Here is a 115,343-nt window from a genome sequence, read left to right as displayed (position 1 = left end):
TTCAAAATTCGGGATGGCAGTAAGCTCAATATCAGCGGGGTCATAAGCGGTTCCCTTATTATAGGAAGCAAATACTGTGGTCCCTATTTTGCCATATTTCTCTGCATAAAAACCACTGATATCCAGCCCCAGAGCAGAGGTTCCATTGACCATAAAATTGAGTTGTCGGTCTTCTTCGGGAGTTCTAGAAACCAAGTTCACTAGGCCTGCAATGGCTCCGCCCCCATAGAGAGTAGAAGAAGCCCCCTTGATCACTTCCACTTGCTTCAGGTCCAAAGGTGCGATCTGCATCAGGCTCAAGCCCCCCGAATAACCGGAATATAAGGGAAGTCCATCCCTTAGTAATTGGGTATATTTTCCATCCAGTCCCTGGATCCGGATACTGGAATTATAACTGGTTGCCGAAGTCTGCTGGGTCTGAATCCCGGTGCTTTCATTAAGCAGCATGCGGATATCTCCAGGTTTCATATTTCCTTTTTCTGCCAGTTCTTCCCCGGCAATAAACTCCACACGGGTAGGGATATCCTCTATGGTCCTGCTGCTTCTGGTGGATGTGATGACCACTTCTTCCATTTCCTCATCTGCATGGGACATCAGAAGTGTAAAATCTTCTTGCTCTCCTAAAGGAAAGGTCTTTTCCAGTTTTATCGTTTGGTAACCTATATATTGGACTGACAAGGTATAGGTACCATTGGGAATCCCAATGATTGTAACCTTTCCCTCTGCATTGGTTGCAGCTCCTTTTTCCAAGTCTGGAATAAAGACCGATACACCCAATAAGGGTTCATTTGATTCCCTGTCTTTTATAGTTGCTTTAAAAGTATTCTGAGCCATAGCCGCACCAAATAGGCATAGCAATAGCATTCCAGTGATAATGTATTTCACGGTGTTTCTTAATAGTTATTTGATCGGAAAATTTAAATGGTAATTTTAAAATTACCCTAATGAAAAAAGCATATCAGCCTTGAGGTGGTTTAAAAAGCGAAATAGTCAAGGAAAAGGCTTTAAATTCAGTTATTTCTTCAACACCTGTTTTGTCTACTTCCTGTATGGGTAAATAAAGAAATTCAATTTGTTCAAATATAAACCCCGGACAATTTCCGCAGGTATAGAAAGGAGAGCATAATCCCGAGTTTTGAGAAGTCCCCTTTAAGGGCTCATCATCACAACTTTGCTCTGCATGATCGGAACAAGCGTCCAATGGAGGACAACAGGGCATCAAGGATAGGCTGAGCACAAGAGGCAACATGATAGTTAAAATCAACCTCATGATAAATAAGTCCCTATTGTTCCTTCTTTCCATTGTTCAGATACCTACTGATGTCATATTGTTTTTCAGGCTTAACGCTTTGCAAGGCAAATTTAGATATTATGAATCATTAAAAAAATCGTGCGGGAGCCTGTAATAAATTTTAGTATTGGACAGCTACTGGAATCAGCATTCCCTATTAATGGAAATTACTTAAGCTACCATCTTCCCTAAAGGTCTTCAATATATAAGTTTTGACCAAAACAAATAATCGGATGATCAAAAAAGGGGCTTATCCCCTTTTTTGCTTTAATCCTTTCCTCCAGTAAGGTATTCCACTGCTTTCTGGGCTTTGGCAGCGGATTCTACCAATAGCTTCTTGTCTTTTTTCAGCTGTCCCAACCAATGCTGTATATATGCTGAGAAATTTTCCTGTTGGGCCTCCTCCCAAATACCGCATAGATTACTCAGGTAACTGGCGCCCATTTCAGCAGTCAGCTCTTCCTTGCTATAAGCACTCTTATCTTTATCAGCTGCACCCCATAGCTCCTTTCTGTTAAGCCTTTTCTGGTGGCCGGTCGAATGAACCAGCTCATGGAACAGTGTCTGGTAAAAATGTCCTTCACTTCTGAACAGTTCCTTTTCAGGCATATTGATATAATCCTTTTTGGGATAATAGTAAGCCTGCGCCTCATTATATTTAATGGCTGGGAGATCAGGTATTCTCTCCAATAAATCCTCACAGGCCTTAATTGGTCTAAAAGGCTGTTTAGAACTAGTTTCGGGCAGTTCCCAATCCACACATTCTACATCTGCAATATTGAACACATTATAGTATTTCAGGAAGGCGCGCCTGTCCACCAAGCCTTTGGGCAATTTTCTGGCTTCCTGCTCGGTCAGTTTTTTTCCTGTCTCCTTATGTTGATAAACAAAATTCCAGTAAACGATCGGGATGGATTTAGATCCCTTCTTTACTTTCCCTCCCAGGCTTTCCGCTTGTTTGAAGGTCAGATAATAGGGCTTCCCATGGCCACAGCTTAACAGTAACCAAAGGTTGATTCCTTTGTACGCCTTCCCTGACTGGTAGTTTTTGGGCAATCCCATGACTGACCATGGTTGCTTCCACGGGATTATGCCCTTTTCAAGGCTGGACATGATCCTTTCATTGACAATCTGGTAAACATCTTTTTTGGAATACTTTGTTGAACGCTTCATAATAACATCGTTTTGGTGAATGATTTTATTTATGAAGCATCCCCAGGCTGCAGGGCACATTAAAGGCAAGGAGGATCGGAATAAACAAGCAGAGGATTTTGGGAAGGCTTTATGCCGAAGTTCCTTGTCCTGTATGGGCCATGGCTGCCTACCTTAGCTGGGTAATTGAATAAGAAATAGGAACTACTTATCTTAATAAATCTTTTAAGTAATATATTTATTACATTTGCATATAAGATGTAATATAATGTAAGGAAATAGGCTTACTGATTATGTTTATTACCAAAACCGACATATCGACTTTACAAAGACTATCCCAAAGCAATAATTTGGTTCCTATTGATGAAATACCTCAATCGGTAAGGGAAGATTTTGATTTGTTTTTCTTCGGTAAGACCATTACTACAGATGAAGCCAATAGACTTGCTGCCTATCCCCATGACATTAAAAATTGGGTTCGTCATCTCTTTAAAAAATATGCTGCCTGAGCTATTATGTTATCATCTTTTTTAGCGAATTTCAATCGATCCCTTCAAATTTTCAGAGAAAAACATCCTGCCCCAAAGTGGACAGATGAATTCAGAAATACGCTTATCAATGATTTCACATTTTTCTCCTCCCGTCTGGAAGATGATCAGATTCAGTATGGGGAAACCATACAGTTTTTGAATAACGAAATGGTAAGAAAGGGAAAAATGAAAAGTCTATTGGATGTAGCCAATCACAAAGACACACTTCAGGGAATCATTGACCAGATTGAAACATTTGAGTGCAGCGAGAAAATAATTAAAGATATCCACCGGAAATTGATGAGCAGCGAATTGGCTTGGGAAACCGATTTCAAAACCGAACTTATCGGTGAATATAGAAATATCCCAACAATAGGATACCGCCAGCCCTTGTACCCCAACAAAGAATACGCTCCTCACTACAACCTTGAAATGATTATGGGATCACATGTGGATATTTTTAAACGGAAATTCGAGTCTATTGACAATTCAAAAGACGAAAAGCATCTTTTAACTGCCTTGGCTTACTTCCATAACAAGTTCCTGAATGAAATACATCCATTTGCTGATGGTAACGGACGAGTCTGTAGGATAGTAATGGGAGCTGTATTGATGCAACATCAATGTCCACCTGTGTTTACCCAGATAAAGTCTGAAAGTGATAGAAAAGCCTATATTGAAACCATCATCACCTGTGAAAATTCTAATTCAGACCTCCCACTTGTCCAGTTTCTCGCTGAAGGAATGACTAAATATTTACAGGGTAAAATTGATTGACCAAGCGGTTCAATGGTGTAATCACTTCCAATATAAAATTTTTATTCCGATATGCGCAGACTAAGAATCCAATGTGTGAATAAGGTAGAGAAGGGACCGTTAAAAGGATCCATCGAAATAATTGGTGGGTTAAATGAAAATGGTGAAAGATGGAATATAACCGTTGAAGAAGCCATTAAGGGTATACAGTCCGGTTTATGGGAATTCTATATCATTAAGGAAAAACTCGAGGAAAATATTTCTTTTTCTTCTTCCGAAGAGCCAGTTTTGGAATCACTTATGGGGTGTCCTTGGTAATAAATATCCTTACTTTTTATAATACTAAGTATAACACTTAACCCTTCTGGATAATCAGTCCCATTAATGCTGGTGTATCCATCATCCTTTCCAATTCCGATTCAATTAGCTCGTTAACCTCAGCCTTGATCCTTTTATAGTTTTCATTGACTTCTCTATCCCCCAAAGTTCTACAGGCTGGGATATCTTTATAGGCACCTTCTTCTTTCCTAATTGCGGTATGGTCATTGATAATCTTTCCATGAAATCCCTTCAGCTCCATGGGTTGATCCGGTGTATCGGCCACCAGTCCCACAAACTCCCCAGAGGAAAGAGAAGCAATGGTAGATTGTGGTACGGCCAGGTCCAGTTGGGTGGAATGGCTGATAGAAGTATCATTGGAGTTGATGGATTGGCTCAGCCTTTTTTGTCTGATCTTCCCAAAACGATCGGACAACTGCTTGGCCGTATCCCCCAGTACCTGTCCCGAGATGATATTCCCGACCGTATTCATGATCACCTCGGCCTGCTCCCTGCCATAATCTTTTTTTAGCTGGCTATAATCCTGTACCCCCAAACAAGTTGCCACTTTATTGCTCCGGGCCGTTGCGATCAGGTTATCCATACCATTAAAATAAATGGTGGGAAATTCATCGAAAATCAGGCTGGATTTTAGTTTTCCCTTTTGGTTGACCAGCTTGGTAATCCTTGAAATATACAAACTCAACACTGCTCCATATACCTGCTGCTTTTGGGGATTGTTGCCCATGCAGACTACTTTGGGTTCCTTGGGATGATTGATATCCAGGGTAAATTCACTTTCAGAAAGCACATAATAAAGCTGTGGTGAGGAAAGCCTGGCCATGGTGATCTTGGCACTGGCAATCTGCCCTTCCAGTTGTTCGGCAGCCCCTTGGAGATAAGCCGAAACAAATGGATTGATCAGCACTTCTATTTCCGGTTCCGTTCTTAATACAGAAAACAACTTATCATAATCCACTTGCATCATTTCAATGACATGGGGCAGGGTGCAAAATTTACCCTTTTGGTATTTCTTCAAAAACCAGATGACCGCAGTCAAAAAATTGATGGGGGATTCCACAAAGAAGTCCCCCTGCTTTTTTATCCATTCCCTGTTGAGTCCCATCATAATGGTTCGGGAAGATTCACTGGCATCAGTGATATCCAGCATGGTAGAAGGTTCAAGGGGATTGCAGCGGTGACTATGTTCCAGATCATCAAAATTGATGGTATAGAACGATGGAAGTATTTTATAGGCTCCTTTGTTTTTGATCAGTGCATTATAGGCAATCCTTGATAGGTCATCGTATTTAAAGTCATAGACGAACATGGAAAAACCCTTGGCAATATGCTGGGTTATCACATGACGGATCACAAAATAACTTTTGCCCGATCCGGGTGTCCCCAGTACCAGTAATGCACGGAAAGGGTTGATGATATTGACCCAGCTGTTTCTGATTTTATTTTTCAGTTGGTATTTGGCTGGCAGATTTATGGAATAGGCATTGACCAGCTTTCTTTCCTCTTGGGGGAAGGTTTCATTTTCCCTGTTGAAGACACCTTTGCTGCCTTGGTCTTTCAGGAATCTGGATAACCTCCCTCCTCCCCATAGCACCATCAGATAGCCGATAATCATGGAAATGCCATAAGAAAATTCCAAGGTCAAAGGATCCATTGTCAGTCTCCTCCAATAATTTGAAAACAAAAAGAGATTACCGCCCAGAAAAAGGCACATCAATGCAGAAGACCATTTCACCTTTATATCCTTTTTACCCTTTGTTCCCAAAAGGCTTATAAAAAGCAGGCCCAGGGACAGGGATTTGGCATAAATTGTATTTCCCAGAAATGGCAGCTCGCCCAATTTCTGGATAAAGTTGTCCCAAAGTGGTTTTACCAAGCCCCACCGATCAAAGAGAATGGGAAGCTCCAAATATAAATGGATCATTAATACTGCTAGACTGGCCTTCCGGGTAAGGTCCAAAATTTTTCTCAGGGCCTGCGTGTTTTCTCCTGTGGCCATGTCAAAGTTTTTTTCTTCGTTTTTTCCTCTTTTTCCTTTTATCAAAAGGATCGGCTAGCTCCTCCCATTCTGGACGCAAAATTGCTTCGACCTTACTTATGAAAGAAGCTAAAGCGCCCTTACCTTCTTCCTTCCACAAATAAGGATCTGCATTTGGCCCATCCTTATTTGTGGAATAACGAAAAGGCCCCTTTCCATATCTAGGTGGATTAACCGTCACCTTAGTCAGTTTTTTATCCCCCTCCTTTGGATGAAGCTGGGCATAAACCTTTTGGCCACTTAGCGATCTGGATAATTCCGATGCCTTGAAAGCAGATCTATTGACATGATCTATGATAGTAAGGCCAAAAACCTTCCCATCTTTGGAATAATGAAAATCAGCTGCCAAACCAGCCTTTTTAAGATTTTCCTCGAATGCCCCTTTCCCCTTCCCTTTGGAAATCTTCAGGGCTCCCAACCCCTTATTTCGAGTGGTTGAAACCAAAACCTCCTTTTTCATTTTGCTGTGCTCCATCCTCTTTTGGAGTCTGGAGAAGGTTGGTTTCGAATAAAAGGCGCTTGCCTTTATGGGGACACCAATCCGTTTTCCCTTATTATCCAATGCGCTATAGGCCAAGCCCTTATTTTCATACATCTTGGTTCCCTTTTCTCCCTGAATCAATACAATATTGAATTGCCGCAATATGGAAGCAAGCTCACCAATCGAGCCATAGGAATAAGTCCTCATTACCTCCGTGATAATATTGCCCATTGCAGCTTTGCTTTCCTTCTTTCCATATTTCAGGCTTTCCAAAGGCTGGATACTTAGCACCTGTTCTTTTTGTTGTTCCGCCACCACTAAGCCCAGCTCTTTTTCCAGTTCCTTTCTGGCTTTTTCAGATTTCTCCCTTCCGAGATTATGCGTTTCTATTCGCTTTCCTTCCCGCGTAATATTGGTACTGACAATATGAAGATGGGGGTGTCCGGCATCCATATGTTCATAGACCAAATAGGGCTGGCTTCCAAAACCGATACGATTCATATATTCCTGTGCGATAAAGGCCTTTTGGGCCTCATCCAATTGATCTTTAGGTGAAAAGTTCAGGGAAACATGAAAGGCATTCAGCTTGGCCCTGGAATTTTTTTGAGTATAGTAGAGAAACCTTTCGTGCTTATATTTCAATGAGCCACTTTCGCCATTTGTTCCAAAACCATTGGCCATTAAAACGCTTGCCTTTTTATCCTTCACCTTATCCTCATTATAATACAACAGGCCAAGGATATTTCTCCCCAAGCTGATCCGGGCTACCATTAACTAAAGGACTTTTGTAAACCCCTTTCCAGTTCTTCCATTTTATTTCCTACCAATGCCAATTGCTTTTCCAATTGTTTCACCAAGGATTTTTTCCACAAGGGATCATTCAGGCTATTGAAATGTCTGGTAATCTGATTGATATTCACCCCAATGGCATGGATCTCCATTTGTATGGAATGCATTTGATCTAGAAGGAGGTCTGCCGTTTCATCATGGTTTTTGCAGATGATGGTTTTATTGGAAAGAATATCCCTGATCAGAGCGCTCATAGTAGCATTTTGCGATTTTGAAAGCAGGTTAACCAATTCATGGTACCGTTGTTCAGGTATCCTTGACTCCACCTGTTTGAGCCTTGATTTGTTTCTTTTCCCCATAGCAGATCAATTTTCAAGGTTATACAACCATTCCTGTGCAGCTTCCTTCCAATTATGGATGGGGATTCCTCCTTCGGTATGCCATCCAGTGGATTGGTAATAATAATAAAACACCTCTGCCTCGGCGACTGGAACGGCCATTTCTGAAAAGAAGGTCTTGATTTCATCAAGTTGGGGCGGTAAGATATGCCCAAAGCTGAATTGAGATTGAAAAGTAGTCATGATGTTTTCCATTTTGGTTCATGACCAAATTGAAAAACCATTGAAACAAAAATTCACCAGTTGCACCCCAGTAGGGTGAAAAAAGTCAGAATTTGATTCCTCAATTATCCTTTGATTCCCAAAAAAACTACTCACTACTGTCAACATTTTCCTTACCATTGTACTCCATAATGAAAAGCATTATCCGATAGGCTTCTTCCCTCCATCGTCAATCCAAAAGGATAGTAATCCGAAATACTAACCGTCTCCGCCCAAGTGCTATCACTGGATAACTGAATCCTAACTTGAACAGTAGCTAATACGTTACCTAAGTGATTAGAAAGCTCATAGCTCTTATGCCCAAGTGTACGATACCCCGGTTTGGCAGCATGTAAATGTAACCCTAATCTGCTACTTCCAGCAATAATTCGGTCATTCGATTAACAAATCGATAATTTATAAACATTTAAAAAAACCATAGATATAATTAAAAATCTTATAACTACTACTCACAACAAACGAACAACTGATTATCGATACATTACCTCCTAACCAACTTCTAGATCGACAATCTACTTCTTCCAAATTATGAAAGAATCAGCTCAAAAGGTTCAAACTTATTTTCACAAACGCTGCAAAGAAGTAAAATAAAGGGAGCCACTGAATTTGATATAGGCTTCAAAAAAAAACAACCAAACCTCCCCATTCACTTCTCTTGGATGCCGCGTAATAACGGGAAGGAATTAAGGTCAAGGGTGCTGACGGCAGGAAGCATTTATCCTGCCCTTGACCATTTTCCTGACCGGAATATCTTTGCAGCAAAGGCGGAGTGGATACCTATGAAATTGTCATAAAAAACAACAGATTGTTCCAATTCCATCTCCCCTGATTTAATGGGTATTGACTCTTTACTTAGGTGGGCAACAACACATATCAACCATTATGGTCTTGATTTTCTCCCATAAAAAGACTGCGAGTCCCGAGCACCTTTCGCTCTGACTTTGGAGGCTGAAAAGAAGGTTTTGTATACAAAACTACATCTTGCTGGCCGCCGGATCGCGGCCCCTGATTGGGACAAACTGTCCTCCGTTTAACATGTTAAAATGATGGAACTCCGGAATGCCAAGGTCAGTTTTCCAGGTTCCAAACCCATTGATCAGCTGCCATCACCCAATCCCGTAACGGGCTTCCCGACTCGCTTTTCCAGTCCAGCCCCTGATAGTAAAAATAGAATACTTCCGCCTCGGAATCCGGAATGTTCATAAACCGGAAATAGGCCTTCACTTCTTCGATGGTAGGTGGGATACGGTCGGTAAAATTTGGATATTCTCTTTGGTCTTTCATAATTGTTTATCGTTTTGGTCAAAGTCCAAAGGTGGATCATGAAAGGCTGGAATGGTCACACTGAAAACCGAAGGGGGAGCTGAAAAACAAAAGGAACACCGCTTTCCCAAATTAGGCAGCACTTAAAGCAAGAATAAAAAAAAGGCCTTACAGCCCTCCTTCATCCGCGAATGAATAATATCCTTCGGTTGTGATGATAATATGATCCAATACCGGCAATTCCAATAATTTCCCGGCTTTCACCATTTTTTCCGTTAGTCTTTTATCCTGTTCACTGGGTTTTAAGGTACCGGATGGATGGTTATGCGAAATTATCATAGCCGTAGCAGATGCTTTCATGGCTGCCCCAAAGATCACTTTCAGGTCTACTACAGTCCCTGCAGTTCCTCCGGATGAGGCGTTGATAATTCCAAGGACACGGTTAGCCCTATTTAGGAGAATAACCTTAAATTCTTCAATAAACTCTATTTTCGACTCATCCCAGTTGGCCCTTAAAATCCTAATGGCAGTCAAGGAGGACGTGATTTGGGGCTTTTGGGAAACCTTTGAATTGGCCTTGTAACTTAGTACAATTTCTGCTACTTGGCTGGATACGATGTCTTTGTTGTTGCTGTCCATAACATTTCGTTTTTGATGGTTAGAAATTAATTATGGACACCGCCCCGCTTGAGGGCAACCAAAGCCAAGTGGCAACGGAATAAATGAGGGGGCATGCGGGAATGGCATGTGTTTATGCCGGACACTCTTGGCTGCCCCGGCAGCCCGAAAGCGAACTTTGTGCAGTGATTAATGGATAAAGAATAATAAATCCAATTAGAGCAGTTAGGATTTCGTCAAAATTATCAATCTGATAACTTTCAAAATGGCTAAAAATGGCAGTACCCAATTTTATCATTTCTTTCTTCTATGTTACTCAGGATATTATTTCTTAAAACCATTAATATAAATCCATAAAAAGACCTGAATAGGATAATTAGTGATGGAAATCACTCCAAAAGAAATTATACAGACTATATGCATTTAACTGTAATCACAAACCAAGAACAAATGTTCAAATTACCGACCCTACCTCCCAAATCACTCCTCTTGGATGCCACCTTATAACGGGAAAGAATAAAGGTGCGGGGTGCTGACGTCAAAAAGCATTCTCTTGCCCTAGACCGTATTCCTTCCCTTTATACTTTTGCAGCAAGGTGTGGTGGATATCGGTAATTAGAAAACAAAGCCGATAATTGAAACAAACAATTTCTCAAACCAGAGTAAAGCGCATAGAAACATCAATTCATAGGCTAATTCAACGACAAAAGATTCTTGCAGTCTAGCTTAGTACCTGTCAATTTTAAAACTTTCAATTATCCATTGATCCTGATAATAGTCCAATTATGAACTAAATGGTAATATATCACCAACCTAGAAACGTACTGTTACTAAGGCCGTAAATTATTTATGATTGATGGTTTTTTAAAATGCCTAGTAAAAGTCAATATCCGACACTCCGCGTGCTGCACGGGTAATATTAATGGCCACCTATGGACTGGCGGTAATAATGGCCAGAAATGCGGCTCCTGCCGAAGCGGTAAGCCCCCATTGTTTACGCAGTAGCATTAAAGGGGTCAGCAGCTGATCTGCTCCCCAGTGAGCCGCCCATGCAGCTAATATTAGTACGCCTGCCCATAACCATCCATTCATATATTTAGAGTTTAAGTTTCACTTTGCTAACCTTAAAATCCTAATTGCACCACGCATCACAAAGGCAAAAACGATCCCGCCTACAATCAAATCAGGCCATTTGCTTTCCAGCCAATAAACCAATACCCCGGCCAGTATCACCCCTGCGTTAACGATGATGTCATTAGAGGTAAAGATCGCACTGGCCTGCATGTGGGCCTCTTTACTTTTTGCCTTGTTGATCAGCCATAGTGAAATGAGGTTGCCCGCTAAAGCAAGCAGGGATACAATAATCATCCACTGGAACAGAGGCGTTTCGCTTTGAGTAAAAAACCTACGTAGTACTTCCGAAAACCCAAGCAGGGCCAGGGCCATCTGAAAGTAACCACTGATCTTGGCAACTTTTTTCTTGCGGGAAATAGCTGCTCCCACCGCAAAGAGACTCAGACCATAGACAATGGAATCAGCCAGCATATCCAGCGAGTCGGCTATCAAGCCCATGGACCTGGATATCCATCCGGTGGTCATTTCGGCTACAAAAAATCCAAAATTGATGCCCAGCACCCACCAGAGTATTTTCTTGTGCTTGGTCTCGTCTTCGGCAATAGGCATTTCTGCCTCAGTAGTACTCTGGAGTTGATCGTTGAGGTTTAGTTCACTGATGGCATTTTGTATAGGCAGTACTTCATCCTGATGAAATACTTCCAGCTTACGTGCCGGAATATCAAACTCCAGATGCTTTACCTGACTGAGAGGTTCCAGTTTCATACGGATCATTTGCTCCTCTGAGGGGCAGTCCATTTTGCTTATTTTGAAAGTGCTTTTATTCATTTGGTTAGTTTTCACAACATTTTTCACAGATACCCTGGAGCACCATATTTATCTTCTTTACATGATGATTGCCCCCAATTGAAAGTAGCTCATTTGGTATAGGATCAGGTAAACAGAAGGTTCTATTACACACTTCACAGCGAAAGTGGAGATGCCATTTTCCATTGGTTGAGTCATGCTTTGATATGGCATATTTTGCTGTCCCACTACCATCATCAATCCTGTGTACTATTCCTTTTTCTTCAAAAAGGTCTATGGTGCGATAGAAAGTCGTTTTATTTATCGGTTTTTCCTGCCGGGCAGTAGTTGCCAAAGCTTTTTGAAGTTCTTTCATGCTACAAGCCTTTTGCTTCTCAAGAATGTATTCAATCACCTTGGTACGAGTATCTGTTAAAAGAATTCCATGATCCTGAAGTATGCCTGCTGCTATGCTCATATTTTAACCATCGTTTATTCTATCATTTTAGGTATTTTTATACGCCAACAACCTCAACGCATTGAAAACAACAATCAATGTAGAACCCTCATGGATTAACACTGCAATACCGATATTGGCAAACCCGAAAATCGTAGCGGGTATCAATAAGGCGACTATCCCCAAACTCACCCAAAGATTTTGCTTGATAATGCCTTTTGCCTTTCTACTTAGCCCAATAGCAAAAGGCAAGGTTTCCAGCTTGTCGGCCATCAGGGCAATGTCCGCTGTTTCCAAGGCTACATCGCTTCCTGCCGCTCCCATGGCAATACCTACGGTACTGTTGGCCATGGCCGGGGCATCATTTACGCCATCGCCTACCATCGCCACTTTATCTTCTTTTTCTCTCAGCTCCTTAATTGCCTCTACTTTTTCTTCCGGCAGCAAACTGCCCCAGGCATCCGTGAGACCGATTTCTTTTGCTACAGCATCGGCCACTTTCTGATTGTCTCCGGTAAGCATGATCATGCGTTTGATACCGATCTTTTTCAACCGCTCCAGGGTATTTTTCGCTTCTTCTCTTGGCGTATCCATCAGGGCGATGATGCCTATGTAATCGTCATTCTGCCGGATGAGCATGGTGGTATTGCCATCAGACTCCAAGGACTTTACTTTTTCTTCTGTTTCCTTTGATGGCTTCTTATCATCCAGCGACTCAAACAGGTCCAGGTTGCCAATGTAGACTTTGTCACTTCCCAATGTGGCTTTGATCCCTTTCCCAAGCACTGCCTCCAGGTCTTTCGCCTCTGGTATATCAGCACCCTTCAGTCGTTCTTTCCCGTCACGCACTACGGCCTTTGCCAGTGGGTGATCACTAAGACCCTCTACTGCAATTGCTATTTTCAGTAGTTCTTCTTCTTTCACATCACCCAGGGCTACCACCTCCGTTAACATAGGCTTACCTTCTGTTAGTGTTCCGGTCTTGTCAAAAGCAAGGGCAGTAAGTACGCCTAAATCTTCCAGTGGACGGCCACCTTTGATAAGCACCCCACTTTTGGCAGCCCGGGCTACTCCACTGAGAACAGCACTCGGTGTGGCGATGGCCAAAGCGCAAGGGCTGGCCGCTACCAGCACGGCCATGGCGCGGTAGAAGCTTTCGCTAAAAGTTTCGTCAATAACTAAAAAAGCGAAATGGAGCAACACCACCAATACCAATACAGCAGGCACAAAATACTTCTCAAATTTGTCGGTGAGCCGCTGTGTAGGCGATTTCTGGGTCTGGGCTTCATTGACCAGTTTCACCAGGCGAGAGAGTGTAGAGTCCTTCGCTACTTTGATCACTTTGATTTCCAATGTATTGTTACCATTGATTGTACCGGAAAAAGCGCGGTTCTCGTCTTTGATGTCTTTTTCCTGTGACCAGTCTTTTTTGGGATCATCCACAGGTTCTTTATCTACGGGCACACTTTCCCCAGTAATAGGTGCTTGATTTACGCTACTCCGACCATCTACTACCACACCATCGGCTGAAATTTTGCTATTAGGCTTCACTACGATGATGTCTCCAATGCTCAGTTCTTCTATACCTACTTCTTCTGTTTTTCCATTTCTCTTGAGCAAGGCCGTTTTGGGGGCCAGTTCTGCCAAAGCAGCAATAGATTTACGGGCCTTGTTCATGGCATAATGCTCCAGGGCATGGCCCATACTGAACAGGAACAGCAACAGTGCACCTTCTGCCCATTCGCCCAAAATAGCTGCGCCAATAGCTGCTACTAACATAAGGAAGTCAATCTCAAAACCTCCTTTAGAAACCGTTTCTATAGCTTCTTTCGCGGTATAAAAACCACCAAAGAAGTACGCCCCGATGTAGAGTGCCAAGCTTACCCATGAAGGGACTGTTTCTATAAATGAAAGTCCAAAACCTATTCCCAACAACACTCCGCAGATGATGGAAAAGATCATCTCTGTATTTTTGCCAAAAATACCACCGTGTGAGTGGTCGTGATCTCCACTTTCCTTATGGTCATGGTCGTGTTGATTGACATCAGTAGGAGACGTGCTATCTTCAGAGGTCGCTCTAATATAGCGTTCCACATTAACTTCCGTATTGAGAATATCAAGTCCTTCTTTACGAAGAAATGTCAGAATCTCTGCCTCATCAATTTTTGCTGTTTCATACTCCAGACCGATCATACCTGAGGCTGAAACGGCTCCTTGTAAAACTCCTTTAAGTCTGATAAGTGAATTTTCCACTTTACGTGCATGCCTGGTATGGCGAAGTCCTTCCACTTCTATTAGCTTGTGCCCATATTTATCAAGAATAGAGGCACCTGCACGCTTTGCAAGTGTTTGAATACGATCAAGAGAAATCTTCTCAGGGTTGTAATGGAAGCAGAGCTGTGGTACACCATTGTCTTTTTCATCAGCCACATGCACTTTTTCCAAACCTTCAGTATCTTGAAGACGACTGATCAGTTTATGTACACACTGATCTTTTTCGTCCGATACTTCAGGCAGAATAATGGGTATTTTTATTTGTAGTTTTTTCATTTTTTTATTATCAGTTTAGCAACAATTATTCTTACATGATAGGCGCTTAGTTTTAGCCTTATCAAAGGCTTCTTTCCCTTCCTTCCATGCATTCTATAGGCCAGATAAGAGTCATAATTTCTTTTATATCAATTCAAATACACTCTGCTTTTACGATTACTCCAATAATACATCACTAACATAGCTACCAATAGTACAATTTGAGAAACAAATGTTTCAAGTGTTGGGAATACCCCAAGCCAATCTACATTCACCGACACCGGAAGACCGGTTATGGATATCCAACCGGCTTCCTGAAGTGAATGGATACCTTTACCAATCAGTATCAATGCCAGTAACGTAATCACCCAGGCTGAATAGCGAAACAACTGCCTTACAGGAATCTTTTTAGAATACCTTACAAACAGGATAGCGAACAGTGCGATCAATGCAAAAGCAGCCAAAACCCCCAGCCCTATTGATGACTGATTAACGGATTGGGTTTCCAGACTAATAGCCTGTAAAAATAAAATTGACTCAAAAGCCTCACGAAACACTACCATAAATGAGAAAAAGGCAATACCCAACATTTTATCTGCTTTAAGCTGTTTACCTATTTTTTCTTCAATAAACATTTTCCACTTTTTGGCGTGTGAATGGTCATGTAACCAAAACCCTACAAAGGCCAATACGATCACTGCCACCAGCGAAATCATTCCTTCCATGACTTCTCTGTTTTTACCACTTATCCCGATTACCCAATCGGATAAAAACCACCCGCCAACTCCAAAAAGAACAGCGGTTATCCATCCTCCGTGTACCCATAGGGCAGCCTTTTTTAATTCTGATGAACGTATCAGAGCGAGTATCAGAGCCAGGATTAAAAATGCTTCCAATCCCTCTCGTAGCATGATAGAAGCAGATAAGGCAAAAGAGAGCCAATAATTAAGTTTTTTATCCTGCATCAATTTCCCGGCCTGATCTATCATGTCCAGGCCATTGTTGATTTCTGTCTCCACCTTTGACTTTTCGGCTTTTTGCTCTATTATTTGTCTGATTTTAAACATTTGCTGCTCCAGCCTTGCCGTAAAAGCTGGGTCATTGGCCTTCAGCCTCGCTTCGGAAGGCTCAATACCTTCCAGGTAGGCTGCCAGGGCATCTTCACGAGCAGAAGAATAACTCCCCGTTGTATAATTTTGCAGGGCATTTTTTAGATAAGTCTTTGCCCTATCCAATGTGGATACCCGGTTAACATCCTGTGGAAATTGCGTCCTAAGAACGGCAAGTGATAATTTTGCGTTTTTGTTATCCGGCTCAAGGCGTTTTAATAATTCCACATCGGATAGGGTGGCTACCTCCTGAAGATTTACAGGTGCGTTCGCTTGCTCAAACAATTGTTGCAATCCGGATTCATTATCAGCTTTGGTTTCAAACCGGAGTGATTTTATGTAAAACGCCAAATCCCAAATTTCCTCATCGGTTAGGCTTTCAAAACTTTGCATAGCAGTTCCTTCTACTCCCAGTTTTATGGTATTGTAGGCCTGAAAGGGTGAGATTTCCTGCATCAGGGTATGGTTTAGAAAATTAGTAGGAGCTGGCACTAATCCAGCAGCTAGTTTGCCATCTCCTGCTCCCCTCACTCCGTGGCAGGCGGTACAATTCTGTACGTATAAAGTTTCCCCGTTTTTGAGGTTAGGCCATGTAAGAGGTGCCGTCTTAAACCCTGCCGCTTCTATAATGTCTTGCCTGGATTTCCCAGCTACTGTGGTTATATTCTCATGAGGAGCCTTTCGGTCTATAAGACCTTTCATTTTTTTTAATTCAGCTAAAATATTGGCCTTCTCATTCTCATTCAACTCACTGTTTTTGATAAGCTCAATTACTTTATAGCTGAATTCTAGCATTTCTGCATATTCTCCATCATTTATCACTTTTCCATTTTGTACTGCTGCGGTATAATCCCTTGAAATGTAGTCCAGCAAGTGAATGGTGGTTTGAATGTCTTTTTTTATCTCATTTCCAAAAACATTGAAAGAACAAAAACAAGTCAATATGACGGCTATTATAAATATATTTAATATGTTACTTCTCATTTATTAATTTATGTTATTCAGATGTGTTGCAGATATACTTGTTATCTATAGAATCGGTTTAAAAATTCATTTTCTGTATTCTTATGGCATTTAAAATTGCCAGAAAGGCCACACCTACATCTGCGAATACGGCTTCCCACATGGAGGCCATACCAAATGCCCCCAGGATCATTACTATTAATTTCACCCCAAAGGCCAATGCAATATTCTGCCAGACTACCTTCCGTGTAGAACTACCTATTTTTATGGCCTTTGCAATTTTTGATGGTTGATCCGTCTGGATAATCACATCTGCGGTTTCAATAGCAACATCGCTTCCCAACCCTCCCATCGCTATACCTACATCACTTACTGCCAAAACGGGTGCATCGTTAATCCCGTCACCCACAAATGCAATATTGGCTGAAGCGTTTTTCTTCATCTCCTCTACTTCATGCAGCTTGTCTTCCGGTAGCAAGCCGCCTTTGGCTTGTTCCAATCCTAGTTCAAGCCCCACTTTTTCGGTAATGGAGGGCTTGTCGCCCGATAACATAATGATTTTCTTAATGCCGGCATTATGCATTTCCCTAATGGCTTCTACTGCATCTTCCTTCAGTTGGTCAGCAATAGTGACATAGCCAGAAAATTCATTGTCGATGGCAATCATCACGATGGATTCAACGATATCATCAGTATCAGGTGGGACAGCAACACCATGAGCTGTCATTAACGCTTTATTACCGACTAAAACTATTTTATTATTGACTTTACCTTTTAATCCTTTTCCAGCTATTTCGCTAACGTCAGAGGCTATATGATTCTGTCCTTTTAAATCATACTCCAAAATAGCACGGGCAATCGGATGGGTGGATTGCCCCTCCAACGCCAGCAGATACGCCATCATTTCATTTTCGGAAATTGCCACGGGTTTGATTTCTTTGATCTTAAACACCCCTTTAGTAACCGTACCCGTTTTATCCATGACCACCGTATTTACCTTGGTCATTGCATCAAGAAATGAGGCCCCTTTGAACAGGATACCGTTTCTTGATGCCGCACCCAGGCCCCCGAAGTAGCCCAGTGGAATGGAGATTACTAAGGCACAAGGACAAGAAATGACCAGAAATATGAGCGCACGGTATAACCAATCTTTGAATATGTAGCTCTCTACAAAAAAGTAGGGCAGTACAGTAAGACAAACGGCAAGAAATACCACAATGGGCGTATAGATGCGAGCAAACTTTCTGATAAAAAGCTCAGTTTTGGATTTTCTTGCGGTGGCATTTTGGACCATATCTAAAATCCTGGAAATGGAACTGTCGTTAAATTTTTTGGTCGTTTCCAGTTCTATCACGCCTTCCAAATTAATGCTTCCCGCAAAAACCTTATCCCCTTTGTGAATGGTATCAGGTTTGCTTTCCCCGGTAATGGCTGCCGTGTTAACGCTGGCCTTTTCAGATAAAAGCGTACTATCCAGTGGAATTTTTTCTCCTGTTCGCACCTGAACCTTTTCCCCGACCTGTACGGTTTCCGGATTAACCTCTACAAAATTGTTATCACGATATACGAACGCTATATTAGGTCGTACATCAAGCAGGGCCTTTATATTGCCTTTGGCACGCCTGACTGCAGCATTTTGAAAGAGTTCACCGACAGCATAAAACAACATGACCGCTACACCTTCCGGGTATTCACCAATGGCAAATGCTCCTAGTGTTGCAATGGACATCAGTAAGAATTCGGTAAAAAAATCACCTTTGATTATGCTTTCCCAACCTTCCTTGATCACAGGTAGCCCAACCGGAATGTAAGCCCCACTGTACCAAGCAACACGTATCCAACCTTGGAAGAATGGGAACACATTAAAGTAATCGAATGAGATACCGGATATGAGCAATGTAAAACTTAAAATTGCCGGAGCATAAGTTTTAAACTTTTTTTCACTTGTTGAAATTTCAGGTGACAGTTTCTTTTTTATATCTCGCAATTGTACTTTTTTCTTTTTTAACACGACAAAACTTTTTTTCCGCTACATTTCTTGCAAATTCCGGTAACTACGAAATCAGAATTCTCTGCTATATAGCCCTCAGGTAAATTTATTTTCGGAATTTTATGATTGGTTAAACAGACAGTTTCATCACATACTGAACAATGAAAATGCAGATGCAGGTCTCTTTCTATTTCACATTTACAACCATCTTCACATAAAGCATACTTGGGCACACCGGTACCATCATCAATACTATGTACCATGCGATTTTCTTCAAAAACTTTTAATGTTCTATAAAGTGTAGTTCTATCTGACTTTTCAAAAGCTCTATATAATTCGGTAAGGCCAACCGCAGCCTCCCGATCCAGCAGATACTCCAGCACCAGCAGCCGCATGGCTGTTGGTTTTATCTTGTGCATTACAAGATTTGCTTCTAATTCTTTTATTGCGCTCATAATGTATTTTTTCTAAGTATCACTTGTGTAAACTGCACTTTTAAGACCTCACTAACCCCCGGGATGAAGGACGCCAAACCAACCTCTTTTGTAGAAAAATCTCCCGTAGCACTTAGCAAACATGCAATGGATTCTCCACCATTAAAATGCTTGAGTGTGGCATTCATTACTACCTGAGATTCCCGTTCATCTGTTATAATTTTAATAGGCCAGTTAAACGATATAGGCGAATGAGGCTGGCTAATAAAATCATCCACCGGAATCCTCCCGGAAAAAGTGATTATTGATTCATCGTTTGCAAGCTGGCTTTTCTGTTCACTTAAAAAACCGTTACCAACATCCAGGCTTTTCAGGTTAAGCTTACCTGAAATTTCTTTTGTGTCATAGTCCAGTTGAATCAATAGTTGATGACTTTCAGCAATCACCTGCTCATCATATATTTCAGCTACCATTACTATATGCCCTTCAGTAGTCCTGTAAAGCGTTTGACCTTTAACCACAAAGGAGTTGAAGGCAATTAGCAGAAGTATAAACAACTTGATTTTCATCATTAACGAACGTTTAAATTTTCTTCTATATAATCGAGTGCCTCAGGTATATCCAACTCACGTGTACCATTGCCCGTGCGAACAAAAAAATGAGAACGGTCGTTATCATGAAGATAAACCGGGGAACCAGCTCTTTTGATAGCGAGATGGCAGAAATCATATGCCTCAATTTTGTAAAAACAAACGGCTACCAACGTACATAAATTTGTTCCCAGCTTATTGGATATTAGTTCCATAATGTATTGCTCAAAACCATCCCTGCCAGGTTTTTTTAGCGTGGCATAATCTTCCTGTAAACCTCGTAGTTGTCCATCATCATCAATACCGATGAACAGATGTCCTCCACTTGTATTCATAAACCCGGCTATTGTCTTAGCTACTACTGTTTCCAGTGCCTTATTCGGCTTAAATTGGTGTAAGTCCCACCTCAAAGTAGATTTAAATTCTACCTGCTGGTTTTCTCCCGCAGCTATAAGCTCCTTGATCTCCTCCAGTTTATCTCTTTTCCCGGTAAGCTGAAATATTTTTTGTCTGACCATAAAAAGAAGTGCGAGGGTAACACCTAACAATCCAAAGAGCAATTTGGTAACCGCCTGATCCACATCCCACGACCCAACAACCTGCTGGTAGGAAGTAAGTAGCCAGGCCCACCAATTTCCCTGGTCTCCCTGCATATCGTACATGTGCAGTGAAATAAGCAAAGGCTGTAGTAAAAAAATACCAAAGGTAAAGCCAATAGCGATGTATAGAAGTAACTTGCTTTTCATCTTCTTGTCAGTTTTGGAGCCACAGGTGCCACATTTAATGTGAAGACACCTGCGACCCTATACCTATTTCATCCTGTTTTGAAGAACTTTCTTCTTTTGCTCAAATTCTTCATCGCTGAGCTCCCCTCGGGCATAGCGCTCTCTTAGCGCCTCCATGGCTTTATCCTTGCTTCTTCTTTGCCCGGGTGTAGGGTATGGAATCAGAAATATCCAAAATATGAGGATCAGCCATAGGATCCACCAAATCCAGTGCATTCCTCCGAAATACCAATCATGCATCATAACTATGAGGGTTTAAGGTTTAACATTTATTTACACTTTTTACACCACTTCCCCTGTACCACACTGTCTGCAGTAGCCAGAAAACGATGGCCGTTTTTACATTGCCACCTGAGTGGCGTTTTGGAATTTATATATTCTTCAGAAAGACAAGTACCGCCCTTTGTAGCAGCCAGTGCTTTCACCCTTTCTATCCCGTGAGGCCTATTGTTAGCACAGAATGGGCACCAGCTTTTTCTTATTCTTACACTGAAGGGAGTAGCCTGCCAGCGATGGCCTTCAGCACATTGCCACCACAGTTTTGATTTGCTGTTTATGTACAAATCGGATAGACAAAGCCCTCCTCTTTTTCGGGCCAGATATTGCATTTCTTCAATTGGACTTGACATATCTACTTCATATCAAATCTTTTAATAGATTTTCCAGTCTTGATCCGATAAGCATCATCTATTTCTGAAACGTAAATAATGCCATCGCCCGGTTCAGGTGTTTGAGCCTTGCCACAGATCAGTTGAATGGCTTTATCCGTTTCCTCATTTTGGCAGACCAGTTCCAGCTTAACAATCGGGCTATCGGTAAAATGAAAATCCAATGATGGAGATGCATCAGGATCTTTATGAGCTCCGGTACCTTCTCCTTTGGATAGGGTTACACTTTCAAATCCTGCATCTCGCAGCGATTTAACTACTATCTGTACTTTTTTAGGTTTTATAAATGCTTTTATTTCTTTCATGTGTATGTGTTTAATTCCAACGGTCACATGGAATTCGCGATAAACTTATTCATACTTGGTTGGTATGTTAAGGACTCTAAGTTTATGCTCATTTCATGTGTTTGTTTTTTATAATTTAATATTTGAGAGTTGGCAGTTAGCAAATGACATTTACCAACTGCCCTTGCCTAATCAACTAAATCAATGACTATGAGAAGTCTGGCTTTTCTTCATTTCAGAGATCAGATAGTAGGCGTTATTCCATGCCACCTGAGCACCGTCAGGAAGTGGCTCCAATAATTTGATCTCTACCCAACCATCTTCGGTGATACCTGTGCGCACTTCTATGGCTTTAAACGCCCATTCGGTCTTTCCGTCTTCTTCATGCGCTTCTGCCATGAAAATGTACGGCTTACCCTCTTCCTCAATTATCGCACTTTCGGGTAATGCCCTTACAGTGTTATTATCACCTGTTCTTATTTTACCATTGATATACATCCCCGGAATCAGGAAGTCTTCTTTATTCTTTATTTCCGCATGCACATGCACTGCTTTAGGGTTTTGCTCAAACTGCTTGCCGACAGAATAAATTTTGGCAGTTAGGGTATTTCCTGGAACTGACTCGACAGTAAAGGATACTTTTTGTCCTTTCTTTACCTTATATACATCCTTTTCAAACACCATAAGGTCAGCATGGATGTGGTCAGTATTGACAATCATAAACATCTCGGTTTGCGGGTCTACATATTGCCCAACTTGGACTTCCACTTTTTCAATGTAACCATCAATAGGGCTTACTACAGGCACATACTGATAAATATCACCACTTTGGACTTTCTCCACGTTGAGGCTAAGCTGCCTTAACTGTGCTTCGTAGCCCTTCACTTCTCCTTTCATGGCCTGATAGTCCGCCTGAATTTGCTGATAGGTTTTTCCGGAACCCACTTCCTCTTCGTACAACCTTTTCTGCCGTTGGTTTTCCTTCTCCAGAAACTGTAGTTGACTGTATGCCCGCACATAATCCGTCTGAAGTTTGCTTAGGTTTGGATGTGAGAGATACGCCAACACCTTACCTTTGTTTACCTGATCGCCCTCAATCACCTTGATTGAGGTAACATTCGCGCCCAATATGGCCGTAACAGTTGCTTCATGCTGTGGTGGTACCTCCAACCGGCCGTTGGCTTCCACCACGCCCGAGAGAGCCCGGGTTGGCAGGGTATCTACCTTAATACCCAAACTTTCAAATTTCATATCAGAAAGGTGAAGTTCGGCCATTCCTTCTTCACTATGTTCTCCTTCTTCGCCTTCATGTCCGCCTTCTTCACCTGCGTGTCCAGCCTCGCCCTCATTGTGTTCTTCGTGAGATGCTTCACCGGAGTTCTCAGCCGACTTGCTGCCGCAGCCCGTAAATACCGATACCATAAGTACCAGTGCCACTATATATATGATTTGCTTTTTCATTGTGCTTCTATTTTTATATCTGATGATCAGTTTACTTTTAGTTTGATGTTCTTAAGTAGTATTCCAATTGGTAGCGGCTATTCAGATAATTGCCAAAGGCATTCCAGGAATCAACTTCTATGCGAATGGCATCCCGGATATTTTGCAGGAAGGTCACATAATCAATAGCCCCTTCCCGGTAAGCCAAAATAGCTCCGTCCCGTTGCTCCTGGGCCAGCGGAAGTGCCTCATCCCGGTAGTAGTTCCATGAATTGAGCCACTTCAGGTATTGTTCTCTCATGTCCTGATAGGCGGCATTCAGTTCCAACTGGTTTTGGCGCAGGTTTTGACCCGCAATATCCCGTTGGATTTTGGCCGACTGTGTCCTGCCCAGCTCAGGTCCGAAAAACAAAGGGATTCTGACACCTACCTGGTACTGATAAAATCCAGATTGCCCGGCAATCTGCTGTCGCCCATACTGCCCCTGTAATTGAGGCAAGAACTGCGAACGCCTCTCTTTTATGGTGGCATCCGCTACATCTACCTGTTGCTTTGATACATTCAGCAAAGGATGGTTCATCAATGAATCAGCTACATAATTGAGCGGTTCGTCCAATTGACTGGTTGGGACATCCGGTACGGTATACAGCGTGTCATTGGCAAACCAAAGGTTCAGGCGCTGTAAAGCACTCAGATAATCCCGATATGCCTGCTCTTTTTGTATCTGTACCTGATTGGCCTGGTTGGAAGTAGCCAGGTATTCCAGTTTAGATGTGGCTTCCGTTTCCAAGCGAATCCTGGCCGCTCTTTCAATATCTGCAAATACCGAATCCAAGTGTTCATAAACCTGGTAATTGTTTTTGGTAGCAAATACCATGGCCCAAGCCTGGCTTACTTCCCGCTCCAGTTCAATAACTGATAGATCAAGTGCCTTCTCAGCAAGTGCTATCCGTTCTTTTTGCAACTTAAGTTTAGGAGCAATACCGAAAACATCAATTTGTTGTTGCTGGATGCCGAACTGAGTATAGATTCCATCAGAACCATTGCCCACTTCTTCCTTTCCGGTAAATAACTGCGTATTACCAAAGTCCCAGGCTGTTTTCTTAAGCACCTCCTGGTTTTCTATCTCTAGTCTTGCCGATTGGATTTTCGGATAGCTTTCTACCGCACGTTTTCTGGCCTGCTCCAGCGTGATCGTTTGCAAACTGTCTTGTGGTTGTTGTTGGTTTTGGGCATTGGCCAAGACAGGCAGCCCCAATAGACCTCCACAAACCAGCAGTACAATAATCACGTTGGCATTTGGCCCTTTCAGGCTTTTTCTTTTGTCACTTCTGCTTTCCACAAAAGTGTAAAGTACAGGAAGCACCACCAATGTGAGCAGTGTAGCTGTAAGCATTCCACCAATTACCACTGTGGCTAACGGCCTTTGTACCTCAGCTCCGGCAGAACCTGAAAATGCCATCGGCAAGAAGCCGAATATATCTGTAGTAGCCGTAAGCATGATCGGCCTGATCCGTTCTTTGGTACCGGTAAGAATGCGGTCTCTGATGCTGGTGACCCCTTCTTCTTTCAGGGAATTGAATCGGTTGATCAGTACCAGCCCATTTAACACTGCTACCCCAAATAAAACGATAAAGCCTACACCTGCCGAAATACTAAATGGCATCCCGCGCAACCATAGCGCAAAAACACCTCCAATGGCAGCCAGGGGAATGGCCATATAAATCATAATAGATTGTGAAAATGACTGTAAGGCAAAATATAGCAGCACAAAGATTAGGAAGAGTGCGATAGGCACAACGATCTGCAGCCTGCTTTTGGCCCGTTGAAGATTTTCAAATTCACCTCCATAAGTGATATAGTAACCGGGTGCGAGATCAAGCTCTGCATCTAATTTTTCTTGTATATCCGTTACTACCGACTCTACATCACGCCCTCTGGTATTGACACCCACATAGGTCCTGCGGAAAGTATTATCACGGGAAATCTGCATGGGGCCTGGCACATAATTAATGTCAGCTACTTCTTTAATAGGTACTTGTGTACCATCGGGCAGGTCAATATATAAGGTACGTAAGTCATCAATGCTCCTTCGGTGTTTTTCATCAAAGCGGATGACCATATCAAATCGCTTTTCTCCTTCAAAAATCACCCCGGCTACTCCTCCGGCAAAGGCGGCACTCACGTATTCGTTCAGCTTTTGAATGTCCAGTCCATATTGGGCAATCTTTTTACGGTTGTAACGAACGGTCATTTGAGGTAAACCAGAAGTTCGTTCCGGATTTACATCACCCACACCTGGAATAGTCTGGATTATTTCCGCCATTTGCTCAGCTTTTTGGGCAAGTACATCTAAATCTTCACCATAGAGTTTGACAGCTACATCTTCACGCACGCCAGTCAACAACTCATTAAAACGAAGTTCTACAGGCTGGCTGAAAACAAGGTTGACACCCGTCAGTTTTTTATCCAGCATTTCCTTTATCCCTGCAATGAGTTCTTCTTTTGTTTCTACTGTTGTCCATTTGTCCATATCCTTTTCCAGGATGATAAACATATCGGCTATGTCCATCGGCATGGGGTCGGTAGGAATATCGGCTACACCGATTCTGGCTACAGCAGTTTTTATTTCAGGAAAGTTGTCCAGAAGAAGCGTTTCAATTTTAGTAGAAACATCAATGGCTTCACTCAATCCGCTTCCAGGACGTATCAAAGCCTGCATGGCGATATCCCCTTCATCCAGCTGGGGTACAAATTCTCCGCCCATACGTGAAAAAATGAATCCTGAAAGCCCCAGTAACACAATAGCCACAATGATGACAATGGTCTTGAACCTTAAAGCACCTTTAAGCAATGGCAAATAAGCCCATTGGATTCCCCCAATAATTTTATCACTGACTTTTTCCAGCCAGCGTTCAAACTTCCCAAACCAGTTCTTTTTGTTCTGGATGGGCTTCATAAATAAAGCTGACATCATAGGAACGTAAGTGAGGCAAAGGATAATGGCACCTATCATGGCAAAACCGAAGGTATAGGCCATAGGCTGGAACATTTTACCCTCAACCCCGGTGAGGAAAAGAATAGGAGCGAAAACAATCAGAATGATTATCTGTCCAAAAAATGCTGATCCCATCATGGTACTTCCGGCATCATAAGCCACTTCATCCATTACGCCCTGATTGAATTTGATTTTACCCGAGCGGATGCGCTTCTGGATTTCGTATACCGTACCTTCAATAATGATCACTGCCCCATCAATGATAATCCCAAAGTCAATAGCCCCCAGGCTCATGAGGTTGGCCCAGACATTAAACTGCTTCATTAGAATAAAGGCAAATAGCAGGGAAAGAGGAATGGTGGTTGCTGTGATGATACCCCCTCGCACACTCCCCAGCAATATTACAAGGGCGAATATCACAATGAGGGCTCCTTCCAAAAGATTTGTTTTTACTGTACTGGTAGTTCTTTCAATCAGGGAACTACGATCAAGAAATGGTGTTATTTCCAAGCCTTCAGGCAAAGACTTCTGCACTTTTTCCATGCGCTCCTGCACATTCTGGATCACCGAGTTAGGGTTTGATCCTTTCAACATTAACACCATTCCACCTACAGCTTCCTGGCCATCCTGGGTGAATGCTCCATAGCGGACCTGATTTCCAAAATGCACCTTTTCAGCTACATCGCCAATAGTGATAGGAATGTTGTTTTCATTCCGTACCAGAATATCCCGAATGTCGTCAAGCGAACGCACAAGACCTTCTCCACGAATGAAGTTGGCCATGTTGTTTTTCTCTATATAAGCCCCTCCAGTATTTACATTATTACGCTGAAGGGCTTCAAAAACTTCTGAGATGGATACATTAAGGGCATTAAGTTTTTCTGGATTGATAGCGATTTCATATTGCTTGATCTTTCCGCCAAAAGCATTGACATCCACCACACCATCTACTAATGTCATTTGCCGTTTTACTATCCAGTCTTGAATGGTTCGCAACTCTGTAGGGGTATAGACTGTATCATATCCTGGCTTAGGCTTGATGGTATATTGGTAGATTTCACCGAGTCCCGTGGTTATAGGCCCCATAGACGGGCTGCCAAATTTCTCAGGGATTTTATCCCTTACCTCATTAAGCTTTTCCTGCACCAGTTGCCGGGGTTTGTATATCCCCATATCGTCTTCAAATACGATAGTAACCACGGAGAGGCCGAACCTCGAAACAGAACGGATTTCATCTACTCCCGGCAGGTTGCCCATGGCCAACTCTACAGGGTAAGTAACAAACTGTTCGATATCCTCAGTGGCCAGGTTTTGAGATACAGTCATTACCTGCACCTGATTGTTGGTTATATCAGGTACTGAACCCAAATTGACCGTGTACATGGAGTATATCCCGACCCCAATGAGCGCCAGCGTGAGCAGGCCCACGATGAATTTATTCTTTATCGAAAAAGAAATTATTTTATTGATCATACCATTTATTAAATTATTTCACATGAACAGAGAAGAAGTGATGAACACGAGCCACCATCGCTGCAAGCAAGATGAGGCATACCATCACAATGAAAAGCCATTTGATTGCCCATTTGGCCGTGATTTTTCTCTTTCTTCTCTTCTTTTTATTTGATTCTTTCAAAATTTTTCAAATTTTCCCTAAAACCAATGAAAGGTGACCTTATGGAATTTAGGCCAATGAAAAGGGGGCTGTATAGATTGCAGTATGAATTCCGGTCAATGCATAACATCATTGCCAAATAGACATACCGAACCCTACAACCTGCAAATTAAGCTCGAGGAGGTTTGAGAAAATCGTGAAGTTTCAGGTTTCCGAAGTCCTGACGAAAAGAAGAATAAACTTGTGGGAGCTTCAAAGGATGTGAGAAAACAACACCAGAAGCAGGAAAAAAATGAAGGTGGCAGCAATGGCACACACAGAAAGGAGTACACCCATCCCACCCGTTAGTGGAATGGTGGTTATGCCCTGGGTTGCCGATATCAACTATTGTTACACTGTTTTGAGAATCTTCGGGAATAGTATCCGCACATGCCACCCCTGAAAGGGCTATAAAGTAAAAACTCAATATGTAGCATGCGATTTTCATTATTACAAATGTACGTAATTAAGCAATGCAAGGGTATTGCAAAGTAGAAACTTAAAGGTTAACTAAGTAACTGGCTGCATTTTCGCTGAATGGCATTCGTCTTTATCTAAAAATAGCTGGAAACCCCAATTTCTATTCCTGCTGTTTTTACAGGTGGATTCCCCAATAAATCCGTTTCCCACATGTAGCGGTAGTTGGCCCGTATCACCGTCTGTGCAGATGGCCGGAAACTAATGGCAGGCACAATGGCCTGTAGATCGTCATGAATAATGGCCCCGGTTTCATTAAATGATCCTACGTTGTAATCTACATGCTCCAGGCGCACAGCTAGATTAACCTTGGCATTTTCCCATCCCAGCATCTTACGCTTAATAATTGTGTAAACAACATCAACGAATCCTCCCTGTTGCTGCGTGCCAAACTGCTGTGAATAGGTATCTGGTATATCCAGGAAGGCCCAAACCCACTCACCTGTGATATTCATCTTTTTTTTGATGGTGGTATTGACGTCTATAGCAAATACGTCCAACCTTCTTTTTGTATCCAAAACAAGTCCATCTTCCTCATATTTATTATATACATCCCCCATCCATGAAAGCCCAATTTCTCCAATTTGCCTATGACGAATTGCCGTTTTCAGTGTAACCAGTGGTACGGCATTAAAATTTTCTTCAAACCGATCTACATTTTCTTTGGCAGCCGGTAGCCAGGTGCGGCCTTCGCTGTTGGCGATTATCTGATCATTGAATCCATTGGTCAAATAAGCTTCATAGGCCCAAACCCATTGCTTCCGATAGGTTTTGCCATGAAAACCAAACCCGACATTGCTGAAAGTAGACGGGATTATGGTGGTAGCTGAAATAGGCCTGTCTACAAATTCCCAATTAGGTCCATCGTGGTTTTGGTTAAATGCACCTATAGGATTCATGATGATTCCTCCCCTGAGATTAAATAAGGGGTGAAATTCAAAATCAAGAGCAGCAAACTCAATATTTATTTCCTTGGTGCCTTCTTCAAACTCTATTTCGGAAAGGAATTTAATCCGATCCAGGATTGAGGAAGACACGAATAGCGTCATTCTGGGTATCTTAAAAGAAATCCCCTCGCTAATTCCATCAGTCACGAAATACTGACCATGTGCTTCAACATAACCGCCCAAGGCCACCGGAAAACTGCCTGCCTGTAAAAACGGACGGTTATAAACTGCATCCATATTCATTTGGAGATCAGTTGTATCATTACTTATTTGCTGCGCCATTACAGATGCTCCCATTCCCAAAAAAATAATCAGGAATAGCAGTTTAAGGTTTTTATAAATGAATGTAGATGTTTTCATGATCTGTGCTTGTATTAAAGGTTTTGAGGTTAGTTTCTGCCGGGCCTTGCAATACATTGCCCTTTGAATCAAATTCACTTCCATGACAGGGGCATACCAAGTAATTGGGTTGTGCATTTACTTCACACCCTTTGTGCGTACATTCCATCCATAGCGCGATGTATTCCTTAGGATTGATTCTGTATAAGGCAATAGGAAAGGCCAAAGAGGTTGCTCTTACCAGTACTACTTCCAGGAGTTTCCCCTGGTCAGTAGAATATTCACTTTTTGATAACTTCAGCTTATTATCTCTTATCACGGCACTCACTTTATGAATGGATGTACAGCCTGATAAAAACGTGGTGATTCCAGCTGCTGCTAAGCAAGAGCCTCCCATTAATCTTAGAAATTGTTTCCTGTCCATAGGACTAAAGAGATTTAAGAAATGTGAGGAGTTTTTGCTTATCTGTTTTGCTGAGCTGCTCAAAGCTGTCCCGGCTGGTGGATGCTTCCCCACCATGCATATTTATAGCTTCTTCAATCGTTTTTGCACGGCCATCGTGCATCAGAAACAACTCACCTCCTTGGGAATCCTGCGAAAGACCAAGTCCCCAGAGTGGTGGGGTTCGCCATTCATACGTTTCTGCTGAACCTTCCGTAGCTCCATCATCGAGACCAGGTCCCATATCGTGCAGCAACAAATCTGTATAAGGATAAAAAGTCTTATTGCTGAGAGCTCCAATATCTGATTCAGCAGTTGTCCAGGAGGGGATATGACATGAGCCACACTTAATATCAGTGAAGATTTGTTGACCCCGAATAACATCAGAAGCATCGGATTCCCTTTGAATGGGTGCTTTAAGCGTTCTTAAATAAAAAACTACGTCCCTTATAGTCTGATCGCTTACTTCCGGATCCACTGAGAGGTTGGTGGCCACATCTAGCGACTCAAATGTAGATGTCACGCCCATATCCTGGTTATATGCGGTGGCAGTTTGTTGCAACAAGTCAATGGCGGCAGCCTTCTTTCCGAAACGCCCAATGTATTTACCACTGAAGGATTGATGAAACCATTGCGGTTGAAAGTAATCGGGAGGAGTAATATAATTGGGGACCCCGGAGATACCATCTCCATCATCATCATTAGGATCAGCATTTTCAAGGATTTGTGCATCTGTGAGGGCCGCTAACAGTCCAAGACCGGTAACTGCGGGAGGAGTAAACTTCATAAATGGAACCCCGGAGGGTAGCCTCTCCGGCTCAAATCCCGGAATGGCCCTATTCTGCAGCTGTGGTGCTCCTGGTGGAATATTGGAACTCTGATTGGGTGATGTCTGCCCAAATCGTGTAAGTGTGGTGAAAGGATGCCCTTTTCCATCTCCCGGATGACAGCTTCCACAGGAGGTGGCTACAAACATAGGTCCCAAACCATTCTCTGGTGTAAAAACCTCATCATTGAAGGCTACATCTCCAGCCAAAAACCTGTTCTGCTCTGAATATGCAAGATCTTCCATTGGACCGTCCAACAATTCATTTTCTGCTGGTGCTTCAGGAAATACCTCATCGCATGAATAAAACGACAAGGGCACCAAAAAAACCAAAACCAGATACTTTATTTTTATGTTTATCATATAATTATATGTTGATAAGGCAAAACTAATAATTTGTTTAACTAAAATAAATTTTTAGTTTAGACTAAATTAATCAATGATATCAACTACAGGCGAGAATTACCTCAAGGCAATCTTCTTTCTTGAAGAAACTGCGACCTCTGTCACGGTGAGTGCTGTAGCCGAAAAAATTCAGAACAGTCCTGCTTCGGCTTCAGACATGCTCAGGCGGCTCTATGAAAAAGGTTTGATAGAGGATAAGAATAATATTACTTTAACAGATCAGGGGAGTTTTCTGGCAAAACTAATCATACGAAAACATCGGCTCTGGGAGACCTTTCTCGTAGAAACACTGAACTTTAAATGGGATGAAGTACATACTATTGCTGAGCAGCTAGAGCATGTTCAATCATCTTTATTCAGAGAAAGACTGGAGCGATTTCTTGAGTATCCTGAAAGAGATCCGCATGTCGATCCTATACCAGATAAAGACGGTAACTTTCCAAATCTGAGTATTATACTGCTTTCCGAATTAGAACCGGGCAAAAATTATGTTTTCCGAAGTGTGGATACTGATGATAAAGGCTTTTTAAATCATTTGGACAAGGGATTACAACTTGGTCAGAGGTGGGTAATTATTGAAAAGGAGGAGTTTGACGTGTCTGTCAAACTCCTTGAAGATGATAAAAATGAAGTTTATTTGAGCGAAAGAGTCGCTAAGAACCTAAATGTTTGCTTAAGTGAACATTATAAATCAAATAACCTCAGCATTAAAGCCGGCTTTCTGAACTGTTTTCTTTACTTCTTCCGCATTGAGGTTTGAAGTTTCAACGGTAAGCACACGGTTTTCACTTTCAAGATTAACCTCCCATTTTTGAATGTCCTTTTCCTCGTTCAGGAAGGGCGTAACTTTGGAAAGGCACCCACTGCAATTAATGTTCGTTTTGAATTTTAAAGTATTCATTTTAAGTCTATTTTAAAGTTTGAAAATTTGATTTTTAAATCTTAGTTGTTTTCAATCTTAAACTATTGGCGACCACAGACACTGAACTCAGCGCCATTGCCGCCCCTGCAATCATTGGATCAAGCAAAAATCCATTAACTGGATATAGTATCCCAGCAGCAATAGGAATACCTATTACATTGTATATAAAAGCCCAAAAGAGATTTTGCCGGATACCTTTCACTGTTTTGGTAGACAGTTTAAGGGCTTTCGGGATCGACTCCAGATCAGAAGTGATCAGCGTCATTTTGGCCACGTCCATAGCTATGTCCGATCCGTGCCCCATAGCAATACTCACGTTTGCCTGTGCAAGCGCCTGGGAATCATTGATCCCATCACCCACCATCGCCACCACCTTTCCTTTGGATTGCAGTTCTTTTACAAAATCAGCTTTATCAGAGGGTAATACTTCTCCCCTAAAATCAGTCAGACCAACCTGTGCGGCTACTGCCCATGCAGTTTGGTTGTTATCTCCCGTGAGCATATAAACCTCTACACCTAGTTTTTTCAATTTCTCAACAGCCGATCTGGATGTCGCCTTTATCTTATCAGCTATTGCCAAAACTGCCAGCACCTCTACATCATCTGAAAAGAAAACCACGGTTTTTGCTTCCTTTTGCCACTCACCTTCTTTTTGCTGGATGTGCTGCGGGATATTTATTTGATATTCCTGCATCAGTTTTCCATTACCGATATAGTATGTCTTACCTGCAGTATCGGAGGCCTTCACCCCCTTTCCGGTGAGGCTGTCAAAGTCCTTTAATGTTTCCCGTTGAACACCTTTTTCTTTTAGCTTTTTCACTACCGCATCGGCCAGTGGATGCTCAGACTGTGTCTCCAGAGCAAGCAGCACAGCCGCATGATAGGCTTCATGTGCCTTCTCCGACCAATACAGATTGGTAACGGTAGGTTTACCTTCTGTGATGGTGCCGGTTTTGTCCAATACAATAGCATTAACCTTATGGCCAAGTTCCAAGCTCTCAGCATCTTTGATCAGGATATTGTTTTCTGCTCCTTTTCCTACTCCTACCATAATGGCCGTAGGGGTAGCAAGTCCCAAAGCACAGGGACAGGCAATCACCAACACTGCTACCGAGGTCAACAGGGCATGGGTGAATGCATCATCCCCGCCCACCGTCATCCATACGATAAAGGTAAAGATGGAAATCCCCATCACCACCGGCACAAATATCCCGGCGATCTTGTCCACGAGCTTCTGCACCGGAGCTTTGCTGCCCTGGGCTTCCTGCACCATTTTGATGATCTGTGAAAGCAGGGTTTCTCCTCCTACTTTCTCGGCCTCAAACTGGAAGCTCCCTTTCTGGTTAACGGTGCCGGCAAATACTTTATCCCCTTTGATTTTAGCCACCGGTACCGGTTCACCAGTGATCATGCTTTCATCTATATAGGAACTACCGGACAAAACTGCCCCATCCACCGGAATTTTCTCTCCCGGGCGTACCAAAATCGTATTTCCTTTTTGGACCGACGCAATCGGGATTTCCAGCTCTTCGCCGTTAATAATGGCTCTAAAGGTTTTGGGCTGCAGTCCCATCAACTTTTTAATCGCGGATGAAGTATTTGACTTGGCTTTTTCTTCCAACAGCTTCCCTAAAGAAATGAAGGTAATGATAACAGTAGCCGCCTCGTAGTACACATGTGGATGAATACCTCGGGCGTGCCAGAAATCTGGAAAAAGAGTATTGAGCAAACTGAAAACAAAGGCAATACCTGTACTTAATGCCACCAAGGTATCCATATTCGCCTTACCGTGTTTGGCTTGCTTAAAGGCATTAATAAAGAAGTTTTTGCCGAAATAAAACAGGATGGGGATGGTAAGTAGCAACGAAATCCATTGTCCCGGCATCCAGTTCATATAAAACATGCCCAAAATAAATACTGGAAATGTCAAAAGCGCAGACCAAATGGTTCGATTACGCACCTCCAGATAGTGTTGGCGCTGTCTTTCTTCCTGAGCCTGAGAAGGGTCTTCCTCATCGATGATAAGGTCATAACCGACACTTCGCAGGGCATTTTGCAAATCAAGCGGACTAACAGATGGATCATGTTCTACCAATACGGAGTTGGAAGCAAAATTCACACTGGCTTGGGAGACCCCATCGATATGGGATAAAATGGACTCCACACTTGAAGCACAGGACGCACAGGTCATTCCAGTCACTGGAAATGATTCCTTCTTTACGGTTTTTCTTGGTGCAACGATTGTATCCATGAGAATAAAATTCTTTGTTTGTATGATACAAATGTCACAACAATTGACTTAAAATATGTTACAGTATTTTGGGGTACATTTTTAAGATTTTGCTTAAATACTATCCAAATCTCGATGCCCCGGTTGATGCATGCTTTTAAACTGGGTAGGAGTCATCCCTGTTTCCTTTTTAAACTGAGTGGATAGGTAAGCTGTACTGCTGTAATTCATCAAAAAGGCAATTTCAGACAGGGTCAACTCATCATAAAAAAGCAATTCCTTTACTTTCTCAATTTTCTGCAAGGCTATAAACTTCTCTATGGTAACCCCCTCTACGGAGGAGAAAAAACGGCTCAAATAAGAATAGTCATGGTTTAGCTTATCTGAAAGAAAGGTGGAGAAATTTTCTTTCAGTGGCTCTTTATTATAATGGATTTGTTCAACAATCAATGTTTTGATGCGGGAAATAAGACTGGACCGTCCTTCTTCCAGCAATTCAAAACCAATTTTTTTTAATTGCCCGGCGAGCTTATTTCTTATTTCAGTCCCTAATTCATCTGATAAGGTTACCTGTCCTAATGCTACCTCCTGGGCTTCAATCTGCAAATCTTCCAAAATTTCCTTCACTGCCAGGATACAACGGTGGCACACCATGTTCTTAATATGGATTGTTACTTTTTTCATTAATCTCAAGATTTATATCGTGTATTATGTGTTATAACCTGTTAATTAAACTTCAATCTCAACAACTGTGCGTTGGCAGCACAAACAATGGTGCTAAGGCTCATCAACGCAGCACCTATGGCCGGATTTATCATGATCCCCTCAGAAAATAACACTCCTGCGGCCAAGGGAATGGCAATCACATTGTAGCCTGTTGCCCATATAAGGTTCTGAACCATTTTATTATAGGTTGCCCTTCCAAATATGATCAGACGACTGATATCCTCAGGACTGCTTTCAGTAAGAATAATGTCTGCCGTTTCAGCGGCTACATCTGTACCGGATCCCACGGCAATCCCAATATCCGCTTTGGCCAATGCAGGTGCATCATTTACCCCATCACCGGTCATCGCTACGTATTCTCCCTTGGACTGTAGTTTCTCAATAAGTTCTGACTTTTGATGCGGCAGTACTTGGCTGAAGTAGCCATCAAGTCCGAGTTCATCAGCCACTGCTTTGGCGGTTTGTTCATTATCCCCAGTAGCCATCAATACCTTAATGCCCTGTTCCTTGAGCAATGCGATGGCCCCTTTACTTTCCTTTCTAATTTGATCAGCCAAAGCAATAAATCCTATCAGTTCTCCTTCCTTAAGGACAAATACGATAGTCTCGATTTGGTCAGTCATAGCTCCTTCAGGCAAGTCAAGACCTTGATCCTCCAGATATCCCGGACTGACGATCTGATAAATCACACCTCCAACCCTGGCACTTACCCCTCTTCCTTTTGTGGCACTGAAGTCTGAGGTCTGGGGAAGTTTGAGACCACGGTTCTTGCTTTCTTTCACAATACCTTTAGCTATGGGATGTTCCGAATGCTGTTCAATTGCTGCAACAGTTGATAACAGTTCATTCTGGGGCAGGCCGTACAAGCTTTCAATCCTGTTTACACCAAAATTACCTTCTGTCAGGGTTCCGGTTTTATCGAACACAATGGCAGAGATTTTTCGGCTGTTCTCAAAAGCTGTCCGGTTTCGTACCAACAAGCCGTTTTTGGCCGATAAGGCCGTCGAGATCGAAACCACCAGAGGTACAGCAAGACCCAGGGCATGCGGGCAGGTGATGATCATTACGGTAACCATTCGTTCAAGGGCAAAATCCACGCCCTGTGAACTAAAAAAAGACCATGCGATAAAAGTGACTATTCCCACACCTATGGCAATATAGGCCAACCAGCTTGCTGCTCTATTGGCAAGATTTTGCGTTTTTGACTTGGTTTGTTGGGCTTCTTCCACCAGTCTGATCACTTTGCTAAGATAGCTGTCCTCACCGGAGGATTTTACTTCCACTTTGAGGCTGCCATCCCCATTGATTGCCCCGCCTATCACCTCATCCCCTTTAAATTTTTGCACGGGTTTGCTCTCTCCTGTAAGCGCGCTTTGGTCCAAATCACTTTCTCCGTCTATAATTTTACCATCAGCCGGAACTTTCTCTCCAGGCTTGATCAATATGATATCTCCTTTATTCAGCTCACTGATTTTTACATCATGCATTGTGTCCCCGTCCAATTTGTGGGCCTCAGAAGGCATCAGTTCTGCCAGTTTCTCAAGGGCCTTTGAAGCCCCCATTACCGAGCGCATTTCCAGCCAGTGTCCCAGCAGCATAATATCAATCAAGGTGACCAGTTCCCAATAAAAAACCATTCCTTTAAGGCCAAATACCACCACCGTGCTGTATGTCCAGGCCACTGTAATGGCTATAGCGATCAAGGTCATCATCCCTGGTCCTCCTTCAGAAAGTTCCTCTTTGAGTCCCTTGAGGAATGGCCATCCCCCGTAGAAAAATATAAAGCTGGACAAACCAGCCGCTACATAGACCATTCCGGGAAAAGTGAATGAAAACCCAAAAAAATGCTGGATCATTTCCGAAAAAACCAATACTGGAATCGAAAGGGCACAATTGATATAAAAACGCTTCTTAAAGTCGCTTATCATGTGCTTATGATGATCATGGTGACCGGTATGATGGTGATGGTCAGACGAATGCTCCATTGCTTCCTGTCCACTTGGGTGGTGATCACTATGATGATGTTTGTGGCCTTTCATAGTTTTACAGTATTATCATTTTGATAAAAATTCCAGTCACAAGCCAAGCATAACAAACAAAAGCTAACCATTTGAGTATTTTCTCCAACATTGGGCTTTTCGGTGCCATCTCCTTATGGTATTTAACGTCTCTTCCTTTATAAAAACCGAAGTAGATCAAAATTCCGGACACTATAAAAAATGCAATATTTAGGAAGAAGGTGTAGTCAATCTTAAAATGATCGCTCTCGGTAATGCTTTTTCCCGAACTATCCGGTAAGAAGTCTAAAAAGCTGAAGCCATAGTGCAAGAGTAAGGCTGTGACAATAAGTGAAGTAAACAATAGAAAGAGTATGAACAATGACATCTTCCACCCATAGTACTTGGCATTGATCCTGAGTACCGGGAAGACGATGAGGTCGCTAAAAATAAAGGCCATGACTCCTGCAAAGCTTACTCCCTTGCCAAACAACAATGCCGCCAATGGAATGTTTCCCATGGAGCCTATAAAGGTTAGAAACGCAGCTACAGGTCCCACAATGACATGTTCCAGAAGGGTAAAAAAACCAAAAGTGTTTTGGCCTTCACCAGTATTAATAAAAAGTGTCTGAAAAAAGCTGTCCGGTACAAAAGCCGAAACAATGCCCGCAATCGTAAAGCCCAAGGTCACGTCTTTCCATACCATCTTCCACTCCATGGCATATTGTTTGCCTACTTTTGCCCAGTTTTTTTTGGATTGGACCTTTTCCTTAAAGGAGGATGATTCCGCCTGCTTGTCAGAGGAGCTGTCGAGGTTCTTCCTTGCCTTTTCAATTAGCCCGTTGGGCTTGATCAGGCGAATCAGCAACCAACTGCAAAGGATCAACAAAATCCCTCCGACATACTCTCCGACTACAAATTGCCAGCCCAGGAAAATCGATATGATAATTCCCAGCTCAATCACCAAGTTGGTCGACGCCAATAAAAAAGCAATAGAAGAAGCAAAACTTGCTCCCTTCTGGAAAAGGGATTTGGAGGTGGCCAATGCGGAGAAACTGCACGAACTGCTGATAAAACCGAAGAAGGTACCTAACAGTATACTTTTAGCCTTGGCATCGCCCATGGTTTCCTGCATACGCTTCTCTGTAACAAAGATTTGTATAAATGAACTTACAGCATAACCTAGGATAAAAGCCCACAGTACCATCCAGAAAAAACCGGTACTGGTATACGCCGCTTCACCCCATTGTTTTAGAAAGTTGTCCATATTGATTTTATTTAGTGTTAAAATCTGACAGATAGTCCGCCTCCCCCACCAAAGCGGTTATCATAACCGGCCATCAATGAAAAATTTTTGGATAACAGGAATTCTCCGCCTGCATTCCAAACAATTTCCTGAGTATAGTTAGTATTACCTTCCAGGGTATTGACCCAACCCGCATCAAATTGGTATTCATAATAACCAAAAACGGAAAACCTGGGGAAGAGCATCAAAGATCGTCCGATTCCAATTCTTGGTCTTAATTCATTGTCAATTCTAATATCGACATCAAACATATACGGAGTAAACCATCGGATACCGGCTACTGCTGTGGTATTGATATCATCCAAACTATTTTGAGTGGTATTTTCAACATTTACTCCCCCAAATACACGCAGATAGTCATACATATAATATTCATAAGAAAACTCTGCTTCAAAGTTTTTATTCCAACCATACTCTATTGCCAGATTAAATTGGTTGCGAATGTTTGAGGATACTATATTAAATGCACCGGTATGGGTAGCGAGGTCTGCCATTCCCCAATTATAAAATTTATTGGTTTCATGCACCAGGTTAGAAACAGGATAGGGCTCCATTCTCTTATCTCTTGGGGTATCATAGCTCACCACTCGTGCCATACCTCCCATCATATGATAAAGGATGTGGCAATGAAAAAACCAGTCTCCATATTCATTACCATAGAATTCGATGGTTACTTTTTGCATTGGGGGCACATTAACAGTGTGTTTCAAAGGTGAGTAGTCTCCATTCTCATTAATTACCCTGAAAAAATGCCCATGCAGGTGCATGGGATGGTGCATCATGGTGAGGTTGTTGAAAGTAATTCTCGTTACTTCACCCTCATTAATTTTAATCTTGTCTGTTTCAGCAAGGGGGATTCCGTTTAAGCTCCATACATATCGACTCATATTTCCTGTCAGGTTCAGCAAAATATCTCGTACCGGAATATCCTCATTATAGGTGGTTTTATCCGGAGATTTCAAATAGTCATAATTGTACTCAGAAAACATATCCATCCCTTCCATTTGCATTTTGGAACCGTCATCTTTACTCTTAGCTTTCTTTCCCTGCATCTCCATACCAGCCATATTTTTATTTTGGGTATTACCATGTTCTTCATGCTTCATATCCATGTTATGATGTTCAGTCATCCCTGAGTCGCTCTGGTTCATATCCATTCCGCTCATTAATTCATCCATCTGCATTCCCCACCTTTTCATCATTTTCTCCGGCTCATCTTTTTTTGGCCTAAACTTTAATGCAGGTGCCCCCATCCTCATATCCATTTTTGACATCTGCATCATCATACCAATTTTATCTGGGCGGGGCACTGGCGGTGCCGAAAGGACATCACCGTTTCCTAAAAAAGCCGATGCAGTCCCTGATCCATCCTGGGCTGTAATCCGGAATTCCATCTTACTTTTTTTTGGAATAGTAACAATAAAATCATAAGTCTCTGCTATAGCAATAAAGGTTTTGTTATGTTCGATAGGTACCACATTTAAGCCATCTGCAGACACTATTGTAGGGTTTCCTCCTCCAAAGGTCATCCAAAATGAGGTAGAAGCTGCCCCATTTATAATCCGCAGCCTAACTTTTTCACCGGATTTGAAATCCGGGTAATCTTGCCTCTTTTCCCCATTTACAAGGAATGTAGGGTAATAAATATCGGCAATATCAGCGCCCTCCATTCTTTGTCGCCAAAACTCGAGCTGTGCACCCAGTGCACCCCGTGCAATAACCTGATTAAGGGGTGTGGCCGTTCCTTTTCTCCAGTTGTACCATTCAGTACCTCTTTTTAAAAACCGTAGTACGTCCATGGGTTTTTCATTGGTCCAATCCGAAAGGACCATCACCAATTCTTTATCATATTCAAGCACTTTTTCTTTCGGTTCGATCACGATAGAACCGTAAACGCCACTTTGTTCCTGTAGCATGGTATGTGAATGATACCAATAAGTGCCTGATTGTTTGATCGGAAATTCATATTTCAGGGTTTTCCCAGGTTGAATAGGCGGTGTGGTGAGATAAGGAACACCGTCATAAAAATTGGGAAGCAACAGCCCATGCCAATGAACAGAAGTTTCTTCCCTCATCTCATTCTTTACGTAAATTACTGCATATTCCCCTTCTGTAAAACGTAAGGTAGGGCCCGGAATCCCTCCATCAATGGTCATCCCCATCACCTCCTTCCCTGCTTTACTTACTTTTTCTTCCCTCAGGGTGATGGTATACTCTCTGACAGGTAGGTTTTGTGAGTTTCCTTCTACAGACTTCTCCATAAGGCTTTGTCCCCTGACAGAGAAGAATGAAATAGTTATGAAAAATAAAATAATATATGGTTTAATCGCATAGCTATTCATCATTGGTTGCTTTTAAGGTGGAAGTTTCAAAGGCTAATTTAAACTACATCTATGCTGTTCTTTCCAATCTGATCTAGCACTAAGATCCTTTACTAAAATAGTATAACTGACTATTTACCATTATGCACATTTAAGGTACTAAATCCCCTTGATGAAATTGTCCGATTTTTTCTAAATCAGTTAAACAGGTGATGATGGATTCAAACTTAGGGGATATGGTGAACCAACTTTACAAATTATTTTTTTTGGTTTTCAGGGCTGTGTACATTCCCACAGCCCTGAGTATAATTTATTCATCTTCAAGCACGGCTGTCTCGATGGAACCGATCTGAATCTTACCCTTGCCGTCAACCATTATCCCCACAAACCCATTGGCCATTTTATCACCATGTCCATGAGTAACGGTCTTTTCATCAACATAACCTTTAAAATGGGTTCCTGCTGCCGTTACCTTTAGCGACATCCAGTCATTGCCGGAATCAAAGTCACCTTCATCAAATACATCTTCCTGCCCGTTTACCACTCTTCCCAGTTTCATGTTTTGGCCTTTTATGGCTATAAAATCATAACTGGTAAGGTCTTTGGCATGATGTATCAAGCTGATGGTACCTGTAAAGTCAAGCTTTTTCAATTTTACGATCATGCCCACATTCCCATATTGATTATGGAAAACAAAGGCAGCTGGCGTGCCATCGGAATCTAGTTCAAGAACCTGTTCACCATCAACTTCTTTTACAACCGGATTGATATTTTCCAAATTTCCTGTAATAAAATGAAAGTCTGATTTTATAAGATCTATTCCATTTCCACTTGGGGTCCAGGTCTTATTTTGTCCCATTTTCATTTCAGCATGAGTACCATGACCATTACCTGATGTTTCCCCATGTGAATGTGTCTCTTCTTTTTGATGATGACCCTTTTCCTTCATTTCTAAGTGTTCCTGTCCCTCAGCCTCGGCTTGTTCACTTTTTTTATCCTGTGAACAAGATGTAATGCCTATCATTACCGAAAGCAAGGCGCCTGAAAAAAATAATCTTGTATTATTATTCATGACTTTAAATTTTTGTTTGTTTAATTTTATTTTTTAGTTCCTACACCATATTTATATACCAGTTTGCCTCCAAGATCCGCAGTTTTAGTCACCATACCCATACCTGCCAATCCCAGTATGAAAAGAAGAACAGCCAACCACCTGTTCCTGTCCCTCTGTATCCAAAAAAGAACAAGACGGATTATCGCATAAGCCGAAAGAAAGTAAAAAGTATACCTCCCCCAATCAGAATGGTTTCCTGCAGTTATTTCTCCCTGCATGGGTACAGAAACCATATCTATCGCCTGTGTTCCACTTAGATAAGCCGCAAAACCTCCTAGTGCTCCCATAGTATATAAAGTGACCGTCATATTCCTGATCCAGCTTTTGGAGCAGAATAATAAAATCAGGTCAGCAATGACGGCCACAGACCACAACACTATCGGGAAATGGATGATCATTGGATGAATGTTGGGTGCCCATTCGGGCCACAAAACCTCCATAGTTTCTTATTTGATCGTTTCCTTCACACTCCCACATTTCAGCATTTTATCGCCAAAATATGGATTCTTGATTTCCCTTTGGCTTGATAGCCAATAAGCACCGGTATTTCCATTGGCCATCGGGCAGTAATCCAGGTATACCTCACCCTTTGAAGGAGCATTTGCTTTAACCAAAACGGCCATTTCTTTACTCAATGAGGCAAAGGCTTTCCGTTGGTCATCGAGATTGGAAGCTGAGGCTATTTTACCTGCTTCCTCCTGCACTGTTTTCGCATCCTTTACAGATTCTAAAGACTGTTTAAGCTTCTCCGCAGCCTTTTGGACTTCTCCGGACTGTGACGCTACTAGAGCATCTTTAAGGGCTATATAATGGCTATAGGTACTTCCCACCTCTTTGTTTTTAAACACAGGTTCTATGTGTTGGGCCATTTTTTTCTTATCTCCATGATTGCTATGGTCATGTTGTGCATAAACCCCAAGGCTGATTAAAGCCATTACCGCTACCAGCAGCGCTTTTTTACTCATTACATTTTTCATTTTGTTGATTTTTATAGGTTAAACATTTGTAGTAGGGCTATACCGACCACTATAAGGATTACTATTCCCCATATGATCCGAAAAGCCCATATTTTTAATTTTGAGGGAGGATTTTCATCCCCCGTTTTGCAACATTCCTTCATTTGATGGTTGATTTCACCTCACCACAAGTGAGCATGGCCTCTCCGAAATACGGATTGCGAATCTCCTTTTCGGTGCTGAGCCAAGTGGCTCCTCTATTATTGTCAGCCATGGGACAGAACTGGACATGGAGCGTTTTCTCAAAGGGATTAAAAGCCCTGGTCAAATCAATCATCCCCTCAGACACCTGTTGAAATGCTTTACGCACGGCCACTAAGTCTTTCATGTGCGGTACATGTTGTATAGCATTTTTTAAATTACCGCTATAGTTCATCCAGGCATTATGTGATTCTCCGGTAAATACGGACATGTTTACTGCATCTAGTTTTCCTTTCAACTCATTCGCAGCGTTCTGCGCCCCAGACAAATTATCAGCCACTAGTGCCTCTTTAAAATTCAGGTATGGTTCATAAAGGGGTTTTAGCGCATCTTTGGCCTTTTGGTTGATTGCTATCGGTTTAACTTCTTTTTGCTTCCCAGGTACTGAGCTTGAAGAAGAAGCCAGCATCTCCATGTCTCCCTGCCCGTCCGGCAAGTGGGCGTGATTGTGCCCGGTCATGGTGGGACCGCCTTCAGGATTCATCATGCTGGGTTTCCCCACTAGCTGCGCAGCTGCGTCTATACTGAAGGTACCATTCACGGCTATTTCCTCCCCTTCTTGTAGTCCACTCTCCACTATAAAGCTGTCGCCTAAACCAGGTCCCAACATTACCTCCCGCATGATAAAATTCACGCCACTTCCAGAAGTGTTTTTCACGTATACCACAGAACGCTTCCCCGTCCACATAACGGCGGTTTTCGGAATGACAACAGTGTTTGCCTTATTAGGCAGCATTGCTTCCACTGTCCCTGATACAAACATTTCAGGTTTTAGTTGATTGTCATTGTTGCGCACTTCCACCCGCGCCTTTGCTACCCTGGTCTTTGGATCAATTACAGGATCTAAAAAGCTTATCTTGCCTTCAAACGTTTGGCCCGGCAATGATTGAACGGTAAACCGCACCTGATCTCCCTTACTTATCCAAGACATTTCCGACTCGTACACATCAAACAGCACCCATACACGGGATAAATTGGCAATCTCATAAACAGACTCTCCTCGTTTGATGTAGTCACCCACGTTGACATTTTTATTCAACACATACCCTGAAATGTCTGCTGTGATGGGAAAATCATCGGAAGGACTTCCCCTTTCTAATATTTTATCTATCTGACCGTCCGAAAGCTTCCAGTTTTTAAGTTTTGTCCGAGCCGATTTAAATAATTGTGGCTGCGTCTCTTTGATCTTCTGCGCTTCAAACAATTCTTCCTGGGCAGTCACTAATTCGGGGGAATAGATATAGGCAATTACCTGCCCCTTATTCACATATTCACCTGTGAAGCTGACATTGAGCCGTTCAATCCTCCCTGAAATATGACTGGATTGAGAAGAAACTAGCCGCTCATCTTCCTGCACCTTACCGTTCAGTCTAACTGTTTTCACCGGATCCATGGTACCTACTGCGACAGTTGTAATATTTGCCAGTTGCATGGCTGTGGGTGACATGCTGATGGCCATAGGATCAAGTACCTCATTTTGATCTTCTTCCAATGGGATCAAGTCCATTCCGCAAATGGGGCAATCCCCAGGTTCGCTCTGTTTGATCTGAGGATGCATGGAACAGGTCCATACCGTTTCCCCAGCTTCCTCCGCAGTGTGTTGGTGTTCCTTATCCATATTGTTTTCAGACGAACCTCCAAAAATAAGCCAGCCGAGCAGCACTCCCGCCACCAGGGTGGACAGTGCAATGAGTATTATTCTTTTATCCGTATTCATCTTAGTAGTTTTTTGCAGTTAAGTAATGTAGTTTGGCCAAGGCAATGTGAAACTGGATTTCTGCCGTAGCTTTCATCTTTTCATATTTGAGCAGCTGCTGTTGCATACGCAGCACTTCTTCAAATTCCTTTCCTGAATTACCATAAGCGGTAAAAAGCAGGTTGAGGGCTTGATTGGTTTCCTGAATTTGCTGACCGTATAAGGCAAGTAATTCTTGTTGCTGTTGCATCTCAAACCAGGCCATATCATAGCCAGAAGTAAGTGTATTGGCATAGTCTTCCCTTTGGAGTGCATAGCTCTTTTGTATGAGCTTCGCCTCTTTCACCGCTGCTTTGTATTTACCTCTGAAAAGGGGAATGCTTACAGATACCATCGGCATTAGGGCATTTTTGCCATTGTCGCGTGGAGCAGCCATGCCAGAAGCCAGATCGGTACGCTCTCCGATCATTACATAATCCAGTCCTAACCCGAATTTTGGAAGCCCTTGCTTATGTGCTACCTCTTCACTTGCCTCACTGGATGCAATTTTTAAATCCAGTTCTTCCAATACAGGGTTGTTCAACAGCAAAGAGTCCTTCCTGAAGGTTGTTGGTAAAGGTTGAATTATAAGGGAATCCCGGACAGTAATCAATGCATCTTCCTTTCTGTTAAGCAGTTTATTAAACCTTGTCACCAGCGGTTTTTCCTTATCATCCAGAATACTCAGATTGGTCACGGCATCTTTCAACATGATATCCACTCTTAGCACATCGACCATAGTACCCGTACCATTTTCAAATTTCTTGTTGGCAATGATCTTATAGGATTCCAGAATTTTTATATTCTCACGTTCAATCTCTTTCCATTGATTGAGTTCATAAAGCGGATAATAGGCTGCCTCCACCTGATAATACAACAGGTTCCTGGCATCCAGAAAAGACTGGTATTTAGCTTCAGCCATCAAAGCTGCAGCATTACCCTGTGCTTTCAATGTACCAAACCAGGGAAATATCTGTGTTAAAGAAAACCTGGCCCTTTGAGGTCCCACCCTGGTTTCCACAGGCGATATGAAATAGCCAAAAGAGAAACTAGGATCAGACAAGGTATTTACCTGCTCCACTTTCTGGATGGCTGCTTCAAAAGCCGCGTATTTTGCCTGTAGACCAGGATTATTCTTGGCCGCTATTTCAAAATAATCCTCAGGAGCCTGTGCAAAGCCTATTCCGCTCCCGAGAAATAGAAGGATGAGGACATTTATAATTACTTTCATGATCGTGTCTTTTTTATTTTCCTTTCTTCTCTCATGCTGTAAAGCACTGGAACAATGAAAATACTCACCAGGGCAAACGCCATTCCTCCAAATGAAGGGATGGCCATTGGAATCATAATATCTGAACCACGTCCCGTAGAAGTGAGTACGGGCAGCAGGGCTATCATGGTAGTCGAAACAGTCATCAGGGCCGGACGTATTCTTCTCAAACCAGCTTCCACAACAGCTTCTCTGACTTGGTTCAAATTTTCAGGACGGTTTCTTTCAAAGCTCTGGTCCAAATAGGTGGCAATAAGTACCCCATCGTCCGTAGCGATGCCAAAAAGAGCTATAAAGCCCACCCAAACGGCCACACTCAAGTTGATGGTGTGCATCTGAAAGAGGTCTCGCATATTAGTGCCGAACAGGGAAAAGTTGACAAACCAGTCTTGTCCATATAACCAAAGCATAATAAATCCGCCACTAAAAGCCATCGCAATACCGGAAAATACCATTAGGGAAGTAGAAACCGATTTAAACTGGAAATAGAGTATGAGAAAGACAATCCCCAGAACCAATGGCACAATGATAGAAAGCCTTTTTTCTGCCCTTACCTGATTTTCATAGCTTCCGGAAAACTTATAGCTGATTCCTGCGGGAACAACTAGGTCCCCTTCATCTATACTCGCCTGAATAGCCGCCTGTGCGTCATTGACTACCCCAACTTCAGAATACCCATCTCTTTTATCAAACAGTACATAACCTACCAAAAAGGTCTCTTCACTCTTTATCGCCTGTGGTCCGCGTACATATTCAAAGTCCACTACTTGACTGATCGGTATTTGCGCCCCAGTTGGTGTAGGCAACAGGATTTTACCCAGTGATTCGGGATCGTCCCGAAGCTCCCTGGGATAGCGGACTCTGACTGGAAAGCGCTCACGCCCTTCTACCGTAGAAGTAATTTTCATCCCCCCTATGGCCGTTTCAACGGTCTGTTGTACGTCTTCAACATTCAATCCATAGCGTGAAATCTCATCCCGGTTAATATTTAAATGAAGATAAGGCTTACCCACAATCCGGTCTGCAAATGCAGCTTCTGCCTTTACAGAAGGAACATTTTTGAGTATTTCTTCCAACCGAAGCCCAAAATCCTCAATGGTTTTAAGATCGGGACCGTATACTTTGATCCCCATTGGAGCACGCATGCCTGTTTGAAGCATGACCAGTCTGGTTTCAATGGGTTGTAGTTTAGGCGCAGAAGTAACTCCCGGTATTTTGGTAACCTTCACAATTTCATTCCAAATGTCATCAGGGGATTTTATCTGAGGCCTCCAGTTTCGGAAATAATTCCCATTATCATCAGGTATAAGTTCCTCCACGGTAATCCCCCGGTCTATAGCCTCATCATTAGTAAGACTATCGCCGCTATCAAGGATAAAACGGTCTTCCTTATCCACTTTAAACCTTACCCGGTGCCCTTTTGCATTGAGCATATACTCCGGTTTATAATTGATGATATTTTCATACATTGAAATAGGTGCAGGATCCAGGGCAGACTCTACACGTCCAAGTTTTCCCACCGTGAGGTCCACCTCAGGAATATTAGTCAGCAACATATCCAGCTGTCCTACGACCTTGCGGTTAAATTCTACACCGGAATGCGGCATGGAGGTTGGCATTAGCAGAAAACTTCCTTCATCAAGGGAAGGCATAAACTCCTTTCCTACACCAGGGAAGCTATGCGTTAAGCCTGACCAGATTTTGGTGGTCTTAATATCCCAGCCTAAAGCATCAAACCCTTTTGCGGCAAAACCAAAAACCGCATGAAAACCCAACCATATATTGGCCCCTACCAGTATCAGGAAGGAAGGTATTAATAGAAACTTGACTTTATTGTCCAAACACCATTTCAGAATTACTTTATAGTAATATTCCAAAACAGAAAAGGAGCCTAAAATAAGTCCTAGCAGAAGGCCCACAAAAATTACATTAAGCAACAGACTTTTACCTGCTCCAAGTGGCAGCCAATATCTGGCCAGTAACCAGGTTATTCCCAGCACGGCAATGATAAGATCCGCTTTTCGGACAATTTTCACATACCATTTTCCAGAATCCTTGTGCGTTTCATGGTACTTGTTTTTTAGGATACCGGACAGGCCATAAAGGGCCAGTACAATGCCTCCCCAATAGTGGCCAAGTATAATGGCTAGAACCCCGATCAGCATTAATCCTATATTTACACCTCTTGCTAGGGCCTTGTTCTTTATCCTGGCCCCAAAAAACCAATGTGCGAGTGTTGGCAATATGATCAATGAAACGATCAAGGCAGCAATCAGGGCAAATGTTTTGGTAAAGGCCAAAGGACCGAATAATTTCCCCTCCGCTGCCTGCATGGTAAATACCGGAATAAAACTCACTATCGTGGTAGATACCGCCGTAAGTATTGCAGTAGCGACTTCTGCAGAACCATTATAAATGGTCTCCTTGAGTTGTTGGCCAGGGGGGGCCTCATCCATATGTTTGATGATGTTTTCGGATAGAATTATTCCCAAATCCACCATGGTGCCAATAGCAATGGCAATCCCCGATAATGCTACAATATTGGCATCTACCCCAAAATACCGCATGGCAATAAATACCATCAACACGGCAATAGGCAGAATACTTGAAATAAGCAATGAAGCCCGCAGGTTGTAAACCATCACGATAACTACAAGAATGGAGATAAGAATTTCCAATGACAGGGCTTCTTCCAAAGTTCCCAATGTTTCATAGATGAGTTCTGAACGGTCGTAAAAGGGTACGATGGTTAGCTGGCTCTCCCTTCCGTCTGCCAACGTTTTTTTCGGCAGTCCGGGAGCAATTTCCTTAATCTTATCCTTTACATTATTAATGACTTCCAATGGATTTGCACCGTAACGGGCTACCACAACGCCCCCCACTACTTCGGCACCATCTTTATCCAACAGCCCTCTTCGGGTGGCAGGTCCTAAAGTAGCTACACCGACATCCTTTATCCTTATGGGCACATTATCCTGCACCGCCACCACGGCTTTTTCCAGGTCTTCTACCTGCTTGATGTAACCTAGTCCCCTAACCAGGTACTCAGCCTGATTGATCTCAATGGTTTTGGCCCCTACATCCTTATTGGACCGCTGTACCGCCTGCATAACTTTATGCAAGGGTATTTCATAAGCCTTAAGCGCGTCAGGGTTGACATCTATTTGGTATTCCTGCACAAAGCCGCCTATAGATGCCACTTCTGAGACTCCCTCAGTTGCATTCAGTCCGTACTTGACGTAGAAGTCCTGTACAGTACGGATTTCGTGTAAATCCCAGCCTCCGGTAGGATTTCCTTCTTTATCACGGCCCTCTATCGTGTACCAGTACACCTGTCCCAAGGCCGTAGCATCGGGCCCCAGAGCCGGTTGTACCCCCTCAGGCAACAGGCCTGAAGGAAGGGCATTGAGCTTTTCAAGAATACGTGAACGGGACCAATAAAACTCTACATCTTCATTGAAAATGATGAAAATGCTGGAAAAGCCGAATATAGAAGAACTTCGGATGGATTTCACCCCTGGAATTCCTAGCAGGTAAGTCGTCAGAGGATAAGAAATCTGATCTTCAATGTCCTGCGGAGACCGACCCTGCCACTGGGTGAAGACAATCTGCTGGTTTTCACCAATATCCGGTATAGCATCTACTGGTACCGGATCAGATGGCAAGGTCCCCATCTTCCAGCCAAACGGAGCGGTAACGATACCCCAAACTATAAATCCTGACAATATAAGAACGGTAACTAACTTGTTATCAAGGAAGTACCTAATGATTTTATTTAGCATAATTCGATTTTTTTAAGGAATAAGCTCCCAAAAATTATTAACCCCTCAAATAGGGGCCTTAGCATTAAGGTTATCCCTAATGCACCACAAAAACCAAATTATGCGATTTAAATTAGAAAGGACTGAAACATGACCTGACGGTCCGGCTTCAACAAAGGAGGGGAATAATTGTTGTAAACGGTAGAGTGATCCTGAAAAAAAGGATCAATACCTAAATAACTGTAAACAAAAGGGATAAAAAAATCAACATTGATCGAATTAAGGGACGTCTTGCTAAATATGGCTTCATCAGATTCGATAGAAGTGTAATGGTTATCACAGCACTTGTCTTTAATAACCGTCCTCTCCGCAAATGAGGCATCAGTATTATCCAGTTCTGCATAATTCATGCCGCAATCCAACTCCCCATTTCCAAGCATCAGGGCAGATTTAACCGCAATTCCACAACATAGATGGGTGGCCCAAGTAACCCCAATGTTACTCAAAAGCATCACAATCAGTAAGAATATGGAAACTGCTTTTTTCACCTAATTACCGTTAAGAAAATAGTTAGTTTAATTTCTTCCCACAATTATCCAAAATTTCGGACTGATTACACTTATAGAATTTTGGTTTAATATTATAAGTTTTTGTACTAACATCAAAGAAGCCTGACCAATAAATGGGAAAAAATCACATAATTTCCTCTATTCGAGCCTCCCACGTACCACTTAATTCTCTGTCTGATTTATCCTTAATTAAAAGCCTGGCTTTTATTATTCCAGGATTTAAAGACCTGATTATTTCCCGGGTAGTATCAGAGGTAACTTGGAAGGTTTCGTCATTGACCTTTATTTGCCAAGTGCCTTCACTCTTGCACAGCTCACCGGTTAAAACTACCTCAGCCCTGCGAGCAGAAAATCCATTATTCTTTACTTCTTCCTGAATCTTTTGCAATGTCAGCTTATTATCCGGTGATAGCGTGAGGTAGGCTTTCCCATCATTGAGGCTTACTTTTATGCTTCCCAGTCCACCCATTTTCTTGAGCCCACGTTCCAGGCCATAGGCGCAAGGGGCACAATCCATTCCAAATACCTCCTGATCTACTTTGACCAGCTGTGCCATTGCACTGCCAAAGCTGAAAATGCTTATTACTAATATAATTCCTATCTTTTTCATATTTCTTTTTATTAAATGTTACAACCAATAACTTATATTCATTGAAAGCCTATATCGCTCTTGAGGGCCTTGCACGATATCCTGATAGACCGGAAATAAAGCCCCGAAGGATATTCCCCAGGCACCATAAAGACCAAGAAAGGAAGGCCCAAGCATTACTTTCTTTCCTCTTTGATCAATGGGAGAAATCTGGCCCGCATTCACGCTTGCACCCGGAAACTCAGCCAGCGATTCCACAAATACCCTCCAGTCGGGTTTTGGATAGTCTCCCATGAATATGTTGGGACGATAGCCAACCACCAGACTCGCATAAGGCAAATCGCCCAACTGGTCATTTGACTCTTCTAAGTAATATTGATAGCCGCCACCTACCCATGCGTACCAGGTACGGGAAGCATACCCGGTAGAGATAGCCCCATGCAGGGAGTTGCTTACATTGATACCTCCCCTTGTATCCTCAGTGGGTGTAGAAACACTTAATATGGCAGTAGATTCAAATCTTTTCCCCACGCCAAATGCATTGGAAAAAAAACGATACCAGACCGAAGCTTCAATATCCCCATTGGCGGGCATGTTGCTGTTTCCTCTAGTTCTGGGTGCTTCTGAAAGCCGGTTGATCATTGTCGGGGTAGTGATGTTTAACTGTAGGTCTTCTGTAACGCCATAAGACCAAATATACCTGAGCATGAAAGACTGATCATCTTTAGTGGCCAGACTCATGGCAGCAGCATTAAAATCTACTCCTCCCTTGGCTAAGATTGGCGTTTGTAGTCCGAAGAGTGGCCCATGTCCTTGAGCGTAGGTTTTTGAAAGTGCCATCATGGCAACTATTATAATTATTATCGTTTGTTTCATCTTTACTTTTTAAATTGCTAAAAATTGTTGAAGTGGAAGCAGCAAGTAAGCAGAGAATAAGCCAACTACGTAAAGCCCAAAAGATATCCAAAGGATAACCTTACTCCACCGGGCGGCTGTATTGCAGGCCGTTTCATTTCCGTATTCATCTATTTCGCAAGCCTGATCTTGCTTACGTCCATAGAACAACCAGAAATTGAACCCTATTAGTAATCCTGCACCCAAAAATGTCCAATGTTTATACTTACTTAACCAAATCAGTGCGGGAAAATCTGATACCAACCCGGCCACAACCGCCCCCATACCCACAGCTACAAGCAATGATGGTAAGGCACAGCACAACAAGGTAGATACCGAAGTAAACAAGGACGCTATGCTGACGAAATCGTCTTTTAGCTTTATCAATTTTTGCATGATTAACTCTTAAAGTTCTTTGCTACTAAGCTTATTTCTTATCTGTTTTCTTTTTGACCTTAAACCCCCGGTCTTCAATAAGGGCAATAATGTCCTTTTCAGAAATTACCCTACTGTCATACCTGATTACTGATGAACTTGTATCAAAGAGGGTCTCACTGCTAAGAATACCTTTCTGTTTTTTGAGCATATTATCAATGCCATTGGCACATCCTGACTGGCAACTCATGCCTTCTACTTTCAATTCAAGCCTGGTAGTGTTTTTTTCTATTTGTTCCATTTTCGGTGCTTTTTCTTTTTCCTGTGACTGTGCCCTTGCTCCATTAGCAATGAGTAAGGCTCCTAAAGAAAACGTAAATACTAAAACTGTTTTCTTGATCATTTTTCTCATGATTTAACTCCTTTTTAAATTCATTCTCAAAAGTAGATTTATGAGGGGGGTGGTCTCCTAGGCCTTTTTGAAATATTTTTTTGATCTGAGTCTCTGGACCAAAGAAGTAGAACACTAGCCAGAATGATAATATTTTTCATAACATATTGGCCTTCCATTGTCAGTATAAAAGGAAACTTGGCAAACATTAAATCAGGAAAAATAAAAAAGGTAAGCATGGTACCCAGCATGTGCAGAAATAGCAAGATCAATACAGGTTTTAAAAAACTTCCTATAATCAATAATATACCAAGGAGACTTTCAAAAACTGCCAGCACAATGGTACATGCAGGTGGAGAAATTACATGGAATGTAAGGGCACAAATGGTGTCAGCAGCCAGGCTTTCTGCAGGACTTACCCTGGGGAAAAATTTAACTACGCCAAACCAGAAGAATATTGCTCCAATACTGATTCGGAGAATAGTATTGGTGCTATTCCTCAGGTTTCCTGGCAATATATCCGATAGTAGTTTCATTTTTCAGCTTTAAACATCCGAATGGCAAACAGCATCATCAAACCCTGCAGTGCTGCGAATATCAAAAATGCGTTTTCCAAACCAATCGCTATGACTTCTCCAAATATGAGGCTCTCAATTCCAAAACCTGTAAACAGGGCAAAGACATTTAGTCCCATTGCTTGCCCTCCATATTTTTTGCCCCCTAACTCGGTTACAATTCCGGCAAAGAGAGGTTGGGTGAGGTCATATCCTAATGAAATCACTGTAACAGCAATGGCTGCCAATATTACTGATATATTGGTAGCCAATAGAGCAGTGGCCAAAGCCGCAATGCCTAGCCCAGGTATAATAAGCCGAAACCGGCCCCACCTATCTGCAGCCCTTCCGATACTGGAACCAAAAAGAAATCCCGGAACCCCATAGCCCAGAATAGCCAAACCAATACCTATTTCTCCTAAGTTATATTTTACAGAGAAATAGTATCCAAGCCAGGTGTAGATGCCTGAATGGAATATTCCATTCCAAAAAACAAAACTGTAAGTTTTTGCCCCTCTTGACATTGAAAGCAGATGGAAGAATTTTGAAAAAACCTGCCGTACATTTGGTTTATTTAATTCAGGTTTTTGGGATTTAAAATCAATTTGGAATGAGATAAACCATAATATTATGGCCCCTAAGATTGCAATCCCTAAGAAAAGCATCCGCCATCCGATAAAGGGCTCCAGCATAACTCCTGCGGTAGAACCTAGCGCCATACCCCCTTCCATAGCTGCAAATAGCAAACCTAGTGGTTTACCTCTCTCATGGGGCTCATACAAATCCCCAACCAGCGCCAGCGCCATGGGGATAACTCCGCTTGCACCAAGGCCAGTAAAAAGTCTGAGCATAATCAATTGTGAAGATGTTTGGGCCAAAGCAGTAAGTGCTGTCAACAGTATAAATGCCAGTAGTGAAAACCGAATTATCCGCATCCTTCCAAAACGATCAGAAAGAACCCCATAAAAAAGAATGGAAATACCATAGGTAATCATATAAGCAGGAATGACCAGCCCTATGTATTGCTCCGTTACCCCAAATACTTCTGACAGCTTGGGGATCAAAGGGGGCTATCATATAGGCCTGAAAAAATATCAAAGAAGCAGCTAATGCCAGCAACCAGAATGCTTTTGATCTGTAAATTTGTTTCATTAAATCTTTTTAGTCTAAAGACTGTCTAAAGATATAAAAGGTCAATTCTGCCTCGCATAATTGACCTTTTATAAAATAATCTAAATTATTATGCAGCCATTTTAGCGCAACTTTCTGCGCAAGCTTTGCATTTCTCTGCACACTGCTTGCACACCTCACTGTCAAACTTGCTGCACTCTTCTGCACAGGCTTTACAGAGATCGGCACAAATGGCGCAAACCCTGTTTACATAATCCGACTGAGATGCCAGCATTTGGACACAAGCGGTACAAAGGGCAATGCAATCCAGACAAAGCTGATGGCATTTTTTCATATCGGGTTCACCCATATGCTGGTCCAGACAGATGCGCGCAGCGGTGATACAAGCATTACACTCGTCAATACATTGTTGAATTTCGTTGTTCAATGGTTTCATAACTTTGTTGGTTTAAAAGCTTTCCCTGCAGGCACGGCTACAGAGAAAATTTTATGAATAAGCCGTGCCTTATTGTTTTATCCCTGGCCGATACCCGCTTTGATCAGTTCTTCTTTGGTTATACCCTGATCCTGGCAACAGTCCAGCAATTTGCCATTGACTGCTATGGCCGGCACTTTTTTAATCTGGTATTCTTTCAGTTTGCTCAGACAGGTTTTGTCTTCACATTGCTTTTCCAGATCATAGACTGTTATTTCACATTGATCACAGGCTAAGTCTTTTACCATACTGACCACCGGATCACAAACTGGGCAATTAGACGTAAATATTTCTACTTGTCTTTTCATAAATTCCTCCTTTTGAATTGTTCTGTAAAATGATTTGAGATTCTTTCCGGATAAGAACAATTCAAAGGTAAGCTAAGGGAGGGGGTGGTCGGCAAGAGTAAGAAGCCAGAAAATTTGATTTATTTTTCCGGAGATAGGTAAAGTGCTGGTGAAAAATGGAAGTTTTACCAGATCATACTGAAGGTAAATCCGGCACTTGCAATATAGAGCAACGGCTTATGAGTCGATATTTGCATTGCCTATTCGTTTCTTTAGCTCGGCTATTTCCTTCATTTTTTGAGTAAGGCTATCCAGTTCCAGGATAGGAAACTGCTGGCGGATAAATTCGATACGTTCTTCATTCCCGCAATTACCCGGGCAGGCTTCAACGGTTTCTGAAATCTTAATGGCAAGAGCTTTCCGGTAAGCTTCATCCAATAATAAATAATGGGCTTTGTCCAACCCTTTTTGTGCTGCTTTGAACTGTAGCAAAATTTTTTCCGGATCTTTTCCTTCATCCAACATTTTTATCAAGCCATCCACCTGGCCTTTGATGCTCTGTAAGCGTGTCTTTATATCTTTTGTTAGGTCTTTGGGTATCATAATTTTTCACATTTTATTAAAGCTACGTTTCTGCACGGGGTGGTGAACAACGAATTGTTTATGTTTTTGAATTCAATTAAACCATAGACCCGATATCCGAACCCATAGAGGGATTGGAATAGACCATGTTCCTTATGTCAGCTACTTTGAGTTTTCCTCGAATAGCCATCGCAAAAAGATTGATCATTTCTTCCGCATGCGGGCCGATGATATGAGCGCCTAAAATGTGGCCATCTTTATGCGAAATCACTTTGTAGGCATAAGTGGATTCATTAATCCGTTTGGCATTATACCAGTTGGAGGCAGAAGCACTTTTTACCTGGTATTCTACATCTAACTCCTTTGCCTGCTTTTCTGTCATACCTACTGCTGCTAAAGTGGGTAGGGTGAATACTGCACTAGGCATTTCTGTATAGTCAGGCACTTTAGAATTTCCTCTGATAATGTTAGCCGCCACAGCATGTCCTTCCATTACGGCTACAGGCGTGAGGTTTAGCCCATTACTATTAGCTGCATCACCTGCTGCATATACTGTAGGGTTACTCTCACTTTGCAGATATTCATTTACCTCAATGCCTTTTTTGTTGTAAGCAATACTGGCTTTTTCCAGATTCATTCCATCCAACTCTGGTACTCGGCCTGCCGCATTTACTAAAAGGTCAGTGTGATGTGTTTGCTCACCATTTGAAGATTTTGTGAAGACTATAAACTGATCACCATCTTTTTCAATACCAATTACCTCAGTTTCAACATGTAAGAGAATACCTAAATCTTTGGTGGCCTTAACAAGATGTTTTACGATATGCTCATCAAAATTTTCCAGTGGACGCGCACCACGATGGAAGATAGTAATCTTACTGCCCGCTCGAGCAGCAAGGTGGGCAAACTCCATCGCAATATAACCACCTCCAACAAAAGTGATATGTTCAGGAAGCTTTTCCAAGTTTAGAAAATCGGTACTGTCGATGGGCAAATCTCCACCGGTAATATCAAGAGTCACTGGTCTGGCACCTGTGGCAATCACGATTTTACCACCTTCCAGTAGATCATTCCCAATACGGACAGTGTTTTCAGATTCGAAGCTGGCTACTCCGTGGTACTTCTTCACACCTGCTTTTTCATATCCTTTCTCAACGCCTTTGGGCATTTTAGAAACAAAATCGTTTTTGTAAGCCATTAAGTCTTCCCAATTAATCGAAATATCCCCTGAGATGCCTATTCCGCTCATTTTATCAGCTCTACCAATGATTTCGGCCGCTCCCACCAGAATTTTCTTAGGATCACAACCACGAAGGGCACAAGTTCCACCATAAGGTCGTGAGTCGGTGATAGCTGTTTTTAATCCTTTCTTAGCACATTTATTGGCGATGGTCATTCCAGCCATACCGGATCCGATGACGATGATATCATATTTTTTCATGAGCAGCAACTATTTTTTCCACCTTCCTGAATCGGAGGACAGGCGACTGTCCCATAAGAGCAATACACACAGCAATCACCATCTTTGGGCTTGATTACTTCTTGGCAATTTTCACACTCGTAGAAGTACTGGCATGCATCCTTAGGCATGGTCTCTTCTTTTTGATGCCCACAGTTTGGACATGTAATAGTTGATTGTAAAATGATTTCTTTCTCCATTTCAATATTAAATAAGGTCAATTTGTAACTTTCTGAAACTACAAAAAGTGAACTGTTGAATTGTCTCAAAGGGAGTTTTATGATTAACCGATTTGCATTTTAATTTCTCAAAAAACCTCTGAAGAAGAGCTGTCATAGTTGATTCTGAGTATTGTTTGATTTTAATCCCACTGCACTTCTGTGGGCCTTCTTCTGAAAAGGTGCCCAGCATGAGTATTCCTTCTGACTTTATACTTCTTTGGGCATTTTCTAAATAGGTTTCAATTTCTTGTTCTTCAGTTAGAAAATGGAAGGCCGCACGATCATGCCAGAAGTCATATTGTTCTGTTGCTACAAAAGTTTCCGCATCTGCCACTAGCCATTTCACTTTATTGGCACGATTACCAAGTCTTTGCCTTGCTCGCTTAAGTGCTGATTCAGAAATATCGAGAACAGTAATGTTCAGATACCCCAAGTCAATCAGATGATCTACCAGTAAACTGTCCCCTCCACCAACATCTATGATTTTAGTATGTTTAGGTATATTAAACTGCTTTAAGAAACTCAAAGAGGTTTTAGGGGTTGGTTGATACCAGCTTACTTCTTCTAATCGTTTTGATTGATAAATGTTCTCCCAATGTTTTTGCCTGTCAAAACTTCCCATTATTCCTGAATTTTGTTTTCTACTACTTTGTATCCGGTCTTATTGATCGCTTCTACGATTTTGTCTTTTCGTACTTGGCTTGGATCATACTTTACTATGGTATTACCCTTTTCGTATGATGCTTTCACCTCTTCAACTCCATCAAGTTCGCCTACTGCATGGGTTATATGGGATTCACAACCCGAACAGGTCATTCCTTTTACAGATAGTTCTATGGTATTAAAAGTAGTAGATTGAAACAGTGCGTTTTCAGCATTCCAGTCACTTACTTTGGATTCAGTGACCGTATATCCCGTGCTGTTAATTGCCTCAATAATTTTGTTTACATCAACTAATGATGCATTGTATTTTACTTGTGCATTAGCGTTTTTATGCGACGCAGTCGTTTCTAAAACTCCATTCAGACCTGATACTGCATGTTTAACGTGCTCTTCACAGCCTGTGCAGGTCATGCCCTTGAGCTTAAAGTCAGCTAATTTGATTTGGGTCTGATCCTGATCAGCTACAACTCCTGAACTGGTGCTGTTGGGATAGAATATATGTGAATAGGAAGGGAATGCGAGCGTAAGAGTAGCAAACACTGTAACTATTCCCAAAAACTTTTTTGACTGCCAGAACGATGGTTTTTGGTCATCCTCACAGGCACAAGCAATTTCTTCAGCTGTTCTGGATCTGAGTTTTTGATACCAGGCGAAAGCTAACACCCCAATTGTCAGCACAATTAAGTACGGCCTGAAAGGCTCCATCCAGGATAAGGTGGAGGCAATGCCACTAATTCCGGCTAGAAACGAAATTACTGGCGTGATGCAACATAGCGAAGCTACAATAGCAGCCAGCAATCCGGCACTTGCGCTCTTGGTAGAAAAATCTGCCTGTTTGGAATGTTGGTTACTGGTATTCATGACACTGTAGATTTTTGATCTGTCGATACGAGGCTGTCTAAAATTGGAGTAATTACTTTCAAATTTTCCATTTTAAGTGAATAGAATATGGTTTGTCCTACTTTTTCACTCACCACTAGTCCGCCCTCACGCAGCTTTTTCAAATGCTGAGAAATTGCAGGTACAGTCATCTCTAAAATGTCACTCAGGTCACAAGGACATAGCTTGGATTCCTTGTGGAGTAGATAAAGGATTTTAAGCCGGATTTCATTGCCCGACAGGCTCAATGCCTTAGCTACCATAGTTATTGATGGCGCTACTCCGGTAATTTCTACTTTGCACTGTTTGATCTGCTCAACGTCTGCGAAAACCCGGATACATGATTTATTCATAACTGTTCTTATTTAAGCAACTACTTAAATAACGAAGATGGATATTAAAAGTTTAAAACATAGATGATTTCCATCTGTTTCGTTAGAAAGTTCCATCTACATACTATACATAGCCCAAAGAAATCACAAACAACTACTTTATACTACAATTTTTTTTTTAAGCAATACTAATTACATATCAATAACCAGTACTGTCCCATTAAAATCTAAAACAGTTCTTTGAAACGTCTGAAATAGAGTTAGTTGCAGGGGTTTCTAAAGCGAACGGACTTGAAACTATAGCTTTGTATCAGTTTAACCTGATGGTATATGTTTCAAGATAAATACGTTTTCGCCCAATTGATCTCATTTCTTAATCGGAGTAAGTTCATTCGTATCGTCGCCAGGTATAATGGCGACAAATATGTGAAGCATTTCAACTGTTGGAATCAACTACTGTGCATGATGTTCGGCCAGCTCTCCAATCGTGAAAGTCTAAGAGATTTGATCGCCACTCTTGATGCACATCATTCCAAATGCTATCATTTAGGGGTGGGGAAGAACGTCTCCAAATCGTCTTTGGCAAGAGCCAATCAGGACAGGGACTATCCTTTTATACTTACTTGAAAAAGGAAAAATCTCAAGGAAAGAGGCTGCTCTCTTATTGGTAGTTAAAAAACACAAAAACCTACGAAATTCTCACTGAAATGGTGAGGCAAAACCTTATCAAAAAACAGGGAAAAGGAAGAGCCACTTACTACAAACTATAGTGGCTCCTCTCCAAATTCCCCTAAAACTATAAGCTTCTCCATCACTTCTATTTCTTCCATAAAAGAGTTCGATCCACGTACCGCCAGCTCCAGCTGACGGGACGATCAACAATTATTCCCAGTAATGATTTCATCAGAAAGTTTCAAAAATCATCCCCAAATCTCCCACAAACTGGTTCGAGAAAAGTGCCGGGCGGTCAACAACTCAGTATTACAAATAGAATTATTCAATCATCATCAAAACAATACTTTTCCAAATCCTCATAAAATTGGTTCGAGAAAAGTTTATGACGGCCCACTGAAAATCAGCCACTTACGATCAAAAATTGTAAGTGGCTTTTTTATTTGCAAAATATTTGCAAAAAATCACCTCTAATATAGAATTGTTAAAAATCAAACATTGGATAAATAGACACATACTATAACCAAGTGATTATTAGAACTATACAACACTAATAAAATTAGAATTTCTTCTTAACCCCACGATCTTTATAGTTTCGTGATGAGGTAAAAACAACTCCTCCGATCCTGCTCAATTTCTGTTTTGACACTATCCAATTTTCAATTTCATCTCTGATAAAATATAATTTGCCAGCTTTTTTGTAATAGGGGATTATTCCTTTAGACACATAACTGTAGATGGTTTGTCTTTTCAAATCCAGTAAATCGCATATACCTTCTAGCGTTAATATTTGCTCTTTAGGTTTGAGGTAAATACCGGATTCCCTTAAGATTTCAAGTATCTCATTATTTTGTTCAAGCAATTGGCCAATAGCATCTGGTAAGTCTTCGAATTTAAGGTTCATGGCTGTTTATTTATTTTTTGTAAATTGAAGTGTAATCTTAAATAGTTCCTTTTGAAAATATTCACCAGTAGGGCCTATCTCAGGTTAAATATTTTCAGGTTAATAATAAAGATGATGTGTCATGAATGATCACAATGAAATCAGAATTGGGACATGAATCCCAATATAGATTTAATAAAAAAAGGGCTTAAAGCCCTCCATCATCTGCAAAGGAATAATACCCTTCGGGGGTTAAGATGATATGGTCAAGTACCGGAAGTTCCAAGAGTTTTCCAGCCTTCACCATTTTTTCGGTCAAGCGTTTATCCTGTTCACTGGGCTTCATACTTCCCGAGGGATGGTTATGGGCAATTATCATGGCAGATGCTGACGATTTCAAGGCAGCTCCGAATATCACTTTTAAATCCACTACGGTTCCCGCGGTTCCTCCGGATGAGGCATTGATTATCCCAAGTACTCGGTTTGCCCTATTAAGGAGTATGACTTTAAATTCCTCTATAAAAGCTATTTTCGATTCATCCCAATTGGCCCTTAAAATCCTATTGGCTGTCAGGGAAGAGACGATTTGGGGCTTTTCAGAAACTTTGGAATTTGGACGATAGCTCAGTACGATTTCAGCTACTTGGTTGGAAACGATGTCTTTGTTCTTGGTATCCATAACATTTCGATTTAATGGTTAGAAATTAATTATGGTACCATCCCAGCTTGAGGGCAATCAAGGCCAAGTGGCAACGGAATAAATGAGTGCTATGCGGGCAGAACAGTGTTTATGCCGGACACTCTTGGCCGCTACAGCAGCCCGAAAGCTAAATTGTGACATGATTAATGAAAAGGAAAACAACAATTATGAATAATCAAAAAGGACGCCTGTAGATCGTACAAAGCGCCCTTTAGAAAAATATTATTTATCACCATACTTAAACCCTCGCCCCTTTCCCCTTCTTGGGGTCCTTAGGAACGTTCTTCATTTCGGGGCTTGCTGTTTATTATTTGTAGAACCTATGTCTAAGTTGGCTTGGGTAGCATTTCCTCATACTTCCTATAAAAACTATAAAGCAGAATTGGCAAATTAATAAACAGAACCATATTAAAACATGGCCCTGTCTTTTAAAAACACCAATCTGTTCCCCCCATCATCAGTTAAGTTTTACCTTCTATTGTTGACCACCTCCAGGTATTCTCTTAAAAACCGCTCATCATTCGCGTCACTGTCTCCATAATAATCTCTCAATTCCTTCAATTTTTTGTGCATCATTTCTTGGACTTCAGCATAGGCTGGATCATTATAAAGATTGTTTAGTTCTTGAGGGTCCTTCTCTAAATCATAAAGTTCCCACTCGTCTATATCGTAATAAAAATGCATGAGTTTATATCTTTCTGTAGCCACTCCGTAATGCCTTTTTACCATATGGACAGAAGGATATTCATAATAGGTATAATAAATGGCATCACGCCAGTTTTCCTCATTACCCTGGACAAGATCCCTAAATGATTCTCCCTGCATTTCCTTTGGGATCTCTATACCTGCATAGTCTAAAAAGGTTGGGGCAAAATCCAAATTCTGAACAAGTCGGTCCACCTTTGTTCCCGCTTTGATTTCTTTTGGATATTTCACCAATAGCGGTGTTCTAAATGATTGTTCATACATAAAACGCTTATCGAACCAGCCATGTTCACCCAAATAAAAACCCTGATCAGAGGTATATACAATAATGGTATTTTCATCGAGTCCTTCTGCTTCCAAATAATCAAGCAATTCTCCTACTCCATCATCTACGGACTGTATGGTTCTTAGATAATCCTTTATATACCGGTTAAATTTCCAAAGACCAATTTCTTCAGCTTCTTGCTCATTGAGACCTTGCTTCTCACCTTGACGGTAAGCCTTTTTGAAAGCTTCATTTTTAGGGTCATAGGCATTATTCCAAGCTTTTAACTGTTCAGGGGAAAACCTTGCCAATTCGCGATGAAAGCCCGTGCTATCCCCTTCAGGCGATACGACCATTTTAAAATCATGCCCCCAGCGCGCATGCCCATCGATTTCCATTTCCTGCTCTTTCGCGGCAGATCCTCTCCCAGCATAGTTGGTTTTATCATCATTATAGGTGGAAGGTGGAGTAAATGTTTTATCATCAAATAAGGTCAAATACTCTGGCGCGGGTTTCCAATTACGATGAGGGGCTTTTTGATGGTACATCAATAGAAAAGGTTTTTTCTGATCCCTACCATTCTTCAACCAATCCAATGCACTATCTGTTGTAATATCGGTTACATATCCATCAAAGCGCTTCCTTTCTCCGTTTACAATAAAATCAGGATTATAATAGTGTCCTTGTCCGGGTAATACCATTGAATAGTCAAATCCTTGCGGTAAGCCATCCAAATGGATTTTCCCTATCAAAGCTGTCTGGTAACCACTTGACTGCAGCAGTTTGGCAAAATTATCTTGGTCCCAATCAAATGGTTGAACATTATCTACTTTTCCATTGACAAAACTATGCTTACCTGTCAGGATAACCGCCCTGCTGGGTGCACAAATGGAATTTGTCACATACGCTCGGTTAAAGATTGCCCCTTCATTAGCTATCCTATCTATATTTGGGGTCTCATTCAAATTATGTCCATAGGCACTGATTGCCTGATAAGCATGATCGTCACTCATAATAAAAATTATATTGGGTGGTCTTTTATCTGCAGACTCTTCTGTTTTTTCGCATGCGAACATAAAGCTGATCAACAACAATATGCCCAAAAATCCGTTTTGTATTCTCATAATTATAGGGTATTAAATCCTTAAATAAATTATTCAATCCTTCCAGAAACTCTTCTGTTTTTACCTTCCATTCCTAATAAATCATCTCCCAAGTCTTGTCTGGCCTTCTTTGCTATCTCCATCAATTCGTCGACTTTCTCTGGATAAAGCATTTCAAAATTATACCTTTCTCCAGGATCATTTTGAAGGTCATACAAACTAAGTGGAATATCATTCATCCCTGTCTTTCCTGGTACTCCATTCTTTCCAGGCAAAAACTCTTGATAAGTTCTGCTGCTGTGAGGTAAAATCAATTTCCAGTTACCTTTCCTCACTGCTTGTAAAGAATTTTTATTGTAGTAGTAATAAAATTCACTTCTTGGAACTACTTTTTTATTTCCCTTCAACAGTTCCAATATGCTTACACCATCAATCTTCTTAGTGGGCAGTTCAGCTCCAATTATTTCAGCTATGGTAGGTAAAATATCAATAGTGGAAACCAACTTATTGGAAACTCCCCCCTCTTTGATCACTTTTGGCCATTTCATAATACAGGGCACTCGGTGACCGCCCTCAAAGGATGTAGCCTTTCCTTCTCGTAGTCCAAAGGCACTGCCGGCATGGTGTCCAAAGTTTAGCCATGGACCATTATCCGAAGTAAAAACGATAAGGGTATTCTCTGATATACCGGTTTCATCAAGCGCTTTAACTATTTCTCCTACCGACCAATCAATTTCCATCATGACGTCACCATAAATCCCTTGATCACTCTTACCTTTAAACTTATCCGATACTGCCAAGGGTACATGTGGCATAGAATGTGACAATACTAATAGAAAAGGTGAAGTCGCATTTTCATGGATAAACCTCACCGATTGTTCCGTATATATAGAAGTCAGTTTTTCCTGATCTTCTAGATTCTCAACTGTACTCCATACCGTATCCATAGCCATTAGGGGTAATTCGGGATAGCTGGCTTTCCGAGCATGGGTTTCTTCTGTGGCCAATTTCATATCATAGGTCCATTTCCACATATCATTGGAATATGGTAAACCCACAAATTCGTCAAAACCTTGTTTTGTAGGGAAAAAAGGTTTTCGATTGCCTAAATGCCATTTACCAAAGAGGGCTGTTTTATAGTTCCCCTTTCTTTTAACCAGCTCCGCTATGGTTTCTTCATCGGGGTTCAAACCAATTTTAGAATGAGGGTTTAAAGCGCCGCTAATTCCTATTCGATTGGGGTAACAACCAGTCATTAAGCCAGCCCTTGAAGCACTACAAATTGGTTGAGCGACTACAAAATCGGTGAATCTCATACCTTGCATTGCCAATTGGTCTAAATTAGGTGTCATATACCCTTTTGCACCATAACTTGACAAATCCCCGTACCCCATATCATCCATAAATATGATGACTATATTGGGAGTCTTGTAAGCGTCCTGGGCATATACTTTTGAAAAGATGCCCACCAAGTTCAAAATTACAAGGAATGATATCCCTTTATTTTTGATTCTATCCATTTCTAAGAATTAAAAAAGACAATCCATTTCTATAATAAAACAGGTAGTACTCTGTTTATTCATTTTTATGGATTGCCTTTTTCTATGAATTAATACCCGTCATTTTGATCAATTGCCGGATTCAAATCTACTTCCCTCTGAGGAATAGGCATCAGAACCATATAATCTTTTAAATTCTGCGCAATTTCCACCTTATTGGATTCAGCTACTGAGGCTTCATATGCGGCATGCGCTTTCATAGTTTCCACAAACCTTCCCGTCCGGACCAAATCAAACCATCTATGTCCTTCCATGGCCAATTCCAATCGTCTCTCTTCCCAAATGGCCTGGCGTACTTCCTCTTGGTTTAATCCCATAAAATTAAAATCCATGGAATTAAAAGCCCTTTCTCTAATCCTATTGAGTTGGGTCAATGCCAAAGCTGTCTTTCCCTGTTCATTCAGTGCTTCTGCATACATCAAAATGGCATCGGCATATCGGATTACATGCATATTTGCATCACTGTTTGCGGGATTATTTTCTCCTTCTTCCCAATATTTTGTAAAAAGCGGAATAGAAGAAGTATGTACAGATCCATCCTTTAAACTCACGAAGTCGGTGGTGAAAGTAGCTGCTTTTCTTTCGTCTTCTTCCTGAAACCTATCATAGAGATCACGAGTAGGTATATCCGCTTCATTGGAATTGGTCAATCCCAAAACACCAAAACCGCCAGGCAATGAATATTTAGGCCCTTGGAGGATCATTGCTGAATTACCATTTCCAGGTGGGTCCATAAATTCTATAGAAAACACCATTTCCCAGCCGTTTTCAGTTGCAGGATTCCAATTATCCGCAAAGTTATCATGCAACCCATATCCGTACTCCTGTTCATTATTGATAACTTCTGCCAGTTTTTCTTCAGCTTTTCCAAATTCCTTCATGGTCAGGTAAACTTTCCCCAATAATATCTTGGCTGCACCTTTGGTCGCCCTTCCAATATCCTTATCCGTATAGCTACTGGGCAATGTAAGTTCAGCATCACTCAAATCTTGGACAATCTGTTCATAGACTTCACTTTCAGAAGCACGAGGTCCCAATGCATCTTCTACAGATTCAAGTTTTAGAATCAAAGGAACACCCCCATGGAATCTCACGAGGTTAAAATAATACAGGGCCCGTAAAAACTTAGCTTCACCAACCAATCGATCACGTATCACTTCATCCATATCAATTGCTGGAATATTGATGATGGCTGTATTCGCACGAGCAATTCCTGAATAATTCCTTTGCCACATTTCCCTAACGAACTGGTTTTCCGAAGTGTGTCTTAAATACTCCAGGTTTTGTAAAAATTGGTTTGGCATCCCTAAACCGTTTTTCTCATCATCTGTGGGCAAAGCATTTAGAAGGAAAATATGCCTTTCATAAATACTGTATAGTTGCTGATATACAGCAGTAACAGCGGCCTCTGCATCTGATTGCCCACTATAGAAATTGTCAATAACATACCTATCACTGGGTTCTTCCTTAAGGAAGTCAGTACAAGCACCAAGGAAAAATGTAGTTAAACAGATGGATAATATATATTTAATTTTCATGGCCATTCTTATTTAATATTCAGTTTAACACCTAACATGATCGTTCTAGACTGTGGATATCCTCCAAAATCTTCTCCCATTTCCAGATTGGAAGCCCCCCTATAACTTACCTCAGGATCATAACCAGAATATCCTGTAAAGGTGAGTAGGTTTTGCCCAGTCACATAAACCTTCATTCCTTGCAATACTTTGGATGTTAACCCCGGAAAAGTATAGGCGAAGGTCAATGTTTTTAACTTCAGGTAAGACCCGTCCTCTATATAGGCATCACTGAATACTGCAGAACGGTTAGTCGTCGCTTTAGGATAAATATTACTTGGGTTTTCAGGTGTCCATCTATTGACCAAATCTGCATATACATTTTGTCCTCCTGATGGAAGTTCCAGTTCCATCGCATTGTAATTGAAAATATCATTACCGTATGAATACTGGAGGAACATATTCAATTCAAAACCTTTATAGAATAATGTATTGGTCAATCCACCAAAAAAATCCGGATTGGGATCACCTATAATCCTTCTATCGTAAGTAGCATTGACCAATCCATCAGGGCTGCCTTCCGAACCTCCCAAATCCATATATCTTCGTCCACCTATCCAATGGGTTGGACTAACCGGTCCGGCATTCAGCTCTTCCTGGTTTTGAAAAATACCATCAAACACATATCCATAAAAAAGTCCAATAGGTTGTCCTACTATCAATCTATGTACTGAACCTGTTTTCAAATGGCCATCTCCCCCGCCAACATCTTTATAGTCTTCTCCCCCGAGTTCGATCACTTTGTTTCTGTTAAAAGAAATATTAAACCCAGAAGACCATCTAAAATCCGGGCGGGAAATGATTTCTCCATCTATTGCCAGCTCGACACCTTTATTTTCAACACTACCAATATTCTGTAGTGAGGAAGCAAAACCTGATACAAACGGAACAGCTACATTATATATTAAATTGGTAGTTTTTTTGTAATAATAATCAGTAGTAAACCTCAACCTCTCATCAAAAAAACCGAAGTCCAAGCCAAAATCAAATTGAGAGGTTTTCTCCCATTTTAGGTCAGGATTTGGAATTTTATTGGGGTAAAAACCTGTGGCGAGTGTCCTTCCAAAAGTATAAGTCGTATTGGTCAAGGTTGGAAGTGAATTATATAGTCCAATTTCCTGGTTACCGGTAAAACCATAACTCACCCTTGCCTTTAGGTTAGAAAACACATTCCAGTCCTTGACAAAGTCTTCCTCTATTAATCTCCACGCAAAGGCCCCTGAAGGGAAAAAAGCATATTTGTTGTTATTACCAAATCTAGAAGATCCATCTATTCTGGCATTCAATGATATCAGGTACTTTTCATGTATGTTATAATTGATTCTACCCAAATAGGACATTAAACTCCATTCAGTACTGGAAGAACTAGGCTGATTATATATTGCCCCTGCACCAAGAGCATTCTCCTCCAGGACATTGTTTACAAAATCCTGGGACGAAGCCCCGAGACCTTCAAACTTGTTTTTTTGAAAAGTAATTCCTCCCAAAACAGACAACTGATGACCTTCTTTAAGGCTTGTATTCCATGTAAGGGTATTCTCGTTCAGCCAATTGGTCGTATAACCACCGTTAACTGAAGCACTGGCTACGCCTCCAGATTGAAAAATATTGGAAGGGATAAAGGTATCAAACTTGGTATTGACCAAATCGGTACCCACAGAAACTTTGGCAGTAAGATCAGGTACAAATTCCCATTGGGCAAACATATTGCCTAACACCCTGAGCATTTGGTTCTCCCTTACCTGTTCATCTGCAGTGGCAATTGGATTGGCATAAATTATACCCGGACTGTTCACTTGGGTGTATTCACCTAAAGATTCATTTTCATATATGGGTAAAACTGGATTAAACTTCATGGCTGAAGAAACGACGCCTGCAGCCCCTCCCGCATCAGTTTGAACAGCATTTGAGTTGGTTTTGCTTATATTCAGACTTGTTCCCACTTTGAAATTATCCTTAATATTTCTGTTTAAGTTAACCCTTGCAGAATAACGCTGAAAGCCAGAATTCCTAATTACACCCTGCTGATCAAAATAATTTCCAGATACCGAATAATTGGTCTTTTTGTCCCCTCCGGTAAATGTCAGTTGGTAGTTTTGAATAGGCGCTGACCTGAATAGTTCATCCTGCCAATCCGTGCCCTTTGGATTTTGTCGTAACTCTTCCATTTTCGCCGCATCATATACTGGGCTCAAGCCATCATTTTGGTAGGCTTCATTGACCAACTCAGCATATTGGAGTCCATTCATTACATCAATTTGCCTGACCACATTCTGTACACCATAATAGGCGTCAAAAATAATTTGGTCTCTTCCTTCCTTTCCACTTTTTGTGGTAATCAAAACCACTCCATTAGCTGCTCTGGCACCATATATTGCTGTAGCTGAAGCATCCTTCAGGATTTCAATTGATTCAATATCAGCGGGGTTTATGGATGAAAGCCCACTTACTTTTGCATTCCCACCTGTTTGACCAAAGCCACCGCCATTATATATTGGAAATCCATCAATTACATAAAGGGGTTCATTTCCACCTTGCAATGAACTAGAGCCCCTGATCCTAATAGATGCTACAGCACCGGGCATCCCTGATGTTTGGGTAACCATAACCCCTGATGCCCTTCCTACCAAACCTTGGTCAATGGAGGTAATGGGTGTTTCCTGCAATTCTTCAGCTTTGACAGATGATACAGCACCCGTCAAATCACTTTTCTTTACACTTCCATATCCAACCACTACTACTTCTTCCAGTGATTGCAGGTCAGGAGCCAAAAGAATCTGCAAATTGGTTTCATTGCCTACTACAATTTCCTGTTTCTCATATCCCACAAAACTCACTGTAATGACTGCACCTTCTTTTACGTCAAGAGTAAATTTCCCATCGATATCGGTAACAGTCCCATTGGAAGTTCCTTTCTCCAAAATAGTAACACCTGGAATAGGTTGATTATCGTCTCCGGATACTACCTGTCCCTTAACCACCTTTCTAACTTCAGAAAGGATTTCATTTACATTTTTGGATTGGTTTGATGCTTTACTTACATGGATATTGTCATTTATTCTAACAAATTTCAAATTGGTTTGATTGGATATTTCCTGTAGGACATTAAACAGAGGCTCTTTTTCAACCTTTAAGTTCACCTTTAATTTCTTCACATTTAAAAAACGCTCGTTAAAGGTAAACCGAAGATTAGTCTGGGCCTCCAGCTTTGTAAAAACCTCATTTAAGGGCATATTTTGATAAACCGCAGAGGTCCGTATTACATGAATACTTTTTCTTTGGGCATTTCCAGGATGGGCAAGTATTACGGCTGTAAAAAACAGCTGAAAAACAAAGCCCAATACGAAATATTTGGATAGCATAATGATTTGCCTAAGTATCGTTTTTTCCATACTTTGTAATGATTTTGAGTTAGTAATGCTTAAAATTAGCCTTTGACTGATTTGGCGATCCTCAAAGGCATCGATGAGGCAGAAAAGAGGTTTTCTGCCTCTTTTTTAACTAGAATTATCAATGATACTTTTCATAAGATAGATTTATTTTGGGTTTTCAATTAATATGGTTTTATCTTCTATTCTAAAAGTGAAATTTGAGGTAATGCTAATTCCTTCCAATACATTTTCAAGGCTTTCATTGTGGTAAACCCCCGAATAGGACCAACCTTCTTCCATTTCCTTCCTATTGATGATTTTTACTCCAAACCAAGTCTCCAATTTTTCTTTTACCTCATCATAATTGTCCTCTTTGAATACCAAGTATTTGTTCTTCCAACCTGTGGTTTCCAATAAATCAAAGCTGGATTTATAAAAATTACCTGACTCATCGATCTCCAGCTTTTCTTGGGGAGATAAAATAATTTTAGTCCCTAGGTCATTTTCAACTGCTACCTTTCCAGAGACAAGCGCTACTGACAGTCCCTCTTTGTTTTTCACATTAAAAGTGGTTCCCATGACCCTTACCCTAGTATTATCTGCCTGAACAACAAAAGGTCGTACCTTACTTTCTTTCACATCGAAAAATGCTTCTCCCTTTAACTTCACCAGCCTTAAGGAATCAGAAAACTCCACTGGAAAAACCAAAGAGCTTTCTGCGTTCAAATAAACCTTGGTTCCATCAGGCAGGAGAACTTTTGACTTTTGGCCACATGGGTTGCTTTTAGTTATCAAATTTGGAGTATCAATTTGTTCACTTTTATTTCCATTAAAATTATTGTATCCCCAAAAAATACAGCCTAATACCAAAACAGCAGCTACCAACTTATTCCAGAATCTCCACTTTACTAATTTAGACGGGTCATTGTAAGGTTCAGTATGCTTATCCAGTTTAATATTTTCATACATATCCAAATAAATATCATCAGGTATTTCATATTGCTTCTTATAGTCTACCAATTTGATTATTTGGCTTGCCTTAAATACCTCTTCTCTTTTCTCTGGGTGTTCTACCAACCATTTTACCCAAAAGTGATTGGTTTCATGAGTTGGGTTATTTACCCAATTGATGAAAAATTCATCTTGGAGAAAATCAATTATATTGAATTCACTGTACTTCATATTTCCCTTTCTATGCCTTGAATATAAAATGGGCAAAAATCACAAAATCTTCGACCTCAGGTTCTCCAATCCTCTATAAATCAAATTCCTAGCATACTTAATATCCTTAAACCCCATTATTTCAGTGATATCCTTATAGCTTAGGCCTTCCTTATAAAGAAGCAGTAATGCTTCCCTTTGTCGGGCAGGAAGTTTTTCCATGGCCAATTCAAGTTGTTCTAATCGTTCATTTGTTAATTCTTCCCTAATCAATTTAGTCTCATGGGATACTTCTATTGGAAACTTGCAGGATGAATATTCTAGAGAATCTATGCTCACATTATTCTTCTTCTCATACATCTTTATGAGCTCACGATATAGTATGGTATACAGGTATCCTCGAATATTATTTACTTTAGATAATTTGGCTCTTTTTCTTCTGATATTGATAAAGAGAATTTGAATACAATCCTTTACTATTCCCTCATCACTAACCAAATGGACTCCATAATTATACATACCGGGAACAAACATCCTGTAGATATAGTTAAATGCTTCCTCATCCCCCTGCTTGAAAGCCTCCCAAATTTCCACATCGGACACTTTGGAGAAATTCGCCATATCATTTTTTTGATCAGCAGTTTTTGGGACTACATGAATTTTCTGGGAACTGTAGTTATTTTGGGGTTTTTCCATAAATGAAACAATTAAACTAGTCCTTCAATATAAAGAGGTAATAAACCTACAAAAAACCCTCACTTTATTTTATATTTTTTCCATTATATAAAATTTAACAACAACAACACCCATTTCAAAAAGAACAATATATCCAGCATGTAATTGTGAAAATTTCAATCCATACCTATGAAAAAAAATATCTTTCAATATTCTGAACAATAAATTTCAATAAGACAAAAGTTATTTATAAGGTAATATCCTTTGATTTTTTAAAAAGAATATAAAAGTAGCTAATGTTTATGCCGTAAGCTCTTGGCCGTTTCAGCTGGCTGAAAGCTAACTTGTAACATGATTAATGAATAATTCTAAAACAATATAAACTCTACGCTATGCGATGATTAAACGGTATTACTATAGCGTATTTAAATACCGTAGTTTGATTGATATAAAAACTAAACCACTATGCACTAGAAGTGCATAGGTTTGTTCAAGAATGAAATTCTGATACTTACTCCAGGATAAAATTATCCTGATCGTCAGTATTCGAGATGTCTCGATGGTGTTCTAAATACTCCTCAACCATCTTATCTGTTATATTGCCTGTACTCCAAGCACCATAACCAATAGCCCAAAAATGGCGACCCCAATAGCGTTTGCTTAATTCTGGATAATCCGATTGAAGACGTCGTGAAGTTCGACCTTTCATACGCTTTACCAAGTCGCTTATCGAATGTTTCGGGCTATATTCAATATGCATGTGAACATGATCATTACTTATTACGCCCTGAAGAATCCTAACATCTTCTGCATCACATATTTGTTTCAGCAAATCCCTACAGCGCCGTTGAACATCTCCTCGTAGTACAGGATAACGATACTTGGTAACCCAAACTATGTGGACTGTCAACCAACTCACTGTATGGTTTCCTCGACGATTGATTGATCCCATTTTCCAATATTGAAAAATTTATCCTAAACTGAAAGTCTTGCACTGAAAGTGCATAGTTTTCACTAGCGATTGAGACCAATAAAAAAAACCTATTAAAGCTTAAAAAGATCATCCTTCAATTTTGGGATGTGACGATTAATAATTGCCCATACAATAGTGTTGTCAATACTATCATACGCATGAATCAATCTGTTTCTAAATCCAACCATTTGATGATCATGTTCCAATCGAACTCCTATTTTTCTAAGTTGATTGATTGCTTCACCAATAATAGATAGCTGCCTTTCAATGGCACTTTGAGTTTTCAGATCAGCTTCATAATCATAATAGTTATCTATCCCCTCCATGAATTGATCGATTTTATCAATTGCCAAGAAAATGTCAGACAAATACTTTTTCGCCTGTTCGGTCATAAATTAACTGCTTCGATTGTTCTATTGATTTTCTCAAGACTGGGTTTTTTACGGATTGGTCAGTAAGAAGATCAACTTTTCGATCAAAAAATCCCTCCAATGTATCCCATAGGGAAAGAAGGAGTTCCCCTTTTTCCAAAGGGTCAGAAGTGATTATTTCCACCAGAAAATCAATGTCACTTGTTTTCTCATTGAACCTGTCTGATATAGCCGAGCCAAAGGCATAAAGTTGATCTACCTTATGTTCTTTACATATCTTTTTGAATTCATCAATGTGTCCAGCTATTTGTACTTCCATCCGCATAAATCAAAAATAAGGATTTTTTTAATTATACGAGGAAGAAGTAGGGTTGTTTAGCCAAGCCTCTACTAACATCAAACCATTATTGATCTATCTTATCCAATATTATTACTGGTCTCAATAATTAAAGTCAGAAAAAGAATGAGGCTGAAAAATCAGCCCCAATCACCTAATAATTTAAACCCTCGCCCCTTTCCCTTTCTTTGGTTCCTTAGGAACATTCTTCATTTTGGGGCCCTGGTTCTTTTTTGCCTGCTGGCCTTCCTTCACCTCCTTTCCCTGTTCTTTGTCCATCATCAGATCCTTGGTCTTCACCATTTTCAATTCCGTATCATATACATTGACCGATTTGAACTTGGGGTTGGCTGAGACATACATGATTTCCTCCTTACCACCTTTTTCCATGGTCACAGGATAAACATTTCCTTTTTCAAATGCTTTCACCAACCACTCGGATTTGGTGGAATCCTGGAGTTCTTTTATAGGCAGTTTGGACAAAGCCTCCTTGCTATCGAAGCCATAATTCTCGTGATAGGAGTCAATCTTAAAATTATTGTTCTTGTCCTTTTCCTTGAAATCCAGCTGCATCCATGCCTGGTAAGGTTCATTATTGGCATTGAGCATTCCCTTTTTTACTGCCCTCCCCTCCAAAAGATTGAAGGCCTCCTTGGCCGTTACCGATTGATTATTGTAAAAGGTATGCTCTTTCGGGGTTATATCTGGATTGGCATTGTGCAGGGACGCATCATATTTGTTGAGAAAATACCTTTCAGAGGTATTTGACTTTCTGAAATGAAGGTTAAAGTCCATCTTCTTGCCATCAATCTCCATGGTATGCGGCAATTCAAAAGCATCTTTTTTAGCCTTAATCTGTTTTTCAAGCGCCTCATTCAAGGCCGTGTCAAAGCCTGTATATTTCAGCTTTTCCTTGAGGTAATCTAAATTTTCCTGATCCATAGTTTATGGTTGTTTAGTTTGAACATTGGTTAAATTCCTGACTTTTTGTATATCCTTCGCCCTGATATTCAGGCTAAGGTCCCTGTCCCCGTTTTTCTCCCTGACAAGTACCTGAAAATACTTTTTGTCCGATATCGTAAACCTTGGAAAGGCTACTATGAGCTTTTTCGCCTCATGGCCATTTATTTCCTTTTCAGCTTCCCAGTCAAGCCATGCCGGTTCCAGAAAATGTTCCCTGACCGAGGCATGTTTAGCCTGCTTTTTATCCTTGACCACAAATTCAAGTTCATCCGGCACAAAGGCCAATGGGGATTTATTCTTTATTGCCAGCTTAAAAAAAAGTAAGCCTTCGGCCTGAAAAACCCCTTCCAACTTGACTTTGATGCTGTGTTGGTTGGAGGACCTGCTCAAAAATCCCTTCGCCTCCAATACCTGTTGACCAAAGCCCATCAACATCTCGGCATCCACTACATCGTCCTTTAATACCAATGCCTTATGGGACAGTTCTGCCTGCCCGAACATATTAATGGAACTTTCGGCCAATGCTTCTGAATAACTTACCTTTAAATGGTACAGCCGAGCATCAGCAGTCACCACATGGAGGTTGGTGGTCACAAACTGGCGCTTTCCTGTCTTCAGCAATAATAAATTGGGCGCTTTTTCTTCCACCTTGGCAAGGATCTTTCCATGCCCCCTGTCCACACTCAGTACCTTGGCGGGAAATACCAGGGCAGTGGTATGGTCCCAGCCTACTTTGACCGGATAGGCAGGAATAAAAGCTGCTTTCGTTAGGGGCCTCGCCTTGAACACCGGTTCCTGTGCCACCAGGTCCAATACCAAAAAGCAGTTCAGCACGAAAATCAATACAATTCCTTTTTTCATCTTTATCGGCTTTTATATGATAGATTGGTTGACAAGTAAAATGGGGTGGCCAGCCTTTAGGGTGACTTTGATGGATTTGCTTTTTTTACGGAACAGTCCTTTTGCTGCAGATATCCCGGCAGAGGCCATCTGTTCCTCCATGCTAATTCCTCCGTTCAAACTGGGCATACCTGTAATCAGGGCATCCCCTGCCCCTTCCTTGATTTCCTGTTGGAGGCTTCCACTGATCGGTATGCCGGGCATGCCGTCCAGGTCAAAAGCTTCCAGTTCCACTGGTAGGATATGTTTTCCCGAACGTATGGCCGAAATGGACAGACTGACCCTGTTGGCATCCTGGCTGGCCTTGCCGTAGAGAACAGCACCCTTTTTTAATTCCATTCCGTTGACCGTGACCGTTTCCAATAATCTGATCTTGACCCTTCCAGATCCTTTCAGGCTGAGCGTCTCCGCTATTTCAGCAGCTATGGCCTCTTTTACTGGATGCTCCATTATAGCAGTTTCTTCCAGTCCATAAAAGCTATTTTGACCGCTATGGATTTCCTTGACAGCAGGTTTGGCCTCATTGGAAGCGTTTACCTGAAACCGGGGCTTTGCCAATGCTTTTTCCTTAAACCTGCTCCTTACCCTCTCAGGGTGCTGGCATCCAAAATTTTATCCAGCATCCCCTCAAGTTGCTCCAGTTCAGGATCAGGACCACTGGGATGCATCCTGTCCATCAGCTCCTCCAGTTGTTTTACATCCTGGGAGATATCCACACTTGGCTGCCTTTTGGAAAGTACTTGGGTGCTGGCCCTTACCTTACTTGGTTCGGGTTCCGGACGACTAAGTTCTCCCTGCAATTGCTCCAATTTGTCCAAAAGAAGGGTTTCTTTCTCCTGCAATCCTGCACCCTTGCCATCTAATCCCAAGGGAAGTTGAAGGGATTGGGTTTCCTCCTCCGGTTTATCCTGCCTGTAGGGATCCATCCGGATCAGTTCCCTTTGCCTTTTGGCTTCCTTCTCCCGCAGCTGGTAAAGCTCCATTTTGTTCAGGGTCCTTTCTTCCAATTGTGCCTGCGGCAGCTCAGTATTCAATTGAAGTTTTTGCCTTGGTCCCGCTGTGGACCACTCCTGTTTGGCCCATGAGAATGCCAGAATGAAAGGCAGTACAAAGAGGGGCAGTACGAGTAAAATAATGCGATGTTTAGTGTTGATCGTTTTCATATTTTTTTGTTTTGGAGTTATATGATAATGAATCTGCCAGGGACCATAATTCATCCGGTCCCCTGTCCATGGTAATGGCCATGGTTTCGATCTTACTGCCCTGATAGGCCTGGACAAGTAGGGTTTCCGACCAGCTGAGCAGTAGCACGAACCAGGTGATGATCCTGATTTTAGGGGGCAGTCTCCCCTCCCAGGTATTCAGAACCCCTGCAATAGTTTTGGGCAGTCCCAAAAGGAATTGGGCATACACCCGGTATTGGCGGTGTACCCTTGGTACGTTTAATATTGCTTTCATCTTTTTTCTATTTTGATATCCCTGTTTTCAAGTGTTTCCCATTGCTCGACCAGGAATCCGTGGGGATTGTTGATGGACCTGGCCACTTCCCTCAGTTGCCCTTTGGTAACTAGGCTCCGGGTCAACTTGGAGGTGGGGCGGGTAATGGTTTGCCTGCCATAAAACCAAAAGCTGTAAGGTCTTTGGGCCATATCAAGGGCGATGCTGTCCACGCTCAGCTCCTGATGGATATTCCCTGTAACCAAGCGGTTATAATAGCCCTGTTCCTTGAGTACCTGATAGGCCGACTGAACAGAGCCATCACCCAGATAAAAGGCCTTCCCTAATTGTTCATTTATCTGCTCCTCATCGGGAGAGAGGGAAAAGAAATGGCTGTGGAAGCGAATTACATGCTCCCTGGCCTCTATTTTGATATTGGACTTTCTATCAGAGGCCACTGCTTCCAGTACCTTTCCATCCATCAGGATATACACCCTTTCTGCAGCCTGCTGTTGGAACCTATAGGAGAGCCAGATACTTCCCAGTGCCATTGCGATAGCCCCAAGCGACAGGACCAGGCTAAAGCGCTTCACATGTTGGAAGGCCGTTTCGATATTGGTAAAGTAGTTGAACATATCAGATCAAGGATTTGGCGGCAGTGGCGGGAGCTTTGGTCACCATGCTGCTGGTTTTGTGCAATAGCGTATCCCTCCCCGCGGCATAGACAATATAATTGGCCACCGAGGGGACAGTAAAATAACCGATAATGGCAATGACCAGAAAGATCAAATAGGCCGTATCGGTGGATGAGAAAAAGGTCTTGCCCGCATTCTCCACTTGTCCAATATCGATTCTGATCATCTCCTCCTGGATGCGCCCAATAATGGCCCCAAAAATATTGGCCACGGGCAGCCACATGTACACATTGATGTACCTTGCCAGCCATGATTTCAGGCTATGCTGGAAACCATCGAATACCGAGAGTCCAAAAACTATGGGGCCCAGTATGGACAGGATGATCAGGTAGAACACCCTGATGGTATTGATACATAGGGCCGCAGCTTGGTAAAGGACTTCCAGTACCTCGCTCATCCATTTTTTGATGGAATTGGAGAAATTGAACGAGGCCTTTTCCATGGCAAACTGTATATCATTGCCGAGGCCCTCCCAGAAGCCTTCCTCTGTTCCCTCAGGATGGGTATATTCATACCAGCCTTCACGGTCACCGCTACCGCTTTCCCCCACATACATTTCCCAGTATTCAGTGGCCTCAATGGCCCTTTGTTTTTCTGCCAACAGCCGGTCGATGGCCACATTGGAATTCTTCACCATATTGCCAGTATGGCTGGCCAGTGGGCTCAGCACCCCGTTCATAACATCAAGCACAAAGGGGAAAAGCAAGATGGCCATACCCAGGGCAAAAGGCCGTAATAAGGGATAAAAGTCAATCGACTCCGCCCTTGCAATATGGCCCCATACCCTACTGGCGATATAGAAAATGGCTGCAAAACCGGCAATGCCCCTGCCCACGCCGATCAGGTCGGAGGCCAAGGGGATCATTTCGGCATAGAGCTCTTCCAATACCTCATGCAAGCCTCCGGCTCCACCACTGATTCCTTGGGCCGAGGCCGAAAGGGAAACCAACATGGCAAGAATCAATAGCCAATACCTCATGGCTGAAGGTTTTTTAGGGTATTGTTTGCTCCATGCGCCCGTTTACGTTGGAGGTTGAGTACCGCGGCCTCATTATTGAAAACCCGCAGGAATACATAGCGGTCCTTGATATCATCAAAGATCCGGTCAATGGCCGCCATCCTTTCCTCATCGCTCATCTGCAGCTTTCCGCCCGTGATGACCAGTAGCAGTTCCTCCATGTTCCTGGCACTCATATCAAGCAGGTTCCTATAGACCAGGGCCAAGTACTCAATTTCCTCCCTGTTAAAGTTGCCCCTTGCCATAAATTGCCGGTTGGCCCTTTGGTACTCCTCTAAAATGATCTTTTGGTAGTGGATGATTTGGCCTACTTTATGGTACCTTTTGACTACTGGACTGACAGCCGAAAGTCCATCGATAAAAGCCTTGTGCAGTGAGAAGTTACCGGATGCTACATCCCTGACCATATTATAGCCCTTGCTCAGGGTCTGATATCCCTTGTACATATCATTGAGTATCTGTTTGAACTGGCTGAGCTTTTCAACATTGAGCAGCAACTGGGCAGATTCTCCTACTTGAGCTTTGCTCAAATTGGGACCCAAAAACAAAAGCCCCAGTAGCAGAAATTTTAAACCTTGTTTTTTCATGGTGTATGCAGTTTATAAAGTGATTGGATCGTTTTGGTATCCCTTGCTTCCCAGGCCCTATGACGGAGCAGTTGATAATTCTCCTGGTTAAAGGCCCTTATAAACCCGTTGAGCTCCTGCAACCTTAAATAGACATCATCGATGATGGCCAGCCGCTCCGCCTCATCCAATTTCAGTCCCGGTTGTAGTGCCACGGACATCAGTTCCTCCAAAAGATCGGAGGCAATGGACAATGCGTGCTCAAATACCTTGTCCAGGTAAAGTCTTTCCCCATTTTTGATGCCTTCATGGGCAGCGAACAGTTTCCGGGAAGTCTTGATATTTTTCACCAACCTTATCTGCAGGTCAATGAATTGGGGAATCCTTTCATACTTGGCCACATCTGGACTGACCCTTGCCAGTCCCCTGAAGAAATCACCGTGCAAACGAAACTCCCCGTCCTTGAGCTGATGGACCGTATTCCATCCCCAACGCAGGGTTTCATAGCCTTCCTTGGCATAGCCAATATACAGCTGAAGGCCTACCACCTGCTTGGCCAGGTACTCTTTGGCGGTCTTTTTTTGGCTGAACCACTCCTTAAAGGTTTGGCCATGAACATCCAGCATGGCCATCAGCAATAGGAGCAACAGGCTAATCCTTTTCATGGTGAATATCATTTAAGGTTTTGATTTCCCCTTTGGCATAGGACCGCTGCCTGCTGATCAAAAGGTTCCGTTCATTGAAGCGCATCAGGTCCGTCAGGTTAAAGCGCACTTTCTTTTCCACCCTGTCGATGATCATCAGCCGTTCGCCATCACTCATCTTGAGTTGGAAAGCATTGATGGCCCCGGTCACTTCCTCCAGGTTCTGCACTGAATGATCAAGGATGCCCAGGTAGACTTTTTCCATCCACTGCAGCTCCTTTTGGCTGAAGTTCCCACTGCGCACAATGATTCCCCAGGCCTTTTGGTATTCGGTTACCAGACGCCCCTGCATTTTTGCGATGTCTCTGACTTTTTGGTATTGGGTCAGGACACTTTTCACCTTCCAGAGTCCCTCGTAATAGTCCCCGTAAAGCTCCTTTTGTCTTTCAGCCCAATCTGAGATCTCCTCCAGCTTGAGCTTGTTCAGGGTGTTTTCCAGTACCTTTTGGGCATTCTGCAGCCAGATGGTATTGTTCTGTAGCCTTTGGATCTTAAGGTCGATGGCCACAATGGCCTTTTTCACCCCTTGCCTGATGATCTCCAATATATAGGCCGGCACTGCCGCATCCGTGCGGGGCATTTGGGGAGCCCCAAAACACAGCAGTCCGGCCAGTAATCCTATTTTCAGTACTTTTGTCCTTTTCATATAGTATCTCCTTTCATTTCGGCGGCCATGGCAGCAATGCCTTTTTCAAGGTTTCCACCCATGGCCTTTGCCATCTCGTTTACCTTCATTTTCTCGGTCTGTTCCGTGGTATAGCTGAGGTATTCCTCTGGGGACACCTCGGTCCTGTATACCTTGCTTACCGGCCCAAGGCCAATAAAGACCTCTTTGTACTTCCTGCCTGGTTCATTGGCCTTGTTGATGGACATGATCTGCATGGTTTCCTTATCGGTCAGGCCCAGCAGTTCCCTGATCCCGTCAAACTTGTTACGGTACTTGGACTGATCCAGAAGTATCTTGCAGTCAGAATTATTGATAATGGCCTGTTTGATTACAGGGCTGGAGATGATGTCCTCTACCTCTTGGGTGACCACCACTGCCTCCCCAAAAAACTTCCTGACCGTTTTAAAGAGGTACTTTATATATTCCGCCATGCCCTCCTTGGCAATTGCCTTCCATGCTTCCTCAATCAGGATCATCTTGCGCACCCCTTTAAGTTTCCGCATCTTGGAAATAAAGATCTCCATGATGATCAGGGTCACTACCGGAAACAGTATGGGATGGTCCTTGATATTGTCCAGTTCAAAGACAATAAAGCCTTGCTCCAGCAGGTCCAGGTTTTCACGGGCATTGAGCAGGTAGTCAAATTCCCCGCCCCTGTAATAGGGCCTGAGCACATAAAGGAAATTGTCGATATCAAAGTCCTTTTCCTTTACCCCCTTTCCTTTTAGGTCAGCCTTGAACTCTTTCGAGCAGAATTCAAAAAAGCTGTCAAAACAAGGGAAATCGTCTTTCCCAAGGCTTTCATAATATGTCCCCAGGGCATTGGAAATGGCCACATATTCACTGCGCGTGAAGGTCTCGTCATCCTTTTTCCAAAGGGCCAGCAGCAAGGTCTTGATGCTTTCCTTCTTTTCTGTATCCAATGGCCTTCCCCCCAGATAAAAGGGATTGAAACGGATGGGATTATTTTCCTCATAGGTAAAATAATAACCGCCGACCAGATCGCAGAGCCCTTTATAGGAATGTCCCACATCGATCAACACCACATGTGCCCCTTGGGCGTGATAACTCCGCACCATATGATTGGTAAAGAAACTCTTGCCACTTCCTGATGGGCCCAGGATAAACTTGTTTCGATTGGTAATCCAGCCCCTTTTCATCGGTTCATCCGACAAGTCCACATTAACGGGTCTTCCTGTCTGCCTATCTCCCAGGCGGATGCCAAAGGGGGAAGGACTGGAGATATAGCCCGTTTCCATATTGAATAGGCAGGCGGATTGCTTTCCGAAAGTCAAGAAGGTTTCATTGGAGGGCAGTGCACCGGCATTGCCGGGTATTCCTGCCCAAAACAGCTGCGGAGCGCTGAGGCTTTCTTCCTTGGCCACCGCATCCAATTTGGAAAATGCCGCCCCCACCTTATTGCGAATCTCCCTGATGGCCTCTGGGCGATCCGTCCAGCACAGCAGGTTAAAATGCGCCCTGACCGGAAGGCTTCCCTCCTTGATGCTTTCATTCAGGTAATCCTGAATGGCCTGGAATGAATGTTGGTTTTCCCTGCTGTAATTGGCAAGGCTCTGCATCCTCAGGGCATTGCTTTCCAGCTTTTTGAATACCTCCTGTTTGTTTTCAATAAATACATACTGGTTATAGATATGGTCCAGGGGCAGTAACTGTCCCAATGGGGCAGCCTGTCCGATGGCAAAGGGATGCTTGTCCGAGCTATAGGTCTCAAAGGCCGTTTGGTCGGCAATGGTATTGGGAAGCCTGTCGAGCTCACATAGGGTAAAGAGCTGCACTTCATTTGGACCAATGGTCAGTCTGGGTTTTATTCCTATATCCCTGACCCATGGCCTTTTTCCTTGGGGATTTAGAAAAAGGTATCTTTCCAAAATCCCGGGCTGATGGACATTTCCCAAGAAATCTTCGCTCAGTACTTTCTGGATTTCCATGCCCGCGTCCGACAGAAGGTGGCAGAATTGGCCCAGCACATTTTCAAAGGCCTCCAGTCTTTTTTCATCCAATAAATCCCTGGACAGCAGATGGGGCGCAATCAGGTTGGAGGACGCTGCATCCAATGGCCGCTTTCCTTTTTTGGGCATGGTAACATAGACAAAACAGCGGTGCGCCAGGTAGGGCCTTTCATGGAAGAACAGCTGACTGCTCCTGTCAAGAAAGCTGCTTTCCTCTTTCCCGATCAATCCATCAAAACCCATTCTTGTAAACCAGTCCTGTTTATGGAGCACCCATCCTTCCGGCAGGAGCTTTATGGCCTTTGACCAGGTGGACTGAAGCGATGAGTAGCCCTGCCCATCAAGGGTAAATATCTCGGGAAGCAGGATTTCAAATCCTGCCGTGACATCCCCTGAAGCGGAAATCAGAAAATCCTTTTCCACCTTTCGGATGGGAAAGATACCGGCCATTTCTTTTTCCAATATCCTATCCATTTTCCTTCTGTTTTAGCTTTCTGACAAATCCCCGGTCACGCACCTTGATGCCCATGGGCAGTTTGTGCCGGGCAAGACGCTTTTTTAGGCCATACCGTCCATATTTCCTGTTCAGTTTGAAGACTGTTTCAAACAGCAGGTAGCCCATAAATCCACATGCGGTCCCGGAAAGCCAAAAGGAAATGCCCAATACGTAGCTGATGGCAAACAGCAGCAGTAACACTACCAGACCGACGCCCAGGTAAAGGATATACTGCGCCTGAAGTCCCTTAAAGGAAATGGGCCGGTTTACCCCTTTGTTGATGGTATAATGTTTTCCTGCCATATCAGCCGAAGAAACTGGTCAGTACTGTGGCCACGATGACCAAAAACACACAGCTTCCGAACCAGGCCGCTGCCACCTTTCCCGTATCCGGCTCCCCGGAATTCCACTTGTTGAACACTTTTACCGCGCCGATCAGCCCTACAATGGCCCCGATGGCATACATCAGGTTGACTCCGGACTGAAAGTAACTTCGCACCTTGGTCGTGGCTTCCATGATTCCGGCATTACCATCCTGGCCCATTACCGATAGGGAAAGACCTAGCAGCAAGGCACAAAGCAGGAGCTTTTTGAATTGCTTGTTGAACATATTAAGAGGGTTTAGATGATGAGGACTCCCTTTCCACCGCACGGCAGAAGGGTTGTTTTAAAAGCAAATCCAATTGGATATGGGATGGGATGAGCAGTCGTCCCTGATTGAATTGGGGAGACCCTAAACTTTGGTATACGTGGGCGTATTCCTGGAAGGCTTTGCAGAATTCCGAATTGGAAGGCTCCCCTTTCCGACCTTTGGTTTTGCTGATCTTTTTCCAACAAGCGTACAGTAAAGCGGGACCAAAGACTAAGGCCAGCACAATGCAATAGTAAAGGGCAAGAAAAATACCTACTGTCCTCCAAAATTCAGTACTGCTGATAAACCCATCGATCATATCCTTTTTGGTTTGATGATGCATCAAATCTCAAAAAGGCAGCAATAAAAAATTCACAAGTTGTACCCTACATGGGACAAAAAATCACGTCTCTAATTTTTAAAAAAAATACATTGGTCATAAAAAAAGTAGCTAACAAAACGACCATTTATAGGAGTAAACCATCTTATTTAAATTCACAAACAGCCAGTTCTGCATATAAAATGGAGTAATGACTTGCCTATCCTCTTTTGACCAAGAATATCAAGTAAAGCACATAACATAAAAGAAAAAAAAGACCATGCCAGTGATTGACTTTGGATTCACGTCCAAATATTACCGCAAGTAACAGTAAGGTGCTTGAGAATACCACTACTAATATATCCATGTTGGACACTACTGTAAAAGGCAAGGGCTGAATCAACGCACTAAGTCCCAAAATCCATAAAATGTTAAAAATATTGGAACCTACTACATTGCCAACTGCAATATCCGCTTGGCCTTTTTTAGCTGCCACAGCAGAAGTCACCAGTTCGGGAAGGGATGTACCCACGGCCACTACAGTTAGGCCAATGAATGTTTCACTTAGTCCCATAAGAGTGGCAATTTCCACGGCACCATCCACCACCCATTTACCCCCTAGGAAAAGTGCCAATACACCACCTATTATATATATAACTGATTTAGCTCTTGGCAATAATTCCATAGTAGCATCTGAAGATGCCATATCCATTTGGCCACTTTTGGATTTAGAAACCGCATAGATATAGGCCATGAAAAGGCCAAAGAAAAAAAGCAGGATACCGCCATCAGCACGACTCAATGATAGCCCTGGAATATCCAGAAAAAGATTGGCATTGGCAAGAAATCCCACCATAAACGTAGCCGCCAAAGATATTGGGATTTCTGTATAATAAATACTTCTTTGTATCGGCAAGGGTTTGATCAAGGCCGCCACGCCAAGAATCAAAAGTACATTGGCAATATTACTTCCAAAGACATTTCCCACGGCAAGTTCTGAACTCCCACTAAAACTTGCCAGTAAGTTTACTATCAGTTCAGGCATGCTGGTTCCAAAGGAAACAATGGTAAGCCCGATAACCAATTCAGGAATTTGAAATTCTTTTGCAATGGAAGAAGAGCCATCCACTAGAAAATCCGCACCTTTTATCAAAAGGGCCAAGCCTATCACAAATAATAAATAAACCATACCAATAAGGTGCTAAAATTTAACCGAAAAACTGCCGCAAAACTAGCAAGAATCAGTGAAGAACTTACGTTCAGTAGCCTAAAAAGAAAATAGAAACTGTTAATAATTTTACAATGTTTATTCTCACATCCCTTCCGCCTGCTCCATATAGCTTTCCAATTTCTCTTTCAAGCTGTCCAAAAACACCGTTCTGCCCTTTTTCCGTAAGCGTATTTCCTGGAATATGCGGTAGACATCCCCTATTTGCACCCCAAACATTTTTTCCAGGCTTTCTGCAAGCGACTTAAGCTCTGCCTGTCCATTATTGAATACCCCGGCTACCTTAAGGGCATATAGCAATTCCACCAGCTGTACCTTCTGCCCTGTCCACTGGATCAAGGGACGGTCATTTAGGTGTATTGGATTATTGTCTTTCTCCAGGAACCTTTCTATTTCCTTTTTCAAGCGTTCATAGGCGAGAAACTTCGCAAAGCGGTAGCTGCCTATCGTTTCAAAGCGGGTATCCATATGGATAATAGAGCGATGGGTGATAAAAGGAATTTCCTGAACATTGCGCAAAAAAAGCCAGTGGTCCAGAGTGGATTTTTCCAGACGGAAGTAACTGTATAAAAAGTGGTGTTTCCTGAAATGCTTTTTGATCACCGTCAGCTGTTGCTGCAATTCCACCCTTCTGTTCTCATCATTGTTCAGCAAACTATTTTGGATGAGGAAGCATTCACGAAAAAATATCTGATGTGCCTCAAACCTCGGCTTTGTTTCCTTAAAAAAGGCGATTTCACTTTCCTTGTCATCAAAACCCATTTCCAAGATATAAGCTTTTAACTCGGACATAAAGCGGTTAACCGTAGTAAAGCCTACTTCTCCTTCCTTTATGGGAGGATATCGGGAATCCTGAATTTTTCTGATTTGGGCCATCATCTCCTCATACTTGGTATTACAAAATTCTTTCATGTTCATGGTATTCCGTTTTTTATTTAAAAAATGATTTTGGTAGAAACATAAATTTATCGGAACTGAACGTTAGAATTTCGAGTATATAATGACAAATACGGTGAAGTATGATCAATTACTGCTGAAGTAGAACCCTATGCTGGCGAATTATTATGCCCAGTTGGGACTGTTGTTTGGAGCTTCACCACTCAGGGAATATTTTTCAATCTAAACTGGATATTTTGTGGCTAGAATTCAATACCCATTCAATGATGTTTATTTCAGGATATCACTGTCTGCAGCCTATGCCTTATTTCTATGCATACAAAAGGCTTTCTTAAGTGGATATATCGGCCTTCATTACTCAGAAGCATTAATAAATTTCTGCCTTTATACCCTGCTTTGCTTTCTCCTTATGGAGCTCATATTAAGGGTAACCTTACATCTCGACAAGGTCAGTGATTGGCGGTCAAGACCCTTTACCAGAACATTCAGTCAATTATTCCTGGGGCTGGCCTGTCCTCTTTTGCTAGAACTCTACCTGGCCAAGCTGGTCCGGGCCTATTTCCCCAATATTCTCCTGGACAAAGGAGGATTTTCTTATCCACAAATAAGCATATTTGTTCTTTTGGTCAACCTGTATTATACCTGCCTCTACCTCATAGGCCTGAAGACAAGTAATCAATTAAGCGAAAGAAAGGCCAGAAATATTTTGGTGGTTCATTCTGGGCATAAAAACATCCCCTTACAACAATCAAAAATCAGTCATATTCTCCGTGTAGGGGAATTGGTGCAGGTAATAACTTTGGACCAAGAAAAATATACCTGCAATTATAGCTTGGATGAACTGGAAGAGTTATTGGGAAATCAGGATTTCTTTAGGGCCAACCGTCAAACTATTGTCAATTATTATGCCTGCAGACATTTTGAACCTGCTGAGTATGGAAAATTAAAACTGGAACTAATTCCAAAATCTCCCCAGCCAATAACTATCAGTCAGAAAAGGGTAAAAACATTTAGAAAATGGATCAATCAGTGAGCCGCAAATCAATTTCCTATACCTACAATGAACAGAAACAAGAAACTATCTACCCTTTCCCCCTTCCATATCCGCCAAATAAAATTTGGACGTTCCCTAGATGTTCTCTCTATATATCCTCTTTATTCCCTCTCAAATCCCCGTCCTAAACATCGACATTGCTTCTCCAATAAACTATATCCGTTGTCCTGACAGCTGAGCTACGCCACCGCGCACAGCTGCAGGGCTACCTAAACTTGAGTCTCCTACTCAGCTATTTCCTTCCATCTCAAGACGCAATACTCATAGCTCCCCCCCACCTGCGGTTTCACTTCTCCCTAGTATCTTTCTACCATATACCTAGGGGATGTCTTGGGGATACCTTGTCTTCAGGCAAATTCTTTCTTGGAAATATTCTGCATTCAAATTATGCTATCACAACTTAAAAGCTGTAATCCCCCATATTCATAGAGAAAAACGGGAAAAGCTTTCACCTTAATTACACCTTTCACAGTACCACTCGTTCAACTGTGCATTCAGAATCACTTGCCAAAGGTTAGGCCGAGTTCTCCAGAAAAGTTTACATGCTTTGGAAGGATTGACCGTTCCGGCCATCGTAATGCCTAGTTTTTACTTCATTGCTTTTTAATTCAGTTTTAGTTTCATCATTATGTCAGTTTGTTCATCATTTCCCAATTTGAAAATATGCTGGTCAAATGCTACAAATCCATTTTTCTCATAAAATCTAATTGCTCTTGGGTTTTGTTCCCAAACACCCAACCAAACATAATCTAGTTTTTTTTCTTTGGCTAATTCAATTGCTTTGTCGTAAAGAATTTGTCCGACTTTTTTTCCGTGAAATTCTTTAAGGACATAGATCCGTTCAATTTCGAGTGCGTTTTCATCCTTTATTTCGGTTTGTGATTGTCCTATATTCACTTTTAAATATCCAATCACCTTGTCGTCAAGTTCTGCAAAATAGAATTCAGCGCCTTGGTCCTTCAGTTCCGATGTGAGTTTTTCAGTCGAAAACCCGTTCTCCAGATATTCTTTCATATCCTCTTCACTGTTTTCAGAAGAGAATGTCTCGGCAAAAGTCAACTTTCCGATTTCTTTTAGTTTTCCAATGTCTTGAATATTTACTTTTTTAATTTCCATTTATGCTTCCTATCGTTTTTTCAGCTTTTGACTAACGTAATAAAAATAGGTTAAATATGGAATGTTTAAAGTCCCAAATTATCATTTGTAAGCCCGATTTCATCTATTTGCTTCTTTATCCTCTAGTAATAAGCCCCATCTTGGCAAGAAAATATTCTGAACGGTAAGACCTGTCGATCTATCACACCGTTAGAACAGAAATTTGCTCTGGAAATTTGGTATGGCTTGAACCGAAAGGACTGGCACTGTTTGTCCAAAAAAGGAGGGGACAATTCAAACCGTTATATTCAAAAAAACACCAAATAAAATTTGGACGTTCCCTAGACGTTCCCACTACGTCTCCTCGATGTTCCCTCTATATCTCCTCTTCACTCCCTCTCATCCCCCCCTTTCCTTCGCTCACCCCCTGCCCCCCTGAAGGGAGAATCCCACCACAAACGTCATTGCGAACGTAGTGAAGCAATCCCATATCCAATAGACAATACGCTTTGCTGCGGCTTCCCTTCTCCCTAACATCTTTCTACCATATACCTAGGGGATGTCTTAGGGATACCTTGTCTTCAGGTAAATTATTTCTTGGAAATATTAGATGTTTTAACAATCTCGAAACAATTATTAAATCCGGACATGGGAATTACAAATTCCAAGGATATTAGGATGAAGAAGCATCCTTCACACAGTCTACTGTTATAGTTAAATTTAAATTAGCCTTTAACGAGTCGTCTCATTATTTTTCAGGAAATCAATCCGCAATTATCTGATTTTACAGATCAATTCCTTATTCTGTTCATTATCTCCCTGCTTTTAACAGTATCATATATTATCTTTAAAAATCGTATCTCGTCCGATTGGTCAAATTCGATTATATCTACCACATCAAAATCAGCGACCTCGTCATTTTTCAATGTCCATTTGTAATTAAAGTACAAGGCGATGCTATTGGAGACCTTCTCTTCAAAAACTCCCTTTAGCTCCAAAACTGAATGGGTAGTATCAGAAAGCAAGGCTTTGTAAAATTCAGAAGCTTTCATTTTTCCATACAATGGGGACTCTACTGTACCCTTTTCGGCAAATAATGAAATGATTTTATCTGAATCTCCTTTTTCCAAAAATTCGATATATTGATGAGCTATTTTAATTCTGTTTTCCATTTTTTAAAGTTCAATTTAATCCTGTCCTGCCTATTGCCCAATTTCCCGACAGCTTCCAATGGAACAGGCTCTATTGTCCATTGTATTGTTTTGGTGTCAGACCTGTCACCTTTTTAAAGGTCTTGGTCAGATGACTGGTATCAGTAAATCCAAATTCCAGGGCTATTTCCTTTAATTTCACTCCCCCTACTGCCAAGCGCTTTTTTATCAGCGACACACGGTATTGATCAAGATAACTTTGGTAGGAAATATTAAAGTGTCTCTTGAAGTAATTGCTAAAATAGGTGGTGGAAATGTTGAATTTGTTGGACACTTTACTGACCCCAAGTTTATTTCTATCGTAGATATTTTCATGTATATAGGAAAGCAATTTTTCAAAGTTTACCCCATTCATACTTTGGTTTAGGTTTCTTTCCCTTAAAATCTCTCGAATCATCCCAAAAATACTCAGTAGCTGGTAGTAAACAATCGGGGAATTGCTTGCATCCAGGGAACTGGCATATGCCACCAGATTATGTACTGTTGACTTCAAGATGTTGTCACATGGTGGTTTGATACAAATCTTTACCTCTTTCAGCCATTTCATTTCCATTAGGATTTCCGGAGATCCCACACGGAATTCATCAGGTGCCAAATGCTGCTTGCTTTCAAAATAGGACTCAGTAAACTTAATATAAATAAAGTGTGTGGGCTCATCGATCTGAAAAGAATGATAATCCCCAGGAGCGATCAGAAATAGATTTCCCCTTTCGTATGGCACAACATCCTCATTGAATAAATGTTTTCCTTCACCGGAATTGATATATACCATTTCATAATAGCTGTGGGAATGATGAGAACAACTGAAGCTAGACTCCTCTACCTCCTCAATAATCAAAGGGTCAAACTGTTTTAATATGGCCATGGTCAGCTATTTTATCAATCAATTTGTTTCGAGCTAATAAAATTTACCTTTCAATGATTTATTGTCTTTAAACCACATGCCTCCCAAGGAGAGCAAGCGAATAGGATAGGACTTGGTCTTACTATTCGCTTGTTACCTCGACAGGAAAATCAACTACTACAATTTAGTAGTCACAAAACCTCGTGACTGTTTTCATATTTGGGATAATCAATATATCCCTCTGGAGAATTCCCATAATATAAATCCCTTTTGCCCTCTGCCAATGGATAGTTATGTTTAAAACGCTCCACCAGATCTGGATTTGCTATCAATGGACGGCCAAATGCGGCAAGATCAATCAGGTTCTTTTCGATCATTGCAAATGCCCTCTCTTTGGTTAAAAATCCTGCAAAAATGATATTTCCACTATACCATTTTCTGAATTTTTTGATGAAATCATAATGTTCCCTATATAAATCACCTTGGTCATGTAGATGAATATAGGCAATTCCTCTTTTTGATAGTTCACTGGCAAGATACTGATAGGTATCTTCAATTTCATCAAATATTGCCATATCATGCTGGGTACCAAATGGAGAAAACCGAATGCCCACCCTATCAGACCCAATCACAGTAGCTATCGCATCTACTACCTCCAAAGCAAAACGTGCCCGTTTCTCAATGGAACCACCATAAGCATCTTTACGTAGATTCGTGCACGGGTTTAAGAACTGGTCAATGAGATATCCATTGGCAGCATGAATTTCAATCCCGTCAAAACCGGCTTCCATAGCATTTTTTGCAGCTGCAACATAATCCTTGACAATTTCACTAATTTCCGCAGTTTCCAATGCACGAGGTACGGATACCTGCACCCTACCTTCCTCACCATCTTCTATTCCCCATGCTGTGCTGTTCTTTGCCTGTATTGCCGAAGGTGCCACAGGGTCAAAATGGTTAGGTTGATTAGAAATATGGGCTACCCTTCCCACATGCCAAAGTTGGGTGAATATTTTCCCTCCCTCTTCATGAACGGCATTCGTTACCTTTTTCCAGCTTTGGGTCTGTGCCGCATTGTATAGGCCAGGCACGTAAAGGTACCCCATGGATGATGCAGAAACAGAGGTTCCTTCTGTAATGATCAGTCCGACAGATGCCCTTTGTTGGTAATATTCAGCGTTCATGTCTGTCATTATACCATTGCTTGATCGTGTACGGGTCATTGGTGCCATTACAATCCTATTGGATAATTCCAGTTTTCCTAACTTAAAGTTATTGAATATCATAGTCCTTTGTTTTATTTTTTCACAAAGGTATTTGGACTAAAACCCAATTAAAGGTAAATAGATTTCATTTTTAGGTATAATTATTTCAAATATCATAATACCCTACATAGGGTATTCAACCAATCAAAACACGCTTCAAAAAGTACCACGTTTTCCAAAAATTTAGCTAAAAGTAAACGTATAGTATACTAGGGGTATACTAGGTATGGGAACATCCATAGGGGGACGAGCGTAAAGAAATCAGTCAGTGACTGTTTTAGCGAGTAGCCAGCTTGCAGGGCGGCCCCTCTCTTTTACCTCCAAAACCACCAAATAAAATTTGGACGTTCCCTAGACGTTCCCACGACGTCTCCTCGATGTTCCCTCTATGTCTCCTCTTTCCTACTACCAGCTTACAAGATGATAATTCGTCCGGAATAACGAGGATTAATGTCCCTAGAATAGTTGGTAATGGTACTTAACTCATCCTTTCGGGATAGATAATTATGACAGCTAGATGCTTAGATTAAGTTCATGTGATAGTTGAAAGTTTCAACAAATTTATTCCTTCTGGGAATAATATTTTAAAGTTTTAAGGAAAAAGCCCTTTTAGTTGAATACAAGGCTCTTAAGTGGATAATCAAAGATAGTAAGGTAATGATTTGGTAACGGTGTTTATTGCTTTGCTTTTCAACACGTTTCCGTCAGCCCATAGCAAATATACCCATTTTAATTACTGTAGATGCAAATCATATCCACCCCTTTTCCAACCCCAACTTTACCAACTGTATAACCGAGTTAGTGCCTGTTTTCTTAAAAATATTTTTACGGTGGGTAGCTACCGTATGCGGGCTTATACCTAGTGTTTCGGCAATATCTGCTGACTGACATTCATCTACCAATAGTCGGAAAACCTGTATTTCCCTTTTACTGAGAATACTTTTGTGTGGAATCAGTGCCTGAACAGGGTGTATGTCAATATATGAAGGTTCGCCCTCCAATCCCATTATGGACAGCACCATCTTGTTGCTTTGTTTCAGGTCGGTAATATCCGTGAATATACAGAAGGTCCGCAGTACCGCCCCACCATCATCACTTTGGATAACTGCTACCTGTTGTAAAAGCCTTTTTATCATACCGTCTTTGCAACGAATGCGGAAATCATAGCGGGTTTTGTACTTAAACACTTTCTCGGGTGACAGACTTTGCCAGAACTGGGTAATGGTCGCTTCAAAATTCAAGTATTGCTGTATATCGTCCGGATGAATAGTTTCTAAAAATTTTTGCGAGTTAAATTCCTCTGTTGAATAGCCCAGCAATTTGGTGACGGACTCGTTCATATGCTCAATTCTAAATTCTGGCGGACTGAAGACAAAGTAACAATAATCGCCCACCTGAAAAAGGTTAAGCATTTTTTTGTAGATTTCTATCTCTATCTGTAATTCTTCGGGCTTTTTATGCTGTCCGATTTCTTTCCAGATATGTCCTGCCTTTTTTAGTATGAGTTTATCCATCTACTGTTCGGTTTTCATCGTTTAGGGAGTTTCAAGTTACAAAAAACGAGAAAAAACTTATAAAATTATCCAAAACAATACCCTATGGAGGGTATTGTTCTGTCTTTGAAAAATGCTGAACTTACGCCCGTAACCACTTATATGGATAAAACAAATATAAGATACAGAGGACTATGAACACAAAAAACCTTATAATACCCCTTACAGTACTCCTACTTTGCTTTGCGGGCAGCGTGGCTTTCGGGCAACATACACAAACCCACAAGGTTAATTTTTCCGATATAGACGGCTTTTCGGGTGAAGTGAACTTTACATCTTCCCGTCATAGTTTTGGGACAACATTAAAGGGGAAAGGTACTACACTTGTTCTAAAAAACTATCGTTGCACACCCGAAGAAAAAGAAGCGTTGAAAAAAGCAGGGATAGATTTTTGGGGATACTCCGGTTATAGTCCTAAAACATTTGGCGTATATGTAGAAGGAAGAGCTTATGTTAATATGGTTAGAGGGTATTCTTTTAATCGTTACGCCAAAAGCCCAAAGATACTGCACTTAAACAACGGTTTGGGCGATGAGGTTTCTTTTGATTTTGACGAAGACACAAAAGAATATGAAACGGAATGGAAAAAAACACGTCCTGATAAAGTCCTTTGGTTAGAAGAGGGCGGCTTTAGTGCAGACAAAGTTACAGAGCTATATCTTTCCGACCTGAAAAACGAAATAGACCGCATACTCTACGCTGCCAAAAAGGAAAAACAAAAAGAGGAACAAGAAAAGGCAGAACAAAAAATGCAGGAAACCGAAGCCAAAGAATCAGAGACCTCTTCGGACGGTAGTGGCGGTTCTTCCGACAACAGTGCTGTAAAAGAAGAAAAAAGCGATAACAACTATACGGACACGGAACCAAAGGAAAGTGGTAGAAAAGGTGCCCAAACCGTTTACTATCCCAAAACCAACCGCCAGCTCTACGACGAGCTGAAAGCATTGACCGATGCCACCCCAGCTCTGCTCAACGACCCGAATGTTCGCTCCCAATTAAGAAATTACAAAGCCTTTGCCGATAGAGACGGGAGGAATATACAAGCACTTAAAACTTCGCAAATGATAAGTGGAGGACGCTATAACCCAGCAGTTTCAAATTATCTTAACCAAACATTGGCGACCAATGCCGAAATCGCCAATGTAGAGATGGGAGTAGGAGCAGCAGTAGATGCCGCAACCGAACTGATAAATAATATTGTCGAAGCCAATAATAGAAAAGAGCAGGAAAGGGTGGCGGAAATACAACGGGCCAATCAAAATTTTGATGCAAAGGCCAAGGCTTTAGACAATTATAGAGTACAATTAGCCAAAAACAGGCAAGAATTTGAAGAATCCATTAAAACAAAGATTATCGAAAATTATGACAGTCGTTATCACGAATCCATTGGCAAATCATTCTCCAAAGGATTTACGGTATTAAATGGAATTATACGCTACGAAACAGAAGTCCCTGTTCGTTCCAATGACCCTACAAAAAAGCCCTACTTTGAGAAAAAAACCAGGCATGTAGGCTCCTATGTCGACAAATCGGTTGAGGGGGGATATTTCTACCATCTGTATGTTGTAAAGAAGGGAGGAAAGTATGGTATATTAAATGATTATGCAGAGCCGATCTACCTTCCTCAATTTGATGACATAAAAGCTCTTTCGTTAACCAAAAAAGATTATTCGGAGAACCGTTACTCGCTTAAAGACCTTTCTCCTCGTTTTTTGGTTAAAATTAACGATAAATGGGGAGAGGTCTTGTCGGATGGCTCAGTTTCCGAGGAGATTAAATATGATGGCATCTGGTATTGTCCCAATTATCAAATAATACTGAAGCTGGGAGATAAATGGACCATAAAGCCTATCGGCAGGAACAATAACGAAGAAGGCAGAAATTTTACGACATCCCAGATAAAGGAAAAGTTTGACATAGAGCTTATCCCTATATATATGGGATATAGGGGGAACATGAACAGTCCTTTCTCAAGCTCACCCAGACAAATGGTAGAAAATGTCTTAACGCTTGATGGAAAAGAACATACATTAATGTTATATACCTCTGATAAGGACATTTTTCCGGTTAAAAAAGAGTTGGGTGTAATATACGCAAGACATAGTCTTATCGGTGAAGACGGTACTAATGTTTGGATATTTCCTTTTAAGGATGATTGGTATCAAATTTCCTTCAAGGAAGTAAACTTTGATGAGTATACAGATTATCATCTCAAAAAAATGCCTGATGAATTTCTTTCTCCTATAGCTAGTGGAAGCACCTATCTTAAAAATTATCATGATATAAGGTGGGGAGTGATAAACCAGAATGGAGAACTGGTAATTCCAATCGAAAACAAGTCTCTGGAACTTTATGATAAGCTAGGCTTTAGAACAGAACAAGGTTATTATGACAACGACGGTGTTTTTTTTACAAGTGAGGAAATGTTCTTGGAAGGTTTTTTAAAAAAAGAGAATCCTTCGTTAAATGATGAAGAACCTGAAATGCTGAATAATGCATTTTCTTTAATAACTATCAACAACAAAAAAGGGATTGTAGATGCAAGGAACAATATAGTTGTTCCCATAAAATATGATGAAATTGGAACCAAGTTCAATGAAGAAAATATGACTTGGTTTAGGGATGGAAATCATTATGGAATGGCAGATGTTTTTGGAGGAGAAGTATTTCGCATAGAATTGCCATCCGAAAAGAAACCTGAAAACATTGACGACTTTTATTTTTTGGGAGGTTTATATTTTTCTGGTAATGACAGTAAGAGTTTCATTGAATTAAAAGGAAATACCATAGCTATACACAATACAGCCATCTTAGGTTTGAGACCTACCGATTTTAACGAAGAGAATGTAGATGTAGAAGTGGCAAGGTATTTTTATTCTAAAATTCCATCAACAAGTATCTGGTATGATTTGGCACAGATGCGGCTTAAATATCTATAGTAATTACATTTTGAAGAACTTGCCAAAGAGTACAAAGTAAAACCCATTATGTGATAATTAAAAGAGTAAAATTTTAAAAACTTAATTATGACAACAAAAATACAAAATATACTTACAGTACTCCTACTTTGCATTGCAAACCTTACGGTTTTCGGGCAACAAACACAAACCCACAAAGTTGATTTTTCCGATATAGACGGCTTTTCGGGTGAAGTGAACTTTACCTCTTCCCGTCATAGTTTTGGGACAACATTAAAGGGGAAAGGTACTTCACTTGTTCTAAAAAACTATCGTTGCACACCCGAAGAAAAAGAAGCGTTGAAAAAAGCAGGGATAGATTTTTGGCGATACTCCGGTTATAGTCCTAAAACATTTGGCGTATATGTAGAAGGAAGAGCTTATGTTAATATGGTTAGAGGGTATTCTTTTAATCGTTACGCCAAAAGCCCAAAGATACTGCACTTAAACAACGGTTTGGGCGATGAGGTTTCTTTTGATTTTGACGAAGACACAAAAGAATATGAAACGGAATGGAAAAAAACACATCCTAATAAAGTCCTTTGGTTAGAAGAGGGAGGCTTTAGTGCAGACAAAGTTACAGAGCTATACCTTTCCGACCTGAAAAACGAAATAGACCGCATACTCTACACTGCCAAAAAAGAGAAAGAAAAAGAGGAACAAGCCAAAAAAGAAGCCGATGAAAAACAAAAGCAGGTAACTGATTTGCTTTCCGAAGCACAAAAAGCATTGTGGAGCGGCGATTTGGAAAAAGCCAAACCCCTTTTGGACAAGGCTTATAAATTAGACCCCTCAAACCAAACTGTGCAAAAGCTTTCTGGGGAATATGCCCAAAAGAAAGACGAAAAAGCCAAAAAAGAATTAGACGACAAAATCGCCGAAGGCAAAAGAGAGCGGGAAACCTCTGCAGGCAATACACAGAATACCAACAATTCGTACAGGCATAACAACGTATCTGCAACCCAACAAAAAATAGCGACGATAGACAAAGCACATAGTGAGTTTAACAACACCATTGACCAAGCGTTTGAATCATCTCGGCAAAAGACAAAGGAAGCCCAGCAAAAATCCAGAGATTATTGGGAAGGAATGGAAGGCAGAGTAGCAGCACTAACAGAAGAATACTCAGAAAAGTACAGAAAGGAAGAAGAAGAATTCAATGCAAAAGAAGAACAAGTAAAACAAGAGTACCATAAACGAGAGCAGGAAAGAAAACAGCTGGCAGAAATAGCCCTAAAAAATAGAGAAGAAAGTAAATATGATTATACTGGTGAGTTTACAGACGATGGGGTAGCAGTAGTAATGGTTAAAGTTGGTGTTAATTACGGTAAATATGGATTAATAGATAAAACAGGGCAAGAAATTGTTCCTCCAAAATATGATTATATGGATGAGTTTTCAAAAGACGGTTTAGCTGTTGTAAAAATAGGAAGCTACCCTAATGAAAAATGTGGCTTCATTGATAAAACCGGCAGAGAAATAACGCCGTTGAAATATGATATTGCATCTTCATTTTCTGAAGGAATGGCTATGGTTGGTTCGAGGAATTTAGATAATAAGAATAATAAGGTGGGATTTATAGATACAACCGGAAAAGTGAAAATTGCCTTTAAATACCACTGGGCAAAATCTTTTTCAGAAGGATTGGCAGTGGTACTGGTTGATGATAAGGGATCGGGGTTTATAAACAAAGAGGGACAGTTTGTAATTTCACCAATATACGACCTTGCCCATTCCTTTTCTAACGGCAAAGCAAAAGTAGAGCTTGATGGTAGAGAATTTTATATTGACAAAACCGGTAAAGAAGTTAAATAGTAAAACTTAAATAGTTATGAGAACAAAACTACAAAATATACTTACAGTGCTCCTACTTTGCTTGGCGAACCTAACGGTTTTTGGGCAGTCGTCAACCAAAGCGGAATTTACCGTTGATGTGAAGCCTACTGGAAACGGCTGGGAAGTAACTTCTCAAAAGTTTGAGGTAGTTGTTATTCCAGCATACGAGCGAAGTGGGGCGAAATATACACCAAAAGGTAGTACTGTAAACGTAATTCCGGTTAGTGAAAATAAACAGAATTTGGTGAAGCAAATCCGGTACAACGGACAGACTATAAACGTTCCACCAGACTATAAAAACACTATCAATGCCAATGCCTCCTTTTTTAGCGGCTCTATCCGCTCGATGACCATTACTGTGAGCATCAATGGAAGTTCCTATACGAAAGAGTTGGAAATATATGGGAACCGCAAATTTGATATTTCCATTAATGTTCCTGCAGGTGAAAAGCCGAATTTTGCGATTGGCGGTTTTCAGGTTCTTGATGTGAAGTTTGATGATAAAAAGGTAAAAGCTGTTGTGGACGGAATAAATGTTTTTAATTCCGCAAAAGACGAAAAAGCCAAAAAAGAATTAGACGACAAAATTGCCGAAGGCAAAAAAGAGCGGGAAACGTCAAACGACCGCACACAAAATACCAACAATTCATACAGGTATAACAACGTATCTGCAACCCAGCAAAAAATAGCAACGATAGACAATGCACATAGTGAATTTAATAAAGCCATTGACCAAGTTTCCGAATCCTTAAGAAAAGAGTCACGAGAACACCAACAAAAATCTGCGGATTATTGGGATAAGACATTGGCGGCTGGTAAAGCAGAAGAAGAAAAGTGGAAAGCTGCAAGAGAACAAATTACAAGAGAAAAAAGAGATAGAGAAAGAAAAGCAGATGAAACAGCTAATCGTCGGGATGGTATAATGAGTGAAACGCTTGCTCAAAGGAAATCAGGAGAGTACGATTTTATAGGAAATTTTTCAAAAGAAGGATTAGCGAGAGTCCTTATTACAGCTTATGATAATCAAACTAATATGAATTTTTCTAAATTCGGGTTTGTTGATAAAACAGGTAAAGAAATAATTCCCCTAAAATACGATGGTGCTGAGGATTTTTCCGAAGGTTTAGCATTGGTATATATTGGTTATGGTCTAGACAATATTAAAATTGGCTTTATAGATAAATCGGGAAAAGAAGTAATTCCTTTACAATATAATTGGGCTTATTCATTTTCGGAAGGATTGGCTCCTGTGAAATTGAACCGTAAATGGGGATTTATAGACAAAACAAGGAAAGAAGTCATTCCTTTTAAATATGATGATGCTTATCCTTTTTCTGAAGGCTTGGCTTATGTCGGAAACGACGAAGGTAATTACGGTTTTATAGATAAAACAGGAAAGGTTGTAATTCCTTTCAAGTATAGTTATATTAAAGATAACTCTTTTTCTGAAGGAATGGCGGTTGTAAGACTCTATTCTTATTCTGTAAGAACTGACAAACATACTGAAAAGTATGGTTTTGTAGACAAGACAGGGCAGGAAGTAGTACCCTTAGAATATGATTTTGCCGAACCTTTTAAAGGTGGAAAAGCCAAAGTGAAACTTGATGGTAAAGAATTTTATATTGATAAGAAAGAGATAGAGGAAAAACAGCAGGAAAAAATACGTTCTCAAATTGCACAAGGTATAGCACCCGACCAATACGATGAAATGGGCAAGTTTTCAAAAGAAGGTTTGGCTTATGTAAGCGTTAGTGGAAAGTTTGGTTTTATAGATAAAAACGGTAAGGAAATCATTCCACCGAAATATGATGCTGTTAGTCCTTTTTCCGAATATTTAGACGGCTTATCTGTGGTAATGCTAAACGAAAAAATAGGTTCTATTGACCCTACGGGAAAAGAGGTTATTCCCCTAAAATATGAAAGCTTTCATTCCTCAAATGGTTTAGCTATCATGAAATTCAATAATAAAATGGGTATTATAGATAAAACAGGAAAGGAAATTACGCCTTTCAAATATGAAGGTATTGGTGAGTTTTCAGATGGTCTGGCTCCTGTGGTATTAAATGGAAAATATGGATTTATAGATAAAACAGGAAAGGAAGCTATACCTTTAAAATTTGACGGAATTGGTCATGAAGGTTTCTCCGAAGGTTTGTCTCAAATTGCTCTTTCCAATAAATGGGGATATATTGATAAATCTGGCAAAGAAGTGATTCCTGTAAGGTATGAGTTTGCTGGTTCTTTTTCAGAAGGAATGGCTGCTGTCAAAATGGATGGTAAATGGGGATTTATAGACAATACAGGGAAAGTAATCATTGAAATTCGATATGACATGGCAAACTCTTTTTCTGAAGGGCTTGCACTTGTAAATATGGGTGGAACGTGGGAATTTGACGAAAGTAGCTACGATTTCCAACCAGCACAAGATCAATTGGGAAAATATGGCTTTGTAAATAATGCCGGAACTGAAATTATTCAATTAAAATATGACTTTGCATGGGCTTTTAATGATGGATTGGCTATGGTAGTATCTAATCAAAAATGGGGATTCATAGGTAAATCTGGCGAAGAAGTAGTTCCATTAAAATATGATAGAGTAGAAACTTTTCAAGATGGTTTAGCAATGGTAATGCTTGATAATAAAGTTGGTTTTGTAGACCAAACAGGCAAAGAAGTAATCCCTTTAATTTACGATGGTGCAGAACCTTTTTATAACGGTAGCGGAAAAACCACAGTAAAGCTCAATGATAGAGTTTTTTATATAGACAAATCCGGAAAAGAAGTTCGAGAGTAAACTTTAAAACTAAAAATATGAAAGGAAAACTAATCTTATATATTACCACTACTGTTTCTGGTGCCGTTGTGCTGGGCTCAGGAAACTATTGAAGTGGAAAAAGTGGGTAAAAAAGAAATTGCAGAGGCAAAAGCGAAAGGTGAGGAAATTATTTATGAAAAACCATTTAATAAATTAGAAAATAATCAGCCAAAAAAAGGTAAAGGTATTCGAAAATTGATCCACCTGCCCATGTTTGTTGTATAACGGGGGGAGTGTTAGCTAAACTCTGTCCTTTCCTTTCCCTGGGGCTAGCCCCAGGGAAAGGAAATTTCCACTAAATAATCAGGTTTCCGTATTGATATCCAACCGGAGCCTCCCTTCAAATTTAATGGCCAGCTGCTGGACTGTCAAGCTCCAGTTCTGTAAAGGGGTCGTCCATTTTTTCTCGATCCGCTGTGTGGCCAGATAGACCAGCTTTAGAAGTGCCATGTCACTGGTAAATGCCCCTTTGGTCTTGGTGACCTTTCTGACCTGCCGATGGAAGCCTTCCACAGCATTGGTGGTATAGATCAGCTTCCTGATGGGCGGTGTATAGGCAAAGAAGGCACTCAGTCTCTCCCAGTTGTCGTTCCAGGAACGGATCACTATGGGGTATTTCTTCCCCCACTTTTCTTCCAGGTCCAGTAGTGCCGACTCGGCCAGGTCCTTTGTCCCGCCTTATAGATCTTCTTCAGGTCACCGGCAAACTCCTTTTGGTTTTTGCTGGCCACGTACTTCAGGCTGTTCCGGATCTGGTGGACCACGCAGAGCTGGATCTCTGCTTTCGGGAAAACCGACCCGATCGCCTCGGGAAAGCCCTTAAGGTTATCGGTACAGGCGATCAGGATATCCTGTACTCCACGGTGCTGCAGGTCGCTGAGCACCTGTAGCCAGAAATTCGCCCCCTCGCTTTCGGAAAGGTACATGCCCAGTACCTCCTTCTTCCCTTCACGGTTGATCCCCAGTACATTGTACAGGGCCTTATGGCGTACCTTCCCTTCCTCACGTACCTTGAAGTGCATCGCGTCAAGCCATACGATACAATAAACCTCTTCCAAAGGCCTGTTCTGCCATTCCTTGACCTTCGGGACAACACGGTCGGTAATATCGCTTATCACCTGCGTGGAGACCTCGGTATCGTACATGTCCTTAATGTACCCGGAGATGTCCCGTAAGCTGCTGCCCAGCCCGTACATCCCAATGATCTGCTTCTCAAGGTTGTCGGCAAGGATACGCTGGCGCTTCTCGACGATCTTCGGTTCAAAGCTGCTGTGCCGGTCCTGTGGGGTATCGATCTCCACTTCGCCCAGGTTGCTCTTCACCCGCTTGCTGCCCTTGCCGTTACGTTTGTTGCCAGCACTGCGGCCCGCATCCCCGTCCCGAAGATGGGCATCCATCTCCGCCTGGAGGGCTTCCTCCAAGAACTCCTTTAACATCAGCGACAGGGCACCGTCCTTGCCGAAAAGGGACTCTCCTGATAAAAACTGGTCCAGTACTTTCTTCTTAAATGCTGATTCTTGTTCTTCTCTCATACCTCTATCTTATAAACTTTAATTGATTTTCAAAGTCTCAGACAGAGTTTAGATTACAGTCTCTAAAGGTATTCGAAAATTGATCCACCTGCCCATGTTTGTTGTATAACGGGCAATATGCCCCCTTTTCTTAATTCATGGAATAGTTCCGGTTCGTTTATTCCCATCACAACAACCTACCCCACAACCACTTGCGTTATTTTAATTTTAACCTGTGTACCCTTAAAAGCGTATTCGTAGTGTACCGTAGCAGAGCCATAATTGTCATTTGAAACGGAAAAGGTGCCATTGCCTGAATGTGTAGCACCTTGTTCCCGGCCAAATACTTGTATCCCCACCATCCCCATCAAAAGGAAGTAGATGTTTTAATTCTCTCCCCTTATGACAAGGTAGAAAAAGCCTTTTTCGTCTTTTATGCTTTGAGATGAATAGTCCAGTTGAGAGCCCCATTTTAATCCCAATGTACCTTTCCCCCTCTTTATTGTAGAGGATTTTCCAAAGAAAACACCATACTCTTCTTTATTCAAAGCCCCCTGAAAAGCTGGTGACATCGATTTGAAATCAATGGCTAAACCCAATTCATTTGGGCTGCTCATACCATCCTCATTTGGTCTGTTAAATGTGGTACAAGGATATTTATAATATTCATACACATAGTAATTTTGATATTGGAAGCCTTTTCGTTTATTACCCCCTATAATTTTTTTTATAGTATCTACCCGCTGTTTATGCCCACCTCTCAATGCATACTCTAACTCTGATTCCGTGATAACATCAAATATTTTATTGGTTTTCCCATTTAATAAGCTTATAAAATCCATGACTTGGTCAAAGGTCAAAGCATATGGGCTTTGACCTACTGGATAACCAGTCTTGAGATCTAATAAAACGGTAAGATCTCCTAATTTACCATGGTTGATATAAACTGATATTCTTCCTTCATTGAGATAATTTACCCAGTAACTATTATCATTTGACATTATTGCCCATAAAACTGCTGCTGTTATTGGTTGATTAATAACCTGATAATCGTAGTCCATTTCGATTATTCTCTGGTCTACTTTAGGATCATAATTATGAAGCTCGGCCGTGCGTAAAATTTCCACGTCTGACAGCCTATGTGGGAAATATCTTTTCACGAAATAGGGATTTCTATATAGGTTTCCTTTCTTTACTTCAATTAAGTTATTGCAAAAAGCTTGGACAATTACTTCTTTGGCTTTGGACTCGTTGTGTTTCTGTTTACTCACAGTTGTATTCCATTCCTGTGAAGTTGATGGAAGACTTTTAAGATACTGACTTATCTCATAAATCTTTTTGTATTTATCTTCCAAGCCCTCAATATCATAATTGGATAAATAGAATTCGCATTCATTTCTTAAACCATTGGCCGTCTCAAATCCTTTATAAATTTTGTCATATCGATAAATTCCTACTACAAAATGGCTTTTGGCTAGAATTTTTAAATAGAGGGTCTTGGGATTTTTCAACCCTTTTTGTTCCAGCTCTTCGAGTTTGGCAATACAATCGAAATATTTATAATTCTCGTAGTCTTTCTCAGCCTCTTCAAATTTGAGTTTGTCTATGGTACCCTGTGCCTGTGCGGCGATACTGCCGCAAACAAAAAGGAAAAACAATACGATACTTTTAAATGTATATCTCATTGATTTTTATTCTTTAATCGGGTTGCCCCAATAATCCAATTTAATCTCTTTCTTTTCTTGTTGCTGCATTTGTGTTTTTTGCGGGCTTGTGGCGTTTATCCTTTTTACCGGATTTCCCCAATAGTCCAAAGTTTGTTGTTTGTTGCCGGAAGTGTTTTGCTGCTGTACTTTGGTATTTTTGCCAGGGTATGAAATGTCTTTTATTCTAACCCCTGTGCTTGTCATGCTAATTCTAAAGTTGTTTAAAGCCCCCTGTGCTTCCTTCTCCGAAGTATAATAACCATGTATGTACTCTGAATATTCACTAAGTTTACTTATTTCCTCTTGTATGGTCGTTTTCATAGGCCAAGTTCCGTCAGGGTACTGCCCTATGGCAAATACGTTGGAAAGATAAATATATGGTGACTCTTCACTGAAGTCGTAAGCACCCGTATAAACAAAATAAAACAACATGTTACTGTTTACCTTTGTAGCAGAAGCGGGAAGTTCTCCCATAGGGAAATGTTTGAGCACATTTTTTCTGCTTTCAGCAAGGTTGTTTTTCCTTTTTATTTCTGCTAATCGTGCATCACGCTCAATCCGTTCCCGTTCATTCCGTTCTTTTTCCTCCCTAATCATCCTTTCTCTACCCGTTTCTTCTCTTTCTCCATCTTCTTCTTCGACAGCCCCCTTGTTTTGGTACAATTGGTTAAATTGTTTACTTATGTTGTTGTAATTTTGCCTTTCAGGTGTGTTATTAAGGTTGTTGTAAGAATTATTTTGCCTGTTTCTGTTTAGTGTATTTAGATGGTAAGAATTGGCATTATTTCCCCGTATATTATTATTGCCCTGGTTGTTTATTGAATTGGAATTATCAGTGATCCTGTTATTGTTTTGTTGAGTATTCACCTTTTTGGAATAGGCATCACGTAGCCATTCAACGTCTTCTTTCCAATAGCCGATAGATACAACATTTATTGCCGTACAATTTATACTAATTTGGTCTATACCAGCTTTGATCATTCTATCGATGCTTTCGCTGCCCAAATCTTCTATATAAGGATTTGACATAACATCGTTGTACATTACAACAGTTTGTGAAAAATTATTCGTGCTGCCGCTTATGCTACTTTTTGAACCACCATCTATCCATAATCCCCTGCTAAAGTTATGCCCGTAATATCCCGGTGGGAACATTGGGTGGCTAGTCGTTAGTCCCTTTCCGTTATAGGTATATCTGATGACCGATCCATCTGGCATAGTTACTTCTACATTATCAATAATAAGTTGTCCTTTTGCATAATATTGTACAAGATAAGGTGTACCTGTTTTTTCATAATCTTCGCCATATTGCCTGTAATCAGAAAAATATGCAAAACTACCTGTTACACTTCCTACCTTTAAATGGGGAATAGAATTGAGTGAGGATTTCACAACAGTAGCGATATTGTCTGTACCAATGATATTGATGTCACGTACTTTGACATTATTTTGGCCATATCCTGCTATAACTATAAAAATTGCCGCAATAAACATGATGATATTTTTCTTATTCATAGAATTACATTTATGTATCCATAATTAAATGTCCTTATAAAAACCCAAGCATAAGAATTCATTAAACTTGCCTTTAAAATGAAGGCTCCTCCTTACCCATACCTACCATCCCTTATAATCAGTCTAGTACTACTGCCAGGTCTTTAGATTCGATCCAACTCCTTTTCGATCACAAAAACTTCCTTGAAATTATCAAAGGCAATAATATAATATGCTATCATACCACCACCTACTATCTTGACGGTGCCCTTATTGCCTTCTTTTAGGACTGTCTCTCCAAATGTCAAATCCCTAATGGTCCTTACCCTATCACCAACTTTAAATTTCATATCCCTTATTTTTATTCCGTGTTTAACTGCTTCTTATAAACCGCATATGCCTTTTTGATGACCAATATGGCTCTTTTCTTTTCCTCATTATCGGCATCATCACCGTTAATGATAAGACTTTGGCTCCTAAGCACTGCCATAAATGCAGCAGTTTCCCGTTGAAACGCTCTCTCTTCCTCATTCAGCTGCTGGCTTTTCAGTTCATTATCCAGCTCACTTGTCAAATCCAATGACTCTTCCTCAGGGACAGTCCCCGTAATTTCCCCTTGAGAAGTATTGCTTATGGGTATCCCTGAAGCATAGGTGAGGTATTTGATCCCTTGATTAAGTACTTTAAATGATGTTTTGATCGATTCGCCAGCATCCATCCGGACTCCCTTCACGGTAAAAGATCCAGGAGACTCCATCTTGACGGCAATATCCGCATTGCCAAAGAAAGTCCTAACAGCAGTTTTGTTGTACCTTGCTTTTACCCCGTCACTTTTGGATTCATAATCAGGGTCCCGGATATCCACATTGGTTTTGTACTTCCTCCAGTATTTCCCGGGAGCTTTGGCGATCAAAGAAGCATATCTATCCGATGAAATTGAGCCCCCAAAAGAGGTGCTCAGGTTTTTAGCAAGAACCTTTTCATAATCAAATTTTTCTATCACCTTACTGATTTCCCTCTCATCTAAATCCAGTCCTGCTTGGCCGTTGGCCTCGAGAATATTTTTTAAGTCCCTCAAAAAACTGCTTTCGACTAAACCGGCATAATCCCTTAAATAACTTTCTGCTTCTATTTCCAAGGCTTTAACTTTTGTGAAGTCAGCCTTTTCATCGCCTACCTCTCCTTTGTCCAACTCTACCAATGCCTCATAATAAGCCTGATGGGCTTCAGACAAGGCGCTTTTAAAAGCATCGACATATCCCTGGAGAAAATACGTCCTGTTTTCTTTGGCAATAACATCTTTTCCCACTTCAGAAATCAGCACATTCAGCCTTTTTTCCACATCATTGACGATTTTATTACTTCCGGTTACTCCTAAATTATGCTCCAGCCTAGCTTTGGTTTCACTAACCTGGTGCTGTTTGTATTCCAGCGATTCTTTAAATTCCAAATGGTCAAACACATCCACCGTCATCCTCATACTGGAGTAACATGAAGTCATCAAAACCACGGCGATCAGAACAATGAACGAATTGATAATATATTTCATGATCATAAGTTTTAAATTAAAAAATGATTCTTATCGGAGCCGTATGTTTCTGGAATAGCCTAAAAAAAGCTCAATATAGGCTTTGGAGTTTTCCAAATTTGCTGTGTCAAGATTTAAAATAATCTCATCTCCCAAATTCTGCATATGCACCTTTTGGTCAAGAAGGCTTTCCTCCTGGGCACTCAACTTGGCCTGCTCCCTTACTATTTCCTTGTTGGCAAGTTTGGCCACCATTTCCAAGACCCTTTCATTCTCTGCATAGCCTCCGATCTGCTCGGCTACGATATCGGAATTCGTTGACAGCAAAAAGAGCATCTTTTTGTTGCTCAGAGACTCCTCATTTTGGCCTGGATCAAGCTTTGTTAAAGGCTTATCCACCACTTTAGCAGAATCGGGTCTGGCTATTTCACCGAAATAATAGTCCACGGCATTTTCATCAAATGCTCCCGACATATACCGGGAACTGGACAGGAACGCTAGCTGCTTGATTTTTAGCCTATAATAATTCTCTCCCTGCTTAAAATAGTGGAGTTCCTTCGAAGACTGGCAGCTCAACATAATTATGGCAAGCAATAAAAGTATATATCTCATTTTCTTTTCGTTTACTAAAAATAACCAAAGCATTCCTTACAAAAAATACCCATTTCAGGGTATTTTGCAAAGTACCAATACGATCGAAAAATATAATTAATATCCCTAATTCCTTATGATGAGGCTTTTTCTTGGGTTTAAAACTCATTACAAACCCTATTGACAATTCATGTTTCCTTCAAAACCAAAGAATCCCCAAAACAAATAAAACATCCCACATAGAAGTAACGAGCCTGAAAAAATCAGTCAGTAACTGTTTTTAGCGAATAGCCAGCTTGCAGGGCAGCCCCTATCGTTTAAGAGGTGATTCCCCCTTCCATGTCTACAAAATAAAATCAGGATATTCCCTAAACATTTCCACCATCCGGCCCCTCATTACTACTACCCGTTTTCAGGAATTGGCATCGAAGCTGTCCTCCCGTTTGCGTGGGACGGATCCTAACCGTCTTCACCATTAGATATCTTTAACTGCGCTAACCGGACCGATAACAGGAGTCTGAACTGGCTTAGCTATTCCGTAAATTACCAATACACCTGAACCTCCTCCCCATGTTGAAAAGGCGGGATCCGGTTTCGCTTCCATTACAGTTTGGGGCAGGTTCCAGTTATTGGCACACCATATATTCCCTGCCTGATCAACGACCACATCAGTCAGCATCTGAATACTGCCGGAACAAATGGTGTGAATCACATCTCCTGTATTAAACGCTTCCGTACGCCCGCTCGGTGAAGCTCCGGTCATGAATGATACTCCTCTGCCCATAAAGTTGGCCACCCAAACATCATCATTTCCATCAACTGATACCCCCCAGGGTGCATTCAGTTCACCATCTCCATAACCCTTCAAATTAGACCCATGAGTGCTTTTATCAACCATGTCCTTTGGATCGGCATCAGAGGGAACCATAAAAACAGAACCGGTTTTATGGTTCCGTCCTACGGTTTGTTCAAGGTGAGGATAGCCAAGGGCAAATCCTTCAATTATAGAGACGCCGTCTGTAGGAGTTGTAGAAGGAAAGTCTGGGCTTGTATTACAGGCTACCCAACAATTCCCTTTAGAATCAAGGGCCACACCACGTCCCCCACCTGCAAGGATAAAACGTTCCACCGGTGTGTTTTTTTCAGAAGGAGAATAGCGTACCAAGGATTTACCATTCGTATTACTGATCCAGACCCGATTAGCATCATCTATCGAAACTGCAAATGGCGCAGAAAGAGCGTCGTTAAGATCCTTATCCACCACAACCCTACCTCTGGAAAGATCCCCTTCAGGGAAATGAAGCATCTTATTGGATGAGGTCGCTACAATCCAGATATCACCATTCGGTGCTACCCCAATGCCTTGCAGCCCCCCGATTTCATTTAAGGCTTCCCCCAGGTCTGCAGGAACCTTGTCAACTACAGGAGCACCGTCTTCCAGCCGGTATGCACCAATTGCCCCGTTAAAACTCGTCACCCAACAGGTATCATCTTTGGTGACTGCCGTTCCCCAGCCTGCGCCGTCCACCCCCATTCCCGTGTAACCGGTAACTGGCGGGGACAGCAATCGACCGGTCGAATCAAGCTTGACCAGCCCTCCTCCTATACCTTGATAAACGCCATTTTGTGCCCCTGGCATCCAGTTCAATCCGGTCCACAAATTCCCCTCTTCATCCAAAGAGAGCTTTCCGGGTGCACAGATTCCACCTTGGCCAAAAGCCAAAATCATAGCAAAATCTGCAGGGGCAAAACTTAAATAAGGTACAAAAGGAGAACTCCTTCGGCTGACGGGGACCTTACTGTTGGGCTTTGCAGGGAAACCATCTTTTGGCTGTGGGTAGGCCTTATCAAAAAGATGATATAAATCTGCTGGATGTGCCCAGGGAGATTGGGCAATACCTATCATCGCTTCTGCAGTATTCTCTGGCCGCTTACCAGCTAACGGTGTGGCGTATTCTAAAAATTCATCCTGCCAGTCAGATCCCTCTATCTGTACCGTACCATAAGCGGTAATTAGTGCTGAAAGTGTATTCAACCGTGCCAGTGTCTCATTCTGTGTGATGTTGAATGGGTCCATTAACACATCACCCCAGGAGCCCGTGACAGGATTGACAAGATTGGGGGTGTTTTTGGCAGCGATCGTAACTCCATGTAGATTTCCCGACAACTGAAGTCCGTTAAAAAACTGGGCACAGGTAAAAGCGGAGGCCACTGTGGTCAGCTCATTCACCACTACCCCATTCTTTGCTATATCCTCCCGAAAATTAGGCGAAAGTACAGACAGCATTACCACTTTAGCATCATCCAGTTCTGCGGTAATATAGAGGATAACACCATCTGATTCAACAGTAGCTTTTATGGTAAATTCACCTTTCATTTCTGCTGTCACAATATATTCCCCGATCGAAGCTTTATTATTCGCCTCCCACAATTTAACGGATGCAGTAATATCACTGGAATGGTTAAATGATAAACTTCCTTTAACAGTAATTTGATAAGACATGGCTTTGATTTTAAAAGTTATTTTCGATTCAAAAATTATTTAATCCTTAAAGTAAAGAATACTGTATCTTTTTCCGGTTGCGATTTTGTACTTCATTGCCTAAAACAGCTCGGACATACCCAAATACCTACTTAAAATACACAATCCCTTCGGTCAAAATCTTGTTTTCTAAAAATACAAAAAATTCTAGTTTTAGCACAAAACTCTACCTTTTTGTCAAATGCTAGGTATTCCATGTATAGTTAATATATCCAAAAAGTTGGCCGGTTCTCCGACATCCCTCTATTTGCCCTCTTTTCTACAACCAGTAACCCTAGATTATTATTCGTTCAGCACTGCAGAAATCACAAATACCAAGATTATTAGGATGAACATACATGCTTCATTCATTAAGGTGGAACCTGCCCTTTTTTAGGGTATATTACCCTTAAAAACCTCTTCAAAAAGTACCACCTTTTCTTAGATTTTAGCCAAAAGTAAACGTATAGTATACTAGAGGTATACTAGGCATGGGAGCATCCATAGGGGGACGAGCGTAAAGAAAACAGTCAGTGACTATTTTTAGCGAGTAGCCAGCTTGCAGGGCAGGCACTCTCGTTTAAGAGGTAATTACTATGCTAAGCAACAATAACCAACTATTCAGTTAAAACTTTATTGCTTATATTTGAGTTAAACTTTTACGATATGGTGGACTTAATAAAAAACAACCAGCAGGCACTGATCGCTTTGTGCAAAAAGTACGAAATAAAAACCATGCATATTTTTGGATCAGCTTCTACTGATCAATTTAATGAATCAAGTGATATAGACATATTAATTGCTTTTAAAGAATTACCCTTCGAAAAATACACAGATAATTACTTTGGTCTTCATGAAGAGCTAGAATATCTATTCTCCAGAAAAGTCGACCTGATTACAGAAAGGTCACTCAGCAATCCATACTTTATTGAGGGAGTGGAAAAAACTAAGCAGCTTCTATATGCAGCATAATGTCAAAAAATACCTTTTGGATATTGCTACCTCCATCGAAACCATCAATGAGCTTCTTGGTGATCAAAGGGATTTCAAAGCATATGAATCCAATAAACTTTTGCGAAGGGCAGTAGAGCGGGAACTGAATTATATACTTCTAGAATATTAGGGGAATGAGGCATACCTCACATAGTCGAGAGCTCCTTTATCGTCTAGCTAAGTTGGATACTATTGAAAGTCTTGTGTAAAGAAATCAATCGATTTCCAAGCATGCGATTTCTTCTTGATCATCGGATAATATAAAATCAGTAATCACAGATTGCATGCTAATCATTTTTTCTGCTATGCTTTTGGTCGTGGTATTGCCCATTCTCAACCATATGATCTTGGGTGGGTGACCTTTTATATTTGCCAGTTCATAAAAGTCCGCATCAAAAGTGATAATTGTATAATCATTTTCTTTTGCGTATTCCCATATTTTCAAATCACTGGCATTTTCCAAGCCTAGCAACCGCACCTGTTTGACTTCTGGATAATTATCTTTTAACAGGTTAACTATCCGGAAAGAAACATTTTGGTCAAACAATACTTTCATCAAGCCACCCTGATTTTATGCTCCCTGTCAGCAGCATAGGCAAGACAGGCTTGAATCTGTTCCTTCTTTATTTCGGGAAAATCTTCCAGTATCTCTTCATAGGTCATCCCATTGGCTAGCCAGCTAAGTACATCATAAACAGCTATTCTGCTTCCTTTTATTACGGCCTTTCCAAAACGGATATTTGGATCTATGGTGATATAGGCTTTATAATCGATCATTTATATATGCTTTTTTAGAAAGATACGAAAAAACTATTTTAGGGTTAAATATTTATCTGGCATAAGCTTAATACTACAATTTCCTTAACGAGGCATGGGAGCATCCATAGGAGGGACGAGTGTAAAGAAAACAGTCAGTGACTGTTTTTAGCGAGTAGCCAGCTTGCAGGGCAGACCCTACCCTTTTCCCCTCTAAAACCACCAAATAAAATTATATGTGTATCCGTTTTACTGCACGTATGGGTAAGTGCCCGCAATAACGAGCCTTTCAAAGAGTCCTTTGCCAAAATATCTTCGGTTCAATCTGTAAACAAACTCATTTAAATAGTTCTGTAAATATTTATAAGTTATCATGTGATATACCCCCAACAGGGTTCTTTTAAGATTACTGATTGCTTTGTGTACCCATTTTAAGGTGTCGTTTACGGACTCCTTTCCCGATGGAACGGCCAAATGGGTGGCCACCACTTCCTCTATTTTCGAGTAGGCCGTGTTCTTGTCTGTAAACAGTACCACATCCCCTACGGTATTGGCCCGGATAAAGGCATTGACACTCTCGCAGTCCACTTTGTCCATGACCCTCATTTTGAAATAGCCACAGCGCTTTGTTTTCTGCCCGGAATCCAGGTCTTCCAAGGGTACCGATTCGGCCGCCACCGCTACTGCGGTCTGTTTCTGGCTGCCTTTTCCACGTTTAAGCTGACCCAAGATCTGGTTCTCCTGTACGGTTTCCATATAACACTCGTCATATTCAATCATGTCACTGAGGATATAAAGCTCATCTCGTTGTCCCATGGCTGACCGTATCCTGTGCATCAGACGGAAAGTGGTCTCATATCGGCTAAGCCCCAGTTGCCGCTGGAGCTCAAGGCAGGAAAACCCTTTCTTGGTCGCCGACATAAACAGCATGGCCAATAGCCAGATACGGAGCGGAAGCTTGCTGTTTTCCATTACCGTCCCTGATTTAAGAGAAGAACGTCTCCGACAACTGCTGCATTCGAAAAACCTGCCGTTGGCAAACCAATAGTGTCGGGTTATCTTCTCACTGTTTTTGCACCGTATACCGCTTTTCTCACGGTATTTCTTGATGTATTGTTCACAACTTTCCTCATCTGGGAAATGGCCCGTAAATTCTATAAGGTTCATAGCTTTTCTTGTTTTTATGCAAGAAAACAACTATCCTGATACCTTGAAATTTAATGACACGTATTGTCATATTTTATTACGTGCACTCTTACGGATACACATATAAAATTAAGACCTTCCCATACCCTCCAAAGTTAGTTAATAGTTTATCATTTCATCCCTGCCTGACCACTTGCATATAGATTTTGTTAACTGTAATTTTTAGAAATTAATCCCAAATAAATGGTCGCTCTACTCCCATTCCTCTCAGGTACGAAATTAATTGCCCCGCGTGGACAGATTCATGATAACCTATTCGTAATAAATATTGTCCGAGTGGTTTTAATTCCCCATTACCGGGATGAATAATTTTAGTGTCAATAAGCTCTTTGTCTGAAAACTTCTGTACACTATTTAGAAATATTTCTCGATGCGGTTTGGCAAATTCAAGCTCATCCTCAACACTCTGAAATGGCCTATTCTCACAAGGAGTGCTGTAGGTTGACATATCACCATTATTAATGATAATATTCCAACCGTAGTCAGCTTCCAGGACGTGCCTAACCATTTCAATTGCAGTCATGGCATTTTCATCAGGTTTCCAGTTATAATGACTTTTGGGGAGTCCCTGCCAGAGTGCTATGCTTCTGCGCCTTATTTCTTTAAAATTTAAAATGATTAATTCAGTTTGAGTCATTATATAATATCGAAAAGTGTATTTTATTTTTTCTTAAACTTGATTATTACTCGCTTCCGTTGGACCTAATACTTCATTTATATCTTGGATGGACACTGGGCCTCTACTAGACATCCGAGCATCCATATGAGCCTGCTACCAAACCACCAATTAAAATTGGGACGTTCCCTAGACGTTTCCACGACGTCTCCTCGGCGTTCCCTCTATGTCTCCTCTTTACTACTACTTACTCACGAGAACTAAATTCGTTCTACATAACGTGAATTACAAATTCCCAGGATATTATGGGCATTGGCTAATTCAGCTAGTCTCAACTATTCATCAACTTGCTGAATATAATGCGGGAATTACATCTTTAAAAAAATGAGGCAGATGGTCTTTTTTAATTAGTTTCCCCTTTTGAAACGAAACACAATATTGGGGAGTCCTATTATAAAATGAACTGTTGAACAAATGTAGGTTGTCAAAAAATTCGAAATGCTTGTTTAAATTGGCATATCCCTCTCTGAATCTTTTCTCTATCTCAGCATCAGGAACATAATGTCCATTATTTTCCACTCTTATGGCCACCCTTCTCTTTGCTTCAGCAATTGAATCCAAGCAGAAATAGATCATATTCACCTCATAATGATTCTTTTTAAAGACTGCTGGCCAATGTAATGGAGTAGAGTTGAAATTAGTTTCATAAGAAAATGATTGACGCCGGTCTATTGCCTCTTGGATTTGTTTTTCCAACTCCCCAAAAGCCATATTATGCGCCATCGTTTCTTGAAATTCAGTAGGGATTAGCGATTGGTAAATGCGCAAATAATGTTTGTCATAATCAAACACTTCTACCGCATCAGGAGATAAAACTTGTGAAAAAGAAGATTTGCCAGCTCCATTACATCCAGCAATTACTAAAAGTTGAGGCATGAATTATTTAAATTGAGGAGCTATTTGAGGATGTTTGTTTTGGATTCCCATAGCCACGTTATTTTCATATACCTTAATTTCCTTCCTTATTTTAGGCATTTGTGACTTCATCTTACGTTTGAAGTTTTCTATCTGTCTAGTGATATCGTCTTTCTTTTCCTTCATATTACAAAGTTAGTGAATTTCACGAAAAGTGTTTAAACATTCCCAATCATTACTAATCAGCTATTTATAACACAATGAGATAAAGTTTGGACCTTCCCTAGACATTCCAACTACACCTTCCCTTTATTACCTCCTTTTCCCTGAAGAAACGAAATACTCATCGAAATTCCATTAATTGGCCTTTGGAGCATTCGGTTTTGGGACAGTTGACGGGGGCGTTAAAAAAATGAGTTAGCTCGCGAAGTGGGCGAGCTAGATCCACTCATTTTTAGCCAACAGCAAGTGGCACAAAATTAAATTGAGGCAATTGAATTGTTATCGGTAACCAAATTTTCTCAATTTGGATATCTTGCCCGCCGTGGCGGGAGGCTCCACGGGCCAGTCCCGATAGCTATCGGGATTTGGTTCTTTTCATCAATAGCCTGTCCCGAAAGCTTTCGGGAGAAATGCAGAGCATTCATGAAGACCATTAAAACTATTCTATCCCTGAATAAAAGAACATAAGATAACCACGAAATAAAATTTGGACGTTCCCTAGACGTCCCCACGACGCCTCCTCAATGTTCCCTCTATGTCTCCTCTTTACTACTACTTAGTACTTCCCTTGTAGACACTTAGGGGTTGTCTTGGGGATACCTTGCCTTCAGGTAAATTATTTCTTGGAAATATTATATACATTAATAAACTTGCGACAACTATAAAATCAGGAAACACGAATTACAAATTCCAACGATAGTACGATAGAGTAACATACTCCATCCAGACCAGGGTTA

112 protein-coding genes and 1 pseudogene (2 of these 113 only partly in view) are annotated in these 115,343 nt (G+C 41.4%); 13 read left to right on the top strand and 100 right to left on the bottom strand.

The features are described from left to right. The 3 genes from KZP23_RS16355 to KZP23_RS16345 all read right to left on the bottom strand — a co-directional run. Nucleotides 1-885, bottom strand: partial view of a TonB-dependent receptor gene (locus tag KZP23_RS16355; protein WP_317198003.1) — the 5' end (the start) only. Its footprint begins 1,284 nt before the window's first position; 885 of the gene's 2,169 nt are visible here — the first part of the coding sequence; its start codon is at nucleotides 883-885; the stop codon falls past the left edge of the window. A gap of 73 nt (nucleotides 886-958) precedes the next feature. Further along, complete coding sequence (locus KZP23_RS16350) at nucleotides 959-1,303, bottom strand: hypothetical protein (RefSeq protein ID WP_226332837.1); 345 nt, start codon at nucleotides 1,301-1,303, stop codon at nucleotides 959-961. A 255-nt stretch (nucleotides 1,304-1,558) separates the two neighbouring features. Beyond that, nucleotides 1,559-2,464: an ArdC family protein gene (locus KZP23_RS16345; RefSeq protein ID WP_226332836.1), complete on the bottom strand. Its 906-nt coding sequence runs from the start codon at nucleotides 2,462-2,464 to the stop codon at nucleotides 1,559-1,561. Between the two features lie 272 nt (nucleotides 2,465-2,736). Between KZP23_RS16345 and KZP23_RS16340 the strand changes: the two genes are divergently transcribed. From KZP23_RS16340 to KZP23_RS16330, 3 genes are read left to right on the top strand one after another with little or no spacing between them, the layout of a single operon-like run. Further along, entirely contained in the window at nucleotides 2,737-2,952 is a 216-nt protein-coding gene (locus tag KZP23_RS16340) for a hypothetical protein (RefSeq protein ID WP_226332835.1), read from the top strand. Nucleotides 2,953-2,958: 6 nt separating this feature from the next. Then, a complete protein-coding gene (locus KZP23_RS16335; RefSeq protein ID WP_226332834.1) occupies nucleotides 2,959-3,750 on the top strand; it encodes a Fic family protein in 792 nt (263 codons plus the stop codon). 51 nt (nucleotides 3,751-3,801) lie between these two features. Next, nucleotides 3,802-4,047 (top strand): hypothetical protein, encoded by a 246-nt coding sequence (locus KZP23_RS16330; protein ID WP_226332833.1) that lies wholly within the window; start codon nucleotides 3,802-3,804, stop codon nucleotides 4,045-4,047. 37 nt (nucleotides 4,048-4,084) lie between these two features. On the opposite strand, the gene mobC is transcribed toward KZP23_RS16330, so the two are convergent. The 20 genes from mobC to KZP23_RS16230 all read right to left on the bottom strand — a co-directional run bounded on the left by mobC (nucleotide 4,085) and on the right by KZP23_RS16230 (nucleotide 27,457). Continuing rightward, entirely contained in the window at nucleotides 4,085-6,112 is a 2,028-nt protein-coding gene (gene mobC / locus KZP23_RS16325; RefSeq protein ID WP_449506044.1) for a conjugal transfer protein MobC, read from the bottom strand. Next, the gene (locus KZP23_RS16320) at nucleotides 6,069-7,358 is read right to left on the bottom strand and encodes a relaxase/mobilization nuclease domain-containing protein (RefSeq protein WP_226332832.1); all 1,290 of its coding nucleotides are present in this window, start codon (nucleotides 7,356-7,358) and stop codon (nucleotides 6,069-6,071) included. Before KZP23_RS16320 ends, mobC begins: the two co-directional genes overlap by 44 nt. Beyond that, the gene (locus KZP23_RS16315; protein ID WP_226332831.1) at nucleotides 7,358-7,735 is read right to left on the bottom strand and encodes a plasmid mobilization protein; all 378 of its coding nucleotides are present in this window, start codon (nucleotides 7,733-7,735) and stop codon (nucleotides 7,358-7,360) included. The genes KZP23_RS16320 and KZP23_RS16315 overlap by 1 nt, the downstream gene beginning before the upstream one ends. A gap of 6 nt (nucleotides 7,736-7,741) precedes the next feature. Then, nucleotides 7,742-7,957, bottom strand: coding sequence for a hypothetical protein (locus KZP23_RS16310; RefSeq protein WP_226332830.1), 216 nt, complete (start codon nucleotides 7,955-7,957; stop codon nucleotides 7,742-7,744). A 1,107-nt stretch (nucleotides 7,958-9,064) separates the two neighbouring features. After that, complete coding sequence (locus tag KZP23_RS16305; protein ID WP_226332829.1) at nucleotides 9,065-9,280, bottom strand: hypothetical protein; 216 nt, start codon at nucleotides 9,278-9,280, stop codon at nucleotides 9,065-9,067. Nucleotides 9,281-9,427: 147 nt separating this feature from the next. Then, nucleotides 9,428-9,898: a JAB domain-containing protein gene (locus KZP23_RS16300; RefSeq protein WP_226332828.1), complete on the bottom strand. Its 471-nt coding sequence runs from the start codon at nucleotides 9,896-9,898 to the stop codon at nucleotides 9,428-9,430. 909 nt (nucleotides 9,899-10,807) lie between these two features. After that, nucleotides 10,808-10,969 carry a hypothetical protein gene (locus tag KZP23_RS16295; RefSeq protein ID WP_015267845.1) on the bottom strand — a complete coding sequence of 54 codons (162 nt, stop codon included), beginning with the start codon at nucleotides 10,967-10,969 and terminating at the stop codon, nucleotides 10,808-10,810. A gap of 18 nt (nucleotides 10,970-10,987) precedes the next feature. After that, nucleotides 10,988-11,779: a cation diffusion facilitator family transporter gene (locus KZP23_RS16290; RefSeq protein WP_137404423.1), complete on the bottom strand. Its 792-nt coding sequence runs from the start codon at nucleotides 11,777-11,779 to the stop codon at nucleotides 10,988-10,990. Between the two features lie 4 nt (nucleotides 11,780-11,783). Beyond that, nucleotides 11,784-12,215, bottom strand: a complete 432-nt coding sequence (locus KZP23_RS16285; RefSeq protein WP_137404424.1) for a Fur family transcriptional regulator — start codon at nucleotides 12,213-12,215, stop codon at nucleotides 11,784-11,786. A 27-nt stretch (nucleotides 12,216-12,242) separates the two neighbouring features. After that, on the bottom strand, nucleotides 12,243-14,744 hold the full coding sequence (locus KZP23_RS16280) for a heavy metal translocating P-type ATPase (protein WP_137404425.1): 2,502 nt from the start codon (nucleotides 14,742-14,744) through the stop codon (nucleotides 12,243-12,245). Between the two features lie 128 nt (nucleotides 14,745-14,872). After that, nucleotides 14,873-16,816 (bottom strand): FTR1 family protein, encoded by a 1,944-nt coding sequence (locus KZP23_RS16275; protein ID WP_137404426.1) that lies wholly within the window; start codon nucleotides 16,814-16,816, stop codon nucleotides 14,873-14,875. A 58-nt stretch (nucleotides 16,817-16,874) separates the two neighbouring features. After that, the gene (locus KZP23_RS16270; RefSeq protein ID WP_137404427.1) at nucleotides 16,875-18,806 is read right to left on the bottom strand and encodes a heavy metal translocating P-type ATPase; all 1,932 of its coding nucleotides are present in this window, start codon (nucleotides 18,804-18,806) and stop codon (nucleotides 16,875-16,877) included. Further along, nucleotides 18,800-19,240: a Fur family transcriptional regulator gene (locus tag KZP23_RS16265; RefSeq protein ID WP_187328731.1), complete on the bottom strand. Its 441-nt coding sequence runs from the start codon at nucleotides 19,238-19,240 to the stop codon at nucleotides 18,800-18,802. The genes KZP23_RS16270 and KZP23_RS16265 overlap by 7 nt, the downstream gene beginning before the upstream one ends. Beyond that, nucleotides 19,237-19,791 (bottom strand): hypothetical protein, encoded by a 555-nt coding sequence (locus tag KZP23_RS16260; protein WP_226332827.1) that lies wholly within the window; start codon nucleotides 19,789-19,791, stop codon nucleotides 19,237-19,239. The genes KZP23_RS16265 and KZP23_RS16260 overlap by 4 nt, the downstream gene beginning before the upstream one ends. Further along, complete coding sequence (locus KZP23_RS16255) at nucleotides 19,791-20,555, bottom strand: AlbA family DNA-binding domain-containing protein (RefSeq protein WP_137404428.1); 765 nt, start codon at nucleotides 20,553-20,555, stop codon at nucleotides 19,791-19,793. Before KZP23_RS16255 ends, KZP23_RS16260 begins: the two co-directional genes overlap by 1 nt. A 63-nt stretch (nucleotides 20,556-20,618) precedes the next feature. Continuing rightward, nucleotides 20,619-20,837 (bottom strand): SHOCT domain-containing protein, encoded by a 219-nt coding sequence (locus tag KZP23_RS16250; RefSeq protein WP_137404429.1) that lies wholly within the window; start codon nucleotides 20,835-20,837, stop codon nucleotides 20,619-20,621. A gap of 26 nt (nucleotides 20,838-20,863) precedes the next feature. Beyond that, nucleotides 20,864-21,223: a zinc-ribbon domain-containing protein gene (locus KZP23_RS16245; RefSeq protein WP_137404430.1), complete on the bottom strand. Its 360-nt coding sequence runs from the start codon at nucleotides 21,221-21,223 to the stop codon at nucleotides 20,864-20,866. A 2-nt stretch (nucleotides 21,224-21,225) separates the two neighbouring features. Beyond that, the gene (locus KZP23_RS16240) at nucleotides 21,226-21,567 is read right to left on the bottom strand and encodes a P-II family nitrogen regulator (protein WP_137404431.1); all 342 of its coding nucleotides are present in this window, start codon (nucleotides 21,565-21,567) and stop codon (nucleotides 21,226-21,228) included. Between the two features lie 180 nt (nucleotides 21,568-21,747). Next, nucleotides 21,748-23,007, bottom strand: coding sequence for an efflux RND transporter periplasmic adaptor subunit (locus KZP23_RS16235; RefSeq protein WP_137404432.1), 1,260 nt, complete (start codon nucleotides 23,005-23,007; stop codon nucleotides 21,748-21,750). A 37-nt stretch (nucleotides 23,008-23,044) separates the two neighbouring features. Then, nucleotides 23,045-27,457 (bottom strand): CusA/CzcA family heavy metal efflux RND transporter, encoded by a 4,413-nt coding sequence (locus KZP23_RS16230; RefSeq protein ID WP_137404433.1) that lies wholly within the window; start codon nucleotides 27,455-27,457, stop codon nucleotides 23,045-23,047. A gap of 22 nt (nucleotides 27,458-27,479) precedes the next feature. Between KZP23_RS16230 and KZP23_RS23055 the strand changes: the two genes are divergently transcribed. After that, the gene (locus KZP23_RS23055; RefSeq protein WP_262710635.1) at nucleotides 27,480-27,611 is read left to right on the top strand and encodes a hypothetical protein; all 132 of its coding nucleotides are present in this window, start codon (nucleotides 27,480-27,482) and stop codon (nucleotides 27,609-27,611) included. Between the two features lie 157 nt (nucleotides 27,612-27,768). Here the strand turns inward: KZP23_RS23055 and KZP23_RS23155 are convergent, their stop codons facing one another. The 4 genes from KZP23_RS23155 to KZP23_RS16215 all read right to left on the bottom strand — a co-directional run bounded on the left by KZP23_RS23155 (nucleotide 27,769) and on the right by KZP23_RS16215 (nucleotide 31,032). Continuing rightward, nucleotides 27,769-28,086: a DUF6660 family protein gene (locus tag KZP23_RS23155; protein WP_015267856.1), complete on the bottom strand. Its 318-nt coding sequence runs from the start codon at nucleotides 28,084-28,086 to the stop codon at nucleotides 27,769-27,771. Between the two features lie 106 nt (nucleotides 28,087-28,192). Continuing rightward, the gene (locus KZP23_RS16225; protein ID WP_226332826.1) at nucleotides 28,193-29,422 is read right to left on the bottom strand and encodes a hypothetical protein; all 1,230 of its coding nucleotides are present in this window, start codon (nucleotides 29,420-29,422) and stop codon (nucleotides 28,193-28,195) included. Continuing rightward, on the bottom strand, nucleotides 29,397-29,825 hold the full coding sequence (locus tag KZP23_RS16220) for a QcrA and Rieske domain-containing protein (RefSeq protein WP_226332825.1): 429 nt from the start codon (nucleotides 29,823-29,825) through the stop codon (nucleotides 29,397-29,399). Before KZP23_RS16220 ends, KZP23_RS16225 begins: the two co-directional genes overlap by 26 nt. 4 nt (nucleotides 29,826-29,829) lie before the next feature. Further along, nucleotides 29,830-31,032, bottom strand: a complete 1,203-nt coding sequence (locus KZP23_RS16215) for a di-heme oxidoredictase family protein (RefSeq protein ID WP_226332824.1) — start codon at nucleotides 31,030-31,032, stop codon at nucleotides 29,830-29,832. Nucleotides 31,033-31,108: 76 nt separating this feature from the next. On the opposite strand from KZP23_RS16215, the gene KZP23_RS16210 reads away from it, so the two are divergent. Continuing rightward, the gene (locus tag KZP23_RS16210; protein ID WP_226332823.1) at nucleotides 31,109-31,834 is read left to right on the top strand and encodes a metal-dependent transcriptional regulator; all 726 of its coding nucleotides are present in this window, start codon (nucleotides 31,109-31,111) and stop codon (nucleotides 31,832-31,834) included. Here KZP23_RS16210 and KZP23_RS16205 read toward each other — a convergent pair. From KZP23_RS16205 to KZP23_RS16070, 27 genes are all read right to left on the bottom strand, one after another. Beyond that, entirely contained in the window at nucleotides 31,766-31,975 is a 210-nt protein-coding gene (locus KZP23_RS16205; protein WP_015267860.1) for a heavy-metal-associated domain-containing protein, read from the bottom strand. The genes KZP23_RS16210 and KZP23_RS16205 overlap by 69 nt on opposite strands. Before the next feature lie 34 nt (nucleotides 31,976-32,009). Further along, complete coding sequence (locus KZP23_RS16200; RefSeq protein ID WP_226332822.1) at nucleotides 32,010-34,247, bottom strand: heavy metal translocating P-type ATPase; 2,238 nt, start codon at nucleotides 34,245-34,247, stop codon at nucleotides 32,010-32,012. A gap of 93 nt (nucleotides 34,248-34,340) precedes the next feature. Next, on the bottom strand, nucleotides 34,341-34,910 hold the full coding sequence (locus KZP23_RS16195) for a helix-turn-helix domain-containing protein (RefSeq protein ID WP_226332821.1): 570 nt from the start codon (nucleotides 34,908-34,910) through the stop codon (nucleotides 34,341-34,343). A gap of 41 nt (nucleotides 34,911-34,951) precedes the next feature. Further along, nucleotides 34,952-36,991 (bottom strand): copper-translocating P-type ATPase, encoded by a 2,040-nt coding sequence (locus tag KZP23_RS16190; RefSeq protein WP_226332820.1) that lies wholly within the window; start codon nucleotides 36,989-36,991, stop codon nucleotides 34,952-34,954. Between the two features lie 4 nt (nucleotides 36,992-36,995). Then, complete coding sequence (locus KZP23_RS16185; protein ID WP_226332819.1) at nucleotides 36,996-38,216, bottom strand: permease; 1,221 nt, start codon at nucleotides 38,214-38,216, stop codon at nucleotides 36,996-36,998. 17 nt (nucleotides 38,217-38,233) lie between these two features. Beyond that, nucleotides 38,234-40,516 carry a multicopper oxidase domain-containing protein gene (locus tag KZP23_RS16180; protein WP_226332818.1) on the bottom strand — a complete coding sequence of 761 codons (2,283 nt, stop codon included), beginning with the start codon at nucleotides 40,514-40,516 and terminating at the stop codon, nucleotides 38,234-38,236. Nucleotides 40,517-40,886: 370 nt separating this feature from the next. Then, nucleotides 40,887-41,648, bottom strand: coding sequence for a hypothetical protein (locus tag KZP23_RS16175; protein ID WP_015267866.1), 762 nt, complete (start codon nucleotides 41,646-41,648; stop codon nucleotides 40,887-40,889). A gap of 26 nt (nucleotides 41,649-41,674) precedes the next feature. After that, nucleotides 41,675-42,130: a DUF2231 domain-containing protein gene (locus tag KZP23_RS16170; RefSeq protein ID WP_015267867.1), complete on the bottom strand. Its 456-nt coding sequence runs from the start codon at nucleotides 42,128-42,130 to the stop codon at nucleotides 41,675-41,677. A 6-nt stretch (nucleotides 42,131-42,136) separates the two neighbouring features. Further along, a complete protein-coding gene (locus KZP23_RS16165) occupies nucleotides 42,137-42,655 on the bottom strand; it encodes a DUF3347 domain-containing protein (RefSeq protein ID WP_041740083.1) in 519 nt (172 codons plus the stop codon). Between the two features lie 151 nt (nucleotides 42,656-42,806). Continuing rightward, the gene (locus KZP23_RS16160) at nucleotides 42,807-44,624 is read right to left on the bottom strand and encodes an efflux RND transporter periplasmic adaptor subunit (RefSeq protein ID WP_226332817.1); all 1,818 of its coding nucleotides are present in this window, start codon (nucleotides 44,622-44,624) and stop codon (nucleotides 42,807-42,809) included. Nucleotide 44,625: 1 nt separating this feature from the next. After that, nucleotides 44,626-45,873 (bottom strand): TolC family protein, encoded by a 1,248-nt coding sequence (locus KZP23_RS16155; protein WP_226332816.1) that lies wholly within the window; start codon nucleotides 45,871-45,873, stop codon nucleotides 44,626-44,628. Further along, nucleotides 45,870-49,694 carry an efflux RND transporter permease subunit gene (locus tag KZP23_RS16150; protein ID WP_226332815.1) on the bottom strand — a complete coding sequence of 1,275 codons (3,825 nt, stop codon included), beginning with the start codon at nucleotides 49,692-49,694 and terminating at the stop codon, nucleotides 45,870-45,872. Before KZP23_RS16150 ends, KZP23_RS16155 begins: the two co-directional genes overlap by 4 nt. A 107-nt stretch (nucleotides 49,695-49,801) precedes the next feature. Then, the gene (locus KZP23_RS16145) at nucleotides 49,802-50,221 is read right to left on the bottom strand and encodes an HYC_CC_PP family protein (protein ID WP_226332814.1); all 420 of its coding nucleotides are present in this window, start codon (nucleotides 50,219-50,221) and stop codon (nucleotides 49,802-49,804) included. A gap of 145 nt (nucleotides 50,222-50,366) precedes the next feature. Beyond that, entirely contained in the window at nucleotides 50,367-50,852 is a 486-nt protein-coding gene (locus KZP23_RS16140) for a heavy-metal-associated domain-containing protein (RefSeq protein WP_015267873.1), read from the bottom strand. An 18-nt stretch (nucleotides 50,853-50,870) separates the two neighbouring features. Next, the gene (locus tag KZP23_RS16135; RefSeq protein WP_226332813.1) at nucleotides 50,871-51,707 is read right to left on the bottom strand and encodes a hypothetical protein; all 837 of its coding nucleotides are present in this window, start codon (nucleotides 51,705-51,707) and stop codon (nucleotides 50,871-50,873) included. 9 nt (nucleotides 51,708-51,716) lie between these two features. Next, nucleotides 51,717-52,121: a hypothetical protein gene (locus tag KZP23_RS16130; RefSeq protein WP_015267875.1), complete on the bottom strand. Its 405-nt coding sequence runs from the start codon at nucleotides 52,119-52,121 to the stop codon at nucleotides 51,717-51,719. A 31-nt stretch (nucleotides 52,122-52,152) separates the two neighbouring features. Then, on the bottom strand, nucleotides 52,153-52,503 hold the full coding sequence (locus tag KZP23_RS16125; RefSeq protein ID WP_226332812.1) for a cation transporter: 351 nt from the start codon (nucleotides 52,501-52,503) through the stop codon (nucleotides 52,153-52,155). 47 nt (nucleotides 52,504-52,550) lie between these two features. After that, nucleotides 52,551-53,027, bottom strand: a complete 477-nt coding sequence (locus KZP23_RS23150; protein ID WP_226332811.1) for a DoxX family protein — start codon at nucleotides 53,025-53,027, stop codon at nucleotides 52,551-52,553. Continuing rightward, complete coding sequence (locus tag KZP23_RS16115) at nucleotides 53,024-54,109, bottom strand: MFS transporter (protein ID WP_226332810.1); 1,086 nt, start codon at nucleotides 54,107-54,109, stop codon at nucleotides 53,024-53,026. The genes KZP23_RS23150 and KZP23_RS16115 overlap by 4 nt, the downstream gene beginning before the upstream one ends. A 176-nt stretch (nucleotides 54,110-54,285) precedes the next feature. Further along, nucleotides 54,286-54,612, bottom strand: coding sequence for a four-helix bundle copper-binding protein (locus KZP23_RS16110; RefSeq protein ID WP_015267879.1), 327 nt, complete (start codon nucleotides 54,610-54,612; stop codon nucleotides 54,286-54,288). 77 nt (nucleotides 54,613-54,689) lie between these two features. Beyond that, the gene (locus KZP23_RS16105) at nucleotides 54,690-54,959 is read right to left on the bottom strand and encodes a thioredoxin family protein (protein WP_226332809.1); all 270 of its coding nucleotides are present in this window, start codon (nucleotides 54,957-54,959) and stop codon (nucleotides 54,690-54,692) included. A gap of 216 nt (nucleotides 54,960-55,175) precedes the next feature. Then, the gene (locus tag KZP23_RS16100) at nucleotides 55,176-55,541 is read right to left on the bottom strand and encodes a metal-sensitive transcriptional regulator (protein WP_015267881.1); all 366 of its coding nucleotides are present in this window, start codon (nucleotides 55,539-55,541) and stop codon (nucleotides 55,176-55,178) included. A gap of 76 nt (nucleotides 55,542-55,617) precedes the next feature. Then, nucleotides 55,618-56,961, bottom strand: coding sequence for a dihydrolipoyl dehydrogenase family protein (locus KZP23_RS16095; protein WP_137404439.1), 1,344 nt, complete (start codon nucleotides 56,959-56,961; stop codon nucleotides 55,618-55,620). Further along, nucleotides 56,958-57,179 carry a GDCCVxC domain-containing (seleno)protein gene (locus KZP23_RS16090; protein ID WP_083892019.1) on the bottom strand — a complete coding sequence of 74 codons (222 nt, stop codon included), beginning with the start codon at nucleotides 57,177-57,179 and terminating at the stop codon, nucleotides 56,958-56,960. The genes KZP23_RS16095 and KZP23_RS16090 overlap by 4 nt, the downstream gene beginning before the upstream one ends. A 7-nt stretch (nucleotides 57,180-57,186) precedes the next feature. Then, nucleotides 57,187-57,822 carry a class I SAM-dependent methyltransferase gene (locus tag KZP23_RS16085; protein ID WP_137404440.1) on the bottom strand — a complete coding sequence of 212 codons (636 nt, stop codon included), beginning with the start codon at nucleotides 57,820-57,822 and terminating at the stop codon, nucleotides 57,187-57,189. Continuing rightward, nucleotides 57,822-58,724 carry a mercuric transport protein MerTP gene (gene merTP, locus KZP23_RS16075; protein WP_317198002.1) on the bottom strand — a complete coding sequence of 301 codons (903 nt, stop codon included), beginning with the start codon at nucleotides 58,722-58,724 and terminating at the stop codon, nucleotides 57,822-57,824. The genes KZP23_RS16085 and merTP overlap by 1 nt, the downstream gene beginning before the upstream one ends. Further along, entirely contained in the window at nucleotides 58,721-59,095 is a 375-nt protein-coding gene (locus KZP23_RS16070; RefSeq protein ID WP_226332808.1) for an ArsR/SmtB family transcription factor, read from the bottom strand. Before KZP23_RS16070 ends, merTP begins: the two co-directional genes overlap by 4 nt. Nucleotides 59,096-59,404: 309 nt before the next feature. On the opposite strand from KZP23_RS16070, the gene KZP23_RS16065 reads away from it, so the two are divergent. Then, nucleotides 59,405-59,701 (top strand): DUF4372 domain-containing protein, encoded by a 297-nt coding sequence (locus KZP23_RS16065; protein ID WP_226332807.1) that lies wholly within the window; start codon nucleotides 59,405-59,407, stop codon nucleotides 59,699-59,701. A 604-nt stretch (nucleotides 59,702-60,305) separates the two neighbouring features. Here KZP23_RS16065 and KZP23_RS16060 read toward each other — a convergent pair. The 27 genes from KZP23_RS16060 to KZP23_RS15930 form a co-directional block, all read right to left on the bottom strand. Next, nucleotides 60,306-60,650: a helix-turn-helix transcriptional regulator gene (locus tag KZP23_RS16060; RefSeq protein ID WP_226332806.1), complete on the bottom strand. Its 345-nt coding sequence runs from the start codon at nucleotides 60,648-60,650 to the stop codon at nucleotides 60,306-60,308. Between the two features lie 187 nt (nucleotides 60,651-60,837). Continuing rightward, nucleotides 60,838-61,308, bottom strand: coding sequence for a JAB domain-containing protein (locus tag KZP23_RS16055; RefSeq protein WP_226332805.1), 471 nt, complete (start codon nucleotides 61,306-61,308; stop codon nucleotides 60,838-60,840). A gap of 489 nt (nucleotides 61,309-61,797) precedes the next feature. Continuing rightward, entirely contained in the window at nucleotides 61,798-63,423 is a 1,626-nt protein-coding gene (locus tag KZP23_RS16050; protein WP_226332804.1) for a sulfatase family protein, read from the bottom strand. A 29-nt stretch (nucleotides 63,424-63,452) separates the two neighbouring features. Beyond that, nucleotides 63,453-64,922 (bottom strand): sulfatase family protein, encoded by a 1,470-nt coding sequence (locus KZP23_RS16045; protein ID WP_226332803.1) that lies wholly within the window; start codon nucleotides 64,920-64,922, stop codon nucleotides 63,453-63,455. 89 nt (nucleotides 64,923-65,011) lie between these two features. Continuing rightward, nucleotides 65,012-66,499 (bottom strand): RagB/SusD family nutrient uptake outer membrane protein, encoded by a 1,488-nt coding sequence (locus tag KZP23_RS16040; protein WP_226332802.1) that lies wholly within the window; start codon nucleotides 66,497-66,499, stop codon nucleotides 65,012-65,014. Between the two features lie 8 nt (nucleotides 66,500-66,507). Then, a complete protein-coding gene (locus KZP23_RS16035; RefSeq protein ID WP_226332801.1) occupies nucleotides 66,508-69,930 on the bottom strand; it encodes a SusC/RagA family TonB-linked outer membrane protein in 3,423 nt (1,140 codons plus the stop codon). 144 nt (nucleotides 69,931-70,074) lie between these two features. Continuing rightward, on the bottom strand, nucleotides 70,075-71,091 hold the full coding sequence (locus KZP23_RS16030; protein WP_226332800.1) for a FecR family protein: 1,017 nt from the start codon (nucleotides 71,089-71,091) through the stop codon (nucleotides 70,075-70,077). A 39-nt stretch (nucleotides 71,092-71,130) separates the two neighbouring features. Next, nucleotides 71,131-71,766 carry an RNA polymerase sigma factor gene (locus tag KZP23_RS16025; RefSeq protein ID WP_226332799.1) on the bottom strand — a complete coding sequence of 212 codons (636 nt, stop codon included), beginning with the start codon at nucleotides 71,764-71,766 and terminating at the stop codon, nucleotides 71,131-71,133. A gap of 490 nt (nucleotides 71,767-72,256) precedes the next feature. Then, complete coding sequence (gene tnpA, locus KZP23_RS16020; RefSeq protein ID WP_226332798.1) at nucleotides 72,257-72,697, bottom strand: IS200/IS605 family transposase; 441 nt, start codon at nucleotides 72,695-72,697, stop codon at nucleotides 72,257-72,259. A gap of 92 nt (nucleotides 72,698-72,789) precedes the next feature. Further along, nucleotides 72,790-73,110, bottom strand: coding sequence for a HepT-like ribonuclease domain-containing protein (locus tag KZP23_RS16015; protein WP_226332797.1), 321 nt, complete (start codon nucleotides 73,108-73,110; stop codon nucleotides 72,790-72,792). Continuing rightward, nucleotides 73,079-73,408, bottom strand: coding sequence for a nucleotidyltransferase family protein (locus KZP23_RS16010; protein ID WP_226332796.1), 330 nt, complete (start codon nucleotides 73,406-73,408; stop codon nucleotides 73,079-73,081). The genes KZP23_RS16015 and KZP23_RS16010 overlap by 32 nt, the downstream gene beginning before the upstream one ends. Nucleotides 73,409-73,588: 180 nt before the next feature. Then, nucleotides 73,589-74,368: a hypothetical protein gene (locus KZP23_RS16005; protein WP_226332795.1), complete on the bottom strand. Its 780-nt coding sequence runs from the start codon at nucleotides 74,366-74,368 to the stop codon at nucleotides 73,589-73,591. Between the two features lie 3 nt (nucleotides 74,369-74,371). Beyond that, nucleotides 74,372-75,250, bottom strand: coding sequence for a DUF4138 domain-containing protein (locus KZP23_RS16000; RefSeq protein ID WP_226332794.1), 879 nt, complete (start codon nucleotides 75,248-75,250; stop codon nucleotides 74,372-74,374). A 12-nt stretch (nucleotides 75,251-75,262) separates the two neighbouring features. Next, a complete protein-coding gene (gene traM / locus KZP23_RS15995; RefSeq protein WP_226332793.1) occupies nucleotides 75,263-75,847 on the bottom strand; it encodes a conjugative transposon protein TraM in 585 nt (194 codons plus the stop codon). A 23-nt stretch (nucleotides 75,848-75,870) separates the two neighbouring features. After that, nucleotides 75,871-76,452 carry a hypothetical protein gene (locus tag KZP23_RS15990; protein WP_226332792.1) on the bottom strand — a complete coding sequence of 194 codons (582 nt, stop codon included), beginning with the start codon at nucleotides 76,450-76,452 and terminating at the stop codon, nucleotides 75,871-75,873. Then, nucleotides 76,433-76,747 (bottom strand): hypothetical protein, encoded by a 315-nt coding sequence (locus KZP23_RS15985; RefSeq protein ID WP_226332791.1) that lies wholly within the window; start codon nucleotides 76,745-76,747, stop codon nucleotides 76,433-76,435. The genes KZP23_RS15990 and KZP23_RS15985 overlap by 20 nt, the downstream gene beginning before the upstream one ends. Next, nucleotides 76,744-77,361 carry a conjugative transposon protein TraK gene (gene traK, locus KZP23_RS15980; protein ID WP_226332790.1) on the bottom strand — a complete coding sequence of 206 codons (618 nt, stop codon included), beginning with the start codon at nucleotides 77,359-77,361 and terminating at the stop codon, nucleotides 76,744-76,746. The genes KZP23_RS15985 and traK overlap by 4 nt, the downstream gene beginning before the upstream one ends. A 1-nt stretch (nucleotide 77,362) precedes the next feature. Beyond that, entirely contained in the window at nucleotides 77,363-78,400 is a 1,038-nt protein-coding gene (gene traJ, locus KZP23_RS15975) for a conjugative transposon protein TraJ (protein ID WP_226332789.1), read from the bottom strand. Further along, complete coding sequence (locus tag KZP23_RS15970) at nucleotides 78,397-79,026, bottom strand: TerB family tellurite resistance protein (RefSeq protein WP_226332788.1); 630 nt, start codon at nucleotides 79,024-79,026, stop codon at nucleotides 78,397-78,399. The genes traJ and KZP23_RS15970 overlap by 4 nt, the downstream gene beginning before the upstream one ends. Then, entirely contained in the window at nucleotides 79,023-79,670 is a 648-nt protein-coding gene (locus KZP23_RS15965) for a hypothetical protein (protein WP_226332787.1), read from the bottom strand. The genes KZP23_RS15970 and KZP23_RS15965 overlap by 4 nt, the downstream gene beginning before the upstream one ends. Beyond that, entirely contained in the window at nucleotides 79,657-80,355 is a 699-nt protein-coding gene (locus KZP23_RS15960; protein WP_226332786.1) for a conjugal transfer protein TraI, read from the bottom strand. Before KZP23_RS15960 ends, KZP23_RS15965 begins: the two co-directional genes overlap by 14 nt. Beyond that, complete coding sequence (locus KZP23_RS15955) at nucleotides 80,352-82,820, bottom strand: TraG family conjugative transposon ATPase (RefSeq protein ID WP_226332785.1); 2,469 nt, start codon at nucleotides 82,818-82,820, stop codon at nucleotides 80,352-80,354. The genes KZP23_RS15960 and KZP23_RS15955 overlap by 4 nt, the downstream gene beginning before the upstream one ends. Next, the gene (locus tag KZP23_RS15950) at nucleotides 82,813-83,145 is read right to left on the bottom strand and encodes a DUF4133 domain-containing protein (RefSeq protein ID WP_226332784.1); all 333 of its coding nucleotides are present in this window, start codon (nucleotides 83,143-83,145) and stop codon (nucleotides 82,813-82,815) included. The genes KZP23_RS15955 and KZP23_RS15950 overlap by 8 nt, the downstream gene beginning before the upstream one ends. A gap of 1 nt (nucleotide 83,146) precedes the next feature. Further along, nucleotides 83,147-83,452: a DUF4134 domain-containing protein gene (locus KZP23_RS15945; protein ID WP_226332783.1), complete on the bottom strand. Its 306-nt coding sequence runs from the start codon at nucleotides 83,450-83,452 to the stop codon at nucleotides 83,147-83,149. Nucleotide 83,453: 1 nt separating this feature from the next. Further along, on the bottom strand, nucleotides 83,454-83,792 hold the full coding sequence (locus tag KZP23_RS15940; RefSeq protein WP_226332782.1) for a hypothetical protein: 339 nt from the start codon (nucleotides 83,790-83,792) through the stop codon (nucleotides 83,454-83,456). A gap of 220 nt (nucleotides 83,793-84,012) precedes the next feature. Further along, nucleotides 84,013-84,981, bottom strand: coding sequence for a calcium/sodium antiporter (locus tag KZP23_RS15935; RefSeq protein ID WP_226332781.1), 969 nt, complete (start codon nucleotides 84,979-84,981; stop codon nucleotides 84,013-84,015). 123 nt (nucleotides 84,982-85,104) lie between these two features. Beyond that, nucleotides 85,105-85,938 carry an RteC domain-containing protein gene (locus KZP23_RS15930; protein ID WP_226332780.1) on the bottom strand — a complete coding sequence of 278 codons (834 nt, stop codon included), beginning with the start codon at nucleotides 85,936-85,938 and terminating at the stop codon, nucleotides 85,105-85,107. A gap of 217 nt (nucleotides 85,939-86,155) precedes the next feature. Here KZP23_RS15930 and KZP23_RS15925 point away from each other — a divergent pair, with 217 nt between their 5' ends. Next, the gene (locus KZP23_RS15925; RefSeq protein ID WP_226332779.1) at nucleotides 86,156-86,950 is read left to right on the top strand and encodes a LytR/AlgR family response regulator transcription factor; all 795 of its coding nucleotides are present in this window, start codon (nucleotides 86,156-86,158) and stop codon (nucleotides 86,948-86,950) included. A 624-nt stretch (nucleotides 86,951-87,574) separates the two neighbouring features. On the opposite strand, the gene KZP23_RS15920 is transcribed toward KZP23_RS15925, so the two are convergent. The 5 genes from KZP23_RS15920 to KZP23_RS15900 form a co-directional block, all read right to left on the bottom strand. After that, nucleotides 87,575-88,087, bottom strand: coding sequence for a GNAT family N-acetyltransferase (locus tag KZP23_RS15920; RefSeq protein WP_226332778.1), 513 nt, complete (start codon nucleotides 88,085-88,087; stop codon nucleotides 87,575-87,577). 770 nt (nucleotides 88,088-88,857) lie between these two features. After that, complete coding sequence (locus KZP23_RS15915; protein ID WP_226332777.1) at nucleotides 88,858-89,238, bottom strand: nuclear transport factor 2 family protein; 381 nt, start codon at nucleotides 89,236-89,238, stop codon at nucleotides 88,858-88,860. A gap of 70 nt (nucleotides 89,239-89,308) precedes the next feature. Then, the gene (locus KZP23_RS15910) at nucleotides 89,309-90,142 is read right to left on the bottom strand and encodes a helix-turn-helix domain-containing protein (protein WP_226332776.1); all 834 of its coding nucleotides are present in this window, start codon (nucleotides 90,140-90,142) and stop codon (nucleotides 89,309-89,311) included. A 170-nt stretch (nucleotides 90,143-90,312) separates the two neighbouring features. Next, complete coding sequence (locus tag KZP23_RS15905; protein WP_226332775.1) at nucleotides 90,313-91,407, bottom strand: alkene reductase; 1,095 nt, start codon at nucleotides 91,405-91,407, stop codon at nucleotides 90,313-90,315. Between the two features lie 728 nt (nucleotides 91,408-92,135). Next, complete coding sequence (locus KZP23_RS15900) at nucleotides 92,136-92,900, bottom strand: LuxR C-terminal-related transcriptional regulator (RefSeq protein ID WP_226332774.1); 765 nt, start codon at nucleotides 92,898-92,900, stop codon at nucleotides 92,136-92,138. A gap of 173 nt (nucleotides 92,901-93,073) precedes the next feature. Between KZP23_RS15900 and KZP23_RS15895 the strand changes: the two genes are divergently transcribed. The 4 genes from KZP23_RS15895 (at nucleotide 93,074) to KZP23_RS15880 (ending at nucleotide 100,772) form a co-directional block, all read left to right on the top strand. Further along, nucleotides 93,074-95,878, top strand: a complete 2,805-nt coding sequence (locus KZP23_RS15895) for a WG repeat-containing protein (protein WP_226332773.1) — start codon at nucleotides 93,074-93,076, stop codon at nucleotides 95,876-95,878. A gap of 87 nt (nucleotides 95,879-95,965) precedes the next feature. Next, the gene (locus KZP23_RS15890) at nucleotides 95,966-97,711 is read left to right on the top strand and encodes a WG repeat-containing protein (RefSeq protein ID WP_226332772.1); all 1,746 of its coding nucleotides are present in this window, start codon (nucleotides 95,966-95,968) and stop codon (nucleotides 97,709-97,711) included. A gap of 16 nt (nucleotides 97,712-97,727) precedes the next feature. Beyond that, nucleotides 97,728-100,526, top strand: a complete 2,799-nt coding sequence (locus tag KZP23_RS15885) for a WG repeat-containing protein (RefSeq protein ID WP_226332771.1) — start codon at nucleotides 97,728-97,730, stop codon at nucleotides 100,524-100,526. A gap of 102 nt (nucleotides 100,527-100,628) precedes the next feature. After that, the gene (locus KZP23_RS15880) at nucleotides 100,629-100,772 is read left to right on the top strand and encodes a hypothetical protein (RefSeq protein WP_226332770.1); all 144 of its coding nucleotides are present in this window, start codon (nucleotides 100,629-100,631) and stop codon (nucleotides 100,770-100,772) included. 78 nt (nucleotides 100,773-100,850) lie between these two features. On the opposite strand, the pseudogene KZP23_RS15875 reads toward KZP23_RS15880, so the two are convergent. The 7 genes and pseudogenes from KZP23_RS15875 to KZP23_RS15845 all read right to left on the bottom strand — a co-directional run bounded on the left by KZP23_RS15875 (nucleotide 100,851) and on the right by KZP23_RS15845 (nucleotide 109,880). Further along, nucleotides 100,851-102,079: pseudogene (locus tag KZP23_RS15875) on the bottom strand (IS256 family transposase). Between the two features lie 365 nt (nucleotides 102,080-102,444). Beyond that, nucleotides 102,445-103,743 (bottom strand): outer membrane protein assembly factor BamD, encoded by a 1,299-nt coding sequence (locus tag KZP23_RS15870; protein WP_226332769.1) that lies wholly within the window; start codon nucleotides 103,741-103,743, stop codon nucleotides 102,445-102,447. A gap of 6 nt (nucleotides 103,744-103,749) precedes the next feature. Next, nucleotides 103,750-105,279, bottom strand: a complete 1,530-nt coding sequence (locus KZP23_RS15865; RefSeq protein ID WP_226332768.1) for a hypothetical protein — start codon at nucleotides 105,277-105,279, stop codon at nucleotides 103,750-103,752. Between the two features lie 143 nt (nucleotides 105,280-105,422). Further along, nucleotides 105,423-105,608, bottom strand: coding sequence for a hypothetical protein (locus KZP23_RS15860; protein WP_226332767.1), 186 nt, complete (start codon nucleotides 105,606-105,608; stop codon nucleotides 105,423-105,425). 11 nt (nucleotides 105,609-105,619) lie between these two features. Next, complete coding sequence (locus KZP23_RS15855; RefSeq protein ID WP_226332766.1) at nucleotides 105,620-106,807, bottom strand: hypothetical protein; 1,188 nt, start codon at nucleotides 106,805-106,807, stop codon at nucleotides 105,620-105,622. Nucleotides 106,808-106,837: 30 nt separating this feature from the next. Further along, nucleotides 106,838-107,398 carry a hypothetical protein gene (locus tag KZP23_RS15850; RefSeq protein ID WP_226332765.1) on the bottom strand — a complete coding sequence of 187 codons (561 nt, stop codon included), beginning with the start codon at nucleotides 107,396-107,398 and terminating at the stop codon, nucleotides 106,838-106,840. 454 nt (nucleotides 107,399-107,852) lie between these two features. Next, nucleotides 107,853-109,880, bottom strand: a complete 2,028-nt coding sequence (locus KZP23_RS15845) for an NHL repeat-containing protein (protein ID WP_226332764.1) — start codon at nucleotides 109,878-109,880, stop codon at nucleotides 107,853-107,855. Nucleotides 109,881-110,564: 684 nt separating this feature from the next. On the opposite strand from KZP23_RS15845, the gene KZP23_RS15840 reads away from it, so the two are divergent. Together KZP23_RS15840 and KZP23_RS15835 are read left to right on the top strand one after the other, a co-directional pair. Beyond that, on the top strand, nucleotides 110,565-110,870 hold the full coding sequence (locus KZP23_RS15840; RefSeq protein ID WP_226332755.1) for a nucleotidyltransferase family protein: 306 nt from the start codon (nucleotides 110,565-110,567) through the stop codon (nucleotides 110,868-110,870). Next, nucleotides 110,860-111,021, top strand: a complete 162-nt coding sequence (locus KZP23_RS15835) for a hypothetical protein (RefSeq protein WP_226332763.1) — start codon at nucleotides 110,860-110,862, stop codon at nucleotides 111,019-111,021. Before KZP23_RS15840 ends, KZP23_RS15835 begins: the two co-directional genes overlap by 11 nt. Before the next feature lie 84 nt (nucleotides 111,022-111,105). Here the strand turns inward: KZP23_RS15835 and KZP23_RS15830 are convergent, their stop codons facing one another. The 7 genes from KZP23_RS15830 to KZP23_RS15800 all read right to left on the bottom strand — a co-directional run. Then, on the bottom strand, nucleotides 111,106-111,447 hold the full coding sequence (locus KZP23_RS15830; protein ID WP_226332762.1) for a DUF5615 family PIN-like protein: 342 nt from the start codon (nucleotides 111,445-111,447) through the stop codon (nucleotides 111,106-111,108). Continuing rightward, nucleotides 111,447-111,668 (bottom strand): DUF433 domain-containing protein, encoded by a 222-nt coding sequence (locus tag KZP23_RS15825; protein WP_226332761.1) that lies wholly within the window; start codon nucleotides 111,666-111,668, stop codon nucleotides 111,447-111,449. Before KZP23_RS15825 ends, KZP23_RS15830 begins: the two co-directional genes overlap by 1 nt. A 228-nt stretch (nucleotides 111,669-111,896) precedes the next feature. Continuing rightward, complete coding sequence (locus KZP23_RS15820) at nucleotides 111,897-112,814, bottom strand: IS1595 family transposase (protein WP_226332760.1); 918 nt, start codon at nucleotides 112,812-112,814, stop codon at nucleotides 111,897-111,899. A gap of 208 nt (nucleotides 112,815-113,022) precedes the next feature. Then, nucleotides 113,023-113,490 carry a DinB family protein gene (locus tag KZP23_RS15815; RefSeq protein ID WP_226332759.1) on the bottom strand — a complete coding sequence of 156 codons (468 nt, stop codon included), beginning with the start codon at nucleotides 113,488-113,490 and terminating at the stop codon, nucleotides 113,023-113,025. Between the two features lie 321 nt (nucleotides 113,491-113,811). Next, on the bottom strand, nucleotides 113,812-114,405 hold the full coding sequence (locus KZP23_RS15810) for a zeta toxin family protein (RefSeq protein WP_226332758.1): 594 nt from the start codon (nucleotides 114,403-114,405) through the stop codon (nucleotides 113,812-113,814). Between the two features lie 3 nt (nucleotides 114,406-114,408). Then, nucleotides 114,409-114,570 carry a hypothetical protein gene (locus KZP23_RS15805; RefSeq protein ID WP_226332757.1) on the bottom strand — a complete coding sequence of 54 codons (162 nt, stop codon included), beginning with the start codon at nucleotides 114,568-114,570 and terminating at the stop codon, nucleotides 114,409-114,411. 770 nt (nucleotides 114,571-115,340) lie between these two features. Then, nucleotides 115,341-115,343, bottom strand: partial view of a tetratricopeptide repeat protein gene (locus KZP23_RS15800; protein WP_226332756.1) — the end only. 705 nt of this gene lie beyond the right edge of the window; only the last 3 of its 708 coding nucleotides appear in the window; its start codon lies off the right edge, out of view; its stop codon occupies nucleotides 115,341-115,343.

Source organism: Echinicola marina, from assembly GCF_020463795.1.
GTDB lineage: Bacteria > Bacteroidota > Bacteroidia > Cytophagales > Cyclobacteriaceae > Echinicola > Echinicola marina.
Note: the sequence above shows the minus strand (reverse complement) of the source record. Positions and strands in the feature narration are given on the sequence as shown.

What these genes read in the sequence shown, in the direction of transcription:
- KZP23_RS16350 (WP_226332837.1), bottom strand. Translation starts at nt 1,303, where the DNA reads ATGGAAAGAAGGAACAATAGGGACTTATTTATCATGAGGTTGATTTTA.
- KZP23_RS16345 (WP_226332836.1), bottom strand. Translation starts at nt 2,464, where the DNA reads ATGAAGCGTTCAACAAAGTATTCCAAAAAAGATGTTTACCAGATTGTC.
- KZP23_RS16340 (WP_226332835.1), top strand. Translation starts at nt 2,737, where the DNA reads ATGTTTATTACCAAAACCGACATATCGACTTTACAAAGACTATCCCAA.
- KZP23_RS16335 (WP_226332834.1), top strand. Translation starts at nt 2,959, where the DNA reads ATGTTATCATCTTTTTTAGCGAATTTCAATCGATCCCTTCAAATTTTC.
- KZP23_RS16330 (WP_226332833.1), top strand. Translation starts at nt 3,802, where the DNA reads ATGCGCAGACTAAGAATCCAATGTGTGAATAAGGTAGAGAAGGGACCG.
- KZP23_RS16320 (WP_226332832.1), bottom strand. Translation starts at nt 7,358, where the DNA reads ATGGTAGCCCGGATCAGCTTGGGGAGAAATATCCTTGGCCTGTTGTAT.
- KZP23_RS16315 (WP_226332831.1), bottom strand. Translation starts at nt 7,735, where the DNA reads ATGGGGAAAAGAAACAAATCAAGGCTCAAACAGGTGGAGTCAAGGATA.
- KZP23_RS16310 (WP_226332830.1), bottom strand. Translation starts at nt 7,957, where the DNA reads ATGACTACTTTTCAATCTCAATTCAGCTTTGGGCATATCTTACCGCCC.
- KZP23_RS16305 (WP_226332829.1), bottom strand. Translation starts at nt 9,280, where the DNA reads ATGAAAGACCAAAGAGAATATCCAAATTTTACCGACCGTATCCCACCT.
- KZP23_RS16300 (WP_226332828.1), bottom strand. Translation starts at nt 9,898, where the DNA reads ATGGACAGCAACAACAAAGACATCGTATCCAGCCAAGTAGCAGAAATT.
- KZP23_RS16295 (WP_015267845.1), bottom strand. Translation starts at nt 10,969, where the DNA reads ATGAATGGATGGTTATGGGCAGGCGTACTAATATTAGCTGCATGGGCG.
- KZP23_RS16290 (WP_137404423.1), bottom strand. Translation starts at nt 11,779, where the DNA reads ATGAATAAAAGCACTTTCAAAATAAGCAAAATGGACTGCCCCTCAGAG.
- KZP23_RS16285 (WP_137404424.1), bottom strand. Translation starts at nt 12,215, where the DNA reads ATGAGCATAGCAGCAGGCATACTTCAGGATCATGGAATTCTTTTAACA.
- KZP23_RS16280 (WP_137404425.1), bottom strand. Translation starts at nt 14,744, where the DNA reads ATGAAAAAACTACAAATAAAAATACCCATTATTCTGCCTGAAGTATCG.
- KZP23_RS16275 (WP_137404426.1), bottom strand. Translation starts at nt 16,816, where the DNA reads ATGAGAAGTAACATATTAAATATATTTATAATAGCCGTCATATTGACT.
- KZP23_RS16265 (WP_187328731.1), bottom strand. Translation starts at nt 19,240, where the DNA reads ATGAGCGCAATAAAAGAATTAGAAGCAAATCTTGTAATGCACAAGATA.
- KZP23_RS16260 (WP_226332827.1), bottom strand. Translation starts at nt 19,791, where the DNA reads ATGATGAAAATCAAGTTGTTTATACTTCTGCTAATTGCCTTCAACTCC.
- KZP23_RS16255 (WP_137404428.1), bottom strand. Translation starts at nt 20,555, where the DNA reads ATGAAAAGCAAGTTACTTCTATACATCGCTATTGGCTTTACCTTTGGT.
- KZP23_RS16250 (WP_137404429.1), bottom strand. Translation starts at nt 20,837, where the DNA reads ATGATGCATGATTGGTATTTCGGAGGAATGCACTGGATTTGGTGGATC.
- KZP23_RS16245 (WP_137404430.1), bottom strand. Translation starts at nt 21,223, where the DNA reads ATGTCAAGTCCAATTGAAGAAATGCAATATCTGGCCCGAAAAAGAGGA.
- KZP23_RS16240 (WP_137404431.1), bottom strand. Translation starts at nt 21,567, where the DNA reads ATGAAAGAAATAAAAGCATTTATAAAACCTAAAAAAGTACAGATAGTA.
- KZP23_RS16235 (WP_137404432.1), bottom strand. Translation starts at nt 23,007, where the DNA reads ATGAAAAAGCAAATCATATATATAGTGGCACTGGTACTTATGGTATCG.
- KZP23_RS16230 (WP_137404433.1), bottom strand. Translation starts at nt 27,457, where the DNA reads ATGATCAATAAAATAATTTCTTTTTCGATAAAGAATAAATTCATCGTG.
- KZP23_RS23055 (WP_262710635.1), top strand. Translation starts at nt 27,480, where the DNA reads ATGAACAGAGAAGAAGTGATGAACACGAGCCACCATCGCTGCAAGCAA.
- KZP23_RS23155 (WP_015267856.1), bottom strand. Translation starts at nt 28,086, where the DNA reads ATGAAAATCGCATGCTACATATTGAGTTTTTACTTTATAGCCCTTTCA.
- KZP23_RS16225 (WP_226332826.1), bottom strand. Translation starts at nt 29,422, where the DNA reads ATGAAAACATCTACATTCATTTATAAAAACCTTAAACTGCTATTCCTG.
- KZP23_RS16220 (WP_226332825.1), bottom strand. Translation starts at nt 29,825, where the DNA reads ATGGACAGGAAACAATTTCTAAGATTAATGGGAGGCTCTTGCTTAGCA.
- KZP23_RS16215 (WP_226332824.1), bottom strand. Translation starts at nt 31,032, where the DNA reads ATGATAAACATAAAAATAAAGTATCTGGTTTTGGTTTTTTTGGTGCCC.
- KZP23_RS16210 (WP_226332823.1), top strand. Translation starts at nt 31,109, where the DNA reads ATGATATCAACTACAGGCGAGAATTACCTCAAGGCAATCTTCTTTCTT.
- KZP23_RS16205 (WP_015267860.1), bottom strand. Translation starts at nt 31,975, where the DNA reads ATGAATACTTTAAAATTCAAAACGAACATTAATTGCAGTGGGTGCCTT.
- KZP23_RS16200 (WP_226332822.1), bottom strand. Translation starts at nt 34,247, where the DNA reads ATGGATACAATCGTTGCACCAAGAAAAACCGTAAAGAAGGAATCATTT.
- KZP23_RS16195 (WP_226332821.1), bottom strand. Translation starts at nt 34,910, where the DNA reads ATGAAAAAAGTAACAATCCATATTAAGAACATGGTGTGCCACCGTTGT.
- KZP23_RS16190 (WP_226332820.1), bottom strand. Translation starts at nt 36,991, where the DNA reads ATGAAAGGCCACAAACATCATCATAGTGATCACCACCCAAGTGGACAG.
- KZP23_RS16185 (WP_226332819.1), bottom strand. Translation starts at nt 38,216, where the DNA reads ATGGACAACTTTCTAAAACAATGGGGTGAAGCGGCGTATACCAGTACC.
- KZP23_RS16180 (WP_226332818.1), bottom strand. Translation starts at nt 40,516, where the DNA reads ATGGAGAAGTCTGTAGAAGGAAACTCACAAAACCTACCTGTCAGAGAG.
- KZP23_RS16175 (WP_015267866.1), bottom strand. Translation starts at nt 41,648, where the DNA reads ATGAATAATAATACAAGATTATTTTTTTCAGGCGCCTTGCTTTCGGTA.
- KZP23_RS16170 (WP_015267867.1), bottom strand. Translation starts at nt 42,130, where the DNA reads ATGGAGGTTTTGTGGCCCGAATGGGCACCCAACATTCATCCAATGATC.
- KZP23_RS16165 (WP_041740083.1), bottom strand. Translation starts at nt 42,655, where the DNA reads ATGAGTAAAAAAGCGCTGCTGGTAGCGGTAATGGCTTTAATCAGCCTT.
- KZP23_RS16160 (WP_226332817.1), bottom strand. Translation starts at nt 44,624, where the DNA reads ATGAATACGGATAAAAGAATAATACTCATTGCACTGTCCACCCTGGTG.
- KZP23_RS16155 (WP_226332816.1), bottom strand. Translation starts at nt 45,873, where the DNA reads ATGAAAGTAATTATAAATGTCCTCATCCTTCTATTTCTCGGGAGCGGA.
- KZP23_RS16150 (WP_226332815.1), bottom strand. Translation starts at nt 49,694, where the DNA reads ATGCTAAATAAAATCATTAGGTACTTCCTTGATAACAAGTTAGTTACC.
- KZP23_RS16140 (WP_015267873.1), bottom strand. Translation starts at nt 50,852, where the DNA reads ATGAAAAAGATAGGAATTATATTAGTAATAAGCATTTTCAGCTTTGGC.
- KZP23_RS16135 (WP_226332813.1), bottom strand. Translation starts at nt 51,707, where the DNA reads ATGAAACAAACGATAATAATTATAATAGTTGCCATGATGGCACTTTCA.
- KZP23_RS16130 (WP_015267875.1), bottom strand. Translation starts at nt 52,121, where the DNA reads ATGCAAAAATTGATAAAGCTAAAAGACGATTTCGTCAGCATAGCGTCC.
- KZP23_RS16125 (WP_226332812.1), bottom strand. Translation starts at nt 52,503, where the DNA reads ATGATCAAGAAAACAGTTTTAGTATTTACGTTTTCTTTAGGAGCCTTA.
- KZP23_RS23150 (WP_226332811.1), bottom strand. Translation starts at nt 53,027, where the DNA reads ATGAAACTACTATCGGATATATTGCCAGGAAACCTGAGGAATAGCACC.
- KZP23_RS16110 (WP_015267879.1), bottom strand. Translation starts at nt 54,612, where the DNA reads ATGAAACCATTGAACAACGAAATTCAACAATGTATTGACGAGTGTAAT.
- KZP23_RS16105 (WP_226332809.1), bottom strand. Translation starts at nt 54,959, where the DNA reads ATGAAAAGACAAGTAGAAATATTTACGTCTAATTGCCCAGTTTGTGAT.
- KZP23_RS16100 (WP_015267881.1), bottom strand. Translation starts at nt 55,541, where the DNA reads ATGATACCCAAAGACCTAACAAAAGATATAAAGACACGCTTACAGAGC.
- KZP23_RS16095 (WP_137404439.1), bottom strand. Translation starts at nt 56,961, where the DNA reads ATGAAAAAATATGATATCATCGTCATCGGATCCGGTATGGCTGGAATG.
- KZP23_RS16090 (WP_083892019.1), bottom strand. Translation starts at nt 57,179, where the DNA reads ATGGAGAAAGAAATCATTTTACAATCAACTATTACATGTCCAAACTGT.
- KZP23_RS16085 (WP_137404440.1), bottom strand. Translation starts at nt 57,822, where the DNA reads ATGGGAAGTTTTGACAGGCAAAAACATTGGGAGAACATTTATCAATCA.
- merTP (WP_317198002.1), bottom strand. Translation starts at nt 58,724, where the DNA reads ATGAATACCAGTAACCAACATTCCAAACAGGCAGATTTTTCTACCAAG.
- KZP23_RS16070 (WP_226332808.1), bottom strand. Translation starts at nt 59,095, where the DNA reads ATGAATAAATCATGTATCCGGGTTTTCGCAGACGTTGAGCAGATCAAA.
- KZP23_RS16065 (WP_226332807.1), top strand. Translation starts at nt 59,405, where the DNA reads ATGTTTCAAGATAAATACGTTTTCGCCCAATTGATCTCATTTCTTAAT.
- KZP23_RS16060 (WP_226332806.1), bottom strand. Translation starts at nt 60,650, where the DNA reads ATGAACCTTAAATTCGAAGACTTACCAGATGCTATTGGCCAATTGCTT.
- KZP23_RS16055 (WP_226332805.1), bottom strand. Translation starts at nt 61,308, where the DNA reads ATGGATACCAAGAACAAAGACATCGTTTCCAACCAAGTAGCTGAAATC.
- KZP23_RS16050 (WP_226332804.1), bottom strand. Translation starts at nt 63,423, where the DNA reads ATGAGAATACAAAACGGATTTTTGGGCATATTGTTGTTGATCAGCTTT.
- KZP23_RS16045 (WP_226332803.1), bottom strand. Translation starts at nt 64,922, where the DNA reads ATGGATAGAATCAAAAATAAAGGGATATCATTCCTTGTAATTTTGAAC.
- KZP23_RS16040 (WP_226332802.1), bottom strand. Translation starts at nt 66,499, where the DNA reads ATGAAAATTAAATATATATTATCCATCTGTTTAACTACATTTTTCCTT.
- KZP23_RS16035 (WP_226332801.1), bottom strand. Translation starts at nt 69,930, where the DNA reads ATGGAAAAAACGATACTTAGGCAAATCATTATGCTATCCAAATATTTC.
- KZP23_RS16030 (WP_226332800.1), bottom strand. Translation starts at nt 71,091, where the DNA reads ATGAAGTACAGTGAATTCAATATAATTGATTTTCTCCAAGATGAATTT.
- KZP23_RS16025 (WP_226332799.1), bottom strand. Translation starts at nt 71,766, where the DNA reads ATGGAAAAACCCCAAAATAACTACAGTTCCCAGAAAATTCATGTAGTC.
- tnpA (WP_226332798.1), bottom strand. Translation starts at nt 72,697, where the DNA reads ATGGGATCAATCAATCGTCGAGGAAACCATACAGTGAGTTGGTTGACA.
- KZP23_RS16015 (WP_226332797.1), bottom strand. Translation starts at nt 73,110, where the DNA reads ATGACCGAACAGGCGAAAAAGTATTTGTCTGACATTTTCTTGGCAATT.
- KZP23_RS16010 (WP_226332796.1), bottom strand. Translation starts at nt 73,408, where the DNA reads ATGGAAGTACAAATAGCTGGACACATTGATGAATTCAAAAAGATATGT.
- KZP23_RS16005 (WP_226332795.1), bottom strand. Translation starts at nt 74,368, where the DNA reads ATGGATCAGGAAAATTTAGATTACCTCAAGGAAAAGCTGAAATATACA.
- KZP23_RS16000 (WP_226332794.1), bottom strand. Translation starts at nt 75,250, where the DNA reads ATGAAAAAAGGAATTGTATTGATTTTCGTGCTGAACTGCTTTTTGGTA.
- KZP23_RS15990 (WP_226332792.1), bottom strand. Translation starts at nt 76,452, where the DNA reads ATGAAAACGATCAACACTAAACATCGCATTATTTTACTCGTACTGCCC.
- KZP23_RS15985 (WP_226332791.1), bottom strand. Translation starts at nt 76,747, where the DNA reads ATGAAAGCAATATTAAACGTACCAAGGGTACACCGCCAATACCGGGTG.
- traK (WP_226332790.1), bottom strand. Translation starts at nt 77,361, where the DNA reads ATGTTCAACTACTTTACCAATATCGAAACGGCCTTCCAACATGTGAAG.
- traJ (WP_226332789.1), bottom strand. Translation starts at nt 78,400, where the DNA reads ATGAGGTATTGGCTATTGATTCTTGCCATGTTGGTTTCCCTTTCGGCC.
- KZP23_RS15970 (WP_226332788.1), bottom strand. Translation starts at nt 79,026, where the DNA reads ATGAAAAAACAAGGTTTAAAATTTCTGCTACTGGGGCTTTTGTTTTTG.
- KZP23_RS15965 (WP_226332787.1), bottom strand. Translation starts at nt 79,670, where the DNA reads ATGAAAAGGATTAGCCTGTTGCTCCTATTGCTGATGGCCATGCTGGAT.
- KZP23_RS15960 (WP_226332786.1), bottom strand. Translation starts at nt 80,355, where the DNA reads ATGAAAAGGACAAAAGTACTGAAAATAGGATTACTGGCCGGACTGCTG.
- KZP23_RS15955 (WP_226332785.1), bottom strand. Translation starts at nt 82,820, where the DNA reads ATGGATAGGATATTGGAAAAAGAAATGGCCGGTATCTTTCCCATCCGA.
- KZP23_RS15950 (WP_226332784.1), bottom strand. Translation starts at nt 83,145, where the DNA reads ATGGCAGGAAAACATTATACCATCAACAAAGGGGTAAACCGGCCCATT.
- KZP23_RS15945 (WP_226332783.1), bottom strand. Translation starts at nt 83,452, where the DNA reads ATGTTCAACAAGCAATTCAAAAAGCTCCTGCTTTGTGCCTTGCTGCTA.
- KZP23_RS15940 (WP_226332782.1), bottom strand. Translation starts at nt 83,792, where the DNA reads ATGATCGATGGGTTTATCAGCAGTACTGAATTTTGGAGGACAGTAGGT.
- KZP23_RS15935 (WP_226332781.1), bottom strand. Translation starts at nt 84,981, where the DNA reads ATGGTTTATTTATTATTTGTGATAGGCTTGGCCCTTTTGATAAAAGGT.
- KZP23_RS15930 (WP_226332780.1), bottom strand. Translation starts at nt 85,938, where the DNA reads ATGAACATGAAAGAATTTTGTAATACCAAGTATGAGGAGATGATGGCC.
- KZP23_RS15920 (WP_226332778.1), bottom strand. Translation starts at nt 88,087, where the DNA reads ATGGAAATTAAAAAAGTAAATATTCAAGACATTGGAAAACTAAAAGAA.
- KZP23_RS15915 (WP_226332777.1), bottom strand. Translation starts at nt 89,238, where the DNA reads ATGGAAAACAGAATTAAAATAGCTCATCAATATATCGAATTTTTGGAA.
- KZP23_RS15910 (WP_226332776.1), bottom strand. Translation starts at nt 90,142, where the DNA reads ATGGCCATATTAAAACAGTTTGACCCTTTGATTATTGAGGAGGTAGAG.
- KZP23_RS15905 (WP_226332775.1), bottom strand. Translation starts at nt 91,407, where the DNA reads ATGATATTCAATAACTTTAAGTTAGGAAAACTGGAATTATCCAATAGG.
- KZP23_RS15900 (WP_226332774.1), bottom strand. Translation starts at nt 92,900, where the DNA reads ATGGATAAACTCATACTAAAAAAGGCAGGACATATCTGGAAAGAAATC.
- KZP23_RS15895 (WP_226332773.1), top strand. Translation starts at nt 93,074, where the DNA reads ATGAACACAAAAAACCTTATAATACCCCTTACAGTACTCCTACTTTGC.
- KZP23_RS15890 (WP_226332772.1), top strand. Translation starts at nt 95,966, where the DNA reads ATGACAACAAAAATACAAAATATACTTACAGTACTCCTACTTTGCATT.
- KZP23_RS15885 (WP_226332771.1), top strand. Translation starts at nt 97,728, where the DNA reads ATGAGAACAAAACTACAAAATATACTTACAGTGCTCCTACTTTGCTTG.
- KZP23_RS15870 (WP_226332769.1), bottom strand. Translation starts at nt 103,743, where the DNA reads ATGAGATATACATTTAAAAGTATCGTATTGTTTTTCCTTTTTGTTTGC.
- KZP23_RS15865 (WP_226332768.1), bottom strand. Translation starts at nt 105,279, where the DNA reads ATGAATAAGAAAAATATCATCATGTTTATTGCGGCAATTTTTATAGTT.
- KZP23_RS15860 (WP_226332767.1), bottom strand. Translation starts at nt 105,608, where the DNA reads ATGAAATTTAAAGTTGGTGATAGGGTAAGGACCATTAGGGATTTGACA.
- KZP23_RS15855 (WP_226332766.1), bottom strand. Translation starts at nt 106,807, where the DNA reads ATGAAATATATTATCAATTCGTTCATTGTTCTGATCGCCGTGGTTTTG.
- KZP23_RS15850 (WP_226332765.1), bottom strand. Translation starts at nt 107,398, where the DNA reads ATGAGATATATACTTTTATTGCTTGCCATAATTATGTTGAGCTGCCAG.
- KZP23_RS15845 (WP_226332764.1), bottom strand. Translation starts at nt 109,880, where the DNA reads ATGTCTTATCAAATTACTGTTAAAGGAAGTTTATCATTTAACCATTCC.
- KZP23_RS15840 (WP_226332755.1), top strand. Translation starts at nt 110,565, where the DNA reads ATGGTGGACTTAATAAAAAACAACCAGCAGGCACTGATCGCTTTGTGC.
- KZP23_RS15835 (WP_226332763.1), top strand. Translation starts at nt 110,860, where the DNA reads ATGCAGCATAATGTCAAAAAATACCTTTTGGATATTGCTACCTCCATC.
- KZP23_RS15830 (WP_226332762.1), bottom strand. Translation starts at nt 111,447, where the DNA reads ATGAAAGTATTGTTTGACCAAAATGTTTCTTTCCGGATAGTTAACCTG.
- KZP23_RS15825 (WP_226332761.1), bottom strand. Translation starts at nt 111,668, where the DNA reads ATGATCGATTATAAAGCCTATATCACCATAGATCCAAATATCCGTTTT.
- KZP23_RS15820 (WP_226332760.1), bottom strand. Translation starts at nt 112,814, where the DNA reads ATGAACCTTATAGAATTTACGGGCCATTTCCCAGATGAGGAAAGTTGT.
- KZP23_RS15815 (WP_226332759.1), bottom strand. Translation starts at nt 113,490, where the DNA reads ATGACTCAAACTGAATTAATCATTTTAAATTTTAAAGAAATAAGGCGC.
- KZP23_RS15810 (WP_226332758.1), bottom strand. Translation starts at nt 114,405, where the DNA reads ATGCCTCAACTTTTAGTAATTGCTGGATGTAATGGAGCTGGCAAATCT.
- KZP23_RS15805 (WP_226332757.1), bottom strand. Translation starts at nt 114,570, where the DNA reads ATGAAGGAAAAGAAAGACGATATCACTAGACAGATAGAAAACTTCAAA.